General features: G+C 51.9%; 81 protein-coding genes, 1 tRNA gene and 2 pseudogenes. 77 read left to right on the top strand and 7 right to left on the bottom strand.

The annotated features are described in order from the left end of the window. Positions 1 to 157: 157 nt before the first annotated feature. Entirely contained in the window at positions 158 to 415 is a 258-nt protein-coding gene (locus HMPREF1246_RS10450) for a hypothetical protein (RefSeq protein WP_133300525.1), read from the bottom strand. Between the two features lie 721 nt (positions 416 to 1,136). On the opposite strand from HMPREF1246_RS10450, the gene secA reads away from it, so the two are divergent. The 21 genes from secA (at position 1,137) to HMPREF1246_RS00630 (ending at position 22,513) form a co-directional block, all read left to right on the top strand. After that, entirely contained in the window at positions 1,137 to 3,656 is a 2,520-nt protein-coding gene (gene secA, locus HMPREF1246_RS00730; protein WP_014128782.1) for a preprotein translocase subunit SecA, read from the top strand. A gap of 187 nt (positions 3,657 to 3,843) precedes the next feature. After that, entirely contained in the window at positions 3,844 to 4,944 is a 1,101-nt protein-coding gene (gene prfB, locus HMPREF1246_RS00725; protein ID WP_014128780.1) for a peptide chain release factor 2, read from the top strand. A gap of 20 nt (positions 4,945 to 4,964) precedes the next feature. Further along, positions 4,965 to 7,058 carry a DUF5693 family protein gene (locus HMPREF1246_RS00720; RefSeq protein WP_021736366.1) on the top strand — a complete coding sequence of 698 codons (2,094 nt, stop codon included), beginning with the start codon at positions 4,965 to 4,967 and terminating at the stop codon, positions 7,056 to 7,058. Continuing rightward, positions 7,051 to 8,172, top strand: coding sequence for a polysaccharide pyruvyl transferase CsaB (gene csaB, locus HMPREF1246_RS00715; RefSeq protein WP_035224031.1), 1,122 nt, complete (start codon positions 7,051 to 7,053; stop codon positions 8,170 to 8,172). Before HMPREF1246_RS00720 ends, csaB begins: the two co-directional genes overlap by 8 nt. Beyond that, entirely contained in the window at positions 8,163 to 8,849 is a 687-nt protein-coding gene (ftsE, locus tag HMPREF1246_RS00710; protein WP_009015788.1) for a cell division ATP-binding protein FtsE, read from the top strand. Before csaB ends, ftsE begins: the two co-directional genes overlap by 10 nt. Further along, the gene (gene ftsX / locus HMPREF1246_RS00705; RefSeq protein ID WP_009015787.1) at positions 8,839 to 9,726 is read left to right on the top strand and encodes a permease-like cell division protein FtsX; all 888 of its coding nucleotides are present in this window, start codon (positions 8,839 to 8,841) and stop codon (positions 9,724 to 9,726) included. The genes ftsE and ftsX overlap by 11 nt, the downstream gene beginning before the upstream one ends. Before the next feature lie 14 nt (positions 9,727 to 9,740). Next, positions 9,741 to 10,874, top strand: a complete 1,134-nt coding sequence (locus HMPREF1246_RS00700) for a murein hydrolase activator EnvC (RefSeq protein WP_009015786.1) — start codon at positions 9,741 to 9,743, stop codon at positions 10,872 to 10,874. Between the two features lie 9 nt (positions 10,875 to 10,883). Continuing rightward, positions 10,884 to 12,032 (top strand): S41 family peptidase, encoded by a 1,149-nt coding sequence (locus HMPREF1246_RS00695; protein ID WP_021736383.1) that lies wholly within the window; start codon positions 10,884 to 10,886, stop codon positions 12,030 to 12,032. 18 nt (positions 12,033 to 12,050) lie between these two features. After that, positions 12,051 to 13,787 (top strand): response regulator, encoded by a 1,737-nt coding sequence (locus tag HMPREF1246_RS00690; RefSeq protein ID WP_009015784.1) that lies wholly within the window; start codon positions 12,051 to 12,053, stop codon positions 13,785 to 13,787. A gap of 113 nt (positions 13,788 to 13,900) precedes the next feature. Next, positions 13,901 to 14,734, top strand: coding sequence for a deoxyribonuclease IV (locus HMPREF1246_RS00685; protein ID WP_021736379.1), 834 nt, complete (start codon positions 13,901 to 13,903; stop codon positions 14,732 to 14,734). Position 14,735: 1 nt separating this feature from the next. Then, positions 14,736 to 15,344 carry an energy-coupled thiamine transporter ThiT gene (gene thiT / locus HMPREF1246_RS00680; protein ID WP_021736401.1) on the top strand — a complete coding sequence of 203 codons (609 nt, stop codon included), beginning with the start codon at positions 14,736 to 14,738 and terminating at the stop codon, positions 15,342 to 15,344. A 106-nt stretch (positions 15,345 to 15,450) separates the two neighbouring features. Further along, positions 15,451 to 15,525, top strand: a tRNA-Arg gene (locus HMPREF1246_RS00675). An 85-nt stretch (positions 15,526 to 15,610) separates the two neighbouring features. Then, positions 15,611 to 16,039: a thioesterase family protein gene (locus HMPREF1246_RS00670; protein WP_009015781.1), complete on the top strand. Its 429-nt coding sequence runs from the start codon at positions 15,611 to 15,613 to the stop codon at positions 16,037 to 16,039. Further along, entirely contained in the window at positions 16,033 to 16,572 is a 540-nt protein-coding gene (locus tag HMPREF1246_RS00665; protein ID WP_021736409.1) for a hypothetical protein, read from the top strand. Before HMPREF1246_RS00670 ends, HMPREF1246_RS00665 begins: the two co-directional genes overlap by 7 nt. After that, positions 16,565 to 17,209 carry a F420-0--gamma-glutamyl ligase gene (locus HMPREF1246_RS00660; protein ID WP_021736404.1) on the top strand — a complete coding sequence of 215 codons (645 nt, stop codon included), beginning with the start codon at positions 16,565 to 16,567 and terminating at the stop codon, positions 17,207 to 17,209. The genes HMPREF1246_RS00665 and HMPREF1246_RS00660 overlap by 8 nt, the downstream gene beginning before the upstream one ends. Positions 17,210 to 17,520: 311 nt before the next feature. After that, positions 17,521 to 18,111, top strand: a complete 591-nt coding sequence (gene rdgB / locus HMPREF1246_RS00655) for an RdgB/HAM1 family non-canonical purine NTP pyrophosphatase (RefSeq protein WP_021736369.1) — start codon at positions 17,521 to 17,523, stop codon at positions 18,109 to 18,111. Next, positions 18,108 to 18,590: a metallophosphoesterase gene (locus HMPREF1246_RS00650; RefSeq protein WP_021736376.1), complete on the top strand. Its 483-nt coding sequence runs from the start codon at positions 18,108 to 18,110 to the stop codon at positions 18,588 to 18,590. The genes rdgB and HMPREF1246_RS00650 overlap by 4 nt, the downstream gene beginning before the upstream one ends. 75 nt (positions 18,591 to 18,665) lie before the next feature. After that, the gene (locus HMPREF1246_RS00645; protein WP_021736361.1) at positions 18,666 to 19,916 is read left to right on the top strand and encodes an NADP-dependent malic enzyme; all 1,251 of its coding nucleotides are present in this window, start codon (positions 18,666 to 18,668) and stop codon (positions 19,914 to 19,916) included. A 107-nt stretch (positions 19,917 to 20,023) separates the two neighbouring features. Further along, positions 20,024 to 20,845, top strand: a complete 822-nt coding sequence (locus HMPREF1246_RS00640; protein WP_021736389.1) for a MetQ/NlpA family ABC transporter substrate-binding protein — start codon at positions 20,024 to 20,026, stop codon at positions 20,843 to 20,845. 196 nt (positions 20,846 to 21,041) lie between these two features. Further along, complete coding sequence (locus tag HMPREF1246_RS00635) at positions 21,042 to 22,082, top strand: 3-deoxy-7-phosphoheptulonate synthase (RefSeq protein ID WP_009016172.1); 1,041 nt, start codon at positions 21,042 to 21,044, stop codon at positions 22,080 to 22,082. Positions 22,083 to 22,099: 17 nt separating this feature from the next. Further along, entirely contained in the window at positions 22,100 to 22,513 is a 414-nt protein-coding gene (locus HMPREF1246_RS00630; RefSeq protein ID WP_014128768.1) for an amino acid-binding protein, read from the top strand. A 623-nt stretch (positions 22,514 to 23,136) separates the two neighbouring features. On the opposite strand, the gene HMPREF1246_RS00620 is transcribed toward HMPREF1246_RS00630, so the two are convergent. Further along, entirely contained in the window at positions 23,137 to 24,486 is a 1,350-nt protein-coding gene (locus HMPREF1246_RS00620) for an MATE family efflux transporter (protein WP_021736395.1), read from the bottom strand. Between the two features lie 244 nt (positions 24,487 to 24,730). Here HMPREF1246_RS00620 and HMPREF1246_RS00615 point away from each other — a divergent pair, with 244 nt between their 5' ends. The 7 genes from HMPREF1246_RS00615 (at position 24,731) to HMPREF1246_RS00585 (ending at position 32,867) form a co-directional block, all read left to right on the top strand. Next, positions 24,731 to 25,957: a class I SAM-dependent rRNA methyltransferase gene (locus HMPREF1246_RS00615; protein WP_021736372.1), complete on the top strand. Its 1,227-nt coding sequence runs from the start codon at positions 24,731 to 24,733 to the stop codon at positions 25,955 to 25,957. An 18-nt stretch (positions 25,958 to 25,975) separates the two neighbouring features. Further along, the gene (locus HMPREF1246_RS00610; RefSeq protein WP_009016168.1) at positions 25,976 to 26,305 is read left to right on the top strand and encodes a hypothetical protein; all 330 of its coding nucleotides are present in this window, start codon (positions 25,976 to 25,978) and stop codon (positions 26,303 to 26,305) included. Between the two features lie 85 nt (positions 26,306 to 26,390). Beyond that, complete coding sequence (gene mgtE / locus HMPREF1246_RS00605) at positions 26,391 to 27,800, top strand: magnesium transporter (RefSeq protein ID WP_009016167.1); 1,410 nt, start codon at positions 26,391 to 26,393, stop codon at positions 27,798 to 27,800. A 19-nt stretch (positions 27,801 to 27,819) separates the two neighbouring features. Beyond that, the gene (locus HMPREF1246_RS00600) at positions 27,820 to 30,573 is read left to right on the top strand and encodes a calcium-translocating P-type ATPase, PMCA-type (protein WP_009016166.1); all 2,754 of its coding nucleotides are present in this window, start codon (positions 27,820 to 27,822) and stop codon (positions 30,571 to 30,573) included. A 148-nt stretch (positions 30,574 to 30,721) separates the two neighbouring features. Next, positions 30,722 to 30,919 carry a hypothetical protein gene (locus HMPREF1246_RS00595; protein WP_016459623.1) on the top strand — a complete coding sequence of 66 codons (198 nt, stop codon included), beginning with the start codon at positions 30,722 to 30,724 and terminating at the stop codon, positions 30,917 to 30,919. Between the two features lie 102 nt (positions 30,920 to 31,021). Further along, entirely contained in the window at positions 31,022 to 31,726 is a 705-nt protein-coding gene (locus HMPREF1246_RS00590) for a response regulator transcription factor (protein ID WP_021736373.1), read from the top strand. Then, positions 31,716 to 32,867, top strand: a complete 1,152-nt coding sequence (locus tag HMPREF1246_RS00585) for an ATP-binding protein (RefSeq protein WP_009016164.1) — start codon at positions 31,716 to 31,718, stop codon at positions 32,865 to 32,867. The genes HMPREF1246_RS00590 and HMPREF1246_RS00585 overlap by 11 nt, the downstream gene beginning before the upstream one ends. 48 nt (positions 32,868 to 32,915) lie before the next feature. On the opposite strand, the gene HMPREF1246_RS00580 is transcribed toward HMPREF1246_RS00585, so the two are convergent. The 5 genes from HMPREF1246_RS00580 to thiW form a co-directional block, all read right to left on the bottom strand. Beyond that, entirely contained in the window at positions 32,916 to 33,305 is a 390-nt protein-coding gene (locus HMPREF1246_RS00580) for a MarR family transcriptional regulator (protein WP_009016163.1), read from the bottom strand. A gap of 4 nt (positions 33,306 to 33,309) precedes the next feature. Beyond that, positions 33,310 to 34,182 (bottom strand): glyoxalase III HchA, encoded by an 873-nt coding sequence (gene hchA / locus HMPREF1246_RS00575; protein WP_009016162.1) that lies wholly within the window; start codon positions 34,180 to 34,182, stop codon positions 33,310 to 33,312. Between the two features lie 131 nt (positions 34,183 to 34,313). Further along, positions 34,314 to 36,587 (bottom strand): AAA family ATPase, encoded by a 2,274-nt coding sequence (locus tag HMPREF1246_RS00570; RefSeq protein ID WP_021736371.1) that lies wholly within the window; start codon positions 36,585 to 36,587, stop codon positions 34,314 to 34,316. Then, positions 36,587 to 37,726, bottom strand: a complete 1,140-nt coding sequence (locus tag HMPREF1246_RS00565) for an exonuclease SbcCD subunit D (RefSeq protein WP_021736364.1) — start codon at positions 37,724 to 37,726, stop codon at positions 36,587 to 36,589. Before HMPREF1246_RS00565 ends, HMPREF1246_RS00570 begins: the two co-directional genes overlap by 1 nt. A 159-nt stretch (positions 37,727 to 37,885) precedes the next feature. Further along, on the bottom strand, positions 37,886 to 38,377 hold the full coding sequence (gene thiW, locus HMPREF1246_RS00560) for an energy coupling factor transporter S component ThiW (protein WP_009016159.1): 492 nt from the start codon (positions 38,375 to 38,377) through the stop codon (positions 37,886 to 37,888). 164 nt (positions 38,378 to 38,541) lie between these two features. Here thiW and HMPREF1246_RS00555 point away from each other — a divergent pair, with 164 nt between their 5' ends. From HMPREF1246_RS00555 to HMPREF1246_RS00320, 49 genes and pseudogenes are all read left to right on the top strand, one after another. Beyond that, on the top strand, positions 38,542 to 39,642 hold the full coding sequence (locus HMPREF1246_RS00555) for a M48 family metalloprotease (protein WP_021736377.1): 1,101 nt from the start codon (positions 38,542 to 38,544) through the stop codon (positions 39,640 to 39,642). Between the two features lie 12 nt (positions 39,643 to 39,654). Next, complete coding sequence (locus tag HMPREF1246_RS00550) at positions 39,655 to 40,722, top strand: FkbM family methyltransferase (protein WP_009016418.1); 1,068 nt, start codon at positions 39,655 to 39,657, stop codon at positions 40,720 to 40,722. Between the two features lie 156 nt (positions 40,723 to 40,878). Next, positions 40,879 to 41,883: an ABC transporter substrate-binding protein gene (locus HMPREF1246_RS00545; protein ID WP_009016419.1), complete on the top strand. Its 1,005-nt coding sequence runs from the start codon at positions 40,879 to 40,881 to the stop codon at positions 41,881 to 41,883. Positions 41,884 to 41,983: 100 nt separating this feature from the next. After that, complete coding sequence (locus HMPREF1246_RS00540; RefSeq protein ID WP_009016420.1) at positions 41,984 to 42,862, top strand: ABC transporter permease; 879 nt, start codon at positions 41,984 to 41,986, stop codon at positions 42,860 to 42,862. Positions 42,863 to 42,864: 2 nt separating this feature from the next. Next, positions 42,865 to 43,659 carry an ABC transporter ATP-binding protein gene (locus HMPREF1246_RS00535; RefSeq protein ID WP_009016421.1) on the top strand — a complete coding sequence of 265 codons (795 nt, stop codon included), beginning with the start codon at positions 42,865 to 42,867 and terminating at the stop codon, positions 43,657 to 43,659. 39 nt (positions 43,660 to 43,698) lie between these two features. Next, entirely contained in the window at positions 43,699 to 44,964 is a 1,266-nt protein-coding gene (locus HMPREF1246_RS00530) for a diaminopimelate decarboxylase (RefSeq protein WP_021736405.1), read from the top strand. Then, entirely contained in the window at positions 44,961 to 46,547 is a 1,587-nt protein-coding gene (locus HMPREF1246_RS00525; protein WP_021736382.1) for a ClC family H(+)/Cl(-) exchange transporter, read from the top strand. The genes HMPREF1246_RS00530 and HMPREF1246_RS00525 overlap by 4 nt, the downstream gene beginning before the upstream one ends. 121 nt (positions 46,548 to 46,668) lie before the next feature. After that, the gene (locus HMPREF1246_RS00520; protein ID WP_016459618.1) at positions 46,669 to 47,991 is read left to right on the top strand and encodes a replication-associated recombination protein A; all 1,323 of its coding nucleotides are present in this window, start codon (positions 46,669 to 46,671) and stop codon (positions 47,989 to 47,991) included. 20 nt (positions 47,992 to 48,011) lie between these two features. Beyond that, the gene (acpS, locus tag HMPREF1246_RS00515) at positions 48,012 to 48,386 is read left to right on the top strand and encodes a holo-ACP synthase (RefSeq protein WP_009016062.1); all 375 of its coding nucleotides are present in this window, start codon (positions 48,012 to 48,014) and stop codon (positions 48,384 to 48,386) included. A 2-nt stretch (positions 48,387 to 48,388) separates the two neighbouring features. After that, a complete protein-coding gene (locus HMPREF1246_RS00510; RefSeq protein WP_021736362.1) occupies positions 48,389 to 49,906 on the top strand; it encodes a bifunctional ADP-dependent NAD(P)H-hydrate dehydratase/NAD(P)H-hydrate epimerase in 1,518 nt (505 codons plus the stop codon). A 93-nt stretch (positions 49,907 to 49,999) separates the two neighbouring features. Next, complete coding sequence (locus HMPREF1246_RS00505; RefSeq protein WP_016459616.1) at positions 50,000 to 51,094, top strand: N-acetylmuramoyl-L-alanine amidase; 1,095 nt, start codon at positions 50,000 to 50,002, stop codon at positions 51,092 to 51,094. Between the two features lie 5 nt (positions 51,095 to 51,099). After that, entirely contained in the window at positions 51,100 to 51,645 is a 546-nt protein-coding gene (locus tag HMPREF1246_RS00500) for a GerMN domain-containing protein (RefSeq protein WP_021736397.1), read from the top strand. 204 nt (positions 51,646 to 51,849) lie between these two features. Then, positions 51,850 to 53,340, top strand: coding sequence for a sodium/proline symporter PutP (gene putP / locus HMPREF1246_RS00495; protein ID WP_021736408.1), 1,491 nt, complete (start codon positions 51,850 to 51,852; stop codon positions 53,338 to 53,340). 495 nt (positions 53,341 to 53,835) lie between these two features. Beyond that, the gene (locus HMPREF1246_RS00490) at positions 53,836 to 54,279 is read left to right on the top strand and encodes a DUF1934 domain-containing protein (protein WP_009016057.1); all 444 of its coding nucleotides are present in this window, start codon (positions 53,836 to 53,838) and stop codon (positions 54,277 to 54,279) included. Continuing rightward, a complete protein-coding gene (argS, locus tag HMPREF1246_RS00485) occupies positions 54,254 to 55,912 on the top strand; it encodes an arginine--tRNA ligase (protein ID WP_009016056.1) in 1,659 nt (552 codons plus the stop codon). Before HMPREF1246_RS00490 ends, argS begins: the two co-directional genes overlap by 26 nt. A gap of 36 nt (positions 55,913 to 55,948) precedes the next feature. After that, positions 55,949 to 57,568, top strand: a complete 1,620-nt coding sequence (locus HMPREF1246_RS00480) for a CTP synthase (protein WP_009016055.1) — start codon at positions 55,949 to 55,951, stop codon at positions 57,566 to 57,568. A gap of 156 nt (positions 57,569 to 57,724) precedes the next feature. After that, entirely contained in the window at positions 57,725 to 58,687 is a 963-nt protein-coding gene (gene glpX, locus HMPREF1246_RS00475; protein WP_016459615.1) for a class II fructose-bisphosphatase, read from the top strand. Positions 58,688 to 58,793: 106 nt separating this feature from the next. After that, a complete protein-coding gene (gene mfd / locus HMPREF1246_RS00470) occupies positions 58,794 to 62,075 on the top strand; it encodes a transcription-repair coupling factor (protein ID WP_009016053.1) in 3,282 nt (1,093 codons plus the stop codon). Between the two features lie 14 nt (positions 62,076 to 62,089). Beyond that, complete coding sequence (locus HMPREF1246_RS00465) at positions 62,090 to 63,643, top strand: polysaccharide biosynthesis protein (protein ID WP_021736375.1); 1,554 nt, start codon at positions 62,090 to 62,092, stop codon at positions 63,641 to 63,643. After that, complete coding sequence (gene mazG / locus HMPREF1246_RS00460) at positions 63,636 to 64,430, top strand: nucleoside triphosphate pyrophosphohydrolase (RefSeq protein WP_021736378.1); 795 nt, start codon at positions 63,636 to 63,638, stop codon at positions 64,428 to 64,430. Before HMPREF1246_RS00465 ends, mazG begins: the two co-directional genes overlap by 8 nt. A 99-nt stretch (positions 64,431 to 64,529) precedes the next feature. Then, a complete protein-coding gene (locus HMPREF1246_RS00455; RefSeq protein WP_009016050.1) occupies positions 64,530 to 64,805 on the top strand; it encodes an HU family DNA-binding protein in 276 nt (91 codons plus the stop codon). 72 nt (positions 64,806 to 64,877) lie between these two features. Next, a complete protein-coding gene (locus HMPREF1246_RS00450) occupies positions 64,878 to 65,303 on the top strand; it encodes a septum formation initiator family protein (RefSeq protein ID WP_021736357.1) in 426 nt (141 codons plus the stop codon). Between the two features lie 42 nt (positions 65,304 to 65,345). After that, complete coding sequence (locus HMPREF1246_RS00445) at positions 65,346 to 65,870, top strand: S1 RNA-binding domain-containing protein (RefSeq protein ID WP_014128302.1); 525 nt, start codon at positions 65,346 to 65,348, stop codon at positions 65,868 to 65,870. Between the two features lie 108 nt (positions 65,871 to 65,978). Next, the gene (gene tilS / locus HMPREF1246_RS00440) at positions 65,979 to 67,031 is read left to right on the top strand and encodes a tRNA lysidine(34) synthetase TilS (RefSeq protein WP_009016047.1); all 1,053 of its coding nucleotides are present in this window, start codon (positions 65,979 to 65,981) and stop codon (positions 67,029 to 67,031) included. Then, a complete protein-coding gene (hpt, locus tag HMPREF1246_RS00435) occupies positions 67,015 to 67,554 on the top strand; it encodes a hypoxanthine phosphoribosyltransferase (RefSeq protein WP_021736406.1) in 540 nt (179 codons plus the stop codon). Before tilS ends, hpt begins: the two co-directional genes overlap by 17 nt. A gap of 44 nt (positions 67,555 to 67,598) precedes the next feature. Beyond that, a complete protein-coding gene (ftsH, locus tag HMPREF1246_RS00430; protein WP_009016046.1) occupies positions 67,599 to 69,539 on the top strand; it encodes an ATP-dependent zinc metalloprotease FtsH in 1,941 nt (646 codons plus the stop codon). Between the two features lie 72 nt (positions 69,540 to 69,611). Then, positions 69,612 to 70,607, top strand: coding sequence for a biotin--[acetyl-CoA-carboxylase] ligase (locus tag HMPREF1246_RS00425; RefSeq protein WP_021736392.1), 996 nt, complete (start codon positions 69,612 to 69,614; stop codon positions 70,605 to 70,607). A 208-nt stretch (positions 70,608 to 70,815) separates the two neighbouring features. Then, complete coding sequence (locus HMPREF1246_RS00420; RefSeq protein WP_009016044.1) at positions 70,816 to 71,592, top strand: type III pantothenate kinase; 777 nt, start codon at positions 70,816 to 70,818, stop codon at positions 71,590 to 71,592. Between the two features lie 64 nt (positions 71,593 to 71,656). Then, positions 71,657 to 72,622 (top strand): tRNA dihydrouridine synthase DusB, encoded by a 966-nt coding sequence (dusB, locus tag HMPREF1246_RS00415; protein WP_021736391.1) that lies wholly within the window; start codon positions 71,657 to 71,659, stop codon positions 72,620 to 72,622. Between the two features lie 159 nt (positions 72,623 to 72,781). After that, the gene (locus HMPREF1246_RS00410; protein WP_021736359.1) at positions 72,782 to 75,553 is read left to right on the top strand and encodes a heavy metal translocating P-type ATPase; all 2,772 of its coding nucleotides are present in this window, start codon (positions 72,782 to 72,784) and stop codon (positions 75,551 to 75,553) included. Between the two features lie 242 nt (positions 75,554 to 75,795). Beyond that, on the top strand, positions 75,796 to 77,799 hold the full coding sequence (locus HMPREF1246_RS00405; protein WP_231368187.1) for a TonB-dependent siderophore receptor: 2,004 nt from the start codon (positions 75,796 to 75,798) through the stop codon (positions 77,797 to 77,799). A 178-nt stretch (positions 77,800 to 77,977) separates the two neighbouring features. Further along, a complete protein-coding gene (locus tag HMPREF1246_RS00400; protein WP_021736387.1) occupies positions 77,978 to 78,964 on the top strand; it encodes an ABC transporter substrate-binding protein in 987 nt (328 codons plus the stop codon). Beyond that, positions 78,961 to 79,935 carry an iron ABC transporter permease gene (locus HMPREF1246_RS00395; RefSeq protein ID WP_021736384.1) on the top strand — a complete coding sequence of 325 codons (975 nt, stop codon included), beginning with the start codon at positions 78,961 to 78,963 and terminating at the stop codon, positions 79,933 to 79,935. The genes HMPREF1246_RS00400 and HMPREF1246_RS00395 overlap by 4 nt, the downstream gene beginning before the upstream one ends. Next, positions 79,935 to 80,717 carry an ABC transporter ATP-binding protein gene (locus HMPREF1246_RS00390; protein WP_021736394.1) on the top strand — a complete coding sequence of 261 codons (783 nt, stop codon included), beginning with the start codon at positions 79,935 to 79,937 and terminating at the stop codon, positions 80,715 to 80,717. The genes HMPREF1246_RS00395 and HMPREF1246_RS00390 overlap by 1 nt, the downstream gene beginning before the upstream one ends. 10 nt (positions 80,718 to 80,727) lie before the next feature. Beyond that, complete coding sequence (locus tag HMPREF1246_RS00385) at positions 80,728 to 82,488, top strand: ABC transporter ATP-binding protein (RefSeq protein ID WP_021736388.1); 1,761 nt, start codon at positions 80,728 to 80,730, stop codon at positions 82,486 to 82,488. 4 nt (positions 82,489 to 82,492) lie between these two features. Continuing rightward, positions 82,493 to 83,146: a MotA/TolQ/ExbB proton channel family protein gene (locus HMPREF1246_RS00380; RefSeq protein ID WP_021736400.1), complete on the top strand. Its 654-nt coding sequence runs from the start codon at positions 82,493 to 82,495 to the stop codon at positions 83,144 to 83,146. Beyond that, entirely contained in the window at positions 83,143 to 83,547 is a 405-nt protein-coding gene (locus HMPREF1246_RS00375; RefSeq protein ID WP_021736393.1) for a biopolymer transporter ExbD, read from the top strand. The genes HMPREF1246_RS00380 and HMPREF1246_RS00375 overlap by 4 nt, the downstream gene beginning before the upstream one ends. Positions 83,548 to 83,549: 2 nt before the next feature. Beyond that, complete coding sequence (locus HMPREF1246_RS00370; protein ID WP_021736365.1) at positions 83,550 to 84,281, top strand: energy transducer TonB; 732 nt, start codon at positions 83,550 to 83,552, stop codon at positions 84,279 to 84,281. Positions 84,282 to 84,291: 10 nt separating this feature from the next. Further along, entirely contained in the window at positions 84,292 to 85,155 is an 864-nt protein-coding gene (locus HMPREF1246_RS00365; protein ID WP_021736360.1) for a ChaN family lipoprotein, read from the top strand. A 37-nt stretch (positions 85,156 to 85,192) separates the two neighbouring features. Further along, positions 85,193 to 85,351, top strand: coding sequence for a hypothetical protein (locus tag HMPREF1246_RS10540; RefSeq protein ID WP_021736402.1), 159 nt, complete (start codon positions 85,193 to 85,195; stop codon positions 85,349 to 85,351). Beyond that, a pseudogene (locus HMPREF1246_RS00360) lies at positions 85,348 to 86,927 on the top strand (TonB-dependent receptor plug domain-containing protein). The gene HMPREF1246_RS10540 and the pseudogene HMPREF1246_RS00360 overlap by 4 nt, the downstream one beginning before the upstream one ends. Positions 86,928 to 87,169: 242 nt before the next feature. Then, a complete protein-coding gene (locus tag HMPREF1246_RS00355; RefSeq protein ID WP_021736381.1) occupies positions 87,170 to 87,709 on the top strand; it encodes a flavodoxin family protein in 540 nt (179 codons plus the stop codon). After that, entirely contained in the window at positions 87,706 to 89,112 is a 1,407-nt protein-coding gene (hutW, locus tag HMPREF1246_RS00350) for a heme anaerobic degradation radical SAM methyltransferase ChuW/HutW (protein ID WP_021736399.1), read from the top strand. Before HMPREF1246_RS00355 ends, hutW begins: the two co-directional genes overlap by 4 nt. A gap of 514 nt (positions 89,113 to 89,626) precedes the next feature. Continuing rightward, complete coding sequence (locus HMPREF1246_RS00345; RefSeq protein ID WP_021736398.1) at positions 89,627 to 90,934, top strand: GGDEF domain-containing protein; 1,308 nt, start codon at positions 89,627 to 89,629, stop codon at positions 90,932 to 90,934. Between the two features lie 16 nt (positions 90,935 to 90,950). Continuing rightward, positions 90,951 to 94,055 carry an EAL domain-containing protein gene (locus tag HMPREF1246_RS00340; RefSeq protein WP_021736407.1) on the top strand — a complete coding sequence of 1,035 codons (3,105 nt, stop codon included), beginning with the start codon at positions 90,951 to 90,953 and terminating at the stop codon, positions 94,053 to 94,055. Between the two features lies 1 nt (position 94,056). Continuing rightward, positions 94,057 to 95,736: a hypothetical protein gene (locus HMPREF1246_RS00335; RefSeq protein ID WP_021736368.1), complete on the top strand. Its 1,680-nt coding sequence runs from the start codon at positions 94,057 to 94,059 to the stop codon at positions 95,734 to 95,736. Between the two features lie 52 nt (positions 95,737 to 95,788). Then, positions 95,789 to 97,121, top strand: a pseudogene (locus HMPREF1246_RS00330) (nucleotide sugar dehydrogenase). Positions 97,122 to 97,133: 12 nt separating this feature from the next. Beyond that, on the top strand, positions 97,134 to 98,021 hold the full coding sequence (locus tag HMPREF1246_RS00325) for a polysaccharide deacetylase family protein (RefSeq protein WP_021736358.1): 888 nt from the start codon (positions 97,134 to 97,136) through the stop codon (positions 98,019 to 98,021). A gap of 10 nt (positions 98,022 to 98,031) precedes the next feature. Continuing rightward, positions 98,032 to 98,466, top strand: a 435-nt coding sequence (locus tag HMPREF1246_RS00320; protein ID WP_021736363.1) for a PilZ domain-containing protein, incomplete at its 3' end; no start/stop codon positions are given.

Genomic DNA, 98,466 nt, shown 5'->3' with positions numbered 1-98,466 from the left:
TTAAGAGAGTTGCATTTGGAATGCGTGATTTCAACAGATTTAGGAACCGGATTCTCTATGTGAATTGGCAAAAAAGGAACTCGGCAAATGCCTTGCCGAGTTCCTAAAAGGCGATTTAGTTGTGGGGCACCCCAACATTTGACAAAGAACCTTTTAACTAGCCCAAAAATCGGGCTGGATTGATGAAGAAGGGGCGCCTCACATCCGCTGCCAAATCTGAGAAATCATAAACTGGATCCACGCTGATGCCCGGTTTAGGGCTCTGGAATTGTATTTGACTTTTATAAGAAGACAATCTTTTTGAAATATAGAAATCACAATAGCGGCAAGATCGTCCCGCTTTCGTGTTTTCCTGTTGTACTCGATGTGCGGTATCAATCCGACTTACCAAGACGATTTGCAATCGTTTTGTCATGTTTTTGCCTTCCGGTCTTTTATTCCATTTGCTTTTTACAAATTCCGGTCAGATGGTTCCCGTTGCGAAGAGCTCATGTTTTCATCGACGACGTAAGTTACTTATCTAATGCGGTTGGTTAAAGCCTTCGCGTTTTCTTTCAATTCTCCTTTTTGAATAGGGGACTCAGGCAAATCATGCTTCCTCTAAAGAAAACGAAATAATACCAAGACGGGCTCGCCCAAAGACTCCATTTTTTCGGATGATTTAGGAATGAAAATGCAGTACGTGATTTCTTACGAATCGGCATGCTCCCATTGCGATCGAACGAATCTTTCTCAAGCAATGGGAGCACGTCACTGCATCAAATTGGCACGATTTGCGCACCGAGTAAAAAAGAAGGCAGGGGGCTTTGGTGTCGGACCGACCTTTAGTTTCCCTCACGGTCTTTAAGAACCACAGCATCAAAGCTAGAGCGTTAGTTTTTTTACTCGACAGCCGCAGCCTTGCATGCAGGACAGCCATTCGGCTATTAGACCGAATAGACAGCTTGAACGCGGCTTTCTATGTACCCACTCGGCGTAATTTGCAGACCCAGCAAAAAAATAAAAAGTTCTCTCTTTTGACACGCTTTTTGCGTGCCTTTCTTTGACTTTCCTATATGCATTTGATAAAATGAAACGATGAATAAATAGGCTATCTATGCGTCCATGAGGAGTGATTTTAGTTGCTGGAACAGCTAATGAAAATGGTCTTTGGTGACCCCAATAAAAAAGAACTGAAGGTATGCCAAGGCTATGTAGATAAAATCAATGCGCTGGAACCGGAAATTTCTGGTCTTAGTGATGCCCGTTTGCGCGCCAAGACGGATGAGTTTCGTCTGCGCCTGACCAAGGGAGAAACGCTCGATGATCTCCTGCCGGAAGCTTTTGCCGTTGTTCGGGAGGCCGCCAAACGTGTCATGGGTCTGCGCCATTTTGACGTTCAGCTCATGGGCGGCTGCATCCTTCACCGTGGAAAGATTGCGGAAATGCGTACTGGTGAAGGGAAGACCCTTGTGGCAACGCTGCCGGCTTATTTAAATGCCCTTGAAGGCAAGGGCGTCCATGTTGTGACGGTCAATGACTACCTGGCTCGCCGTGACAGTGAGGATATGGGCCGTGTTTACCGTTTCCTGGGACTTTCTGTCGGCCTTATTACTCACGAAATGGATTACCCTGCCCGTAAGGCTGCTTATGCTGCCGATATTACCTATGGAACAAACAATGAATTCGGGTTTGACTACCTCCGTGACAACATGGTCATTTCCCTTGACCAAATGGTGCAGCGTCCCCTGCATTATGCCATCGTCGACGAAGTGGACTCCATCCTTATTGATGAAGCCCGTACTCCCCTTATCATTTCCGGCCCTGGCGCCCAGTCAACGAGCCTTTATCAGGTCATGGCGGATGTGGCGGCCAAACTGAAGGAAGGGGAGGACTATACGGTCGATGAAAAGCAAAAGACCGTTGCCCCGACAGAAACCGGCATTGCCAAGACGGAAAAACTCCTCGGCGTTTCCAATATGTATGACGGGGAAAATGGCGTCGACTATTCCCATCAGCTCATGGCAGCCCTGAAGGCCAAGGCCCTCATGCACCGTGACCGCGATTATGTCGTAAAGGATGGGGAAGTCATCATTGTCGATGAATTTACGGGTCGCCTCATGTTTGGCCGCCGGTACAGCGAAGGGCTGCATCAGGCCATTGAGGCAAAGGAACATGTCAAGGTCGAACGGGAAAGCCAGACACTTGCCACCATCACTTTCCAGAACTACTTCCGTATGTATGATAAGCTCTCTGGCATGACTGGTACGGCCAAGACCGAAGAGCAGGAATTCCAGAAGATCTACGGCCTTGATGTTGTGGTTGTGCCGACAAATAAACCCAATATCCGTATCGACTATCCAGATGTCATCTATAAAACGCGCCGTGCTAAGTACCGCGCCGTGGCAAATGCTATTGAGGAACTTCACAAGAAGGGCCGTCCGGTCCTTGTAGGAACGACGAGCATCCAGCAGTCGGAAGAGTTGTCCGAACTCCTTAAAAAACGTGGCATTGAACATAATGTCCTCAATGCCAAGTTCCATGAAAAAGAAGCTGAAATCGTCGCTGATGCCGGGCAAATGGGGGCTGTTACGATTGCCACCAACATGGCCGGCCGTGGGACGGATATTGTCCTGGGGGATGGGGTCGCTGAACTTGGCGGCCTGCATATCATCGGTACGGAACGCCATGAATCACGCCGCATCGATAACCAGCTCCGCGGACGCTGTGCCCGTCAGGGAGACCCAGGGTCTACGCGTTTTTATCTTTCTCTTGAAGACGACCTGATGCGTCTTTTTGGTTCGGATAACATTTCGGGCATCATGGATAAGCTCGGCATGGAAGAAGACGAGCCCATTGAGCATAAGATTGTGACCCGTTCCATTGAGTCGGCCCAGAAGAAGGTCGAAGCGCGCAACTTTGAAATTCGTAAGCAGGTCCTTGAATATGACGATGTCATGAACCAGCAGCGCGAAGTCATTTATGACCAGCGCCGCCAGATCCTTGAAAAAGCAGACCTCAAGGAGACCGTCCTTGACATGGCAAGCCATATTGTTGACCGCTCCATGGATATGTATGCACCAAAAGAGGCTTACAGCGAAGATTGGGATGTCAAGAGCCTCATCAGCTATGCAGAGGAGTTTTATGCGCCGGCCGGTTTCCTGAAGGAAGAAAAACTGCAGGAAATGAGCCGTGATGAACTGGAAACCTTCCTCCACAAGGTCGCGGTTGATTACTACAATGCCCGCGAGGAAAATAACACGGCTCCCATCATGCGCGAATTGGAAAACCTGGTCATGCTGAAGGTTGTTGATTCCCACTGGATGGAACATCTCGATGCCATGGATGCCCTGCGCGAAGGCATTGGGCTGCGCGCCTACGGACAGCGTGATCCGTTGGTTGAATACAAGTTCGAAGCCTATGAAATGTTCGAAGCCATGAAGGAAGCCATCGTCGATGATGTGGTCCGTTATATGTACCGCGTCAACGTCGTTACCCAGCCTGTTGTGGAAGACCATTTGAGCGAAGCCTCGACGAACAACCCGAACGTCGACGGCAGTACAGAAACGCCGAAGGAACCGGTCAGAAATGACAGCACGGTGGGGCGGAACGATCCCTGCCCCTGCGGCAGCGGCAAGAAATATAAGAATTGCTGTGGTAAAAATCAAAACAGCTGACACCGCACAGTCATGAAGAACGGGACTTTGCCTTAGGTCCGGAAAAAAGGCCTGCGCCTTTTTTCGTGCGGCGCATGACAGAAAAGGGGATGCCGCCTTGGCGGCAGCCCCTTTCGGACATTGAAGGGAAGAATCCAACATGGGGCCCTGAGGCTCCTCATTCAATAGGAAAGGGATTGAACGAATCGTGTTACTTGAAGAATTAAGACCGCAGATCGGCGAACTCAGAAACCGTCTTGGCGAACTCAAGACGGGCCTTAAAATCGAACCCAAGAAGGAACGCATCCAGGACCTTGATTACCAGATGGCGGCACCGGGCTTTTGGGATGATCCCGATAAGGCCCAGAAAGTTGCCCAGGAAGCCAATAACTTGAAATCAGAAGTGGATACTTTTACGAGCCTTGAAACGAAGGTCGACGACCTCGATACCCTTTGGGAAATGGCCATGGAAGAAAAGGATGACACCCTGGTTTCCGAAATGGAATCGGAACTGGAAGGGGCCAAACATACCCTTTCGGAACTGGAACTGGGCATGCTGCTCAGTGATGAATACGATGCCAACAATGCCATCATGAACCTTCATGCTGGTGCGGGCGGAACGGAAGCCCAGGATTGGACGGGCATGCTTCTGCGGATGTTCACGCGCTATGCCGAAGGAAAGGGCTTTGAAGTGGAACTGCTCGATGTCCTGCCCGGTGAAGAAGCAGGAACCAAGAGTGCTACCCTTGCCATCAAGGGACATAATGCCTATGGGTTCCTCAAAAGCGAGAAGGGCGTCCACCGCCTTGTCCGTATTTCTCCTTTTGACTCCAATGCCCGCCGCCACACTTCCTTTGCGGCGGTGGACGTTATGCCGGAAATCGATAATACGGTGGAAGTCAACATCAACATGGACGATGTCCGCGTTGACTACTACCGCGCCAGCGGTGCTGGCGGACAGCACGTCAACAAGACGTCTTCGGCTGTCCGTATGACCCATTTGCCGACGGGCATTGTTGTCCAGTGCCAGAACGAACGGTCCCAGCTGCAGAATAAGGAACGCTGCCTGCAGCTGCTGCGTGCCAAACTCTTTGAATACGAAAAGGCCATTCAAGATCAAAAAATCAGCGACCTTGCCGGAGACTATCAGGCCATCGAGTGGGGGAGCCAGATTCGCTCCTATGTTTTCCAGCCCTATACCTTGGTCAAGGATCATCGGACTGGTGCGGAAACCGGCAATATCCAAGCTGTTATGGACGGGGACCTGGATCTTTTTGTGGAAAGCTATCTCCGCAGCCTGAAACATTGATCAGGGGAAAGGGGTAAGCCGTGAAGAAAATCAAACAGCTATTTGTGGTCCTCGTCGGTCTCGGCCTTTTGGCCTCCCTTTGTCTTAACTGGAGCCGGTATCAGGTGGAACAGGCCAATCGGAGTATGGAAACGGTCATGGATTATCAGGCCCTGGTCCGTATGGCGGACAGTGAGGGTCTATCGCGGCAGAGCGTCTTCAAAAAGTTCAAGGACGCCGGCGTCACGACCCTTGCCGTTTCAGACCGCACCATCATGGATATGGCAGGCGAAGGCCTTGTTACTTACTATACGGGCGGCGAGCTCCTGCGTCAAAAGGAAATCGGCGGCCTGAGCCCGAGCTGGCAGGCCGTTGTATCCTCACCGGATTTTACCTATCAGGCTGTCTACCTGGCCGATGGAACGAGCCGCCGCACCTTTGATGCCCTCATTGAAACACTGGGCGCCCGTTTTGACAGGGACCGCTTCCAGAAGGTCTCCGATACGCCCCGTGTCTACATGCTCAAGGCTCCGACGGCCCTCAATAAGAATCCTTTCAGCCAGGACCAGCTGGGCATCCAGGAAACGCCCTTGATCCTTGTGCCGGATGAGCTTCTTGCCGCCAAGGAAAATGGCTTTATGGTGGCCATCCGTCCCAATAATTTTGTAAAGACCACCAAGGATGAAGAAAAAGCTCAGCAGCAGCTTGCTGTGTTCTTTAAGGAAATTGATGAAACGGGAGCCGATGTTTCGCTCATCATTGGCAGCGGCCGCAGCATGCTCGGCGAGCCTCGCTATCTCAAAAATGTGGCGAACGCGCTCAAAAAGCGGCATATCACCCTGGGTATGGTCGAAGCCGATGTACAGCTCCAGTTCATCAAGATGGACGGACTTGTACCCCTTTCGGAAGTCATGGACTATGATGCTGCCCGCGTCTACACCATTGCCGAAGACGAGCAGCGCAAGATGAAGGTCTTTGATGCGTTCCGCCGCTGGTCCCTTGCCGATGATGAGCGCAATATCCGCGTCAACTACATCCGTCCTTTTGTTACCGGTCTTAATGGCAACACGGCCCTTGAAACGAACCTTGAATACGTAAGTGATGTGACGCGTGACGTGGCATCCCATGGATATATAAGCGGACGGGCCGGCGTCTTTGCCCCGTACCATCCGTCCCGTCTTTTCTATGTGCCCATGGCTTTTTCTGTCGTGGCCGCTTGGTGCCTTTATTTCCTTCTCCTTGGCATCGTGCCCCAACGCCATTATGGCAAGCTGGTCCTTTTGGGCGGGCTGGTCCTATCTGCTGGTTACTTTACAGGCAGCCACGCACTCTTGTTCCGCCAGGTGACGGCCCTTTTGAGTGCCATCATCTTTCCCGTCCTTTCCATGGCCCGCATGATCACGCTGTGGGACCGCCGTAAAGGAGAAAGGACGATGAAAGGCCTTCTTGCCATGACGACGGTCCAGCTAGGCTATGCCGTGATTCTGTCCCTCATTGGTGCCTCTTTATTGGGGGCAGTCCTTGGAGATACACGTTTTCTCCTTGAAATTGATATCTACCGCGGCGTGAAGGTCACCTTCATGATGCCCGTTCTTCTTACGTTCCTACTCTTTGTCAAACGTCATGGCCTGTGGAACGAAGGGGAACGCCTTACGGCTCCCTTATCAAGGATCCGGGCGTTTCTTAACCGCCCATTTACGCTGTCGACCCTCATTGTTCTCCTTGCCTTTGCCATCGTGGCGTGGGTCTTTATTGGCCGCAGCGGCCATACGGCAGGGGTTCCCGTTCCGGCCTTTGAGGAAAAGCTTCGCTATTTCCTTGAAGAGACCATGTACGCCCGGCCCCGGGAAAAGGAATTTCTCATTGGTCATCCGGCTTTTTACTTGACGGCTTGGTGCGTCTTGCGGAAACTTCCGACTTGGGCCTATGGCCTTTTTGCCGTAGCCGCGACCATTGGACAGGCAAGTCTCGTCCAGACGTTCTGCCATATGCGGACCCCTATTTTCATGAGCTATGTCCGGGCCCTTGATGGTTATGCACTGGGCGTGATCCTAGGCGTTTTGGCCGTTGTTGTGTTTGAAGGACTTTATCGTGCCTATGGGGGTTACAAGAAGGGGAGGGACGCCCGTGGCTAAGGTGCTCATATCCGGATATTACGGATTTTCCAATGCCGGTGACGAAGCCATGCTGACGGCCATTGTGGACAGCCTTAAACGGGAGGCCCCTGAGACGGTCATTACGGTCATTAGCGGCCATCCCCGCTCAACCTGTGCCCTCCACGACGTAAAGAGCATCGGACGCTTTGATTTTCCCGCCATCCTGCGGGCCATGGCAGGGACGGACCTGCTCTTATCGGGCGGCGGCAGCCTGCTCCAGAACGTAACGAGCCATTTCAGTCTCTTTTATTATCTTTCCATCATCGCTCTTGGCGTCATTATGAGGAAAAAGGTGATGCTCTTTGCCCAGGGAATCGGTCCGATCAAGGGCTGTTTTTCCCGCTTCCTGACCCGGTTCGTCTGCCGCCACGCCGATTTGATTACGGTCCGTGACGATGGGTCCTTGGATGACCTTTGTGAGATGGGCTTTGAGCGAAAGGATATCCTCGTCACAAGTGATGCTGTCTTTTCCCTTCCTGACGGCAATCGCAAGGTGGGAGAAGTCATCCTGCGAGGCATGGGCATTGATCCTGAACGGCCCGTCATTGGCTTTGCCCTGCGGCACTGGAAGGGGGAGGATCGCTTTATTCCTGAATTTGCCCGCGCGGCCGATGGTCTCAAGGCCGCCTTTGGGGCGCAGATTCTCTTTGTCCCGTTTCAGTTTCCGTCTGACAGGGAAGTTTCCGACGCGGTGCTTGGGCAAATGGAAAATAGCCGCGACGTCTTTATCCTGCCGCGAAAACTTTCCACAAAGGAATATCTTGACCTCATGGCCAGCCTGCGCCTTTTGGTGGGGATGCGGCTCCATGCCCTGGTCTTTGCGGCCCTTGCCGGCGTGCCTTTTATGGCGGTTTCTTATGATCCCAAAGTGGACCGTTTTGTAGATGGGATGAAAGGAACCGTTGTCGATACCATCGATGCCATCAAGGCCGGTGAAATCGTTTCCCTTGCCGATTCGATGCCTGCCGATTCAGGAGCCCAGGAAGCTTCGGAACTTGCCGCTCTTAGAAAGGAAGCACGTTCCAATATCCTGCGTGCCCTTGCCCTTATGCATGAATCCAACGAAAAAAGGAGTGGATCCCATTGCTCGTAATGAAACATGCCAGCAAGATCTATCCTGGCGGAGCCGCTGCACTCCAGGACGTGAATGTTCATATCAAGCCAGGTGAGTTTGTCTTTCTCGTCGGTCCCAGCGGGGCCGGCAAATCAACCTTCATCAAGACCATTTCCCGTGAGATTGAACTGTCAAGCGGGCAGATCTTTGTGGACGGCGTCGATGTCATGAAGCTTCGCAATGACGAGATCCCCTACCTGCGGCGTCAGCTGGGTATCGTATTCCAGGACTACCGACTGCTGAATGACCGGACGGCCTTTGAAAATGTGGCCTTTGCCATGCAGGTCATCGAGGCCCCTTCCAAGAAAATCAAGGAACGGGTCATGGAAGTCCTGACCCTTGTTGGTCTTGGCGACCGGGCAAAGAACTATCCCAGTGAAATGAGCGGCGGTGAGCAGCAGCGTGTGGCTATTGCCCGGGCTATTGTCAACGACCCGCTGCTGGTCATTGCCGACGAACCGACGGGAAACCTCGACCCGGAAACCAGTATGGAAATCATGAATATCTTTTCCGAAGTCAATAAGCGGGGCGCGACCATCATCATGGCCACCCATGACAAGACCATGGTGGACTATATGCAAAAGCGGGTCATTGCCATCGAAGATGGACGCATTGTCCGTGACGATATCAAAGGAGTCTATGGTTATGAGCTTTAGTACAAAATGGTATTATTTGAAGGAAACCTTTACGTCACTAAAACGCAACTCCCTTATGAGTATTGCGTCCGTGACGACGGTTGCCCTTTCCATCCTTGTCCTGGGGCTCTTTTTGACGATGGTTCTCAATGTCAATAACCTTGCCCAATACCTGGAAAATCAGGTCCAGGTGACGGTCTATATGTCGGATGCCGCAACGAGCGTGCAGCGCCGTCAAGTAGAGCAGCAGCTCAAGACGACGCGGGGCGTCATGGAAGTCAAGGGCGTGACAAAGGAAGAAGCCCTGCAGAATTTCAAGAAACGGCTCCGCGAACAGGAAAAGCTCCTTGATGCCTTGGGAGAGGACAATCCCTTCCCTTATTCCTTTGAAGTCCAGGTGGATAAACCGGAACGCATCCAGGAAATCGTGCCCCAAATCGAAAAGATGCCCGGAGTGGAAACGGCTAAATTTGGACAGGAAGTGGTGGAACATCTCTTCCAGTTGACACGTATCCTGCGCCTGGGAGGCATTTTCCTCATCATCATGCTCGCCATTGCCACCCTTTTCATTATTTCCAATACGATCCGCATTACGGTCTTTGCCCGTCGGCGGGAAGTGAGCATCATGAAATATGTGGGGGCCACCAACTGGTTCATCCGCTGGCCTTTCCTGCTGGAAGGGATGTTCATGGGCTTTGTCGGGGCTCTCATTGCCGCTGTGGCCCTTTTCAAGATGTATGACGCTGCCCAGGTGAAAATCTATTCGACCCTGGCCTTCTTTCCCCTCCTGCCAAGCTGGCCCTTTATGGTCTACCTCTGTGCCGGTCTTGTTGCTGTTGGCACCTTTATCGGGGCTGCCGGAAGTGCCATCAGCCTGCGCAAGTTCCTGGATGTTTGATAGGGGGCCTTGTCATGAAAAAAGAAGTTGCCGTCGCAACGGCTCTGATGGCCCTTATGAGCTATATGGGGCCCGTTTCGTGGGCAGAATCCATAGAGGATAAAAAAGCAGAGCTCGACGAGATTCAGCGGCAGATGGACACGAACACTTCCCAGCGAAAGGAAAGTGAAGCTCGCATTTCAAACGCCGTGGACCGCCTTGTCAGGGCCCGGCAGGAACTTGCCGAGGCAAAACAGCAGCTTGCCGTTGTCGAAGGCCAGCAGCGCATTCTTGAAGGCAAGATCCGCAGTAATGAACGGGCCCTTGTCATCAAGGAAAAGGAATTTGACAATACGCGGGAAATCTACAAAAAACGGCTTCGCGACATCTATGAGAACGGGCAGGTGAACTATCTTGACGTGCTTCTGGGATCGAGTGATTTCCGGGATTTTTCCTCCCGCATGTATCTCTTGCAGCGCATCATTCGCCGTGATACGAACCTTATTGAAACGCTTAATGCGCAAAAACATGAGCTTGAAGCCAAAAAGGCCGAGCTTGACGCGGAACATGCGGAACTTGATGGGAAGCGCCAGGAAGTGCTTCAGAAAAAGGCCTATGTGGAACAAAAAACAGCTGAGCAGGAGCAGCTCTATCAGGAAGCTCTAGCGGAAAAATCCCGTCTTGATGCAGAGTACGAAGAACTCCAGCGCAACAGCCAGGAAATTACGGCCATGATCCAGCGCATGGAGCAGGAAGGCCGCATGATGGCTTCTGCCCACGGGTCTGGTCAGTTTACCTGGCCTTGTTATGGGGAAATCACGTCTCCTTTTGGCTGGCGCGTCCACCCCATTTGGGGTACGGAAATCTTCCATGCCGGAATCGATATCGGTGCCGACTATGGGCAGCCCATTGTGGCCGCTGATTCCGGTACGGTGATTTATGCTGGCTGGATGGGCGGTTATGGCAATGCGGTGATGATCGATCATGGTGGCGGCCTTGTGACCCTCTACGGACACAACAGTTCCCTTACTGTCGGCGTTGGCGAAAACGTTTCCAAAGGTCAGACCATTGCCCTTGCAGGCAGTACGGGGAATTCGACGGGGCCGCACTGCCACTTTGAAGTGCGTATCCATGGTGAAGTCACGTCCCCGCTCAACTATTTGCCATAAGGAGGGGCTATGGGTAAAAAAAGATTTGGCTGGGCCCACCTGATCTTGGCCGTCTTGGTTTCTTTTTGTGTCTTTATCTTCGGAAGTATCACGGTCCTTGGCCGCTATGTCGGCAATCCCGCGGGATTTCTCGAGTTGATACGGACCCTGCATTTGATTTCCAGCTATTATGTGGGAGACATGGAAGAAAAGAACCTTTATGACGGCGCTATCCGCGGGATGGTGGAGGAACTGGGTGACCCGTATTCATCCTATTTGGATACATCGAATTTTGAAGCCTTGAATGCCATGACTGAAGGCCATTTTGGTGGTGTCGGCATGGTCTTGGGCATGAAGGAATCAAAGGAAATTATCGTTGTTTCTCCCATTGAAGATACACCGGCTTACAAAGCCGGCATCAAGGCAGGGGACATCATCCTTTCCATTGACGGGAAGGACGTGACGGGCGAAAGCCTGAACGAGGTTGTGAAAAAGCTTCGCGGCAAAGATGGGACGCAAGTGACAGTGGGACTGAAGTCTGCCGATGGATCCACCCGCGAAGTGACGCTGACAAGAAGCGAAATCAAGGTCAAGAGCGTCTACGGACGCATGGAAGAAGGCGGCATCGGCTATATCCGGATCACGAATTTCAACGAGGAAACGGACCGCGATTTTGCCGCCACACTGGGAAAGTTGCAGGGGGAGGGCATGAAAGCGTTGGTCCTTGATCTGCGGGACAACCCAGGGGGCCTTCTCCAAAGTGGCGTCAATGTCGCAAAGCACCTTGTTCCCAAAGGCCCCATTGTTTCCATGACGGATAAATCGGGGGCGACTGAAACCTTCTCCTCAGAGCTTGAAAAGGTGCCTTTCCCCATTGCCGTATTGGTGAACCATGGAACGGCAAGCGCGGCGGAAATTGTTTCCGGTGCTATCCAGGATACGGGATCAGGCAAACTTTTTGGGACCAAGACCTTTGGCAAGGGTGTGGTCCAGAATGTCTTCATGTTAAGCCAGAAAACTGCTGTCAAGCTTACCATTGCAAAGTACTATACGCCCAGTGGGCGCAGCATCGATAAGGTCGGCATCGAACCTGATGAAACCGTGGAAGCAATAGGAGCTGCCGGCACCAATCAGCTGGAAGCCGCTGAGGCCTATTTGAAAACGGTCATTTCCCAGTAATCGCCGAAAGGAGTCGTTATGAATCTCATCAAATCTTGGCTGGAATCGCTTTCCGCCATCCTTCCTGCAGAAGCGTCCGCGTCTGTGTTCCTTGAACGTAATGCCGGTCATCTTCTCGTGGCCGCGGTGGTCCTCATTGCCTTTTTTGCACTCCTTTACTTTTTTCGGACCCGGCAGGTCCGCAGGGAACGGAAGGCACGCTATCGGATTAGTCGTCTCATTGGCTATTTTGTGGAAACCTATGACCGGGTAGCCGAGCTTGATCTTAACCATCATACAGCTTATTGCTATGAAGATGAGGGGGAAAAAGTTACGGTCAAGGCTGTACCCATTGATTCAGTGGATGCCATTTTTGGCGAGCTCCATCCCAGCGACCAGCTGAAATACACGAAGGAAGTGCTCCAGACAAATCTGGAACGGACGCGCAAGACCTGTTCCTCTTATGAATTCATGGCCCGCGTCAAGGACGGGGATGGCACCTATCATTGGGCCAGCTTCCTGCTTCAGGGCGTGAAAAAAGGGCGCAGCCATCATCGGGACGTACTCTTCCTGCGCCGCCGCATCGATGATCAGAAGAGCCTTGAAATGGAGCGCCGTGCCCAGCTGCATTCGGCTATGAGCCAAGCCCGTGATGATGCAGAAACAAAAGGTAAGTTCATGAGCCGCATCAGCCGCGACACGCGGGAAGCCCTCAATTCCATCATGGGCTACCTGACCCTTGCCGGCGAAGAAGACAATGTGGACCAGCGCCGAGCTTACGTGAAAGGAAGTCAGGATCAGGTCCGCTATCTCCTTTCGGTCCTGAACGACGTCATTGACCTTTCCGCCATGGAAAATGGCACCCTGTCGCTTAAAAGCGAACCCTTTGAACTCGATGGGGTCCTCAGCCGCATTGAGTCGCTCTTTAGTCAGGAAGCGCAGCGCCGCCAGATTGAATTTACCATGGAAACAGACGGCGTAAAGCACCTGTCCCTTGATGGTGACCGGGTCCGTTTCGAGCAGGTCATGATGAACCTATTGGCCAATGCCATGCTCTTTACAGGCGAGCATCATCAGCTGCGCTGTGAGATTCGTCGGCGGGAACAGAAAAAACGCAAAGTGATCCTGGAAGTGGTCGTCACCTGTGAAGGAAAGCGTATCCCTGAGGACCTCATGGATAAGGTCTTCCTGCCCTTTGAAATGGTTTCCCAGCTGGAAGAACGGTCCAGCTTCCACGGCGGTCTGGGCCTCGTCGTGACCCATAACCTTGTCCACATCCTGGGTGGGCTCATCAAGGCTGACAACCAAAGCGGCGAGGGTATCCGCTTTACCATGGAACTGCCCTTTACGTATCACCAGCTTCCGGAAAGTGATAAAAAGCTTATGCCCCTTGCGGGAAAACGCCTCCTTGCTGCTGATGACAACGACCTGAGCATGGAAGTCCTGGAAAAGCTCCTGACCAACACGGGCATCCTCGTGGAACGGGCCCACGATGGGCGGGAAGCCTGTGAGATGTTTGGCAAGAGTCCCGAAGGCTATTATGCAGCCATTTTGATGGACCTTGATATGCCCGGTGTCGATGGCTGCGAAGCGGCAAGCCTCATCCGCATGGCTGACCACAAGGATGCCAAGACCATTCCTATCTTGGCTCTTACAGAAAACATCCTTTCCGAAGACGTGGCAGAGGCCCTTTCAAGCGGCATGAACGGTCAGATCCGGAAACCCCTTGAAAAGGAAAACCTGCTCCATACCTTAACCACCTTCATCGAAAAGTAAATACACAGCCGAGCGCGGCCCCATTGAAATGGGCCCGCGCTTTAGTGTACAATGGGGCCGATGAGCGGCCTTTGCCGTTTGTCATGCCAGAAACTGAAAGGAGATCTTTCTTTATGTTACATATTGGCTGCCATCTTTCCTCTTCCAAAGGCTTTGCGGCCATGGGGGAGACGGCCCGCGGTATCAAGGCAGATACCTTTGCTTTTTTTACCCGCAATCCCCGCGGCAGCAAGGCCAAGGCCTTTGATCCCAAGGATGCGGATCTTTTCAAAAAGGCATGGGCCCCTTATGGGACAGTTCCCCTTGTGGCCCATGCACCCTATACCTTAAATCCCTGCTCTACGAAGGAAGAAGTGCGTCAGTTTGCCCTTGAAACCATTGCCGATGACCTTCATAAACTGGAGGCCCTGCCGGGAAATTATTACAACATGCACCCAGGAAACCACCTGGGACAGGGCGCGGAAATCGGTATTGAACTCATTGCGGCCTGCCTCAATCGCGTCCTTTATGAAAAACAGCAGACGACGCTGCTTCTTGAGACCATGGCTGGCAAGGGTACGGAAGTGGGGCGCAGCTTTGAGGAAATCCGCGCCATCTTGGAACGTATTGCACTTCAGGATAAGGTCGGCGTTTGCCTTGATACCTGCCACATCTGGGATGCGGGCTATGATATTGTCTCTGACCTTGATGGTGTTATCCGCGAATTTGACCGCGTCATTGGCCTGTCCCGGCTGAAAGCCATCCATCTGAACGATAGCAAGAATCCCTTAGGTGCCCATAAGGATCGGCATGAAAAAATCGGCGAAGGCATGATCGGACAGGTTGCCCTTTCCCGCGTCGTCCGCCATCCTTCCTTAGCGGGCCTGCCCTTTATCCTTGAAACACCGAATGAACTTTCGGGCTATGCCCACGAAATTGACATGATGCGGCAGGAGGCAGTAAAGTAAGATGGAACTTTTGACGCAGCTCATGAAGGTGCCGAGTGCAGCCCTTTGCCTTTTTGCCCTTTTTTTCCTGCTGGTAGCGCTCCTAAAGATTAAACAGGTGCGGCTGTCTGTATCCATGGCGGCAAGTAGTGGCCTTATGCTTGCCATGGCTGTGATCCTTACGGCCTTTCCATTTTACCGCATGCCGAATGGCGGATCAGTTACGCTTGGCGGCATGCTGCCCCTTTTTTTCATAAGCTTTGCCTATGGACCGGAAGTGGGCATGCTGGCAGGTTTTGCCTACAGTCTCATGAACCTTGTGATGGCGCCATATATCCTGCATCCTGTTCAGGTCCTTTTCGACTATCCCCTGCCTTTTATGGCCTTGGGTCTTGCAGGCTGTTTCCCTCGGCACCACATGGCAGGCATCACGGCCGCCGTGGCGGTACGGCTTTTTTTCCATTTTCTTTCGGGCGTGGTCTTTTTTGGCAGTTACGCTCCGGCAGGCACTTCGATCTATCTCTATTCCTTTTTGACCAACCTGACCTATCTTTTGCCAAACCTTGTAATCTGTCTTGTTTTTTACCGGCTCCTTCCCGTGGAGCGCTTCCTTTCCCTCATGAAACGGTAAGAGGCGGGAGAGAGACTATTTTACAAAAACTTTTTTGGAGCTAAAGCGAAAAGAATTTGATAAAGCCCATCATTTATGCTATAATAGCCTCCGTCAGACATGACATACGCCTGTAGCTCAGTGGATAGAGCAACGGCCTCCGGAGCCGTGTGCGGCGGTTCGATTCCGCCCAGGCGTACCATATTGGATTTGACCCCATGAATCGCCACAGCGTTTTATGGGGATTTCTGTTGTTTTACGTGTTCCAGGGTAAAGGAGATGACACGATGGTATCTTTCTCACTCAAGGTCCGGTTCTATGAAACCGACCTCATGGGTGTTGTTCACCATGCCAATTACCTGCGCTGGTTTGAAATGGGACGGGTGGAATATTTGCGGCAGGCGGGCATTGACCTCAATGAGATGATGGGGGAAGGGTTCATGGTTCCTATTGTCGATGTGAATTGCCGCTATCGTCAGTCGGCCCGTTTTGATGATGAAGTCATTATTGAAACTGTCCTTGAAAAACTCAGCAAAGTAAAGCTCAGCTTTTCCTATCGGGCCCTGCGTGCCAAGGATGGCGTGCTCCTTGCCGAAGGAAAGACCACAAACGGCATCACGACGGCCGAAGGAAAGGTTGCGCGGCTGAGTGATTCCTATATGGAACGTTTGAATAAAATGCTGGAAGAAGAAAGGGAGACGAGAAAGGAATGCTGAATTTTATTTATCTCATCCTGGGCCTGTGCGTCCTGGGAGCTTTGGTCATGACGGTCTACGCGTTTTTGAAACCGACGGACGATACTCACGTCTGCATCGATGAACGGTCGGCCTTGAAACTCGAGAAAATCGAAACAGATCGCGCTGTCTTTAGTTTCACCGTACCTATGCGGAACACGAGCAACCAGATTGCAGCCATTACGGATGCGTTTGTGCGTCCTTATCTGCCGCGGGAACAGTTCCCCGATGCCATGTGCTGGGGCCGATTGGAACTTGATACGGCCCGCCGCGATGATAACTATTTTGAAGCGGTCATCATGAACCCCGGTGTGGAACGGACCCTTGTCGTGACCCTTTTCTTTGAAGCTCGCAATGGAAAGAATATCCGCGATACCCTGCGTCATATGGTCGACATGGATCTTTGCATCTACCTGACTGGTGTGGGCCGCAAAGATCATTACGTCCGCAAGGCTTTTGAAACGATCTATGCGGAAGATGTCAAGAAATTGGTTGGAGGTGCTTACCATGGCTGAGAAATATGAAATCCTTCCTGTGCCGACCCGTATCCTGACGGTCCATGATAATATCGTCGATGCCATCAAGGAATTTGGCGGTTCTATGATTGGCCCCCGCGATGTGGTCTGCGTGGCGGAAAGTGTCGTGGCTATTACCCAAAATCGGGCCATCCGTCCGGAAACGCTGAAGATTGGCTTTGCGGCCAAAGTCTTTTCCCAGCTCTTTCCTGGTTATGGCAGCATTTCTAACTGGAGTGCCATGCAGAGCCTTATCAATGAAGAAGGCACGCTGCGCATCACCTTTGCCGTCGTTGCCGGCTTCTTCATGAAACTTATCGGCAAGGCTGGCTGGTTCTACCGCCTAGGCGGGGAACAGGCCCGTCTCGTCGATGATATTACAGGAACTATGCCACCGTATGACAAGCACATTGTCTTGGGTCCGAAACATGCTTCCAAAGTGGCGGAAAGCATCAAACGCGGTTTGGGCTGCTTTGGCGCAGCTGTAGCTGACGTCAACGACCTCAAGCGTTCCTGCGTTTTGGGCGCAACCAAAGGCGTCGATCCCCGTCTTGTGGAAAAGATCCTCATCGACAACCCCTTCGGCAACGCCAGCCAGAAGACTCCTATCTGCATCATCAAGAACTTCATCCGCTAATGGATAGCCCCCGCTTTGGCGGGGGTTTTGTTTTTTACTCGGCCCCTTTCTTTTGACTCGGCGCATTTTGTGCGCCAAATAAAAAGGGAAAGGTGAGGGCAGTTTGGCGCCGCGCCTTTGAGTCTGCTCAAGGCCTTTTCTTTACGCAAAGGCCTTACACACTGCCTCAACCCAGCCCACTTTCTGGGGCTGAGTCAACATTATTGAAAAAGCGTACCAGCGGACACCCTTTCTTCCCCTCCTTCTTAATTTGTTGTCAATCCCCCCAAAACCAGTTACAATATAACGTATAGAAAGTGGGTGAACCATACATGCAACAAGTCGTTATTGCGACCCATAACCAAGGCAAGATGGAAGAATTCAAGGTTCTTCTTGAAGCCTTGGGACTTAATTTTTGCTGTCTCAATGATTTCCCGGATATCCCCGAACCGGAAGAAACAGGGAAGACTTTTGCCGCCAATGCACGCCTGAAGGCTACATACTACGCCAAAGCAACAGGCCGGATGTGCCTGGCTGATGATTCCGGACTTGAGGTCCTAAGCCTCAAGGGTGCACCCGGTGTCCGTTCTGCCCGGTATGCAGGCGAAGAGGCCACGGACGAGGAAAACAACGAACTCCTCCTTGCTAACATGAAGATGCAGGTTCGTCGCAACTGCCGTTTTTTCTGTGCCCTTGCCGTTGCAAGTCCCGAAGGCAAGATTGTCGTTGAATCAAGCGGCATCTGTGATGGTATCCTGCTCCATGAGCCCCATGGCACCAATGGCTTTGGCTACGATCCGCTTTTTTGGTCGACGGAGCTCCATAAACCGTTGGGAGAAGCTACTATGGAAGAAAAAAACGGCATCAGTCACCGCGCTAAAGCGGCAAAAAAACTTGTCAGCCAATGGAGAAAGATGAAATGAGGATTGGAGTCATCAGTGATACCCATGGCGTCAAAAAGGCCATGGACCGCGTCATCCTTGATGCGGGAAAGGTCGATCTCTGGCTTCATGCCGGTGATTACAGTCAGGACGCACCTTATCTGGAAGCAAAGACCGGCGTACCTGTCTATGCTGTCTGCGGCAACTGCGACGTCTATGAGGACCGGGGTCCTGTGGAACTTGTCACAAAACTTGAAGGAACGACTCTTGCCATGGTGCATGGCAACCGCTATGTATCCCGTTCCCGCTGGGACAATCTCATTTACTGGGGACAGGAAAAAAACGCCCAGGTTGTTGTCTTTGGCCATATTCACACCCCTGTCAATGAAGTGATTGACAGAATCCTTGTCATCAACCCCGGCAGTGCAGCCAAACCGCGGGGCGATGTGCCGACCTATGGTATCTTAACCCTCGAAAAGGGCAGAGCCCCCTTCTTTGAAGTGCGGGAACTTGCCAAATAACTACTGAACCAGAAAGGACCTTGGGTCCTTTCGCTGTAAAAGGCCCTAGGCCTCTTGGAAAAGGAGGAATCCCTTATGGCAGATACGGAAAAAATCAATGCCGAAGCCCTGGCGCTTCACAAGAAATTCCATGGAAAGCTGGAAGTGCGCTGCAAGGCGCCCCTTGAAAATGGCCATGACCTTGCCCTTGCCTATACGCCGGGCGTTGCCGAGCCGTGCCGCAAGATCAAGGAAAACCCTGACCTTTCCTTTGAGTACACCTGCCGGGGCAATATGGTCGCCGTCATCAGTGATGGCACCCGTGTCCTGGGGCTGGGGGACATCGGTCCGGAGGCGGCCATGCCTGTCATGGAAGGCAAGTCGGTCCTTTATAAGAAATTTGGCGATATTGATTCTATCCCCATCTGTATCGATACCAAAGATCCGGAAGAATTTGTGAACATTGTCACAAAACTCCAGCCTTCTTTTGGCGGCATCAACTTGGAAGACATTGCTTCACCAAAATGCTACTGGATTGAAAATGAACTCATCAAACGCTGCTCCATCCCGGTTTTCCATGATGACCAGCACGGAACCGCCATCATTGCCTGCGCTGCCGTCCTTGGCGCCTTGCGCTTTGCCAAAAAGGACATTACAAAGGTCAAGGTTGTGGTGAACGGCTGCGGCGCCGCAGGTTCTGCCATTGGCAAACTGCTCTATCGCTTGGGCGTAACAGACCTGACGATGATCGATATTGACGGTGCGGTCTACGAGGGCCGTCCCGGGGACATGGACATGGCAACAAAGTATCTGGCAAGCGTCACCAATAAGGCCCACTATAAAGGAAACCTTGCCGGGGCCGCCAAGGGTGCGGATGTCCTTATCGGTGTATCGGGACCGCGTCTTTTCACGAAGGATATCATGGAAAGTATGGCTCCCAAGGCGGTTGTCTTCGCCCTTGCAAATCCCGTTCCTGAAACGACCTATGAAGAAGCCAAAGTTGCCGGCGTACTTGTGGCGGGAACGGGCCGCAGCGATGCTCCGAACCAAGTCAATAATGTCTGCGTCTTCCCTGGTATTTTCCGCGGGGCCCTCGCTGTCCGCGCCTCTGCCATTACGGAAGAGATGAAGGTGGCTGCCGTTCATGCCATTGCCGGCCTCATTCCTGAGGATGAACTGCGCGAGGACTACGTTGTCCCCGGAGCGTTTGACCGCCGTATTGTACCGGCTATTGCCGGCGCTGTGGCAAAAGTGGCCATGAGTGCGGGCATTGCCCGCCTGAAACGGGAAGTGCAGGATATCGAGAAGGAAGCGGCTGAACGAGTTCTCCATAACTGGAATGCATAACAAGACATAACTTATATGTATTTGTGCCTTTTCATGCATAACGGTATAATCACATCATAATGCAGACAAAGCCCCAGACGGGGACCACTGAAAGGATGTTGATGACAATGAAGAAAACAGTTTGGGCCCTCGCTGGCCTCCTCGCCCTCGGCGCACTTGTTGCCGGATGCAGCGGTGAAAAGAAAGAAGCAGCCCAAAGCAGTGACAAGAAAGTCGTGCTGAAAGTCGGTGCCACGCCGGTTCCGCACGCGGAAATCCTAAATGAGATCAAACCGCTCCTTGCCAAGGATGGCATCGATCTCCAGATTATTGAATTTACGGATTACGTCAAGCCGAACCTCAGCTTGAACGACAAGGAAATTGACGCCAACTTCTTCCAGCATGAACCCTATCTGAAGAAGTTTGCTGCTGACCGTAAGCTTGACCTGGTGAACCTTGTTGCCGTTCATATCGAACCGATGGGGGTCTATTCCAAGAAACTGAAAGACATCAAGAGCGTTCCCGACGGGGCCAAAGTCGCAATCCCGAATGATCCGACCAACGGCGGCCGTGCCCTCAATATCCTTGCTAAAGCAGGCCTCATCAAACTAAAGGATGGCGTCGGCATTTCGGCAACGGTCGGGGATATCGTGGAAAATCCGAAGAACCTCAAGATCACCGAAGCAGAAGCTGCGATGCTGCCCCGCACCTTGGATGATGTGGACCTTGCCGTCATCAATTCCAACTTCGCAATGGAAGCTAAGCTGAATCCGACGAAGGATGCCCTATTCATCGAACCGAAGGATTCACCTTACGCCAATATCGTCGCCGTTCGAAAGGGCGATGAAAACCGCAAGGAAATTCAGGCCCTGAAAAAAGCCTTGACGAGCCCGGAAGTCAAGAAATTCATTGAAGAAAAGTATAAAGGCGCTGTGATCCCGGCTTTCTAAGACCGAGTGGAGGCCTTATCGTATAAAAGAGTGAACCCTCATTGCGGAACCTTTCCGCAGTGGGGGTGACTTTTTTGGAACAATGGTTACATTCTCGGGTCGGAAAGTGGGGGACAACAACCTCTTAGGGACAGATTCATGAATCTTTTTCATAGATATGGTATAATACGTCCAACTTTTTTCAGGGAGGCTTTCTATGGAACTTGAAATGGAGTTCATCCGTAAATTGCCGTCACCTCAGGAGCTTAAAATGGAGCACCCTGTGGATCCGGGCCTTTATCAGATCAAAACGCGTCGGGATCAGGAAATCCGGGACATCCTGACAGGAAAGGATGCCCGGTTCCTTCTCATCATTGGACCTTGTTCTGCTGATAACGAAGACGCGGTCACCGAGTACTGCACGCGCCTTGCCCGCGTCCAAGAAGAAGTCAAGGAGACGCTTTTCCTCATTCCCCGCGTCTATACCAATAAACCGCGCACCATTGGTGTTGGCTATAAAGGTATGCTTCATCAGCCCGATCCCCACGGTGGGGAGGACATGCTCAAGGGGATTCTTGCCTGCCGCAAGATGCATGAACGGGTTATTCGGGAAACGGGCTTTACTTGTGCCGAGGAAATCCTTTACCCGGAAAATCATCGCTATCTGTCGGACCTGATTTCCTATGCTGCCATTGGGGCCCGTTCTGTCGAAGATCAGCTGCATCGCATGATTGCAAGCGGTGTGGGCATTCCTGTGGGGATGAAGAATCCTACCAGTGGAGACATCTCCGTTATGCTCAATTCCATTGCGGCGGCCCAGCATGAGCAGCAGTTCCTTTTCCGAGGCTGGGAAGTGCGGACCAAGGGCAATCCGCTCGCTCACGCTATCCTGCGCGGCTATGTGGACCAGTTTGGCCGGAGTCTGCCCAACTATCATTACGAAGACCTGGTCCGTCTCCATGAATCCTATGGAAAGCGGGGCCTTTCCCATCCAGCGGTCATTATCGATGCCAACCATGCCAATTCAGGGAAAAAATACCTGGAACAGGTTCGCATTGCAAATGATGTTCTATACAGCCGCCATATGAATCCGGATCTTCGAAAGCTGGTCAAAGGAATCATGATTGAAAGCTATTTGGAAGATGGCAGTCAGTCCATTGAAGAAGGTGTCTACGGGAAATCCATCACCGATCCCTGCCTGGGCTGGGAAAAGACGGAAGCCCTCATCAAGGAACTGGCCGGCCGCGTCCAAGGCTGAGAGGGGAGCGTATATTCATGCTGAAACAAATCTCTATTTTTGCCGCCAATGCCAAGGGTGCCTTGGGCAGGATGACGGACGAATTGGCAAAAGGTAGGATCAATATCTATACCATGTTGGCAACAGACAGTGCGGAATTTGGCATTGTTCGCATCATCGTAGATGATGCGAATAAGGCCAAGGACCTGCTTACCAAGGCCGGCTATCAGTGCCGCATTGATTTTGTCATTGCTGTCGATATGGCCTCTGATGCCCCTGGAACCTTGAACAAGATCTTAGACAGCCTCAACCAGGCCAATGTCAATATCCGCTATCTTTATATCTCCTTTGACCGCAAGACATCGAATCCTATTGTGGTGATGCAGACCGATGAAGCAGAAACGGAAACGTTCCTCATGGGGAAGGGCTATAAACTGGTAGACCGCTTCTAAGTAAAAGTAAAAGCAGGTTGGAAAGAAAGGAGGCTGCCTTTCTTTCCAGCCTGCTTTTTGTTGGGCCTTACCCTTCAAGGCCGTTGCCTTTTTCCATTTACCATTTTCAAATATGGTTCCAGATTGGCCCAGATGCTAGGAAAAACGCGAAGCAGGCTGATGACGTCGTACAAGATTTGGGTACTTCTAGGAAGCCTGCCGCGTTTGACAATGCAGATGGATCGATATGGGCCATAGGCGAAAAAGGTTTCCTGGATCATCCGAAAAAATTTCAAGAAGTGGCTTGCTCGCCGAAGGCATCTTTCGGGCGACTTTAATATGAGATTGTGGTAGGTAATTTCTTGCGAATCGTCATGCCATCCTTGCTCTCAAAAGAATCATTTCTCAAGCAAGGATGGCAAGTAACTGCATTTACTCGGCGCGATTTCTGCAGCGACTAAAAAAAGGGAAGGTTAGGAAAGAAAGCGCCCAGGCGATAGCTATCCCCAACCGTGAAGGGCACTGTTGTACGAGAGGCCATGAGCCCATTGCTTCAGATTAATCTTTCTCAAAGCAATGGACATACGTACTTCATCAAATCAGCTTGTTTTTTGGGCTGAGTAAAATAAAGAAAAAAAGGCCCCTTACCGCGGCCGATGTTTCCAGAACAAATAGAAGTAAGCCACTTCAAGAAGGCAGCAGGTCATCCAGCCCACGGGGTAGCCAAAACCCATGGTAAGAGGCGTATTGCTGATAAAGCGGCTCATGACAAAAAGGTAAATCTGGCGGATGAGGACAAAGGAAAAGAGCATGATGACCATTGGCGCAACTGAATCCCCGCGGCCGCGGAGGGCGCCGGCAAGGACCTGGTTCACGCAGTTAAAGAGCATGAAAAAGAGGTTCACGTGGATAAAATCGACTCCCGACAGGATTACGCCTTCGTCGCTTGTAAAAAGGCGCAGGGCCGTATCGGCAAAGAGCACGAGAAGAGTTGTTATGACGCCAACGATGCCAAGACTCAGGATAATGGAAGAAACGGTGCCTTCATCGGCTCTCTTGTCTTTTTGGGCACCGACGTTTTGAGCCACAAAGGTGGTGGAGGCCATGGCCATGGACTGGACGGGGAGCATGACGAACTGGTCAATCTTGTTGTAGCAGCCCCATCCGGCCATGATGGTGGGACCAAAAAAGTTGATATAGGACTGGACAAAAATGTTGGAAAAAGAGGTGATGACGCTTTGAATGGCGGCGGGAAGGCCTACACAGAAAATTTCCTTAAGAATGCCCCAATCAAGGCAGAGGTCCCCAAGACGGAAACAGTAGATGTCATCCGTACGGATAAGGACCGCCATGGTCGCCGCGGCCGAAATGAATTGGGCAAGAATGGTTGCATAGGCAACGCCGGCAATGCCCATATGGAACTGGAGCACGAAAATAAGATCCAAGATGATGTTGAGGACGCTTGTGAGGACCAGGAAATAAAGGGGTCGTTTCGTATCTCCCACGGCGCGGAGAACGCCGCTTCCCATGTTATAAAGGAGCAGGCCTGTCACACCGGCAAAGTAGATTCTCAGATACAGGGAGGCTTCCCCAAAAACGTCGGGTGGTGTTTTCATGAAGCGGAGCATAAAATCATTGGCAGAAAGAAAGAAGGCCGTAAACAGCAGGCAGAGCAAAAAGGTCGCTGCCATGGTCGTTTCTACGGCACGGTGGAGCTTTTTATGGTCGCCGGCACCAAAATATTTCCCGATGATGACGGTGGCTCCGATGGAAAATCCATTAAAGAAGAAGACCGACATATTTGTGACCATCGTTGTGGAGCTGACGGCTGCCAGGGCGTTTGTCCCGACGAAGTTTCCCACTACAATGGAGTCAACCGTATTGTAGAGCATTTGAAAGATGTTGCCCACCATCAAGGGGAGGGCAAATTCAAGAAGCAGTTTGGGAATGCTGCCCTGGGTCATATCTTTTGTCATTGTTTTTGCTTGAGCCATTGCGGGAATCGCCTGCCTTTAACGTAAAAAATACAGAATCATTCTTCTATTATATCTGATATGTCCACGTGACTGCAAATGGAGGGACGCTTTCTTTTTTCCTTAGATTCAGGGAACTTTTCAAAGCGGGCAGGGACAGTCTTTTCTTTTATGGGGCCATGTTTTTACGAGATTTTTATTTAATCCCTCCGATTCATATGTTACAATAAGGAAGTAATTCAAGAAAAACGAAGGATAGAAAGCCATGCGCAATTTCATTCAGATTACAATCACCAAAAAAGGCGAAAATCGGGCCCGTATGGGTCATCCGTGGGTCTTTGAGGGAGAAGTCCTCAAGGAATCGGAGAAACCGGAAAATGGCAGTCTTGTCGATGTTGTCAGTGAAAAAGGCAAATACATCGGCACAGGTTTTTACAATGACCATTCCAAGATCAGGGTCCGCCTCCTTTCCTATAATGCCAATGACCGCTTTGACGAGGCCTTTTTTGAGCGCCGCGTTCGGTATGCCGTGGACTATCGCAAGACCGTTATGCCCGGTGCGGATTTTGCCTGCTGCCGCCTGATCTTTGGCGAAGCCGATGGCTTTCCTGGGTTGACGGTGGACCGCTTTGACGACGTCCTTGTCGCCCAGGTCCTGTCCCTTGGGATGGAACGCCATAAAAACCAGATCTTTTCCCTTCTCCTGCGCGTGCTGCGGGAAATGGGCGAGCGCGTCAAAGGTGTCTATGAACGCAATGATGTCAAGATCCGTGAGCTGGAAGGTATGAGCGAAAACAAGGGAATTGCCCAGATTCCGGAAAATGAACTGACGGAAGCTGACCTGATGCCCATCATTGTTGAAAATGGCCTTTCCTATATGGTTGACGTGGTCAATGGACAGAAAACTGGATTTTTCCTTGACCAAAAATATAACCGTCAGGCCGTAGCCCGTATTGCCAAAGGTAAGCATGTCCTTGACTGTTTTACCCATACAGGGGCTTTCGCCCTGAATGCAGCCCGCGGCGGCGCCGCTTCTGTAACGGCTGTCGATATTTCCGGTGAGGCCCTGAAGACGGCCCAGCAAAATATCCTACGGAATCATTTGGTGGATGTCGTAACGACCCGGGAAGCCAATGTCTTTGAGCTATTGACGGAACTCAAGGCGCAGGGCCATGCTCCCTATGATTTCATCATCCTTGATCCGCCGGCCTTTACGAAGTCAAGTTCCACTGTGCGCAGTGCGTTCCGCGGTTATAAGGAAATCAACCTCAAGGCCATGAAACTCTTGCCTCGAGGTGGGTATCTGGCAACCTGTTCGTGTTCTCACTTCATGGAAGATGCCCTTTTTGTGAAGATGCTTCATGAAGCGGCCCGCGATGCCCAGGTGAGCCTGCGCCAAATCGAGGCCCGTCAACAGGCCCCGGATCATCCTATTTTGTATAATGTGCCCGAAACGGACTATCTTAAATTCTACCTATTTCAGGTTGTCTAGGAAAGAAGGAAAAACGCGATGAAACAACGTATGATCATGGCGCTTACTGCACTTTTTACCGTCATGGGAAGCACATTCCTTCCCCGGCTTGAAGCAGCGGCACTGACAACGGAGCAGCGCTACCACCAGTCCCGCATTGTCATGATGACGACCCAGGATAATGCCGTACTCCTTGCCGAACCTAACAAGGACGCCCTCGTGATGGGGTATTATCCTAAAGGCACGCTTTTTGTGCCCATCAATCAGAGCCGCAATGAAACCGAAGGTAAGACCTATAATCTTGTCATTCGCTTTGACGGGGCCGTGGGGTGGCTCGTGTCAGATACCGTGGTTCTAGGAAAACGCTGAGATCCCCTAGGGGAAAGCCGTACTGGACGGCAGAGGGAAAGACATTTTCCCAGCAGAATACCGAGGAAAGGGAGGCACTTCAGGGATGGAGAAGCATGAAGAAATGGGTTCAGAAGTCGCGGCTCAGAATGAAGCCAATCAGGAACTTTTGGAAGAGCAAGTGGAAAACGACCTTACGACAGCCCTTGACCGCAAGGATCGTGACGCGGTAACAACCTTATTGGAGGAAGCCCACCCTATAGACGTTGCCATTGCCCTTGAAGAGGTCTCTGACAGCGACATCCTCTTTTTAAACAGTTTGGTCACGGCTGAGCAGCTGGCCGAAATCGTGGAACAGGCAGAAGAGGATTTGCAGATACGGATCATGAAGCTCCTTGACCTGGACCGCATCCTCGCTGTCTTCCAGTTCATGTCAAAGGACGATATTGTCGATATCCTGGGCAATATGCCCGTCAACCGCCGTAAGGAACTGTTGAAGCTCATGAAAAGCGGTGACCAAACGGTCATCAGGAACCTCCTCGGTTACTCGGAAACGAGCGCTGGAGGGATCATGACGACGGAATTCATTTCCATGCGCAATACACTGACGGTGAGCCAGGCGCTGGAAAAAGTTAAGGAAATCGCCCCCAAAACGGAAGAAATCAATATCCTTTATATTACCAACGAGAAGAAACAGCTCGTTGGAACCGTTTCACTGCGGGAACTGCTTGTTGCCCAAAACTATGATACCCTGCAGGACATCATGGAAGACAATGTCATTTCCGTTGAACCGGAAACGGACCAGGAAGACGTTGCCAGACTCGTCTCAAAATACGACCTGCACGCCATTCCGGTTGTCAATAAACGGATGGGCATCATCGGCATCATCACCGTTGATGATATCATCGATGTCATTGAAGAAGAAAATACGGAAGACATGCTCAAATTGGGCGGTGTCAACAAGGAAGAAGATGTGGACAGTTCTGCCCTGGAATCGGTCCATATGCGGCTGCCCTGGCTCCTTGTCAATCTCGTGACGGCCTTTTTGGCGTCCGCCACGGTTTCCATGTTTGAAGATACCATTTCTCAAGTCGTGGCCCTTGCCGCTTCCATGCCCATTGTAGCCGGTATGGGCGGAAACGCGGCTACCCAGACCCTGGCTGTGGTCATTCGCGGCATTGCCATTGGGGACATCAAGCTTCATGGCAATGAAAAACGCATCCTGAAAAGCATTTTCGTGGGCTTTATGAATGGTATGGTCTGTGGCATCCTTGCGGCCTTTGTTGTTTCCTACATGTATGGCAATCCTTATTTGGGCGTCATCATCCTTGTGGCCATGGTGGCCAACATGATGATTGCGGCTTTTGTTGGCTTTGTCATCCCAGTGGTCCTTAAAGCCTGTCATGCCGATCCCGCTGTTGCCTCGAGCATTTTCATCACGACCTTTACGGATGTGTGCGGCTTCTTCATCTTCTTGGGACTTGCCAAGATCTCCCTGCCTTACCTCATCCGGTAGGAATCCTTTGCTAAGACCGATGGAACGATTTATCCATCGGCCTTTTCGTTTTTGTATAGAATTTGTAAACTCTTTTTCTGAATTTCCCCGTTATTCCTTGAAACATGATATAATCAAACAATATAAAGAAAGGAGCGATGCTGCCTTGTCGCAAAAGTATGGTCTGACCACTCAGGAAGCAGAAGCCTCGCGTGCCCAGTATGGACGCAATGAACTGTCCCGTCCTCCCAAGGAGACATTCTGGCAAAAGTTTGCCGCTAACCTCAAAGATCCCATGATCCGGATCCTCACGGCCGCCCTTGTCATCAATATCATCTTTGTCTATACGGGACATGGAGACTGGCTGGAAACGGTGGGAATCTTTCTTGCCATCCTTCTGGCGACTCTTGTCAGCACCTATTCGGAATATGCCAACGAAAACGCCTTTCAGAAACTCCAGGAAGAAGCCTCTCGGATTTTCTGCAAGGTCTATCGGGATGGGGAGCCCCAGGAAGTAGGCATTGCCGATATCGTAAAGGGAGACGCCATCATCCTCCAGGCGGGTGATAAGGTCCCTGCCGATGGGGTCATGCTCGCCGGCACCCTCAAGGTGGACCAGTCCGTCCTCAACGGGGAAAGTGAAGAAGCTCCTAAGATTCCGGGGAATCCTTCCCTTATCCTTGACCCGGAAAAAGTCGATTTTCTCCAGACCTATGCCGTCTACCGCGGTTCCGTCGTCCTTGAGGGTGAAGGCATTATGCGGGCTGACTGCATTGGGGATCTGTCCGTTTATGGAAAACTGACACAGGAACTCAAGGACAATGAACGGGAAAGCCCGCTCAAGCACAAACTGCGCATCCTGGCTGCCGTCATCAGCCGCATCGGGTATCTGGGCGGGGTCTTCATTGCCCTTGCCGTCATGATCCATAAGATGTTGCAGGCCCCGAGTCTTGGCGCGTACCTCACAAGCGGCGGCGCCCTCGTCCAGGATTTGGTTCAGGCCGTCATCCTCGGTGTCATCATCATCGTCATGGCTGTTCCTGAAGGGCTTCCCCTTATGGTCGCCCTTGTTTCGAGCCTCAACATGCGCAAGATGCTCAGGGATAATGTCCTTGTCCGCAAACTTGTAGGAATCGAAACGGCGGGCAGCCTGAACCTGCTTTTTACAGATAAGACAGGAACCATTACCAAGGGAAAACTGACTGTTGTCACGTTTCTTGCCGGCGATGGCACGGTCTACACAGAATTTACGGCTCTTCCGGAAATGCTCCGCAAGGCCACTTATGCCAACTGTGTCATCAATACGTCAGCTGCTGTGAACGAAGAGGGCAAGATCATTGGCGGGAACATGACGGAAACGGCCCTGAGCGCTTATATGGAAGGCTATAAGACGGATCTTGGTGTGACACGGACCCATTTTGTACCTTTTAACAGTACCAATAAATATTCCTGGGCCCATGTGACGGGGACCTATGATCTGTGCCTTGTCAAAGGGGCTCCGGAAAAACTCCTTCCCGCCGCTGACCAGTACCTTGACGCAGAAGGAAAGAAAGCCGTCCTTACGGGGGACATGAAAAAGTCCCTTGATGAAACCATGGTGGGCTATGCCAAGGACTCCATCCGCATGTTGGGACTTTTCATCCGTGAAGGGGCGATTGCCGGTGAAAAGGTCCCTCAAAACGGGCTGATTCTTGTCGGCATCGTCGGTATCCGTGATGATGTCCGCCCAGAAGCCGTAAAGGCCATCAAGGAAGTCCAACGCGCCGGTGTCCAGGTTGTCATGATTACCGGTGACCGCCGGGAAACGGCCATGGCCATTGCCCGCGATGCAGGCATTCTGAAGGAAGATACCGATATTGTCTGGACCAGTGATGATCTTTCCCGCCTTTCTGACCAACAGGTGCGGGAATCCCTTCGCCATCTACGTGTTGTGGCCCGAGCTCTTCCGATGGATAAATCCCGCCTTGTCCGGATTGGGCAGGAAATGGGACTTGTCGTGGGGATGACCGGAGACGGTGTCAACGATTCGCCGGCCCTTAAAAAAGCCGATGTGGGCTTTGCCATGGGCAGCGGCACGGAAGTTGCCAAGGAAGCCGGCGATATTGTGATCCTTGATGATAACTTCTTATCCATCAAGCAGGCCATTCTTTACGGACGGACCATTTACAACTCCATCTGCCGCTTCATTGTCTTCCAACTGAGCATCAATTTCTCGGCTGTAGCCATCAACCTGCTGGCGCCTTTCTTAGGAATTGAAAAGCCGCTGACCATCATCCAGATCCTGTGGATCAACCTCATCATGGATACCTTGGCAGCCCTTGCTTTTGGCGGCGAGCCTGCCCTTGACCGGTATTTGGAGGAAGCACCAAAGGAGCGGAGTGCGCCCATTGTCAGCTCGTCCATGCTGACGAAGATCATCCTGGGCGGGGCTTACACGACTCTTCTCAGTCTGATGCTGTTCTTGTGGGGGCCCTTGAAGGATCTTTTCCGGCCCCATGCAGAAGCACTGCCCCTTTATACGGGATTTTTCTGCACCTATGTGTTCCTTGCCGTCATGAACGCGTTCAATGTGCGTGTTGATTCTGTCAATCTTTTCGATCACCTCACAAAGAATCGGGGCTTCATCGAAATCAATGCCATGATCATCGTCATTCAGGTCATCATGACCTATGTAGGCGGCCGCGTACTGCGGGTCGTACCGCTTACCTTAGGGGAGTGGGGGACTGTCCTTCTTCTTTCTTTGTCCATCCTCGTTGTGGGGACGCTCTTTAAGGTTATTGCCCAAAATCATTAAGGCCGGGGGCCATGGGAAAATGAGGACGTCGTTTTTTCATGGCCCTTTCTTTTGATTGATCCATCTTGACATTATCTTCACATTTTCTCCACCCCTTGATCAAGGACATCTGCTACAATATAGGAGAAGCAGAAAGGAGATGGAAGCGATGAAAAAAATTATGATTCTGGCCCTCTTGACCCTATTTGCCATTCCGACCTACAGTGTCCTTGCTGCAGAAAGCCCAGCGTCTAACAACACGGCGCAGACTGATCGCGCTCCCTATTGTTGGGGTGGGTATCGTGGTGGCAATGGAAACTATGGCGGCTGCCCGGGCTGGCAGTACCAGAACCAAAATAACAACTGATCCCTTTGGGAATCGACCCTTCTCTCTAGGCTTACGAGGGAAGGGTCATTTTCTTTTTTTCCATCCTATGCTATCATTACAGGCACTGAAGGAGGTGGCACGATGCCTGCAAATTCCATACTCATTGCTGATGATGATGAGAAGCTTCTCAGCGTCCTTCTTTCCTATTTCAAGGACGAGCAGTTTACTGTCTATCTGGCCCGCGATGGGGCGGAAGCCCTCAAGCGCCTCAAGGAAGATCATCCCGATATCATGGTCCTTGACATCATGATGCCCGGAATCGATGGCTTTGAAGTCTGCCGCAGGGCGCGGCAATTTACAGATATTCCTATCATTTTCCTTTCTGCCAAGGACGATGAAGCCGATCGGCTCGTTGGGCTCCATTTGGGGGCTGATGATTATGTGGTAAAACCTTTTCATGTACGGGAACTGATTGCCCGCGTAAAAAGCTTTCTCCGGCGCCGCCGCGGGGAAGTCCTCAGCCAGGTCGCTTCCTACGAGATCCGGGACCTATTCATTGATAAGGAACGTTTTGAAGTACGCCGGAAAAAGGCGTGGATTTCCCTTACCCCAACGGAATTCAGCCTGCTTGATATCCTTGCCTCTGCACCGGATCGTGTCTTTAGCCGCATGCAGCTCTTGGAAAAGGCCATGGGCGGCGCCTATTACGAAGGTGCGGAACGGACCATTGATACCCATATCCGGAACCTCAGAAAGAAGCTGGAACCGGATCCGTCCCAACCAATCTATATTGTGACCGTTTACGGAGTTGGCTATAAATTCCAGGGAGCGCGCCATGAAGCATAAAAACAGCCTTGCTTTTCGTTTGACCGTCATGGTCCTTGTCTTGCTCCTTGTGACCATTGGGGCCATGATGTTTCTTACAAAGTTCCAGATGGATGCCCATTTTTCCCAATACCTATATAATTCATCCCATATGATGGGGCAAGCAAGAGGCATGCACGGCATGATGCATGGACCGGCTGAAACTGTCTATCTGTCTTCCGTCCATAGCAGCCTTTTTTGGCTGGGCTTTGGCATGGCCCTGTTAAGTGCCTTGATCTGCTTTCTCATGGTGCGGGAAGCCCTGCGTCCTCTTAAGGACCTTACGCAGGCGGCTCGATCCATCAAGAAAGGCCGCTATGACCAGCACGTTCCGGTTTATTTTTATGACGAAGTCGGGCTTCTTACGGAGACTTTCAATGAAATGGCCCGCGCCCTCGATGAAGCGGAAAAAGGAAGACGGCAGCTTTTTGCAAATATGGCGCATGAACTGCGGACCCCCCTTGCTATCATCAGCAGCAATCTTGAAGGCATGATTGACGATGTGTTTCCCCTTGACAAGAAACGTCTTCTTTCCATGGAAGACGAAGCCCTGCGCATGGGGCGCCTGATCCAGAACCTGCGGGACCTATCCCTTGCCGAAGTGGGGCAACTGGAGCTCCATAAGGAAAAAGGAGACCTAGTCGTGCTCATCAAAAAAGCCGTCGCCATGATGGCACCCCTTTTTGAAGAAAAAAAGCTGTCCGTGACCCTGTCCCTTGAAGATTCTCTTCCGGATCTTCTGTTTGACCGGGACCGCATGAACCAGGTCATCTATAACTTATTGGGCAACGCTGTGCGTTATGTCCCACAGGGGCGCGCCCTCTTTATTTCCGCAGTTAGCCAGATGGATGGGAAAAACGCCTATCTCCTTACGGAAATCCGGGATACGGGGGACGGCGTTCCGCCCGATAAGCTGCTGCACCTTTTCCAGTATTTCTACCGCGGTGAAACCTCGAGGAACCGCCAGAGCGGCGGCAGCGGCATCGGCCTTGCCCTGGCCCGTCAGCTAGTCCAAAGCCATGGCGGAAAACTCTGGGCCGAAAGCAAGGTGGGGGAAGGGACAAGCTTCTTCTTTACCCTCCCCGTAACAACTGACAACGCACACCCTACAATTCAAAACTAGCAGTAAAAGGGCCCTGCCAAGAGATGATTCCCGGCAGGGCCCTTTGAATCATGATTTTTTGAGGGCTGTAAGGTCCGCATCGTAGCGCTTAAGAACGGGGTCAATGGCCTTTAGGAAAATGGCAAGACGTTTTGTCCCAAGAGGCGTCAGATGGATGAAGGTGGACCGCTTATCTGTCTTACAGGTGGTGCGCATAATGACGCCGCAGGAGTGCTCAAACTGCTGGAGCATGCGGCTTGTGGCGCTGGGACTGAGTCCGACTTTCTGGGAAAGGTCCTGGATGGCAAGGGCCTTATCCTCACTTTTACTTAAAAAGTAGAGGGTGTAGAATTCGTTGAGGCTTACACTGTGCTCACACTCAAGAAGGGTTTTTTCAAGGGCTTTCTTGATTTCTTCATGGCGGCAGCGGAAGCTAAGCCAATCTGCTAACGTTGCCATAGCTTTATGCCTTCATGCGGATGACCAGCTCTTTTGCTGCCACAAGACCGAGCTTATTGGCAGCAAGGGGACTGTCACCGGTGATTACATTGCGGTCCACATGGACGGCCCCTGTAATGTCGGAATTGAGGAGATGGACCCCAAGCTTTTCGAGGCTTGCGGCAAGAAGCCAGCGGAGGCACCCCGGCATGTAGCCAATGTCCTGGTTGGCCCCTTCGTCAAGGGCATCGGGGAAGACTTCCATATCAAACCCTTTGAAGAGATAATCTTCCGGTTTTTCATCAATGGCCGCAGCAAGAAAGGCCGCCGGTCCATGGCAGAGGGAAATCAGGACCTTGTTTTCCTTCATGGCCCACAAAAGGACGCGTTTGACGTCGAGGCTGAACGGTAGTCCTACAAGGGCTGCATGGCCGCCTGGAAAGAAGGCTCCGACATAGCAGCTCTCAGGTTTTGTTACTTCGCCAATGATGTCAGACAGGCGTTTAGGTTCCTTGAACTTTGGCAGGATGCTGTCATAGTAGCCCATGACAGCCTTGTCTTCTGTCGGCATGGCCCATTGCTCCAATTTGACCGGATTTCCGGAGAGCGTAGCTACCTCGATTTCAAAACCCGCATGGGCGAGATGCATCATGGGGAGCAGGGTCTCAACAGGATGGTTCCCCGTGGAAAAGAAATTATCCTTTTTCGTAAGGACGTAGCGTTCATCACTTGCGACAACAAGGATTTTTTTGGTGGGCCCTTCATAGGGGGTGATGCCGCCGTATCCCTTGAAATCGGTGACCTTGCTTGTATAGACGCTCAGGGAGTATTCGGAAGGGAAAAAGGCATTGCGTTCTGCCCGGTCAGGAACTGGAAGCTTACTGAGTTCAGTGGTCATAAGAAATTTCTCCTTTAACAATGAATGAATTTTTAAATTGCTTGCACACGCAAATAAATAATACCGAATCATTGTCCTTTTGTCAAGAAAAAAGGGGGAGAGGAGGCCTTTCCCCACCCCCATGAAACGGGCTAGACCCGGAATGAAGCATGGGACCCCATAACCCCGCCCGTGACGATGAGCTGGGCGGGAATCCGTTCCTTGAGCTCTGCCACGTGGGAAATGATGCCGACAAGGCGGCCCCCTTTCTGGAGGTCCATGAGCGTGTTCATGGCTTTGTCTAGGGTTTCCGGATCAAGGGAACCAAAGCCTTCATCGACCAGGATGGTATCCAGATGAAGCCCCCCGGCATAGGACTCAAGGACATCTGAAAGACCAAGGGCAAGGGAAAGGGAGGTGAAGAAGCTTTCCCCGCCTGACAGGGTATGGACTGACCGTGCCTGTCCCGTGTACGCGTCAAGGATTTCCAGGTCGAGTCCCTGCTCCTTCCGGGCATCGTATATGCCTTCCCGGCGATAGAGGGTATAACGGCCTTCACTGATGGACGAAAGGCGCAGGTTGGCTGCCTTGAGAACAGCGTCGAGGATGGATTGGAGAACGTAGGCAGAAAAGGACAGGTTCTCGCTGTTTTGCCCCTTTGCTGTGGCCGCAAGAAGGCCGATAGGACCATAGTCGTCCTGGAGTTTTGCAATTTTTTCTTCAAGGCTTTTCAGGGCATCCCTTTCCTTTTCCTCGCGGGCGATGCGCTCGCCAAGGGCACCTCGTTGTGTTGCCAGGGCTTCATAATAGCTGCGGGCTGCCTTTTCCTTTTCTTCAAATGGCGCCAACAGGGGTTTTTCCTTCCCTCTGATTTCGTTCTGAAGGATCTTCAGTTCCCCTTCCGTGCTGGCTTTCTGCGCTTCAAAACGGGTCACTTCTTCTTGCATGGCCTCTTTTTGGGTAAGGTCATGATGGGCGGCAAGAAAGGCGGGCTGATCGGGGAAAGAAGAGGCTTCAAGAGCCTTTTTGAAGGACTCTTTGTCCTGATTGAGCGCTTGATGGGCTTCCCTTGCGGAACGCTTTGCCGTTTCCAGGCTGCCGGCTGCTTTTTTCAGCGCACCTTGGGCCTTTTCAAGGGCGTCTTGTTCTTTTTTCAGGGCCGCGATTTTTTCTTCAAGATCGTGCTGCTCTTTTTGCAGACGGGCCTTTTCTTCCTGGGTCTGGGTAGCTGGATGGGGATGGGTGAGGGAGCCGCAGACGGGGCATGGTTTCCCCTTTTCAAGACTTCCAGCAAGGCGGACCATTTCGCCTGAAACTGCCCTCATGCGGGCCAGTTCTTCCCGCGCCCGGGCTACTTCTTCTTGGAGCAGGGCCGTATTGGTGCCTGCTGCTTTTTGGGAACGAGCCGTGACTTCTAAAAGGGCGCGCCCATGGTCCTTTTCCGCTTCTTTTTCGAGAGCTTCCGCCTGACGCGCCCGATTGAGGCTTTGCCAGGCCCTGTCATAAGGGGCGTGGAGTTTTTGTGCTTCATCAAGGAGTTTCAGCTTCTTTTTCAGACTTTCGATGGACCCTTCTTTTTTTTCAAGGGCTTTGCGGCGCGCACAGACCGCTTCGTAGGAGGCAAAGAGGACCTGCTGCTTTTTTGCCCCTTCAAGGGCTGCTGTCGCTTTTTTAAGGACGGCATTGGCTTTTGCGGCTTCTTTTTCCTTTTCCTTCAATAGGCGCTTATTTTCGCTGAGCACCTGGACCAGTTCTTCCAGGGACGCGGTTTGGGCCTGTTCCAGCAGATGAGTCTTTTTGGCGGCTGTTTCTTCGTAGTCTTTTTTGAGGGCCTTTGCCCGCGCGTCGAGGGCTTCTTCCAGTTTTCGGTAGGCTTGGGTCTTGAAGAGGGTCTCCAAGATGATGCGGCGCTCTTTGGAATCGGCCATGAGGAAACGGCGGAATTCACCTTGGGGAAGGACCATGAGCTGACGGAACTGGGCCGCCTTGAAGCCTAAGATGGCTTCTACTTCCCTTGTGACGGCGCCGTAGCTTGACGCAAGGAGCGTGCGTTCCCCCTTATCATCGATTTCAACAAGGCAAGCTCCGGCAGGAACGCTCCGCGTTCCTTCGCCGCGCTGTTTTACAAGTTCCTGTTCCGGCGTCCTTGTCACCTCATAGGTGCGATCCTGGTTCGTAAAAACAAGCTGGACCTCGGTTTTTACTTTGGGGGACGCATAGTCGCTCCGTAAGGAGCGGTTTTCCCGCAGGTCGCCGCTGGCGGTTCCATAAAGGGCAAAGGTCATGGCATCAAGGATGGTCGTCTTGCCACTTCCCGTGGGACCGGTGATAAGAAAGAGCTGATGATTCTTAAGGACTGTAAAATCAATGGTTTCCTTGTCCGCATAGGGCCCAAAGGCCTGCATCATGAGTCGTCTTGGTTTCATCAGGCGTTCCTCCCTTCGCGTCGTGTTTCGTCAAGGACCGCGGCAAGGAGGCTTTGTTCCCTGTCATCCATAGACCGTTTCTGAATGGTTTCAAAAAAGTGTTCAAAAAGTTCTACTTCCGTAAGGTTCTTGCGCTGCCTAGCCGGATCTTCTTTCTTTTCTTTGGAAAGTCCTTCATACCCCAGCTGCAGGATATGGGGATAGACGGCTTCCAGGCGGCTTTTGGGGTCAAGGACAGGCGTACTGTCCGTGAGGACGATCTTAAGGTAATTCTCCCTTTCTTCCAGACGGGGATGAGTCAAAAGGTCCTCAAAGCGCCCCTTGAGGACAGAGAGCTCATGAGGGGGCGTGAGTACAAGCGGGGTTGTCGTGACATTTCCTGCTGCGTCCATGTCGACGATGATGACCCCTTTTTTCTGGCTTACTTCAGAAAAGGAATATTTCATGAGGGACCCGCAGTAAAAGGCCCGGTCCGACAGGCGCTGCTGGGCGTGGAGATGGCCCAGGGCCGTATAGTGGAAAGCGTCATATAAGGAAAGGGCAACCGAACTGGAGCCACCGGCAGCAAGGGGCCGCTCCGAGTCAGGGGTGACTTGTGCCCCCGTGACAAAAGTATGGGACAGGGCAATCTTGCGTGACTTCTGCGGGATTGCCGAAAGAATCCCTGCAATCTGCCAGGAAAGAGCAGCTTCATGGGTGGTCTTTTTATCCCCCGACAGCTCCGTCGCCGTAAGGGGCTCGCAGTAGGGAAGTGGGGCCACGTAGATGGGACCTGTTTTGTCGGAAAGGATGACCGGTTTTGGCTTGGCACTTGCAGGCCCTGTGATAAAGAGGTTTTCCGACGCAAACAGGGCCCTGCCAAAATTAAGCCGGTCAGGGTTATCATGATTGCCTGCAATGATGACGGTCGGGATCTTTTCCCCCAGGACGAGTTGGACGAGGATTTCATCAAGGGCGCGTACGGCTTCCGTGGGCGGGACGGAGCGGTCATAGATATCGCCTGCAATGAAGAGGGCATCGATCTTTTCCTCCCTGATGATGCTCATAAGCTCGCCAAGGACCGCCATCTGGTCCTCAAGGAGATGAAGGCCATGAAAGATGCGCCCCAGATGCCAGTCCGATGTGTGGAGAAAACGCATGATACCCATCCTTTCTGTACATGGAAAAAAGAAAAGGGCTGTGAAAAAATGAGCCAATCATCTCTTCGAAGCCCTTTCTTCGTCTGTTGTGGTTTTATGGTTTCATCAATAAAAAGGAACGGCAGCCGCTTGTCCGGGTCGTTATTCTAGGGCCCAAGCTCATTTTTCTAATCTTTTTTTTACGGCCGTCATCAGGGGTGACTTCATGATGAGTCCCGCTAGCAGGGCACCGCCTAAGGCACTCATGCCAAAGGGAATGACAAAAAAGTAAAAGGGCACGGTCTTTCCCATGAGGTAGGTACTCATGAACGAGGCGATGAGCGCGGCAACAAGACCCGTACCGATCATTTCACCCAGAAGGGAAGCCCCCTCTTTTTTTGTGCGGGTAAAGAACATTCCTGCAAGGTACGCCCCGACGATGCTTCCTGGAAAAGCCAGAAGGGAGCCGGTCCCCAATAGATTGCGCAAAAGGGCAATGAGAAAGGCCACAATAGCGGCTTTCTTGGGACCTATCAGGACACCGGCCAGGCAGTTGATAAGGCTCTGCATGGGAAAGCATTTGCTGACGCCGACGGGGATATAGAAAAGACCCGCCGTAAGGGTTCCCAAGGCGACAAAAAACGCGGATAAGGTAAGACAAAAGGATTTCATGGTCATGACCTCTTTTTATGGAATGGAACTGCTTTCCTTAGTATAGCCTACTTTGGGAGGCAAAAAAAGGGGCCCGGCCCGGTTTGTGAAGAAAAAAGGACAAATCATGACGCTTGCCCTTTCGTCGTGTATAATAGGGGAAGAACCTAGGAAAGGACACCTCGATGATGAAAAAGATCCTGCTTCTTTTTTGCCTTGTTTTTGGACTTTCTTTTGTCCCGACGGCCCAAGCGGCCATGATCAGTGAAAAACAGGAAATTGAAATGGGGGAAAGGGCGGGAAAAGCCCTGGAAGCCCAATATGGACTCTATCAGGATGATGAAGTGGCAAGCCGCATCGACCGCATCGGAAAAGCCCTTGCCGCTCATTCGACGCGGCAGATTCCCTATACCTTCAAAGTCCTCAATACACAGGACGTCAATGCTCTTGCTTGTCCCGGCGGCTTCATCTATGTCTATAAGGGCCTTGTGGATACCATGACCAGTGATGATGAGCTTGCCGCTGTCTTGGGCCATGAAATTGGCCACATTGAAAAGCGCCATACCGTCCATCAGATTGAAAAACAGATGGCCCTGTCCCTTCTTACCATCCTTGCTGGCGCGGCCAGCGGGGATCCTGGCGCAGGACTGGCCCTTGCTTCCACGGTCAGTTCGGCCCTCATGGCAAGCTACAGTCGGGGAGATGAGCGGGAAGCCGATCAGGAGGGCTTCCGTCTTGTGAAAGAAGCTGGCTTCAATCCCTATGGTGCTGCCGTTACGATGGCAAAACTCGAAGACCTTGCCAAGGATTATGGCAATCCCGAGTATGGTCTTTATTCGTCCCATCCAGAACCGGAAGCCCGTCTTAAAGCTGCCCTCAAAGAGGTGGACGCCCTTCATCTGCCGGAAAAAGTAACGGAAAATGCAGATGGCAGTGCCACCGTATCTGATGGGACGTTTTCCTATACATTCAGCAAGGCCCATGGCTATGATAAGCCCCTTTATCGGGCCCGCCTCATGGCAGGGGCCCTGTATCTGGTCGAAAAGAGAGGCCCTGTGGACGGGACTCATTTCATTTCCATTGACAGCGACCGCTCAAGTGATATCTATTATGAGGATATCCGCATCCTGCGTTTTTATGACAGTGACCGCGCGCTGGGAGAAAGCCTCAGTGATGGAGCGATGCGCATTACGGAACAGCTCCAGAAATGGGCGGCAGCTGCGGCTGATCGGCAAAAGGCGCAAAAAGCAGTCAGTATCCATCCGCCTCTTAAAAAAGCAGCCTAAGGAGGACTCACCATGGTGCCTTTACGAGAACATGAAACCCTTTGGCAGTATCTGAAAAAGCAGACGCGTCCCATCGTCCTTTATGGCATGGGAAATGGGGCGGATGCCATTCTTGATCGCTTGGATCGATTGGACATTCCCGTCAATGCCGTCTTTGCCAGCGATGAATTTGTCCGGGGGCAGGTTTTTCGGGGGTTTCCCGTCTTGACCTACGCCAAGGTTCACGCGGCCTATCCGGACGCCATCGTGCTCATTGCCTTTGCTAGCGAGCGGCCTGAGATCCTTGCCCGCTTTTTTGCCATCAGCCGTCAGCATGAGACCTACGCACCCCATCTGCCTTTATTTGGCGATGAATCAGTGGTCTCGCCGGCTTGGCTCCTTGCCCATGAAACGGAACTGGAAGCTGTCTATGAACGCCTTGCCGACAGCAAGAGCCGCCGTGTTTTTTGCGATATCCTTGACTATAAACTCAGCGGGAAGCTGACCTATCTGGAAGGGGTCTCACGGCGGTGGGACGATCTTTTGACCCTTTTTTCCTGGTCCGACCGGGAACGCTATGTGGATCTTGGCGCCTATAACGGCGATACACTGCGGGAGTTCCTTGCCCTTACGGATGGTCAATATGAGCATCTGGATGCCGTAGAGCCGGACCCGAAGAACTTTAAGAAATTGCGGATCTTTGTGGAATCCCAGCAGATTCGCAAATGCGCCCTCCATCAAAAGGCTATTTGGAGCGGGATGACCTCTTTGCCGCTCGCTGCCAAGGGCGGCAGGATGTCCTATCTTGCGCAGACGGGAAAAACCGTCACGGAAGGGGTAAGCCTTGATGAAATCGTGGGGAAGGAGCGCGTCACCTATATCAAGATGGATGTGGAAGGCGCGGAAAAAGAGGCCCTTTTGGGTGGTGCGGAAAGCATCCATACGTGGCATCCCAAGATGCTCATTGCTGGCTACCATCATGATGATGACCTGTGGCGCCTGCCCCTATCCATTTGGCAGCTGGTACCGGAGTATCGTATCTATCTCCGCCGCCACCCTTATGTGCCGTGCTGGGAAATCAATTTCTTCTGCACTATATAAAAGTTAACAAAATGAAGCAGTTTTTCTTATATTCTTCTCTAAAAGGAATCATTCTGTTGTACCCTAAGACGGAATATGGTATGATTACCAAATACAGCAGTTCATTATGGAACTTGACTGACCACAGTAGAAAAGAAGGAAAGAAGGATGGGAAGTATGAAAAACTTGACCAATGCAAAAAAAGGCTTGATCCTCCTTGCCGTTGCTGTTTTGGGCCTTACGGCAGGATGTGGGGGCGATAAGGGGTCCGCACCAGCCCAAAAAGACAGTGCCAAGATTGGCGTTGTCCAGCTCGTGACCCACGATGCCCTTGATGCTGCCAATAAAGGCTTTATCGATGCCCTTGCAGCCAATGGCTACAAAGAAGGGCAGAATCTTGAAGTGGACCAGCAAAATGCCCAGGCTGACCAATCCAATCTGCAGACCATTGCCCAGCGTTTTGTCAACAACAAAGTGGACCTGATCTGTGCCATTGCAACGCCGGCTGCCCAAACCGTAGCTAATGCAACAAAGACCATCCCTATTTTAGGAACGGCCATTACGGATTACAAAGAAGCCAAGCTCGTCAAGGATAACGCAAAGCCGGGGACCAATGTTTCGGGCACGACGGACATGAACCCTATTGATAAGCAGGTTGACCTCTTAAAGACCCTCCTGCCCAAGGCCAAGACGGTCGGTGTCATGTACTGCTCCAGCGAAGTCAATTCCCAGCTCCAAGTTTCCATCATGAAGAAGATTGCCGGGGAAAAGGGACTGACCGTCAAGGAAGCGACGGTAACCAACGTCAATGATATCCAGCAGGCTGCCCAAGGCCTTGTGGCCCAAGGGGTCGACGTCATCTATATCCCGACAGATAACGTCATGGCTTCGGCCGTACCGGTTCTTACAAAGGTGACCAATGCTGCCAAGATTCCTGTGATTGCCGGTGAACCGGGGGAGGTCCGGAAGGGCGCTCTTGCGACCATCGGGATCGACTACTACAAACTAGGTTACCAGACGGGCCTGATGGCCGTGAAGGTGCTTCGCGGGGAAGCAAAACCCCAGGATATGCCCATTGAAACCCAAAAGGATGTCAAGGCAACGGTCAATGACACGGCAGCTAAACTTCTGGGAATCACCATCCCGGAATCCATCCGTAACGGTGCCGATGTTGTCCAATAAGAAGAAAATGGGTCAAAAAAGATCCATGACGGAGCTGCAGCTGGTAAGAGCACTGCAGCTTCGTTCTGATTTATGAGCGATAAAGGAGGCAGCATCCGTTATGATTGATTTGATAATTCCCACTCTCTCCCAAGGACTTTTGTGGTCCCTCTTGGCTCTTGGTGTCTACATCACGTTCCGGGTCCTTGATTTTGCCGATATGACCGTCGAAGGGTCCTTTCCCTTGGGTGCCGCCATTTGTGTCTATTTCCTGATCCGGGACCATCATCCCTTGCTGGCCCTGCTTGCCGCTGGTCTTTTGGGCGGCGTTGCAGGCATCGTGACGGGACTTCTTCACACGAAGCTTCGCATCCCGTCGCTGCTTGCAGGAATCCTTTCCATGATTGCCCTTTATTCCGTCAACCTGCGTATTATGGGTAAAGCCAATGTTTCCCTTTTGGGAAAGGAAACAGCGTTTACCTATATGGAAACCTTGGGCCTTGACTATGCCCAGTCCGTCTTTATCGTAGGGCTCTTGGCCACGGTGGTCATCGGGACCTTGATCTACTGGTTCTTTGGTACGGAAATCGGAGCCGCCATCCGGGCCACGGGTTTTAACCCGCAAATGATCCGCGCCCAAGGCATCGATACCAATGTCATGCTTCTTTTGGGGCTTTTCTTGAGTAATGCCCTCACCGCCATGGCTGGCGCCTTCATTGGCATGAACAATGGCTTTTTCGATGTGGGAATGGGCGTAGGCACCATCGTCATCGGCCTTGCATCTGTCATCATTGGGGAAGTCCTCTTTGGCACGCGGAGTTTCAAGAACAGCTTGGTTTCCGTTATCCTCGGATCCATCGTTTACCGTTTTGTCATTGCCATCGTGCTCCAGATGGGAATGCCACCCAACGATCTCAAGCTGTTTACGAGTGTGCTTGTCGTCATTGCCCTTGCTCTGCCCATGATGCGGGATAAGGTCCAGAGAAGAAAGGTGGGCTGACCATGCTGGAACTGAAAAATATTAGTAAGACCTTTTTTCCCGGAACCATCAATGAGAAAAAAGCTTTGCGCGGCGTCGATCTCCATATGGAAACGGGGGATTTCATCACTATCATCGGTGGCAATGGTGCGGGGAAATCGACACTCCTAAATTCCATTGCCGGTGTCTTTCCCATTGATGAAGGATCCATCACCATTGATGATGTGGAGCTTACCCAGATGCCGGAACATCAACGGGCCCGCTATATTGGCCGCGTTTTCCAGGATCCCATGATGGGTACGGCAGCCGGCATGATGATTGAAGAAAATCTCGCCATAGCCAGCCGCCGCGGCAAAAGGCCGGGGCTCTCCTGGGCCCTTAAGGAAGAGGAACGTTCCCATTTCAGGGAACTGTTAAAGGAACTGGACCTAGGACTTGAAGACCGCCTGACTGCTCGGGTGGGACTGCTTTCCGGCGGACAGCGCCAAGCTCTGACGCTCCTTATGGCCGCCATGAACCATCCTAAATTGCTCCTTCTTGATGAGCACACGGCGGCCCTTGATCCAAAAACGGCCGAAAAGGTCCTTGCCCTGACGCAAAAAGTCATTGCCCGGGACCATCTGACAAGCCTCATGATTACGCACAATATGCGGGATGCCCTGCGTTTTGGCAACCGCCTCGTCATGATGAATGCCGGCCGCATCGTTGTCGATGTGGGCGGCGAAGAAAAAAAGCGGCTGACCATCCCGGACCTCCTGAATCTCTTTGAAAAGGCCTCGGGAGAAGAACTTGATAATGATCGAATGATCCTGGGCTGATCTGGGATCAATAATTGAACGAGAGGGGACATGACTTCCATGAAGAAAGTACCATTTGTTACGAAAGCACAGGTCGAGGAAATTGCAAAGACTTATCCAACGCCATTTTACATCTATGATGAAAAAGGTATCCGCGAAACGGCACGGAAAATCAACCAAGCCTTTTCCTGGAACAAGGGCTATAAGGAATATTTTGCTGTCAAGGCAACGCCCAACCCTTATATTTTGAAGATCCTCCAAGAAGAAGGCTGCGGGACCGATTGTTCGTCCTACACGGAACTTTTGATGAGTAAGGTCTGCGGATTTTCCGGCCGTGACATCATGTTCTCGTCAAATGATACACCGGACCAGGATTATCGCCTGGCCGCTGAACTGGGAGCCATCATCAACCTTGATGACTTTACCATGATTGACACGGTAGAGCGTCTCGTCGGTATCCCGGAAACAATTTGTTGCCGCTATAATCCGGGCGGTACCTTTGCCCTTGGCAATGACATCATGGATAATCCTGGCGACTCCAAATATGGGATGACCAAGGCCCAGCTCATGGAAGCCTTCAAGATCCTCAAGAAGAAGGGCGCCAAGGAGTTTGGCATCCATGCCTTCCTTGCCAGCAATACCGTGACCAATGAATATTATCCGGAACTGGCCCGCCAGCTTTTTGAACTGGCCGTGGAAGTCAAACATGAAACGGGGATTGCCGTCAGCTTCATCAATCTTTCCGGCGGCGTCGGCATTCCTTACCGTCCGGACCAGACGCCAAATGATATCCTGGCCATTGGTGAAGGGGTTCACCGCGTCTATGATGAGGTCTTTGGTCCTGAAGGCATGACAGACGTGCGTCTCATGACGGAAATGGGCCGCTTTGTCACGGGGCCTTATGGAGCGCTTATCGCAAAGGCCATCCATTTCAAGCATATCTATAAGGAATATGTCGGTCTTGATGCCTGCGCGGCCAACTTGATTCGTCCTGCCATGTACGGAGCCTACCATCATATTACGGTCCTTGGCAAGGAAAATGCCCCCTGCGATCATAAATATGACGTGACGGGCGGCCTCTGTGAAAACAATGATAAGTTCGCCGTTGACCGGATGCTGCCGGAAATTGAAGAAGGTGACTATCTTTTCCTTCATGATGCCGGCGCCCACTGCTACGCCATGGGCTACAATTATAACGGTAAGCTATGGTGCGCAGAACTCCTGCTCCAGGAAGACGGAACCGTCAAGATGATCCGCCGCGCCCAGACTCCGAAAGACTATTTTGCAACCCTCGACTTTACTGGTCTTTTTGATGGAGTGGAATGATGAAGAAAAATGACACGGAAAGAACCTTGGAAGGGATGATCCATATCCCGACACTGAAACTGCGCCTTGCCCTTGAAGGAATTCTCGTTGGCCTGTTTGCCGGTGGCTGTATTGCCCTTTTGCGCAGCTGCCTTGAATACGTTTCGGAACGGCGCTCCCTCATGGTGGCTTTTTTGCAGAACGTCTCCATGACCTACGCCTTCTTCTGGGTCCTTGCCCTTGTGATGACGAGCCTTGTCATCAGCGGCCTTGTTAAATGGGTCCCCATCGCTGGCGGCAGCGGCATCCCTCAAGTGCGCGGTATCGTCATTGGCGTTTATTCCAGCCTCCATTGGTTTCGTGTCATCGTGGTCAAACTCATCACAACCGCACTGGGGATTGGAGCGGGGCTGTCCATGGGGCGGGAAGGACCTTCCGTCCAGATTGGCGGTATGGCAGGTCAGGGCATAGGCAAACTCTTCCGTAACTCCAATGTGGAGACTCGGGCCCTCATCAGCAGTGGTGCGGGGGCCGGACTTGCTGCCGCCTTCAATGCGCCGATGGCAGGCTGCCTTTTTACGATGGAAGTCATCCATAAAAACCTTTCCGCCCTTGTCATGCTGCCAACCCTTATGGCCAGCCTGACGGCCGCTGTAGTGGCTCACTTCGTGTTTGGCACGGAAACGGTTTTTGCTATTCCGCGTATGCCCATCCTCGATGCGGCCTATTTGCCCCATTTGGCCCTTTTGGGGCTTTTTACGGGGACAATCGGGGTGCTTTTCAATAAGGCATCCCTGAACATGGGGCGTTTCTATGGCCTCTCTTTTTTCAAGGCACCGTGGATAAAGCTCCTTTTCCCGCTCCTTCTTACCATCCCTCTCACGTTCTTTTTTCCCTACGTATTGGGGGCCGGGGATGGGGTCATAGAAGATATGGTGGAACTTAAGGGAACGGTTCCCTTCATCATCCTGCTCCTTGTCGGGAAATTTGCCTTTACCATGTTCAGTACCGGTTCCGGCGCGCCAGGCGGCTCCCTTCAGCCTATGCTCGTACTAGGGGCCATCTGCGGAGGCCTTTACGGTAACCTTGCTGCAGGCCTTGGCCTTTTGCCGCCGGAATATCGGCTCCATATGGTGGTCTTTGCCATGGCCGGCTTTTTCACGGGCTCTGTCAGGGCTCCTGTTACGGGGATCCTGCTTCTCTTGGAACTGACAGGCCGGTTCTATCATATGGTTCCCCTCGGTATCGTTACACTTTTTGCCTATGCTGCAGGTGAACTGCTCCGCGATCGGCCCATCTTTGACGCTATTCTCGAAGATGACCTTAAGGTCCGCTTCCCGAAAACGGCCAAAAAGGACCAGCTGCAGCGCAATCCCTATGTTTATGAAGCTGCTGTGGAAAGCGGTTCCCTTGCTGAAGGCAAAAGCTTGAAGGAGTTGAAGTTTCCTGGCAAAGCCCTGGTGGTTTCCGTGCGGCGTGGTGACAGTACCCTCATCCCCGACGCCAGCCTTGTGCTTATGCCAGGTGATTATCTTTACATTCTCCCTAACGAGGCACGGATCTCAGACCTGACTGGCCTGCTCAAGACCCAAGAAAAAGAATAAGGTTTTTCCCCTGCGGCTGCCGCAGGGTTTTTTCGTCATGAACCTTCCTTCTGGATTCCCTGCGTTTTTCGCTGCCTTCCTATGTTATAATAAAAAGTACGAAACATAAGGAGGTATGGCCATGGAAGAAGACAGCCTGTTTAAGACCCCTCACCATGAACCGTTGGCGGAACGGCTCCGACCCAAGACGCTGGATGAGTTCCAGGGGCAGCAGCACCTACTGGGTAAAGGCAAAGTCCTGCGCAACTTGATTGAAAGGGACCAGATTTCTTCCATGATTTTCTGGGGCCCGCCCGGCGTGGGAAAGACAACCCTTGCAAAGATCATCGCCCATACGACAAAAGCCAGTTTCATCACTTTTTCGGCTGTGACCAGCGGCATCAAGGAAATCCGCGCGGTCATGCAGCGGGCGGATGAACAGACGCGGTTTGGCCAGCGGACCATCGTCTTTATCGACGAAATTCACCGCTTCAACAGGGCCCAGCAGGACGCCTTCCTACCCTTTGTAGAAAAAGGAAGCATCATCCTTATCGGGGCGACGACGGAAAACCCGTCCTTTGAAGTAAATGGTGCCCTTTTGTCCCGCTGCAAGGTTTTTGTTCTCAAGGAGCTTACGACAGAAGACATCATGGCCCTTTTGAAACGGGCCTTGACCGATTCCCGGGGCTTGGGAGACCAGCATATCCATATGGATGATGACAAGCTCCGCATTGTCGCGGAATTTGCCAGCGGGGATGCCCGCAGTGCCCTGTCCACGCTGGAAATGGTCGTCCTAAATGGGGACGCAAGGGAAGATGGAATCTATGTGACGGAAGAGACCCTAAAAGAGTGCACGAGCCAAAAATCCTTCCTGTATGACAAATCTGGGGAGGAGCACTATAATCTCATTTCCGCCCTCCACAAATCCATGCGCAATTCCGATCCCGATGCCGCTGTCTATTGGCTTGCCCGCATGCTGGAGGCGGGGGAGGATCCTTTATACATTGCCCGCCGCGTTGTTCGCTTTGCCAGTGAGGATGTCGGGATTGCTGACTCCCGGGCCCTTGAAGTGGCCGTTGCTGCCTATGAGGCCTGTCATTTCATCGGGATGCCTGAGTGCTCCGTCAACTTGGCCCATGCGGTCATCTATATGGCTATGTCCCCTAAGTCCAACGCCATGGAGCTTGCCTATATTGAAGCACGGGAAGACGCGCTGCATCATCTGCAGGAACCGGTTCCGCTTGTCATCCGCAATGCTCCGACCGCCCTCATGAAGGAAGCGGGATACGGCAAAGGCTACATTTATGCCCATGATACAAAGGAAAAGATCGCGGCCATGGACTGCCTGCCTGATTCCCTTAAGGGACGGCGTTACTACCACCCTACAGAAGAGGGGTTTGAAGTGCGCTATAAGGAGCGTCTGGAAAAGATCCTTCAATGGAAGGCGGCCCAGCGGTCCAAATAACTATCTGAAAAAGGAGTTCCATGATGATCATTGGTATTGGTGTTGACCTTGTTGAGGTCAGCCGGATAGAAAAGGCCCTCCAGCAGGAAGGCTTCAAGGAAAAAATCTTTACGGACGAGGAAATTGCGTACTGCGAAAGCAAGAAATGCCATGCGGCAGAATCTTTTTCCGGACGCTATGCCGTGAAGGAAGCGGTGGGCAAGGCCCTTGGAACAGGCATCCTGCCCGGTCAGTTTGAAAAAATTGAGACCCTGCCTGATGCCACGGGGGTGCCTCAGGTCCATCTTTTGGGGCCGGTCCTCATTACGGCCATGAACCGTCGCGTCAATAAGGTCCATGTTTCCATCAGTCATACGAAGGATCTTGCCATCGCACAAGTGGTATTGGAGGGATAAGGGTGAAACTCATAGGAAAAGAGGCCATGAAAGATGTGGATGCCCGTCTGATTAAAGACATGGGTTTTCCTGAGACGGTGCTCATTGAAAATGCCGGCCGCGCCGTAGCCGAAGAAGCCTGTGCCTTTTTGGGCGGCGCTGCAAGAAAACGGATAGTCCTTTTGTGCGGCAAAGGAAATAATGGCGGTGACGGGCTGGCGGCCCTGCGCTTTTTGTCGCGTTTTGGCGCTTCCTGCTCCCTTATCCTTACGGCTGAGCCGGAACAGATGGGAAAGGCTGCTCAGGCAGAACTTGTAATGACGGAGGGGTTTGCTTTTCCCCGCTTTGTATGGGAAAAAGAGCCCCAAAAGGCCCTTGCAGCGGCTCGACAGGCAGATCTCCTTTTAGATGGCCTTGTAGGAACGAGCTTTCATGGCAGCCTCCGGGAGCCCATCCTTTCCTTTGTACGCGCCCTTAAGGAGCTGACTGTTCCTGTCCTTGCCATCGACCTGCCAAGCGGCGTTGACGCCGATACGGGAAAAGCCGCCCTTGCCCTCAAGGCGGATCTTACAGTGACCATGGTGGCCCCCAAGCCCGGTCTTTATCTTTATCCCGGTGCCCTTTATGCAGGTGCGGTCAAGGTGCATACCATCGGCACGCCCAAACAGGTGGAAGAAGAGGCAAAAAGCACCATGACCCTGCTTGATGACGCTTTTGTTGCGCCCCTGCTGCCCCATCGCCCCAAAAACGCCCATAAGGGAACTAATGGACGCATTGCCCTTGTAGCAGGCTCCCGCGGTTATATTGGGGCGGCGGAGCTTGTAAGCAAAGCTGCCGTTCGTGCTGGTGGGGGACTTGTGACCGTTTATACGGAACAAGCAGCCTGGGAGCCTCTTGCCATCAAAAGTACGGAAGTCATGGTCAAGACCTTTGACCCCCTTGACGTGGAAGCCTCCGTACAGGAACTTTTATCCAGTGATGTCGTTGCCATTGGCCCCGGCCTAGGCAAAGCACCGGAAACGGTACGATTTGTCAGAAGCCTTGTTCAGCAGCTTCCTATGCCCCTTGTCATCGATGCGGATGGCCTCAATGCCCTAGCCGGTGAAGACGCGCTGCTGCTTCGTCTCCCTAATAAGATCCTGACGCCCCATCCCGGTGAGATGGCGCGTCTTTTGGGAATTCCTACGGCCGATGTCCTTGATGACCCAATCCAATGCGCTCGTCTAGGTGCCAAAAGATGGAATGCCATTGTTGTCCTTAAATGCGCGCCGACGCTGATTGCCCTGCCAAACGGTGAACTCTTTGTGAATTCTACGGGCAATGAAGGCATGGCAACCGGCGGCTCCGGCGATGTCCTGACAGGGACCGTGGCAGGCCTTTTGGGACAGGTCCATACGGCGTCTGCTGCAGCTCTGTCCGGAGTTTATGTTCATGGTCTTGCCGGTGATCTTGCCAAAGGGGAGGGAACAGTCGGCATGAAGGCGGGAGACCTGCTGGATAAGCTTCCCTCAGCCATCCAGAAAGTGCTGCGTCATGCGTGAACCGATTGTTTAAAATGGCGCGGCTTGTCTTCTTTGATTTGCAAGGGAAGGCATATCGTGGTAAAATCGACGGGTATAAAGGGAGGTCCCATCGTGTTAAAAAAAATCCTGCTCATGAGCTGCGCCCTTCTGGCTCTTGTTGGTGCCACGGTAGTGCACGCAGCCCCAAGAATTACAAAAGTTGCCTATGGTGTCAGTCCTGACCGCCAGCTCCGCGTGGTCCTTGAAACAACAACGCCTGCCCGCATGCGTTCCGAATTCATTGAAAAGGAACTGCAGGTTACGGTCGGCGCACGGCTCAATTCAAGCGTGTCCCGTTCCTATGTCCCCAAGAATGCGCCCTATGTCAGTAAGGTTGTCCTTGAACCTAAAGGGTCGGAGACCTTGGTTCGGATCCATATGAAACGGAAACTGGATAAAGGGGATTACAAGACCTTCAATCTAAAGCGCGATTCTGTCAACAAGCGGCCGACCCGCTCCGTCATCGACGTCATTGCCGGTCCGAGCCGTAAGACCTTTGACACGAAAAAGAAATCTTCGTCCTTGGAAAAGAAGCCCTGGCGCCCAAGTACGCAGGGATCTGGTTATTCCGTTGTGGGCGGGATTGAAGGCAAACGCATTACCTTGGATCCTGGACATGGCGGTACGGATCCGGGTACCCATGGTCTTGTGACGGGTGTCTACGAAAAGAATATTACCCTTCCCATTTCAAAGATGGTGAAAGCGTACCTTGAAGACAAAGGAGCCATCGTCTATATGACGCGTACGACCGACGTTGATGTCTATGGACCTGATGCAACGGACGTACAGGAACTGCAGGCCCGTGTCGATGTGGCAGAGGAAAATAAATCTGACCTGTTCATTTCCCTCCATATCAACGCCAGTGTCAATACCAGTGTCGGCGGCTATTCCACTTACTATCATCCGAAGACCAAATATGATATCCAGGTTGCCCAATGCATCCAAGATGAGCTGCTAAAGACGGGAGACCTCGAAGATCTCGGTGTGCGCTACGCCAATTTCTACGTCAATAAGCGCAGCACCATGCCAGGGGCCCTGGTCGAAATGCTCTTTTTGACCAACAAACGGGAAGAAAAGCTGCTCAATAACAGCTGGTTCCAAAAGAAGATCGCCAAGGCCATTGCCGATGGGATCGAAGATTTCTATAATCAGCATCGGGGAGGTTGAGGAAGATGAAACATCGCATTGCTGCACTGACTGCTGCTCTTTCCCTCGTTCTTGCAACCAGCCTTTTAAGCGGCTGTGAAGGACCAGGAACCCAACCTTCCGCGTCTCAAAATACGGCCGTTATGCAGGAGCAGAAGACCCAGACGGTCAAACGGGTCATCTACCGCGCTGATGGCAAGGGCACGGAAAAGCTCAAGGCCGTTGAAGTTGAAATCGGGGCTCATGAGAAAAATCCCTATCTTGTCGTTTTGAAACGGCTTGTTGAAAAAGCCCCCAAGGAAGAAACTACATTTCCAAAGGGACTGAGCGTCAAGGATGTTACCGTTAAGGATGGGATTGCTTCCGTCGATTTCAATGATGTCTTCCTATCAAGGCGGCACAATGACTATGACAACACCATGATGGTCTACGCCGTTGTCAATACCTTGACGGAATTCAAGGACGTAAAAAAAGTCAAATTTCTCGTGGACGGCAAACCGGTCGAGGTCCTCGGTCAGATGGACCTTTCTGATCCCCTGTCGCGGGAAGAATCTTTCCTTGTAAAAAAGTGAAAGTATAGAAGTGAAAAAGGGAACAAGAGGGGTTTGCCCTGTTGTTCCCTTTTTCTTTTTCCGGCTTCCTGCAAGGGACCTTGTGAGCCCATAGGGCGGTGTCTTCTTCTTTATGAATCAGCCGTTTGGACTGTAAAATCCGTTTGCATGAAGTTCGCCCTTTATTATATAATGGTGAACATAATCTCGGAAGGAAGTGGCGCTGTGCAGATCAACTGGTACATCTTGATTGCCCTGGTCCTTTATTTTGCCATTCTTGTGACCATTGGGCTTGTAACATTTAAAAAAGATGAGGATATGGAAGGCTACGCCTTAGGCGGACGGGCCCTGGGCCCTTGGGTTACCTCCATGAGTGCGGAAGCCTCGGATATGAGCGGCTGGATGCTCATGGGACTGCCTGGCTATGCCTATATGGCGGGCATTTCTGCTTTTTGGATTGCCATTGGTCTCATCTTAGGCACTTGGGCCAATTGGGCCGTGACAGCAAGGCGGCTGCGTGTCTTTACCCAGGTCATGAATAACTCCATTACGCTTCCGGAGTATTTTGACAACCGTTTCATGGATACCAAAAAGAGCCTGCGTATTGCGTCAGCCTTCTTCATTTTCATCTTCTTTTTGATCTACACTTCGTCAAGCTTTGTTGCTGGCGGCAAACTCTTTAACACGGCCTTTGGAATGGATTATCACACAGCGCTGTTTTTGACGGCCGGCATCGTGGTCTTTTACACCTTGATGGGCGGTTTTGCGGCCGTCTGCTGGACGGACCTGTTCCAAGGCTTTCTCATGTTCTTTTCCATTCTAATCGTGCCTGTAACAGCTATGTATTACATTGGCGGCGTGGGGCCTACCATAACCCGCCTTAATGCCATCAGTTCAAACTACTTTAGCATGATTGAAGGGGCCGATGGCAGTGTACTCAGTTTGACGGCCATCGTTTCCCTTGTGGGCTGGGGCTTGGGCTACTTTGGACAGCCCCATATCCTGGTCCGTTTCATGGCCATCCGTTCTTCCAAGAACATCAAACAGGCCACCCACATCGCCGTGACCTGGGTCGTCGTTTCCCTTGCTATGGCTGTCCTCGTAGGTCTCACAGGCCGCGTCGAACTGGGGGACAGCCTCAAGGGCAGTGCGGCTGAAACGGTATTTATGCACATGAGCGGCCGTTATTTCCATCCCTTTATTGCGGGAATCATCACGTCGGGTATCCTGGGCGCTATCATGAGCACTTCGGATAGTCAGCTCCTTGTTGCCGCCTCAAGCTTTACGACGGATTTCTATAAGATTCTCATCCATAAGAAGGCTACGGCGAAGGAACTTGTCATGGTAAGCCGTATTATGATTGTTGTTGTCTCCGTCCTGTCCCTGATCCTTGCCCTGGATCCAGACAGCATGATTCTCACCATTGTGTCCTATGCCTGGGCCGGCTTTGGTTCTGCCTTTGGACCGCTGGTCATTCTTTCCCTTTACTGGCGCCGTATGACAACAAAGGGTGCCCTGGCAGGAATTATTGTCGGCGGGTCGACCGTCCTTATCTGGAAAAATTTCTTTGCCTCCACGGGCCTTTATGAAATCATCCCTGGTTTCATTCTTTCCCTTGCTGCCATTGTTGTGGTGAGCCTTCTTGACCGGGAACCGCCCAAGGAAATGACTGATCATTACGATGAAGCGGTAAGGACCCTTCAAAATGAAGCTTGACACGATAGACTGTGAAAAATGAGCGATTCATTTTTCGCAGTCTTTTTTTATGCATGATTCTAAAAAAAGTGAGGAAGAAACGCGTCTGCAGCAACACATTTACCGCAATGTGGCAATCAGTCCCAGGCCAAATACAAGAGATGGCAGTTTTTGCATCACTGCGTCACAGCATTAAAGCAATCCGCTTTTTTGACTGACCAAAAAAACGGGAGGGGCCCCCTTGTTTCTCGGCCCTATTTATATTATAATGTCATATATTTGTGATTTTTGGGTTGGCTAGGACCGGCAGGACAGTAGCTCATCCGTTCCTGTACGGACAAGCCGCCCGTAACAAGCTGGAACAGGGTACCCCTCGCAGTCAGGAATCCCTTCCCACCTATGGGAACACGCAGTCATATATGGAGTTTTTTGAGGGCTTGCTCTTGCTAGCGCTGGACCCAGCACCGGCACAAGGGAGCAATCCCTCTACTTTGTTTGTAGGAAAGAGGAGGCATCATGGTTCCTGTCAAGGTGACGATTGTCAGCTGGAACAAAAATGATCCAGAAGGGCCGTCCACGTTCATTGCCTTCGGGAAGATGACCGAAAAGGGCGGCGTGACCTATGTCCGTTATGAAGAAAGCAAGCTGACGGGCATGGATAAAACGACAACGACCTTGAAATGGTCAGAACAGGCGCTGACTATCATTCGCCATGGCCGTTTTGAGCACAGACAGCATTATGAACGAGGCCGCAATACGCTGTTTCAATATCGGACACCGTATTTTTCCCTGCCCATGTGCGTCTTCACCCGTCAGTTGGAAATGAAGCGGGGAGAGGGACGATGGGACCTGACCTTGGAATATGATATGGAAATCGACCGCCAGCCGAATGGATCCCTTCGGCTATCGATTGTTGTTGAGGAGGAACATAAGAGTGGACATCAAGAAAGTACTCACTGAGGCCGTCAGCGAAGCGGTCCAAAAGGCCATCCAGGCCGGCACCTTGAAAGAAGGGAAAATGGTTCCCCTGGTCTTTACGGTACCGCCCCAAAAAGCTTTTGGCGATTTTGCAACAAATTTTGCCCTTCAGGCAGCCCGCAATTTTCATTGCCCGCCCCGCGTGATTGCTGACGCTGTCGTAAAATACCTGGACTGCAGTGCCGTCGAAAAGATGGAAGTGGCCGGTCCGGGCTTCCTCAATTTCTATTTGAAATCAGACTGGCTCTATGAAGGGCTCGCAAGGATCCTTGAAAAAGGGGAGAGCTATGGGAACCTTCCCAAAAAGGCTGGTGAAAAGATCCAAATCGAATTTGTGAGTGCTAACCCGACGGGCCCCCTTCATGTGGGGCATGGCCGTGGGGCCGCTGTTGGGTCGAGCCTGGCTAACCTTATGCTTGCTGCCGGTTACGATGTGACGAGGGAATACTTAATCAATGACGCAGGCAACCAGATGCATAACCTGGCCCTTTCCGTCAATGCTCGCTACTTGGAGCTTTTTGGAAAAGAAGTGTCTTTCCCGGAAAATGGCTACCATGGAGAAGATATCATCGTCACAGCCCGGCGCATCAAAGAAAAATATGGCGATAAGTTCCTTCATATGGAAGAAACAGAGCGTCTTTCCGCTTTCCAGACTCTTGCCAAGGATGAAAAGCTTGCAGCCTTGCGGGAAGATCTGGAGGCCTTTAACTGCAAGTTTGATGTGTGGTTCAGCGAACAGAGCCTTCACGACGCGGGTAAGATCAAGGAAGCCGTGGATACCCTCCAGAAAAAGGACTACGTCTACGAAAAAGGCGGTGCCCTCTGGTTCCGTTCCACTAAGTTCGGGGATGATAAGGATCGTGTTGTCATTCGTGACAACGGGGTGTCGACCTATTTTGCCGCCGATATTGCCTATCATCAAAATAAATTTCAGCGGGGGTTTGACCGTATCATCAACTTATGGGGAGCCGATCATCACGGCTATATCACCCGCGTGAAAGCGGCCATGGAAGCCTTGGGGTACGATCCAAGCCATTTGGAGATTCTCATCCTTCAAATGGTCAGCCTCTATCGCAATGGCGAACTGGTCAAGATGAGCAAGCGGACGGGCAAGGCCGTCACACTCAATGAGCTTATTGAAGAAGTCGGAACAGATGCTGCACGCTATTTCTTCATCATGCGCAGCATGGACAGTCAGCTTGACTTTGACCTGACTTTGGCAACGGAACATTCCAATGATAACCCGGTGTACTATGTACAGTATGCCCATGCCCGTATCTGCAGCATCTTGAAGCAGATGGAAGAGGAACACATTGCCCTCGATCCTCACTGTGACCTGTCAGTTCTTGGGGAACCAGTGGAAATCGACCTCATCAAGAAACTGGGTGACTATGAGGATTTGGTGGAAACGGCAGCGGCTGAACGGGCACCCCATAAGATTGCCCATTACGTCTATGAACTTGCCGGTATTTTCCATTCGTTTTATAATCAGTGCCGCGTGCTGGGCGTCGATCCAAAACTTCAGCAGGCTCGTTTGGCCCTTATTATGGCCACGCGCCATACGCTGCGCCATGGTTTGATGATTCTCGGTGTTTCCGCACCGGACCATATGTAATTTTTCTATAGCAACAACAGATAAGGGAGGAAAAACATGACCAAGTATATTTTCGTAACGGGCGGTGTTGTTTCGTCTTTGGGTAAGGGCATCACGGCAGCGTCCTTGGGCCGTCTCCTCAAGAGCCGCGGCTATAGGGTAACGATCCAGAAATTCGATCCTTACATTAATATCGATCCCGGTACGATGAGCCCGTATCAGCACGGTGAAGTTTTCGTCACCGATGACGGCGCGGAGACGGACCTTGACCTGGGCCATTATGAACGTTTCATCGATATCAACTTGACTCGCAACTCCAACGTTACGGCTGGCCGGATCTACCAATCTGTTATCGACAAGGAACGTCGCGGTGATTATCTGGGCCGTACGGTACAGGTCATTCCTCACATTACCAACGAGATCAAGGAACGGGTCTACCGCGTAGGCCGCGAAGAAAATGCGGATTTTGTCATTACGGAAATTGGCGGGACTGTAGGGGATATTGAAAGTGAACCCTTCCTTGAAGCCATTCGCCAAGTCAAGAAGGATGTACCCCGCAATGACTGCCTCTACATCCATGTCACCTTGGTTCCTTATATTGCTGCTGCCGGCGAACTGAAGACCAAACCGACCCAGCACAGCGTAAAGGAACTGCGCAGCATCGGCATCACCCCGGATATCCTCGTCTGCCGCAGTGAGCATGAAGTCAGCAAGGAAATGCGCGAAAAGATTGCCATGTTCTGCGATGTGGATACGGATGCTGTCTTCCAAGCCCTGACGGCAAAGAGCATCTATGAAGTGCCTCTCCTGCTCCAGGAACAGGGCATGGACAAGGTCGTCCTCAAGAAACTCAACATGGAAGACCGTCCCTGCGACATGAAGGAATGGAAGGACATGGTCGACAAGATCATGGCCCCCCACAAGGACAAGACGAAAATCGGCGTCGTAGGAAAATACGTCGAACTGCCCGATGCTTACATCAGTATCGTCGAAGCCTTGAAGCATGCCAGCTTCTACAACCATGCCGATGTGGAAATCGAATACATCAATGCGGTTGATGTGGAAAGCCCGGAAGCAAATCTTGACGAAATCTTCAAGGGCATTGATGGGATCCTTATCCCCGGCGGCTTTGGTGACCGCGGAATTGAGGGCATGATTCGTTCTGCCCAGTATGCCCGGGAACACAAGATTCCTTTCTTTGGTATCTGCCTTGGCATGCAGTGCGCTGTCATCGAATATGCTCGCAACGTATGCGGTATGAAGAAGGCCAACAGCACGGAATTTGATGAAGCTACGCCGTATCCTGTGATTTACCTCATGCCGGAACAGATGAGCGTTGAAATCAAGGGTGGGACCATGCGTCTTGGGAAGTACCCCTGTAAGCTCATTGCCGGCAGCCATGCCGAAGAAGCTTATGGAACCGACCTCATCAGCGAACGCCATCGTCATCGCTATGAAGTCAACAACGACCTTAAGGAAGAACTCTTCTCCCATGGACTGGTTCAGGCTGGGACGTTGCCTAACGGCAAACTGACGGAAATTGTCGAACTGCCGGAAAGCGAACATCCTTGGTATGTTGGGGTCCAGTTCCATCCGGAACTGAAATCCCGTCCGACCAATCCGCATCCGCTGTTTAAAGCGTTCATTGCGGCTGCCTTGAAAAACCAGAAGCATTGAGTTTATGACAGAAGCAGGAAAATCCTTTCCTGCCCTCCTGTTGTGATAAGAAGGGATGCGGCAGGCTGCACCCCATGAAGCAGGTTCCCTCATAAGGAGGGAGACGGCTGGCAGATGTTAGAAAATCCAGCCCAACAAGATAATGGAGGCGTAATGATGAACAGAGAATTATCCATGGAATTTGTACGCGTAACGGAAGCTGCAGCCATTGCGAGCGCCAGAGGCGTTGGCCGTGGGGATAAAAACGGCATTGACCAACTGGCCGTCGATGCTATGCGCAAGATGTTTGATACGGTAAACATCAGTGGGACCGTCGTCATCGGCGAAGGCGAAATGGACGAGGCTCCGATGCTCTACATTGGGGAACATGTCGGTGCCGGCGGCCCTGAAGTGGATATCGCTGTCGACCCTGTTGAAGGCACGAACCTTGTTGCTAAAGGACAGCCCGGTGCCATTGCCGTTATTGCGATTGCTCCGAAAGGATGCCTGCTCCATGCGCCTGATATGTACATGGACAAGATTGCTGTCGGTCCCCGTGCCAAAGGCTGCATCAACATCGATGATCCCGTTTCCGCTAACCTCGAACGGGTTGCCAAGGCCCTGAACCGCGGAGTCGGTGACCTTACGGTTGTTGCCCTTGACCGTCCACGTCATCGCAAGATCATTGAAGAAGTGAGGGCAGCTGGCGCCCGGATCCGTCTTATCAGCGATGGGGACGTCGATCCAATTATCAATGCAGGAATCGAAGGAACTGGTATCCATATGTACATCGGTCGCGGCGGTGCCCCGGAAGGTGTTCTTGCTGCAGCTGGGCTCAAATGCTTGGGTGGCGATATGCAGGCCCGCCTCTGCCCGGAAAATGAAGAACAGGAAGAACGCTGCCATAAGATGGGCATTTCCGATGTGAAGCAAATCCTCACCATTGATGATCTGGTAAAGGGTGATGACGTTATGTTCACCGCTTCAGGAATCACGAACTGTGATCTGCTCCACGGCGTCAACTTCTTCGGAAACGGCGCTCGTACCCATACGATTTCCATGCGCTATGCAACGGGCACGGTCCGTTTCGTTGATGCTGTCCACACCTTTGACCGCAGCAACATCAATATCAAACTGTAATCTTATAGGAAATCCAGAAGCGGGAGCGGCATCTCATGACCCTGTCATGCGGTGCGGCCCCGCTTTGTTTTGATTCCTTGTTTTGTGTAGGAAATGGATAGCAAACATGATGAATGAATTGATCCGCCTATTAGGGCGGGAAAAGACAACAAAAGAAGGAATCCAAGCTTGGCAAAAGGCCTCAGGCCCTTTGACAGTGACCGGCCTGTCAGGATCCATCAAAGCCGGCTTTTTGTGCGCTCTTCAAACCTTTGGTAAGGCCTCGGATCCGTTGATCATCCTGACCCCTCGAAGGGAAGACGTGCGTCTTTTGCGCCGTGAACTGACCCCGTTCTATCCGGATCAGGCCATGCGTGAACTTTATCCGCTTGGACTCATCCATGGTGAAATCGATACACGCAATGAAGAGGTCATGGCAGAACGGGCAGCTGCCCTTGAGATGATTCTCAAAAAAGAAGCCGCCATCATCTTTGTCACGGCAGAAGCTGCCATCCAGAAACTGCCAAGGCCTGATGGCCTTCTGCGGGACAGCATCACCTTGACCCATGGGGATGAAAAAAATCGTGACAAGCTCATAGAGCGCCTAGTTAAAGAGGGATATGAACGCACGGATCAAGTCGAAACCTTGGGCCAATTTTCCGTTCGCGGTGACATCCTTGACATTTTTCCCATTAATGCCAAGGATCCGGTCCGGATTGAATGGTTTGATGAAACCATCGACGCCATCCGCCGTTTTTCCTTGGAGGACCAGCGCAGCATCGGCGGCCTCACAAAGGTTGATATCATGCCCATTGCTTCTGGCGAAAAGGAAGCGGAATCCAGCTTGCTTGATTACGTATCGCCTGACCAGCTTCTTGTCCTTGATGAAGCTTCCGCGTTTTTTGAGGAAGCCAAGAAATCCTATCTTGACAACCGGGAATTCAAGGATCAGCTGTTTTCGGAAAAGGAACTGCTGGAGCGCTCCCAAAAGAGTCATCTCCTTGTTGTGAGCGCCCTTTCCCAGCCCCTTTATCAGGCCTATCCCAGACTTGCCATCAAGGTGCGCGCTGCGGCGCCTTATAACCGCAGCTGGGATCTTCTCATCAAGGATCTCAAAGGATGGATCAAAGAAGGCATCCATCCCCTCATCATGATGGGAACCCGGGACAAAGCGTTTGGGACGGCCCAACATCTTCAAAATGAAGGGCTCCCCATGACCTTTGTCCAAAAAGGCAGCCTCATCCCGGAAAAGGGAGGAGCCGTCTTTGAGGGTGGCCTGTCCCATGGATTTCATTTCTGGGATGAGAACTGGCTCCTGCTAACGGAAGCCGATATCTTCGGTTCCCGCAAAGAGCGGCGGCAGAAGAAAAAAATTCGCGGTGCCGGTCCCGCCTTGACTTATTTTACGGATATCAAGGCAGGCGACTATGTCGTCCATGATACACAGGGCATAGGCCGCTATTTAGGGGTCGAGACCATTGTTATAGATGGCATCCATCGGGATTACCTTAAGCTCCAATATGCCCAGGGTGACAAACTTCATGTGCCTGTTGAACAGGTAGGGCTCCTCCATAAATACATCGGCAGCGAAGGAACGCCGCCACGCTTATCCCGTATGGGTCGCTCTGATTGGCAAAAAGCCAAGAAAAAGGCCCAAAAAGCTATCACCATCCTTGCTTCGGAGCTCCTGCGCCTTTATGCCCAGCGAAAGATTACGCCGGGACATGCTTTTGCCCCGGATACGCCTTGGCAGAAAGAATTTGAGGACCGTTTTCCTTTTGAGGAAACGCCAGATCAGCTTAAAGCCATCCAAGAAATCAAGGCTGATATGGAAAAGCCCGTTCCCATGGAGCGTCTTTTGTGCGGCGACGTGGGATACGGCAAGACGGAAGTTGCCATCCGGGCAGCTTTCAAAGCGGTCATGGACGGCAAGCAGGTGGCTGTCATGGCCCCGACGACGGTTCTTGCCCAGCAGCATCTCATCACCTTCCAAAACCGCATGGATGCCTTTGGTGTAAGAATTGAAATGCTGAGTCGCTTCCGCAGCCGTAAGGAGCAGAAGGATACACTGGATAAGCTTGCAAAAGGGGATCTTGACATTGTTATCGGCACCCATCGCCTGATTCAGCCCGATGTCCACTTCAAGGACCTGGGCCTTCTCATCATCGATGAGGAACAGCGTTTTGGTGTGGCTCAGAAGGAAAAAATCAAGCAGTGGAGTTCTGGCATCGATGTCCTTACCCTGTCGGCAACGCCTATTCCGCGGACCCTCCATTTGGCCTTGGTAAAGGGACGGGATATGAGCGTCATCGAATCACCTCCGGAAGACCGATTGCCAGTAGAAACCTATGTGGCAGAATACGATGATGGCATGGTTAAAGAAGCCATTGAACGGGAGATCCGCCGTGGCGGCCGCATCTACTATGTCCATAACCGGATTGAGGCCTTGGACCGCATTGCCCACCGTCTGCGGGAAATGATTCCTGGTCTGTCTATTGGTGTAGCCCATGGCCGCATGACGGAAGATGAACTGGAAGAAGTCATGGTCGGCTTTTACCAAGGGGACTATGATGTCCTGCTTTCAACGACCATCATCGAGAATGGACTTGATGTGCCCCTTGCCAATACAATCATCATCGATGGGGCCGAAAACTTTGGCCTTTCCCAGCTTTATCAGATGCGAGGACGGGTGGGACGCTCTTCGCGCCTTGCCTATGCGTATTTTCTTTATAAAAAGGATAAGGCCCTGTCTGAAGTCTCGCAAAAACGCCTTCAGGCCATCCGCGATTTTACGGAACTTGGCGCTGGCTTCAAGATTGCCATGCGGGACCTTGAGATCCGCGGCGCGGGGAACCTTCTCGGGGCAGAGCAGCATGGCCAGATTGCCGGTGTAGGGTTTGCTCTTTACTGCCGCCTGCTGGAAGACACAATCAAAGCTCTCCAGGAAGGCAAGAGTCCGGAAGAGGTCCTTCACGACCCTACCATCAATATGAAGCTTGATGCGTACATCCCGGATGACTTCATCGACAACCCGCGCTACAAACTAGAAATCTACCGCCGTCTTGGCAGCATGAAGTATGAAGAACGGGAGGATTTCATGGATGAAATCATCGACCGTTTCGGAACCCCGCCCAAGGAACTCGTGACGCTGTGGCGGGTGGCTGCCATCCGGGCCCTGTGCCGAGACCTTGTAGTGGATGCCGTCACCGCACGCCCCGGTTCTCTGACGATTCGCTTCAACCCGCACAGCAAGGCCAATCCCGATGTCATTCGTGACCTTGTGAAGGAATATGTGCCGCGTCTTACTTTCAGCCTTAACCCCGTGCCTCAGCTCGTTTTGCGGACAACAGGCCCTGTCAGCGACGCCCTGACTTTTCTCGAAAAGAACCTGCCCCGCCTGCTGAACTGACAAGGAGGAACCCTATGGCCGATCGCTTTGTAAAAGGAACCCTGATCCTGACGGCAGCAGGACTTATGGTCAAAATCCTCGCTTCCGTAAACCGGATCTTTTTATCCCGCCTGTTGGGCGGGGAAGGAATCGGACTCTATCAACTCGCTTATCCCTTATATAATCTTCTTGTGGGCATTGTCGCGGCAGGTATCCCTGCCGCCATGAGCTTGATCGTGGCCCGTTATGCGGCCCAAAAGGAGTGGGGAAGTGTGCGTCGCGTCGTCACGGTGTCTTTTCCTTTCCTGGTCTTTTTGGGTCTTGCCGTAAGCCTTGCCGCCTATGGCCTGATCCCCTGCCTATTTTCAGCGGGTCTCATCAAGGATGAACGGGCCTTCGTCCCCATGCTATTTTGCGTGCCTGCCCTGTTTTTGACCGTGCCCCTTGCAGGGTTGCGGGGCTATTTCCAGGGCTTTCAGGAAATGCGGCCTACGGCACTTTCCCAGATTTTGGAACAATTCTTCCGCGTCGCCTTTATGCTGGTCCTTTCGGTGTGGCTGCTCCCGAAGGGCTTTGCCATGGCGGCAGGCGGGGCTATTTTTGGAGCAGCTCCGGGGGCCCTGATTGGGCTGCTCTTCCTTCTTTTCTGCTACCGGCGCCAGCAGCATGCCTGGAAGCGGGAGGGCAGGGACTTGACCCTTAAGGAACCCATTTCGGTGCCTTTTATCCTCCGTGAACTGGTCAGCCTCGCGCTTCCTGTGACCCTTTCTACCCTGATGATTCCCCTTGTTGGTCTTGTGGAAATCATCCTCGTGCCGGACCGTCTTCTTGCAGCTGGCTTTACGGTGGCGGCTTCGACGACGGCTTTGGGCTATCTTACAGGAATGGCCATGCCTCTTGTCAATATGGGAACCATTCCGACCAATTCCCTTGCCTGGTCAACGGTGCCTGCCATTTCGGAAGCGCATGCCCTGGGCGACTGTGACGCTGTACGGAACAAGGCCCGTACGGCACTGCGCATCCTCATTCTTTTTACCTTTCCCGCGGCCGTGGGTATGTACCTGTTAGGGACGCCCGTTTCCCAGGTTCTTTATGGAATGAAAGCAGCAGGCCCCGTTGTTTCCGCTCTGGCCCCGTCCGTCTTTTTCCTGGGCCTGCATCAGGTGACTGCCGCCATCCTGCAGGGACTGGGACGGCCTAAGATCCCGATGGTGAACATGTTCCTTGGCCTTGCCGTCAAGGTTGGGGTTCTTTGGGTCCTTGCCGCACAGCCTCGTTGGAATGTTATCGGCGCCGCTTTGGCAACGGACCTCGGTCTTGCCCTTTCCGCCATGATGAATCTTGCGGCCGCCTACCGACTGGAAAGGATTGTCTTGCCCGTAAAGACGTTTCTGCGCGCTCTATTGGCGTCCCTTTTGATGGGCGGCGCCGTCCTTTGGGTAAATAGGACCCTGCTGGTGAAGCTGGGCCTCGTAACGAGCACCTTGGGAGCCGTTGGTGCCGGTGCCCTCTTTTACGGGCTCCTGCTTCTGGTTTTGAGAGAGGTTCCCTTCCACGTGCTTAAAAAGAAAAGGAGACACCATGGATAAGAAAAAAGAAGAGGGTGTCATGGACCTGACACCGCTTATGGATGTCGTACGGACGCTGCGCAGCCCTGGAGGCTGTCCTTGGGATCAGGCCCAGGATCATAAGAGTATGCGCCGGGAACTTGTGGAAGAAGTCTATGAGCTCCTTGAAGCCATCGATGATGGCGATGTAAAAGGCATCCGGGAAGAGTTGGGGGATGTCCTTTTTCAGGTGGTCTTCCATGCCCGTCTGGCAGAAGAAGTGGGGGCCTTTACGATGCAGGACGTCATTACGGATGTGTCCCGGAAACTCATCCACCGTCATCCCCATGTTTATGGTACGGTTACGGTCGGAAGCGCGGAGGAGCTTCTCAAGAATTGGGATGCCCTCAAAGCAGAAGAGAAAAAGGAACGCAAAAGTGCCCTTGATGGCATTGCCCGAGACCTGCCGAGCCTGATGCGGGCCTATAAGCTCAGTGAACGGTCTAGCCGCAGAGGATTTGACTGGCCTGATGCTAATTGCGCTTATGAGAAGGTCAAAGAGGAAGAAAACGAATTGAAAGAAGCTATTTTGTCCAAAAATAAGGACCATGTAGAAGAGGAATTGGGAGATCTGTTTTTTGCCCTCTCCGTCTATGCAAGGAAACTGGGACTTGAACCGGAGACAGCCCTTCACCGAGCCAATGTCAAATATGAAAAACGCTTTCGGAAAATGGAAGAAATTCTTTCCGAAAAAAATAAAAAATGGGAAAATTTATCCCTTGACGAGATGATTTTGCTTTGGAAGTCGGTAAAACGGGAAAAAATCTAGCTTTTTCCAAAAAAAAGCGTGCATTTTCATACTGTTTGTGATACCATAACGGTAGCCAAAGCGCCGAAAGGCGCAATCAGTATTGAGGAGGACTTACTTATGAACAAAAGTGAATTAATCTCTGAAGTTGCGTCCAAGACTGCTATGCCTAAAAAAGACGCAGAAAAGGCTGTAAACGCATTTATTGATACCGTTAAAGAAGCCATTGCTCAAAAAGACAAGGTTCAGCTGATTGGCTTCGGTACCTTCGAAGCTCGGGTACGCAAAGCTCGCAACGGCAAGAATCCTCGCACCGGCGAAACCATCAAAATCAAGAAGGCTACTGTTCCTGCTTTCAAGGCTGGCAAAGCTTTCAAAGACGCCGTCAACAAATAATTTTGCATGATTGCCCGATGCCGATTGGTATCGGGCTCGTTTTTGTATGGAATCGCGAGGGGAGACATCACCATGTCTGAAGGCAAACGGAAAAAGCTGAAAAGTGCCAAGGAATTGGCTCTTCGGGGGCTGGGACTGGTCATTATCCTGATTGCTGTCATTTCTCTGTACCAGCTTGGAAAACAAGCCTATGACCTTTACCTTGTCCGCAAGGAGACCGTCAAGAGCAGTGAAAAGATCAAGGCCATCGAAAAGGACAATGAACGTTTGGAAGAAGAACGCAGCAATCTCCATGATCCCAAATATGTAGAAAAGGTTGCCCGCGATGAACATAACATGGTGGGGAAAAATGAAGTTCCGCTCTTCATCGTGGATGAAAAGAAAAATAGGGGGGCCCGCTTACGGATGGGGGCCTTCTTTTTTTGCTTCCTAACGGGAAGGAAGGCCTCAAGCATAGGAAGAAAGGGACTTGACGGAACTTTCCAAACAACGGTATAATGGTTAACGTAACACAACCCTAAAGGAGGATTTCTTTGACTTATGGCTTTGGAAAAAGGTGCAGTCGTTGACGGCATTGTTACCGGTATCACGAATTTTGGAGCGTTTGTGGAGCTCCCTGAAAACAAAGTAGGATTGATTCACATCTCTGAGGTCTCCAATGTCTTTGTCAAGGACGTGCATGACTTCCTGACGGTGAAACAGAAGGTGACGGTCAAGGTCGTCTCTATTGATGAAAAAGGTAAGATCGGTCTGTCCATGAAGGCCCTGATGCCCCCTGCGGAACAGAAAAATGAACATGGCGGGGAAGGCAGGAAGTTTGAAGGCCGTAAATTCGAAGGCCGCAAACCGGGTGAACATCATGGTGATAGAAAACCAGGAGAAAGACGTTTTAGCGGGGAACGCAAGTTCGAAGGCCGCCCAGGTGGTGCAGGTCGTCCGCAGGGACCGATGAGCTTCGAGGATAAGTTGTCCCGTTTCCTCAAGGAAAGTGATGATCGTCTCCTGGACTTAAAACGGAATACGGAATCCAAAAGGGGAGGCCGCGGCGCCCGTCGAGGTGACTGAACGGCGCTTCCTGGATAAAGACCCGAGATCCTTACTGCATGAAGCGGTTGCGGGTTTCAAGGGGCTGTTCTTATTTGACAGCCCCTTCTTTGGTTTTGAGGTGATGAAATGAGTGTGCTCGAAGAGAGCCTGATGAATATGGTTCGGACTTCTCGCCTATGGCAAGAAGGAGGAACCGTCATTGCCGCCTGCTCGGGCGGTGCCGATTCCCTGACGCTTACGGATATTATGGCAAAAGCCGCGGAAGAAGATGACGTGACGGTCCTTGTGGCCCATGTCCACCATCATCTGCGGGGCGAAGAAGCCGATGAAGATGCCCGTTTTGTTTCAGCTTTCTGCAAGGATAGGGACTTATCCTATACCCAATTTGATATCGATCCCCAGGCCCTCAAGGAAAAAGAGGGCCTCTCCTTGGAAGATGCAGCCCGGCGTCTGCGCTATGAGGCACTTGAAACCTACCGTAAAAAAGTAGGGGCCCAAGGAATTTTTGTAGCCCATCATGAAGATGATCAGGCCGAGACCATTCTCATGAATCTTGTCCGAGGGACGGGAACGCGGGGGCTTAGAGGCATGCTGCCTGTCAACGGATACATTGCCAGACCCTTTCTTGCTGCAACCCGGAAGGACATGGAAACGTACTGCAAGGAAGAAGGGCTTTCGTACCGAACGGATTCGACAAACGGTAATCCTGCCCTTTTGCGCAACTGGGTCCGCTTGGAGCTTTTGCCTCTTCTTGCAACTAAAAATCCCCGTATCAAGGCAGCCCTCGTGCAGGCGGCTGCTGTAGCCCAAAGTGATGAGGCTTATCTTGAAAAAATGGCTCAAAAATATCTGGACTCCTTTTCCCGCAACATCTTTGGAACCTACGATATCGATGTAGGACCGACCTTTGACAAGCTTGATCTGGCCATCAAAAGCCGCGTCATCCGTCTGGCGGTCAAAGGTGTCGGTGGAGAGGAACTGGGATTTGATCATGTGAAAAAGATCCTGCGGCTCATTGAAAAGGGGATCAGCGGAAAGAGCCTTGACGTACCCGGTCATGTACGGCTCATCTATATCAACGGTCGCCTGATGGCCGGACGCCATGAAACTGATCGGGCCGCTCAAAGGGAAAAGAAACTGGAGATAAAGGAGAAACAAAGACATGCATCCCAATATTGAAAAAGTCTTGATCGATGAAAAGACCCTCAAGATGCGCATTGCCGAAATGGCTGCAGAAATCAGCAAGGATTATGAAGGGGAAGAACTCCTCGTCATTGGCCTGTTAAAAGGGGCTTCCTATTTTATGATGGAACTGACGCAGCATTTGAGCGTTCCCACTCAGATTGATTTCCTGAAAGTTTCATCCTACGGGTCAGGGACGTCCACGTCGGGGAAGGTCGACATCCAGTTCGATACGTCCCGGAACCTTGCTGGAAAAAACGTCCTCATCGTTGATGATGTGGTCGATTCCGGACTGACCCTAAAAGCCGTCCGTGAACTTTTCAGAACCCGTAACTGCAAGAGTATTCGCCTTGCGGCCATGCTTGATAAAAAGGAACGGCGCCTTGTGAAAATGGTGCCTGATTATTACGGCTTTGTCATTCCCGATGAATTTGTTGTCGGCTTTGGCCTTGATTACAATGAAGATTACCGTACGCTTCCTTATGTTGGCATCCTGAAGCGTTCCGTCTATGAAAAATAAATAGATCCCAGAAGATCCCAGATCTTTTGGGAGAGGAGGATACCGTGACAAGATTCTTTAGAAACATTTTTTTCTACCTGCTCGTCTTTATCCTCGGCCTTTGGATCTATGATTACTACAATGCATCCAATGCTCCGAAGAACGATATGAGCTACAGCAATTTTATGAAGGAAGTCCAGCAGGATGATGTACAGAGCGTCACCATCGTCGATAATTCCGTTATCAAGGGGAGACTCAAGAATGGCTCCGAATTTACGACCGTTGCACCCCGCGATGACAAGATGGTTGATACGTTGCGCAGCCGCGATGTGGAAATCAAGGCCGAACTGCCGCCCCAGCCTTCTTTCTGGAGCAGCATCCTTACCAGTGTCCTGCCCATGATCGTCATTGTCGTCCTGTGGTTCTTCATGATGAACAATGCCCAGGGCGGCGGCAGCCGGGTCATGAGCTTTGGCAAGAGCAAGGCAAAGCTCTATGGCGACGGCAAGAGCCGCGTCCTCTTCCGGGATGTGGCCGGTGCTGACGAAGCCAAACAGGAACTGCGGGAAGTGGTGGAATTTCTCAAGGCCCCGCAGAAATATAACCAGCTCGGGGCCAAGATTCCCAAGGGTGTCCTCCTGTATGGGCCCCCTGGTACCGGTAAGACGCTCCTTGCAAAAGCTGTTGCCGGGGAAGCGGGCGTGCCTTTCTTTAGCATTTCTGGTTCTGATTTTGTTGAAATGTTTGTTGGGGTCGGGGCTTCCCGTGTTCGTGACCTCTTTGACCAAGCCAAGAAGAACGCACCCTGCATCGTCTTCATCGATGAAATCGATGCGGTCGGCCGTCAGCGCGGGGCTGGCCTTGGCGGCGGTCACGACGAGCGGGAACAGACCTTGAACCAGCTCCTTGTCGAGATGGATGGATTTGGTGCCAATGAAGGCATCATCATGATTGCCGCCACAAACCGTCCAGATATCCTTGATCCAGCTCTGCTCCGTCCGGGCCGTTTTGACCGTCAGATTGTTGTTGACCGTCCTGATATTCGAGGCCGCCTTGCCATTCTTAAGGTCCATGCCAAAGGCAAACCCATCGATAGCAATGTCGATATGGAAGTCTTGGCCCGCCGTACGCCGGGCTTTACGGGCGCAGATCTTGCCAACCTCGTCAATGAAGGGGCCCTTCTTGCAGCCCGTCATAACCAGATGACCATCACCATGAGTGACCTGGAAGAAGCGGCGGAACGGGTCATGATGGGACCGGAACGACGCAGCCGCGTCATCAGCGACAATGAAAAACGCCTTACGGCCTATCATGAAGGAGGTCACACCTTGGTGGGTATGCTCCTAGATCACACGGATCCCGTCCACAAGGTTACGATCATTCCCCGTGGAAGAGCTGGCGGCTATACCCTGAGCCTTCCGAAAGAAGACCGTTATTATGCTACGCGCAGTGAGCTTTTGGATGAACTGAAGGTCCTTTTGGGCGGCCGCGTGGCGGAAGCCCTCGTCCTTCATGAGATTTCAAGCGGCGCTAGCAATGATTTGCAGCGCGCTACAGAACTGGCCCGCCAGATGACCTGTGAATATGGCATGAGTGAACGTCTGGGCGCTGTCACCTTTGGCCATCGCCAGCAACAAGTTTTCCTGGGCCGTGATATTGGTCATGAAAATATGTACAGCGAAAAGATTGCTGCCGAAATCGACGGTGAAATCCGCCGTTTCATTGATGAAGCCTATGAAGGGACAGTCAAGCTCCTGCAAGATAATATCGATAAACTTCACCTCATTGCTCAGGCGCTTATTGAGCGGGAAACCTTGGAAGAGCATGAAATCAAGGAACTTGTGGAATATGGCCGGATCCTTGAAAAAGGGGAAGTGGCGTCCTCAAAGGAGGGCTCCCCAATGGATCCTGTAAAGCTGGAAGGGGAGACACTGCCGGAAGGAAATCCTCCTTCTGCTCGTCAGGAAGGCCCCCTTCCCAAGGATGATTCCCAGCCCCTTGGTTGATAGACGGAAACAGGGGAAGAGGCGCCGCAGGCGCCTTTTCCTTTACGGGTCAGATAGAAAGGAAGATGATGCATGCGCAGTGAAATCTTGAACCTTCTGCGGGAAAAAGCACCCCAGCCCGTATCGGGCCAGGACCTGGCCAATCACTTTGGCATTACAAGAACGGCGGTCTGGAAACATATCCAGAGCCTCAAGAAAATGGGCTATGGAATCGAGGCCTATACCAAAAAGGGCTATGTTCTCGTGAGCGTTCCGAATAAGCTCCTTCCCGAGGAAATTTCCCGCCATCTCCATACACGGTTTATCGGCCGAAACATGGCCTATGAAGACGTCATTCCCTCTACGAACGATCTCTTAAAGAAAATGGCTCTTCAGGGCGCTCCTGATGGGACGGTCTGCGTGGCTGAGGAACAGTCCGTAGGGAAAGGACGTCTGGCTCGGGGCTGGTTCAGTCCCTATGGAAAGGGACTTTGGTTCTCTCTGCTGCTAAAACCAACCTTCCTGCCTCAGGAAGCCCCCAAGATGACCCTTCTTGCTGCCGTTGCGGTGGTCCGCGCTGTGCGTGAATTGTGCGGCGTCAAGGCCGAAATCAAATGGCCGAATGACATTCTGCTTGAAGGACGCAAGCTTGTAGGCATCCTGACGGAAATGAGTGCTGAATTTGGTCACATCAACTATCTTGTCGTTGGCATCGGCATCAACGTCTGCGTTCCCCAAAGCATGGTCCCTGAAGCCCTTCGGGAGTCTGCCGTTTCCATCGATGATGTGGCAGAAAAACCAACGGATCGGGTGGCCCTCTTGGCTAAGGTCCTCGATCATCTGGAGACTTGCTATGAGACGGTCCTCAAGGAAGGTTTTGGCCCCATTCTCGATGAATGGCGCCGCTATTCCGTGACCTTGGGACGTATGGTGAAGGTCATCGCCCCGGACACGACCTATACAGGAAAAGCTGAGGACATCGATGAAGAAGGGGCCCTTTTGGTGCGCCGCGAAAATGGGCATGTGGAACGGGTCCTAGCCGGTGATGTTTCCATTCGCCCCGCTCAAGGAAAGGGCAAGTATCAATAAGAGGTTAACAATGATAGGCAAAGCAAGTGCCGAAAGGCGCCGCTTTTGCCTATATTTTTGCCAAGGCACTGAATCGCTTCTTGCAAAGTTCCTTATCTTTGGTATAATGTAGTCGTTTATGCGGCAGGCGGTACGGCGCGAAGGACCCCTGCTGCCATATGCACAATTCCATCAAAACCCGCAACTTTCCAAGGAGGAAACTCATCTCATGTTAATGGTAATGGATATTGGCAACACAAACATCGTCGTTGGCGTGCACGACGGAAAGGAATGGATTGCTCACTGGAGACTGTCCAGCAGCCGTTCTCGGACAAGCGATGAATTCGGCATTATCCTGGGCAGCATGTTCCAGGCTGGCGGTGTCGATATGAAGGCCGTCAAGGACATCATCGTTTCCACCGTTGTTCCGCCCCTTCTGGTGCCTCTCTGCAATATGTGCAAACGCTATTTCGGCATTACGCCCTTTGTTGTTACCAGTAACTGCAACACGGGCCTTAAGCTTGACTATGACCATCCCAATGAAATTGGTGCGGACCGTATCGTCAATGCGGTGGCTGCCCACCATATGTATGGCGATAAAGGCAACCTCATCATTATTGACTTTGGTACGGCAACGACGTTCTGTGCCCTCCGTCCTGATGGGGAATATCTGGGCGGTGCCATTGCCCCGGGCATTGGCATTTCAACGGAAGCCCTTTTCCAAAAAGCGGCCAAGCTGCCCCGCATTGAACTGATCAAACCGAAAATGGCCATTTGCCATGATACGATCCATGCCATGCGCAGCGGTGTCATCTTTGGTTTTGTTGGCCAAATGGACGGCATCATTACGCGTATGAAAAAAGAATTGGGCGGGCAGGCCTTTGTCGTTGTCACGGGCGGCTTTGGCAAGCTCATGGCTTCCGAATCGGAACTTGTCGACGTCGTCGAACCATTCCTGACCTTGGAAGGACTCCTGATCCTTCACAAGATGAACCGCAAACAATAGAGCAAGTTCTGGCGGCGTTTTTCCATAAGCGGAAACGCCGCTTCTTTTATCCATGGAGGAAGGTATGTTTTCTTTCAAAGTGCCCCCTTTCCCTGTCGTCCTGGCGCCCATGGCAGGAGTGACGGACCTGCCCTTTCGCGTCATCTGCCGGGAAAATGGAGCGGACTATACGGTATCTGAGATGGTGAGTGCCAAGGCCCTTTTATATAAGAATCAAAAGACCTTTGCCATGCTCACCATCGATCCCAAGGAGCATCCGACGGCGATTCAGCTTTTTGGTTCCGTTCCGTCGGAACTTGCCGCCGCAGGAAAGATTGTTGAATCACGCGGTGCCGATATGATTGATGTCAATATGGGCTGCCCCGTCCATAAGATTGTTTCAAATGGCGAAGGGTCCGCTCTCATGAAGGACCCGGATAAGGTCTATGCCATTCTCGCCGCCCTTGTGGACGCCGTTTCGGTCCCCGTAACGGTTAAGTTCCGGGCCGGTTGGGATGAGGCCCATAAAAATGCCGTTGTGATTGCCCAAATGGCAGAAAAGGCCGGCGTCAGCGCTGTTTGTGTCCACGGCAGGACGCGGGCCCAGTTCTACCAAGGAAAGGCAGATTGGGACATCATCCGCGCCGTCAAGGAAAGTGTCGGAATTCCCGTCCTTGGCAACGGTGATATCTTCCACGCCGAAGATGCTCTGCGCATGAAGGAAGAAACGGGCTGCGACGGTGTCATGATTGCCCGTGGCGCCGAAGGCAATCCCTGGATCTTCCGGGACGTGAAGGCCCTTTTGCATGGAAAAGCGATTTCTCCTGTTTCCGTTCAGGAACGCTTTGCCATGATTCGCCGCCACCTCCACGACCTCATTCTTTTTAAAGGCGAGCGCGTCGGCGTCCGGGAAATGCGGCACCACGGTGCCATGTACCTAACAGGGCTGCCGCACAGCGCCTATTACCGCAATACCATCAATCAGGCCCAGACCGAGGAGGCACTGCTTGCCATCCTTGGGGAATATGAAGAAAAGCTCCTGCAGGCATGACCTGGCAGGACTTTTTCTTTTCCTTTTAGTTAGTCATGACAAATTTCTAGCAAAAAAGTAGTCTTTCCCATTGACAAATAGGGACCTGTCGAGTAAGATAAGGATGAAAACAATACCATGGTAGGGTATAGTGGATGAGAATCAAAGGAGGAATCCTCAATGAAACAATTCAAGGTCGAGGGCATGACCTGTGCTTCCTGTCAGGCCCACGTAGAAAAGGCCGTTGCCGGCGTGCCCGGCGTAACAAGTGTGTCTGTCTCCCTTTTAACAAACAGCATGGGCGTCGAAGGGGACGCGACGAATGAAGCCATCATCAAGGCTGTAGAAGATGCAGGGTATGGTGCGTCTCCCAAAGGGATGGACGGTACGAGCGCAAAGCCTGCTTCTGATGACGCCTTACAGGATACGGAAACGCCTAAACTGAAGCGGCGTCTCGTCTATTCCATTGGTTTTCTGCTCGTCCTCATGTATCTGACCATGGGGCACAATATGCTCCATTTTCCGCTGCCAGCCTTCCTTGATGGGAACCTTTACGGCATGGGCATTACGCAGCTGCTCCTTGCTCTCATCGTTATGTTCATCAACCGCGCCTTTTTCATCAGCGGTTTCAAGAGCATGAAGCATCTGGCCCCCAACATGGATACCCTTGTTGCCTTGGGCTCGGGTGTATCCTTCCTGTGGAGCCTCTATGTCCTGTATGATATCACGTACCTTGGCACGCATGGTGCGGCGCAGCAGGAACTCATGATGCGTTATATGCAGGACCTTTACTTCGAATCGGCCGCCATGATTCCTGCCCTCATTACGGTGGGCAAGACCTTGGAATCCATTTCCAAGGGCCGCACGACAGACGCTCTCAAGGGCCTCATGAAGATGGCGCCTAAGACAGCCACCTTGCTTATTGATGGCAAGGAAACGACCGTTCCCATCGAGACAGTGAAGATTGGCGATGTTTTTGTTGTTCGTCCGGGGGAAAACATCCCCGTTGATGGGGAAGTCATCAAAGGGACCAGTGCTGTCAACGAAGCGGCCCTGACGGGGGAAAGCCTGCCCGTTGACAAAAAGCCCGGTGATAAGGTGCAGACGGCCACAACAAACCAATCGGGCTACCTGGAATGCCGTGCCACTCGCGTCGGTGAGGACACGACCCTGTCCCAGATCATCAAGCTTGTGAGCGACGCGTCGGCGACGAAGGCACCTATAGCCCGTATTGCCGATACAGTTTCCATGTACTTTGTCCCGACCATCATTACCCTTGCCGTGATTGCCACCGCAGGCTGGCTTTTTGTCGGAGCTTCCTTTGGAGAGGCGATTGCCCGCGGCATCGCCATTCTCGTGGTGGCCTGTCCTTGTGCCCTGGGTCTTGCAACGCCGGTTGCCATCATGGTGGGAAATGGTGTCGGCGCCAAAAATGGCATCCTCTTTAAAACCAGTGAATCCCTTGAAATCGCGGGGAAAGTGAGCATTGTGGCTCTTGATAAGACGGGAACCATTACCAAGGGACAGCCGAAAGTCACAGACCTTGTTCCCGCTGCAGGCGTAACGGAAAGGACCCTCCTCCAGCTTGCCTATGACCTGGAACAAAAATCCGAACATCCCCTTGCCAAAGCCGTTGTGGAAGAAGCCCTTTCCCGGAAGCTTGCCGCAGAAGCCGTCGATGACTTTTCCATCCTCCCCGGCAATGGCCTGACGGCAAAAAAAGGAGACTCTGTCCTTCTTGGCGGCAGTCTTAGCTATATAAAAGGAAGTGCCCGTCTGGATCCATCTTTGGAAAGGCAGGCTGAAGCGCTGGCCGAAAAAGGCCGGACACCGCTTCTTTTTGCCCTTGATGGGACTGTTATCGGTATGATTGCTGTCGCTGACGTCATCAAGGAAGATTCTCCCAAGGCCATCAAGGAATTGCAGAAAATGGGCCTTACCGTAGTCATGCTAACAGGGGACAATGAAAAGACGGCAGAAAGTATTGGCCGCGAAGCCGGTGTGGACCGTGTCATTGCCGGTGTGCTGCCCGATGGAAAGGAAACGGTCATCCGTGAGCTCCAGAAATATGGCAGGGTTGCCATGGTGGGTGACGGCATCAACGACGCGCCGGCCCTTACCCGTGCTGATATTGGTATTGCCATCGGTGCCGGTGCCGATGTCGCCATTGATTCGGCCGATATCGTGCTCATGAACAGCAAACTGACCGACGTTTCCGCCGCCGTGCGTCTTAGCCGCAGTACCGTCAGGAACATCCACGAAAATCTTTTCTGGGCCTTCTTCTACAATGTCATCTGCATTCCTCTTGCCGCGGGTCTCATCCCCGGCATTAAGATGAACCCCATGGTGGGCGCCGCTGCTATGAGCCTGTCGAGCTTTACGGTCTGCATGAATGCCTTGCGCCTGAACCTTACGAAGATCCATGATGCTTCGGGAGATAAGGCAAAGTACCATGTAGAAGTGGGGCCTGTCTCCGTTCAAAAAGCCGCTTCCCAGAAGAAAAAAGCGGCGGAACAAGTGCCGAGCGCTGCCCTGAAAGAAGATCTTGTCGTGACAGGGATGACCTGCAGTCACTGTGAGGCTCATGTGAAAAAGGCTCTTGAAGCCCTGCCCGGCGTAGTAAGTGCTGTGGCGGACCATACGCAAAATAAGGTCCATATTGTACTTTCGGCGCCCCTTGACGAAAAAGCCGCCGAAGCAGCTGTAATAAAGGCCGGTTATCGCTATGGAGGAATCATGAGTGCAGGAGAGGAAAAAGAGACCCTTCATGTAACGGGCATGATGTGTGCCCACTGTGAAGGCCGGGTGAAAAAAGCCCTCGAAAGCCTGCCTTCTGTAGTAAGTGCCATGCCTTCCCATGAAACGGGTGAAGTTCAAGTTGTCCTTTCTGCTCCGCTTGACCATGAGGCTGCAAGGGCCGTCATCGAAAAAGCCGGATATGAACTGAAATAACGGATAGCTCGTAAGGAGCCGCCTCGTGCGGCTCTTTTTTTTCATCATTTCTTCATAAAAATGGTTGACGGAACGAAAAAGACATGCTATAGTATGCAAGGTTAGTTATAACTAACTATGAAGCTAGTAAAACGAGAGGAAACAAGGAGACTCTTATCGGCTTATATTAGTATAAACTAACTATGCCTTTTTGGTGTTCCCTATAAAGAGGGAACGAGCGCGACCTGCAGCGCTTTTTACAGATGATGGAAGATGGAGCAGGTAAGAACAATCATTCCAGGATGGAGGAGCCTTTGATGCAGAACCAGTATAAAATGAACCGGATACTCACCCTTGGCGTCTTATTTTCCTTGCTTTTTGGTACGTATCGTACGGCTTGTGCAAGTCAGTCCCTGCCGACCTATGACCTAGGAGAAACAGTTGTTACGGCGACCAAGACCAAACTTGAAGAAAAGAAAGTGCCTATGTCGACGGAAGTCATCACCCAGGAAGAAATGAAAGAAAAAGGGGCTTATAATGTCCGCGATGCGTTAAAGCTCGTAAACGGGCTTGACGTGCAGGAAGCCGCCATGGTCGGCAACAATGTTTCCCTGCGCGGCATGGGTACGAATGCCACCCTGATCCTTGTGGATGGGCGGCGCCTGGCAAGTGAGGATTCAGGGCAAACCATGAATGTCTATGAGCTGAACCGCATGAACATCCATGCCGTTGACCGCATTGAGATTGTCCGCGGCTCTGGCTCCGCTCTTTATGGGAGTGACGCCATGGGTGGCGTCATCAACATCATCACGAAGAAAAACCAGAAAGCCGGCGGTTATGTCGGAACGGACTTGGGCGGCCGGGAACAATCCGTTTATGGCGGCGTTTCCACGGGCAACGTGGGTAAGTTCAATATGAATGTGGACTTTAACGTGCGCGATGTACGCAAAATCGATACGGACGGCAGCACCAACATGTATGGTCCGCGCCGGTATCTCAATTTCAACAGCACCTATCGTTTTGACGACCATTCCGGGATTGAAGCAGGGGTTTCCTTCCTGAAGGAACAGTATCGCACCTTTACGTCGGGGACGCCTGATTCGACGACTTGGTACGACAATAACCGTCAGGACTATCATGTGAAATACTTTGGCTTTGATGATAAAAACGACTATGAATTCCAGGTCTACTATGACCGGCTGGGTAAGGAATCCCGCACGTCGCGGGGCGGCAACTGGACGGGCTTTGACCATGCCAAGTATGAAACGACCGTGACGGAAGCAAAGAACACCTACCGTCCCAATGAGGACCATGCCATCACCTTTGGCGGCGAATACCGCCATCAGAAAGTTGGCGGAACGCGTCTTGGCACCATTGAAGGTCACAACCGGGTAGAAAACTATTTGGGGCTTTCCAGTATCTACTCCGAACAGAGCATGGATTCCTATGCCGCCTACCTCCAGGATGAATGGCAGCTGACGGAGAAGCTCTTCTTCGTTCCTTCCGTGCGCTGGGATCATTTCGACAGCTTCGGCGCCCAACTTTCCCCGCGGGCCGGCCTAACTTATGAATTTAGTGATGCGGCACGGGTCAAACTGAACTATGGTCTCGGCTACCGCGCACCGACCATCTTCGAACTTTATTCCCGCATGGAACACAATTTCGGCCGCTTCTCCTATCAGGTCTGGGGGAATGATGCACTGGAACCGGAAAAATCCCGCACCTTTGATATTGGCATCGAAGCGGAAAAAGGCAAGAGCAGCGGGAAACTCTCTTACTTCCACAACAAGATTGATAACCTCATCGATACCCAGCTCATCGGGCGCTTTGGGTCGACCACGCGCTACCAATACGTCAACGTGAACAAGGTGGAAATGAATGGGATTGAAGGCGAATACAATTACCGTTTTGATGATCACTGGAGCGCCAGAGCAACCTATACCTACCTCGATGCGAAAAACAGTGAAACCAATACCCGCCTGACGGGCCGGGCCCGCAACAATGGCATTGTCGAACTGACCTATCTGTCGGGTAAGGAAAAACCCTGGAGTGCCACCCTCTACAATACGTGGTATCGGGATTATCTAAGCGGTGAAGGAAAGAACTATACCTACAGTACAACAAACTTTGTCGTTACCAAGGATCTTAATCGGAACACGCACCTTTATGCAGGTGTGGACAACATCTTTGACAAGCAGTTCCCTGATACGGATGCTTATTCCATCAATGGACGCACGTGGCGGGCCGGCGTGGAATTCACTTTCTAACAAGACCAAAGGACTGGGACTTTTCCCGGTCCTTTCCCTGTTTCTCATCGCGGTGAATGTTGACGAGCGTTGAATGACTATGCTATACTAGCTTAAGTTAGTTACAACTAATTTAAAATCAAGGTAGAATTTGATAATTAAAGAGCTAATTCATTTTATAGTTAGGAGAAACTAATTAATGAAACGAATCATAACCCTCATTTGCTGCCTCTGTACCTTTCTTTTTGCTGGCTGCTCCTTAAAGGAATCCGTTTCCGAATCCTCAAGCGGAAGAGCCCCCTTCGTCCTTTCCTATCCGGAAAGCCTGCAGAAACAAGGCTTTCCAGATGCCTTGTGCCTTGAAAAGAGGCCCAAACGGGTTGTGACGCTGACCAATTCTCCTGTCCTTGCCCTTTATGAACTGGGCGTAAACCAAGTTGGTGTCCCTGATACAAAGATCCTGGCTTGGCCCCAGGCAATCAAGGAAAAGGCCACGCTTTTCCAAACCGGTATGCGTTCCCAGATTGACCTAGAGTCTGTCATCGCCCTTTCACCAGATCTTGTCATTGTTGGCGTCCATGCTAAAGATACGTATGGAAAGCAGCTCGAAGCAGAAAAGATCCCTGTCTATTATGTCGATGCCGGGCCGACCGTCACCTATGAAGATGTGAAGGCCATGACCCTTATCCTGGCCAGTGCTTTTGACGATGGTTCAGGCAAGAAGGACGCCATCCGGAATCGCTTTGAAAAAGCAGAAGAAATGATGAAGGAAGCCCGCAGTCGCTATGACGGGAAAAAGGTCCTCATCCTCCAAGGGGCACCGCCTCGCTTTTACGTGCAGAACGAAGCCGGCACGGTGGGCTCCATGTTCTCCCTATTGGGCTTTAAGAATGTCGTCGGTAAGGGCGCCGGTCCCATGGTTCCGCTGAAGGAAGAAGAAGCCTTGAGCTATGAACCTGATCTCATTGTGTTTGTGAGCGGCATGGGCGGCGGAGACGAGACAAAAGTCCTCATGGAAAAAGAATTTGCGGCCCGACCCTTTTATTGGAACGAATTCCGTGCTGTCAAAAACGGTCAGCTGGTCTATTTACCACGCCGCTTTGCTGTTTCTGGCGGCCTTGAAGAAGTGGAACAGATCAAAGACCTTGTGAGTCTGCTGGATGCAGTTCCGGGAGCGGGCAAATGAAGAAACGGACTGGTTTCGTATTTTTGGCGCTTCTCATCGCACTTGGCATTCTTGCCGTTCTTGCCTTGGGAATTGGCAGCACCTATATTCCGCCTGGACAAATCCTCGAAGGCTTCTTTAAAGAAAATCGCATGGCCCGCGTCATTGTTGTTGGGCTGCGCCTGCCTCGTGTCCTTCTAGCCATCATGATTGGCATGGCCCTCTCCCTTGCTGGGGCCCTGCTTCAGGCTGTTATGAGAAACCCCTTGGCCGATCCAGGCATCATCGGGGTCTCTGCAGGGGCAGCAGCGGCTGCAACGTCGGTCATGCTCCTTTTCCCCCGTTGGCTTTCTCTTGTGCCGCTTGTAGCTTTTGTGGGCGCCCTTTTTGCCTGCGTCTTGATCTACCTTATGGCCTGGCGCCGCGGCATCGACCCGGTGCGCATTGTTCTTTCCGGCGTTGCCGTGAACACCGTTCTTGGTGCCTATACGTCTTTTCTGCAGCTCCTGAATTCCGATAACCTTGCAAACGTTCTGGGCTTTTTGAATGGGAGCCTTTCGGGACGCAGTTGGGGGCACGTGGAAACGGTGGTCATTTACGTGAGCATCGGCACCGTCCTTGCCTTTTTTGCCATACGCGGGGCCAACCTCCTGCAGCTTGGCGATGACGTGGCGCGAAGCCTTGGCGTCGATGTGAACAAGACCCGCATCCTGCTTTCCGCCTTAGGCGCCTTTTTGGCGGCGGCTACGGTTGCTGTCGCCGGTATGATTGGTTTTGTTGGCCTTGTCGTGCCTCATATGGCCCGCATGCTTGTCGGCCCGAACTATAAGGACCTTGTGCCAGTGGCGGCCGTCATGGGAAGCGTGACCTTGCTTTTGGCTGACACGGTGGGGCGCATGCTCGTGCCGGGCATGGAGATCCCTGTCGGGGTCATCATGGCCATGACAGGGGGACCCTTTTTCCTATACATGCTTCGGAGGAAACGTTTCTAATGTTTGCTATCAGTGGAACCAAACTTGATATTGGGTATGAAGAGCGCCTTGTTCTCAAGGACTTTGACATGACCGTAAGGAAGGGAGAAATCACAACTTTCGTTGGTCCTAATGGATCAGGCAAATCCACCCTTTTAAAGACCTTGACTCGCCTCATTTCTCCCCAAAAGGGCCGCATCACCTGCTGCGGCAAGAATCTTGATGAGATTCCAAACAGCGAATTTGCCCAGATGGTGGGCGTCCTGCCCCAGCACCATATCGCACCGCCAGGCTTTGTCGTAAAGGATCTCGTGAGTTTTGGCCGCGTGCCTTATCAGGCGTGGCACCAAACGATTACGGAAGAAGACGAGAAGGCCATCTGCCGCGCTATGGAAGCAACGGGCGTTTGGGACCTTCGGGATAAACCTCTTGTGAGCTGCTCCGGTGGGGAAGCCCAGCGCGTCTGGATTGCCATGGTCCTTGCCCAGGAACCGGATCTGCTTTTTTTGGATGAACCAACGACTTTCCTTGATATTTCCTACCAGCTTGAAATCCTGCGCCTTGTAAAGGAACTTAACAGGACCCTTGGCATGGGCGTCGTCATGGTTCTTCACGACCTGTCTCAGGCCATGAATGTCAGCGATCGCATCGTCGTGCTGAAGGATAGGAAAAAATACGCGGAAGGACCGCCCCAAAAAGTCATTACGGAAAAAATGATGAAGGACGTCTATGAAGTGGATTGCCGCCTTGTTCCCATCAAAGGAAAAGCCTGTCCCGTCCTCGTCTACGAAGATCTGCTGTAAGGAGTCTATCGTGATTGTCTATTTTATTCGCTCTCTTACGGCATATAAGGGCTGGTTTTTCTTCCTTGTCATTATTTCCGCTTTGGGCGGTCTTTTGGAACTTGTCTTTCCTCTGGGGGTTCGGGACCTTCTTGAAGAAGGGGTGTTCCTGCAAAGCTGGCCTGTTCTTTTTCGAAAGATTGGCTTTCTTGCCCTTGTGGAAGGGGCGGTCTTTCTCTTTTCCCTCCTTGGTTCCTATTATGGGGGAAAGCTCAGCGCCCGTGTGGAAAATGACCTGCGTATGACCCTCTTCCGACATCTGACGCACTTATCTTTTGCCTTTTTTGATTACAGCCGGACGGGAAAACTTATGGCAACCCTCATGGGAGACATCAGTGAAGCCGGTGACCTTGTAAGCCGCATTCCCGGCGATTTTGCCGTGAGCCTTGTGACGGCCGTAGGGACGATCATCCTTCTCTTATATCTCAATCGCCCCTTGGGCCTTGTCGTCATTGTCCTCATGGCCTTTAAGGTCGTCCATACCATCGTCATTAGCGGAAAGCTCCGGAACCAATATGGACGGAACCGAAGGGAATTTGGACACCTGTCCGCCTTGGGCGAAGAAAACCTGAGCGGTATCCGCATGATCCGCGCTTACAGTGCTGAGCATCATATCATCGAGGCTTTCCAAAAGGTGGCCGATGCCTACCTAAGGGCCCGGGAACAAACCTTTTTTCTTGGTGCTTATTTTGGTTCCAGCATCAGCCTCTTTACGCACCTCATCCAGTTTGCCATCCTCCTCATGGGCGTTTTTGAAATCCGCCGTGGTGCTATGACCATTGCCGACCTTGTGGCTTATTTCCTTTATGTGGGCGTGTTTATCAAGCCTGCCATGAAGCTCGTCTTTTTTGTTGAAGCGTATCAAAAGAGCATGGCTGGCTTCCGCCGCTTTTATGAGCTCATCAGGGTGGAAGAAGAAAGCGGCAAGGATCTCCCGCCCCTTGAAGCCCCGCATGGCACCATCGAGTTCCGCCATGTTTCCTTCCACTATAAAGGACTGCCCGATGTACTCCATGACTTGTCCTTTACGATCCGGAAAGGGGAGACCATCGCTTTTGTCGGTGAAACGGGCAGCGGAAAAACGACCCTCTTAAGTCTTCTCCTGCGCTTTTATGACCCTACCCAAGGGCATATCTATCTTGACGGCAAGGATGTGGCGGATTATTCCCGTGACAGCATTCGCAAGGCCATAGCCTTTGTCTCCCAGGATGTCTTCCTTTTTTCCGGAACCATTGCGGAAAATATTGCCTATGGGAACCTTTTTGCTGGTATGGAGGCCGTTCAAAAAGCGGCCGAAAGGGCCCATGCCGCATCCTTTATTGGGCGCTTTCCCCAAAGCTATGACACGGCTGTGGGGCAGCGGGGCGTCCGCCTTTCCGGCGGGCAGCGGCAGCGCATTGCCCTTGCCCGGGCGTTTCTTCGCGCGTCGCCCATCCTCATTCTTGACGAAGCAACGAGCGCTCTTGACAACGTGACAGAAGCCCAGGTCCAACGGGCCATGGAGAGTCTTCAGCGCGGGCGTACCACCCTCATTGTGGCTCATCGCCTGAGCACGATCCGCCATGCAGACCGGATCTTTGTCATGAAACGCGGGCGCATTGCGGAAGAAGGTACACTGGAGAACCTAATCGAGAAAAAAGGACTTTTTTGGAAACTTTGGACAAAGGAACAGAACCAGCCGCAGCCAAAGCGGCGGAACCGTTCCCGTCAGCATCTTGGAAAGAAGGGATGAAACGATGCAGCCATTTGCATCCGGTTTAAGTTATTTTGTTCGCGGAGGCTGGGTCATGTACCCGCTCCTTGTCTGTTCCATTGCAGCCGTAACCGTTGGCATCAACCGCTATCTGTTCTTTAAGAAAAAAGACAGCGGAAAGGTTTTTACGGAAAAATTTTGTACCCTCGTTGAAAATAACGACTGGGAAGGGGCCAAGAAGCTTGCCGATAGTACGGAAGGAGAAATCGCAAAACTTGCTACCATCGTCATGGATAAGCATGAAAATTACGAGTACCTGGAAAACTTCATTTCTTACCGGGCAGAACGTGCCATGGATAAATTTGAGAAGAACTTGGCTTTGCTCAATATCATCATCACTTTGGCCCCTGTCCTAGGCCTTTTGGGAACGGTCACGGGCATGATGGGGTCCTTTTCCAAACTTGTTGAACGCGGTCAAGATCCCATGGCCGTAACGGCAGGTCTTGCTGAGGCCTTCATTACGACGGTCTTTGGCCTTGTCATTTCCATCATTGCTGTCTGCATTCTCGGTTATTTCGAACGGCGCATGAAGAGCATTACGCTGAGCATCGAAGAAATGAGCAACACCCTTTTGGAGGCTGTACGCAAGAAATGTGAATGTCCCTGCGTGCTGCGAAAAGAGGAGAGGTCCCTATGATCCGTCTGAAAAAAAGAAAGAACCTTTCTGTGGGCATCATGATCAGCCCCATGATTGATATGAGTTTTCTACTCCTCGTCTTTTTTATCGTCAGTACCATGAACATGAACGAAGTGAAGACCCTCCCTGTGAAGCTGCCCCAAGCTTCCCAGGTCGAAGTCGATACAAAGAGCCTTTACCATGTGACGGTCCTGCCCGATGGCAGACTTTTCCTTGAAGATAAGACCCTTACGAAGGAAGCCTTTCTCCTGTGGGGGCGCAAGGCCGTAATCAAGGACCGCAATGTGTCCGTTGTGGTCTACGGGGACGGAAAAACGAATTACCAAAAGATCCTTGATGTGCTCGACCTCTTGAAAGAAGCGGGCATTACCCGTGTTGGCATGGCGGCAGAAAGGAGATAAGCATGGTGCTTTATGCAAAGGACCGAAGCCTCATGGCGTCAATCCTGATTCACCTTTTTTGTTTTGGCATTTTTAGCGTCCTTTCCTATCAAGGCCTCATGACTCATGTAAAAGGAAAAGGTCCCATCTACATGGTAGGCCTAAGCGGTGGGAGAAAGGGCGGGGCGCCTCCAGCGGCTGCCCCTTTTCGCACGAAGAACCTTCCGCCCCTGCCGGCAAGAAGTGATGACATGGTGACAGAAAAAAGTACCGCCCTTCCTTCTGCAAAGATCCTGCAGCCGTCCATTTCCAAGGATGCTTCTGCCTCTTTTGATGTATCCAATGACAGAGCGGAAAGCGGCGAAGGTTCGGAGAAGGGTTCCGGTGCAGGAACGGGTATGGGAGAAGGCACGGGTGACGGCGCAGGCGAAGCGGGCGGTTCTGGTTCCGGTGGACCTTCCTTTGATACGGACGCCATCCAGCCCGATGTATCACCGACGCTTCTTTCCGGAAGCGCCCCCAACTATCCCGAGGCCATGCGCAGCCGCGGCATCGAAGGACGCGTCACTGTCCAGATGGTGGTCGGAAAAGATGGCGCTGTCGAAGCGGCATCGGTCATCCAAAGTTCCGGCTATGGCGTTATGGATAAGGCGGCCCTGTCGGCAGCCTACACTTATGCCTTTGCCCCGGCTTATAAGGAAGGCTATGCCGTCCGCTGTTATGCCTCGAAGACCTTTGTCTTTGCCCTACACTAAGGAGAACCCTATGAAAAGAAAATGGATGATGGTCCTTGGCTTTCTGCCGCTCCTTATGGGGATTCCCCCAAGTCACCACCTCGACGCTGCGCCTGGTCTTTACCTTTCCAAGGCGGGCATGGCCCTGCCGGCTGGCACGGTGGCCCAGGAAGCTGCCCAAAGCGGGATCATATTTTTTGGCGAAGAACATACAAATGCCCTTTCCCACAAACGGGAATTTGAACTTTTGACGGAACTTTACCGCCTTGTTCCGGATCGCTTGGTCCTATCGTTGGAAATGTTTGAAAAGGACGTGCAGGCATCTCTTGATGCCTACCTTGCCGGTCGTATGACGGAAATGGAGTTCCTGAAAGTCAGCCGGCCGTGGCCCAACTATGAGCGGGATTACAGGCATCTTGTGGAATTTGCCAAAAAGAAGGGGCTTCCCGTCCTTGCGGCCAATGTGCCGCGCCGCGTCGCTTCCCATGTGGTCCAACATGGCAGTGCAACCGGCCTGGTTCTGGAAGACGCCCAGTACCTGCCCAAAGACCTTGAACCGTTAACGGGGGAATACCGGGAAAAGTTCCGCCGTGTTATGAAGCAAAACGCGGGCGTTATGCCCCTTGGCACGACAAGAAAGGAGGCTTTTTACAAAGCCCAGTGCATCAAGGATGCCGTGATGGCCGAAGCGCTCATGACTTACCTTGACGCCCATCCTGATGCTGTTATGTTCCATGTGACAGGCTCCTTCCATATGGAAGACGGCCTAGGAACGGCAGCCTATGTCAGGAAGCACCGGCCCGGGGTGCGTCTTTACCTTGTGTCGCCGCAGCACGAAGGGCAGCCCAAGGATAAAACAAGCACACTTCATGAAGTGTATTATGATTTGAAATGATACATACTTGAGGAGAAAGGATTTTTGAATTATAGATATGGGAAAAAACAAACAGAACCAGGTTTATGCAGGCGTTCTCCTGGCCCTTTTCATGGGCATTACACCGAATGCCTTTGCAGGCGGGGAGCCCCTTTCCACGTACGACCTTGGGGAAACGGTCGTTACAGCGACAAAAACTAAGCTTGAGTGCCCATGACGACATCGGTCATCAAGGAAGAAGACATCAAAAAGGGCGGTGCTTACAATGTGCGTGACGCGCTAAAGCCCCTTACCAGGCTCAATGTCATGGAAGCGGGCATGACCGGAAACCAGGTCTCCATTCGCGGCATGGGAACCTCGTCCACCCTCATCCTTATTGACGGCAGACGCCTTGCCGGAGAGGATTCGGGAAGTACCATGAATGTGTATGAGCTCAATCGCATGAGCCTTGATGAGGTGGAGTGCATCGAAGTCATGCGCGGCGCTGGATCCGGCCTTTACGGCAGCAATGCTATGGGCGGCGTCATCAATATCATCATCAAAAAGAACAAAAAAGCCGGCGGTTATGTCGGCACTTGGTTGGGCGGTCGGGAACAAGCTTTGTACGGCGGTGTGTTGACGGGCAAGGTGGGGAAATTGAACCTTGACGTCAATTACAATCTTACAGAAGTAAGAAAAGCGGACCGGGACGGCGACTCCAACATGTATGGACCGCGGCGCTATGTCGATTTCAAGGGCCGCTGCCAGTTTGATGAAACGCGGGGCCTTTCTTTTGGGGCGTCCTATATGAAGGAACAGTATGGGAGCTTTTCCGAAGGTGATCCTACGGCGATGAGCGCGTCCGCCCGCGATGATATGACGGAATGGTATGATAACAATCGCCAAAGTTATTTCGTCAAATACGACGGCTATCACAGCAAAAATGATTATGAGTTCCAGAACGACTACAACCGCTTGGGCAAGAAATCCCGAAAAAAGACGCCCGGCGTCTGGCAGGACTTTGACCACAGCAAATACGAAACATACGTTGTTGAAGTAAAGAATACCTATCATGTCGATGAGCATCATACCGTGACCTATGGCGGTGAGTACCGCAAACAAAAGGCCGGCGGCACGCGCCTTGGCACAGGTGCCGGGAACCGGACAGAAGAAACCTATCTAGGCATGACCAAGCCATATGGCTCGGCCGATGTGAAAAGCTATGCCTTCTACGTACAGGACGAATGGAACCTGACGGATATACTGTTCTTTGTCCCGTCCCTTCGCTATGACCATCACGACAGCTTTGGCGGGGAACTTTCTCCGCGGACGGGCCTTACCTATGCCATGAGCAAAAACAGCCGGATCAAGACAAACTATGGCGCCGGCTACCGGGCTCCGTCCATCATTGAGCTGTACTCCCATATGGACCGCAACATGGGCCGCATGCAGATCCAGGTTTGGGGCAATGAACATCTTGACCCGGAAAAATCAGGACCTTCGATATCGGGTTTGAGGCAGAAAAAGATAAGGCGGGGGCGAAGGTCACCTATTTCCACAACAAGATCGATGACCCTATCTCCTCGCAGTACCAGGGCCGCTTCGGACGGACTGTCCGCTACCAGTACATCAATATTGACAAGGCCGCCATGAAGGGACTTGAAAGTGAAGTGACCTACCGCTTCGATGATCATTGGCATGCCAAGCTTTCCATGACCTATCTGGATGCTAAAAATAAGCTCACCCAAGCGCCTTACAGGCAATGCCCGCATGAACGGTCTCGCCGAACTTTCCTATACGACGGGCAAGGATAATCCTTGGACCATGACACGTTATAACCAGTGGTACAGGATTATCTCAACGGCGATGGGTAAAATTACACCTACAGCACGACGAACTTCGTCGTCACCAAGGACCTTGGCAAGAATACCCACCTTTATGCCGGTGTGGACAACATTTTTGATAAACACTTCTCCAATGATGACAACTTCTCCATCTGCGGCCGTATCTGGAGAGCGGGCGTAGAATTGACCTTCTGATGAAAAGGAGTTTTACCATGAACTATCTTGTACTTTATTCTTCCCGCACAGGAAATACGCGCATGGTGGCCCGAGCCATCCAAAAGGCCCTGCCGGAAGGCACGCCCTGCGTTGATATCAAGGACCTCAAGGAAAGCCTGCCCGAGGGCACCACTTCCTATGACTGCGTCTTCATGGGCTATTGGGTCGATAAGGGAACCGCCGATGAAGCAAGCCGCACTGTCCTAAAAAGTCTTGATAATCCCTATATTGCCCTTTTTGCAACCTTGGGCGCCGACCCTAAGAGCCCCCATGCTATGAAAAGTTTGGAACAGGGTGCCGCCTGTCTGCCGGATGGGAAAAAAACCCTAGGCGCATTCATCTGTCAGGGCAAAGTAGATCCCAAGCTTATTGAAGCGATGTACCGCATGTTCCCCAGTGACAATATCCATGGGAAGAATCCCAAAAATGAAGCCCGTCACAAGGCCGCCTCCACCCATCCTGATGAAAAGGATTTGAGCGATGCCGCTCATTTTGCCCATGAAATCCAGCTCATGGTGGAAGAGGGACGGAAATGACGGTCAAAGACCTAGCTGCTTATATAGCAGCCCTGCCGGAAGAGGAACGGATCCTGCAGTTTGGTAAAAAGGCGGCAGATCCCCTGCAAGGGGCTTTCCGCCATAAGCGTGTCGTCCACGCCGGCCTCAAGGGGCGCATGATTCCACCCGATAAGGCTCAGGCGCGTTGGAATGCCCTCATGAAGCGTCCCGTAGAAGGAAATCCGCTGCAAATGGCCTATCTTCACATCCCCTTCTGCAAGACCAAATGCCTGTACTGCGGCTTCTTTCAAAACGGGACGGATACGTCCGTCGAAGATCGTTATGTGGACCATCTCCTTATGGAACTTGCTCAGGATGCCGATAAACCGAGGCTTCAAAGTGCGCCCATCCAGGCCGTCTTCATTGGCGGCGGCACACCGACAAGTCTATCTCCCTCCAACATCCGGCGTTTATTGCGCGCTATCCGTAAGACCCTGCCCCTTGCCAACGACTATGAACTTACCCTCGAAGGGCGCGTCCATGACCTTGTGGAAGAAAAAATGGATGTCTGGATGGAAGAAGGCGTCAACCGCATCTCCCTGGGTGTCCAGTCCTTTGACACGAAGGTTCGTCAGCAAGTGGGCCGCATCGATACGGGAGAAGAAGTCATGAAGCGGCTCCAGAAGCTCAGCGCCTACAATCAGTGCGCCGTCATCATTGACCTCATGTATGGCCTGCCGGACCAAACCCTTGACGTGTGGCAGGAAGACCTGCACCATCTTGTGGAAAGCGGTGTCGATGGGGCGGACCTCTACCAGCTTGACGTCTTTGAAAATAGCGACCTTCATAAGCGCATTGAAGAAGGTCGCCTTTCGCCGGCGGCCACAACCCTCATGCAGACGGAAATGTTCCGTATAGGAAGACGCTATATGGCCCAATGGGGCTGCAAGCGGATCAGTCACTGCCACTGGGCTAAAAACAATCGGGAACGGAGCCTGTACAATACCCTTGCCCGCAGCGGAACCCATCTGTTTCCTTTTGGCTGCGGCGCTGGCGGTCATGTGGACGGCGTATCGACCATGCTTCACCGCGTATTGGAACCTTATGAAGGTATGGTGGCAAGGGGAGTGAAACCTTTTATGTTCCTTTCTGAAGTTTCCCCTTTTGCGGCCTATGAAGCCCGCGTCCAAGGAGAGATGAATCAGTGCCATCTAAATCTCGATGCCCTCATGGCGCTTGATTCGCGTCTTGTGAGCCTCTCCCACTTGGGAGACCTGTGGGAAGAATACGGATTATGGCACTTTAATGGAATCCAATATGACCTGACGGAAGCAGGCGAATTTTGGGTTGTGAATATGACCCAAACCCTCCTGGAATGTATCCAGTGGCTTCTGGGAGGAGAAAAAATCATGAACCATGCGCCGGTTGCAGCACAAGGATAATGCATCAAAAAGGACGGGGAATGCCTTTCTTCCCGTCCTTTTTCTGTGTCTTAGGGGAAAGCCCCATAGGGAAAGAAAAATGTGAAATTTTTGTGAAAAATTTCAATCTGTTTCATCCTTATCATTTCTTGATAAAAACAATGACTGTCTTCATAGAACATTTATTAATAAAGAATTTTCAAGAAAATAGTCTTATTTTTTGTACTCTATCCAGGGAGGTCCCCATTATATGGGAAAGAGTCCGTTTCATCCCAAATCAGAAAAAATTCCGCCAATAAGAATTGGTCTTTATCAAAAATTTCCACTTAATAATGATTATAAATGTAACCTATGATGGAACGGATTATCTTGGCAGCGTCTAGATGAGCCTTATTGTCATAAGGATATTTCATCATGTATAATACGACTATATTGCTTGTTTTTAATGGGAATGAGAGGGAAATATTGGCAACAAACAGCAACTGATTAGGTTATTTACCCTCATTGTGGGGGAGAAAGCGAGGAAAACGGCATCATGGCTTCACAAAACCACATATGGTCACCTTATGGCGTCAGTATCAATCAGGATCCCTTCTATGATGATGGAAATAGTCCGGAGGAATCCTTCCAAAACTTGATGGCCCAATTCAGTCAGCATCTTGATGGAAAACGGGTCTATATTTTGGAAAAGATTGGTCCTGACAGTTTTATTATGACCTATGAATGGAAGGTTTCCGCTGTTTCAGAGCGGGAAATGCATCAAGTCTTCACGGCCTCCCAGATTGAAGCCCGTTTTCCCCATATTTGGACACAAGAGGTCGTAGAGACGGAAAAGGCCTATGCGGCCCCTTTGAAGCGTCATGGCAACATCATTGGCATCATCGGGTTTGATAAGGACCCGGATAAGCCGCACCATGACAGTTCACAATCGGTTCGGCTGCTTGGTTTTTTTGTCTCGACCCTTCTTTACAATTGGAAGCTCATTGAACGGCTCCAGGTCCTCGGTTATACAGATCCTCTGACCGGGGTAGGCAATTTCAATCGGCTTCTTTCCGCCCTCGACCATTTATCGGATGAAACAAGCTTGGGCGTCATTTTCGCTGATGTTTCGGGGCTTAAGAAGATCAATGATAATTATGGCCATGAGGCGGGCAATGACCTTTTGACCCGGGTTACGGGAACCTTGATTCAGGTCTTTGATAAAAAGCAGGTGTTTCGCGTTGGTGGGGATGAATTCATCATTCTCGATGATGGCATCAAGGAAGCGTCCTTTCTGGAAAAGGTCAGGGAAATCCGTATGCTCATGGCGTCCCGGAGCATCAATCTTGCCGTGGGCGTTGTATGGGTTCCGCAGTTTTCGATGGATTTTTCCGTCTTGAAAGAAAAAGCCGACCGCCGTATGTACGAGGAAAAAAGGGCATTCTATGAAAAAATGGGACAGGAGGCGCCTGTATACCATCAAAACAGCGCGGAGGAACTGTCCCTTCGCATCAACTGCGATACCGTGCCTTCGCCATTTTTTGTCTTCGCCGTGGAACGTGATAGCGTGGGGGCAATTAAAAACATTCGCATCAAGGTCGTGAACCAGGCCTTTGCCGACCTTTTTAACATGCGTCCTGAACGCTGGACCAATCGTTCCATCATGCCGCTGCTCAAGGCTCCGGATCAGCCCCTGTGGGCGTATATCCATAAAATGGCCAATGAAAAGGAAAATGTAACCTTTCGCATCAAGAGCCAGTTTCTCCAGGAAGAGATGTTGATTTCCATGAAGATGACGTCTCCTTATTATGGAACCCTCGTCATGATGCCCCTCGGCCAGAAATCGCAAGTGCCGTGTCTTTGAAGAAGAAGGTGTTCTTATGAATGTTCAAGCATACGACATTGCCAAATTAAAGGAAGCGCAGGGAAATCGTCTGGACAGCACCAGTGATTTCTGGATGCAGGCCGAACAGCTCCAAAAGGAACTTCTCCAGCAGGGGAAGAAGGCCTGCTACATTTTCCTTGATCTTGAAAATTTTCGATTCATCAATATGCAGGGGGATATCAGTGAAGGGGCCCATTTGCTCACGGAAGTGTCTGCCCTGATCCATCAGACCTTTCCCGATGCCCTGATTACGCGCGGTGCCTCCATACAGTTTGCGGTTGTGACCGGGGTCCCGGATGTGCGGGAGCGGCTGATCCATCTCCATAAGAAGGCGCTTTCCCTGCGCAGCAACAATCAGCTTGACTTAAAGGCAGGCATATTCATTGTTTCCAATCCCCAGATCAGCCCCATTACCGCTTCGGATTATGCCAAAGCAGCCTGTGCCCATATCAAAAAGGACTATCAGGCGGTTTACCGGGAATATGACGAAGACCTTCAAAAACATTTGGCCATCGATCACTATGTGGTGACCCATTTGGAAGAGGCCCTGAAAAACCACGATATCAAGGTTTTCTTCCAGCCCATTGTCCGGACCTTGACCTGTAAGGCCTGTGCGGCAGAAGCCTTGGCTCGTTGGGATGACCCCCAGTATGGCCATTTGTTGCCCTCTATCTTCATCAAACCGCTTGAGGCTACGCAGCTGATCACTAAATTGGATCTTTATGTTGCCGAAGAAGTCTGCCGTCTTTATGAGGACCTTCAGCTCCGGCCTGATGTCAATTTGCCCATTTCCATCAATTTTTCCCGCAGTGATTTCCAGAATTGTGAGATCCGCAGGGAGCTCGACCGGCTCCGAGCACAATATCACGTGCCGGACCATGCTCTGTGCGTGGAGGTTACGGAACGTGATTTCTGTGATGATGTATCAGTCCTCAAGGACCAGATCAAGGATCTGCGGGATCATGGCTATGAAGTCTGGATGGATGATTTTGGAAGCGGTTTTTCCTCTTTGAGTCTCCTCAAGGATCTGGATGTGGATCTGGTCAAGTTTGACTTGCGCTTTCTTGTGGGCAGTGCCCATATCAACCGGGGAAACTTCATCATCGGGGCCCTCATTGCCATGGTCAAGCAGCTGGGGATGAAGACTCTTGTAGAAGGGGTTGAAACCGAAGCGCAGTTGGAGTATCTCCAAAGCGTGGGCTGTGAACGGATGCAGGGATATCTCTACAGCCGGCCCATCCCGTTTGCCCAACTGTTGGATCTTGCCATCTGGGATACGGATGAAACGGCATCCAATTGCCGGTATTACAATGCCGTGGGCTGCTGCAACATGGTGCAGGCCATGCCGGAACCGGTTTCCCATGGCAAGGACGAACGGCTGGTCCTTCCCTCCCTGCCTGCCTGCATCGTCGAATATCAGGCGGGGAAGCTGAGCCTTCTTGAAACGAACGCGGCCTTTACGGCGCGGGAAGGGCAGCTGGCATTTCGTGATTCCGCGGCTTTCAATGAATATATGGGACAGGCAGGGACTTTTTACCGTAGGAACCTTCTGCAGGCCATCAAGCAGTGTCAGGATACGCAAATGGGCATCACCATTGAGGTCCTCAGTCATAATGAAGTCTGTACCCTGCGCATTGACCCCATTGCCCGAAATGAGTCAAATGGCGCGGAAGCTTTTCTCATCATTCTGACCGGTGTCCGCACGTCGGCTTTCAAGGACCGAAAGGCGGCTGTCCAGAGCATCATGAATGGGATTTTTTCTCTTTTTGATAGCTTCTTTGCCCTTAACCTGACAAACCAGACCGTCCATCGGATCAAGGTGGGAATGAGCGTGATCGATGAAATCGAACGGCTGCCCCTGCCTTTGTTTTTGCGGGAATGGGCAAGGCGGCACGTTTTCTCGGAAGACTGGAAGCGCTTTCTGCAGTTTTATGATTTAGCCACCTTGGTCACTCGCATCAATGAATCAGGATGTGGCTATCTTTCCACTTTTTTCAGGGTCACGAGCAGTGAACAGGAAAATCGCAATGGCTGGCAGCTCCATTTGGTCTGGCTCTCAGGGGAGCCTTCTGATGTCAAGGTCTATTGCGGAACGGTCAACCTGCGCCATTTCATGGGGGCCCAGATGCCTCGGCCCATGGAACCTATTTTGGCGCGAAACAAGCTGGTTCCGTCTCCCCAGCTGGATAAGACGGACGCCATTTTGCCAGAGGTCCTCTGGGAAGCCATGATCCATTTACCGGAAATGAACGTGTACTGGAAAGATGTCAGGGGCCGCTTCCTGGGGGCCAATGATGCTTTTTTGCATTATTTCAACCTTTCTTCCCTGGATGATATCCTCGGTCAGTCGGAAGAGGAACTGGGCTGGAATGTAGAATTTGACCCCACCTACCGGGAAGAGGAAATGCTCCTTGGGCAGATTCCGGTCATTTCGGAGGAAAAGGTCCACTGCATGGCCAAAGGTATGATCCGCACGGTCATGATGAACAAGATTCCCCTCATTGAAGGCGGACGAATTGTCGGCAGTCTTTCTTGGTTCCGCGATGTGACCCGTTTTACCCAGATCCAGGCAGAACTCAAGAAAAAAAGCGTTATAGATGCCTTGACAGGCGCATTGAACTACCAAGGGTTCAAGGAAACACAGTCCCATTTTGTGGATAATTATCAAAAGTGGGACCTTGACTTCATCTTGATCTATATGGACCTGGATGATTTTAAACACTGCAATGATGCCTATGGTCATGGGTTTGGCGATATGGTCCTTCAGGAAGGGGTCAAACGTCTGCAGAAGATCTTTAACCATTATGGGGTCGTCGCCCGTGTGGGAGGCGATGAGTTCATTGCCCTCCTGCCTATTGTTGGATCCGAAGACATCCGCCGGATCAAGCAGGAAATCCAGCAGTCCCTCAAAGCGCCCCTGTCCATTGACGGTAGGTCCTACCTGGGTGGAATATCCGTGGGCATTGCCCGCTATTCCGAAACAGAGGACATGGATGCCCTGCAGGAACTTGCTGATCAGCGGATGTACGAAGATAAGAAAAAACGTAAGAAAATGCAGGATCTTACGTATGGATACCTAGCGACCACGGAAGGAAATTAACGTGAGGTTATATCGAATTGATTATCCTAAAATCCTTTGGGGGATTGTGCTCCTAAGCCTCCCTTTTGCGATGCCCCGTGCTGCCGAAGCTGAACCGACTCGAAAAGAGACGGCACGGCAAGTGGGACTGGCCCTTTCTCAGGCGGATGCCCCGACCCGTCAGGAAGCGGTGAAAAAACAGCTGGCAGCCTTTTCTGAACTGTCGCGCCTTACGGCCCGGGAAGCGGCCATGGTAAGCGTCCTTGAAAAGGAATACAAACGAGCCTATTCAGCCTATGAAAAAGCTCAGCAAGCGCTTGAAGAGACGGAAAAAAAGAAGATCTACGCGTCCCTTCAAAGCGGCGATGAAGCAGTGATGGCCCCCCTTGAAAAAGAAGCTTCGCATCGGGAAAAAATCCTTACAGATGCCAGCGTCCGTCTTGCTCTTATCAAAAGAAGGCTCGAGCCGGCAAGAAGCCAACTTGCAGCCTTGACGGCAAGAAGGGATGGGGTGCTGGATGAAATGGCAGGCCTTGTGTCGCCAAAAAAAGCGCCTTCGGGAGTTCTTCCTCCTGCATCAACTGACGCGGCAATCTTGAAAGAAGGGAAAAATTTGGCAGAAGCCCCGTCCGTCCCGACGGAAACCTTGACGGACCTACCCCGCAAACAGGCTGAATATGCCGAAGAACTGGCAGACCTTGGCTATTATGAGGAAAAACGCGCTCAGGACCTCGCCGTCCTTGAAACGCCGGAACCGGCCGTCGATCTATCCAAAAGATTCAAGATTGATGGGGAACTTCGGATTGATAACAATGATACGTCCAACCATCATGCCGTCGATCCGGAACGGAAGCGGATCCAGTTCCCTGATGACCGGCTGCGGCTGCGCGCCAGGATCTACATGGATTACAACCTGGATAATAACTGGCATGCTATCGGGATGCTTGAAAGCGAGAAGGCCCTCCATGGCGATGACAGCATGAACGGGACCATTGATCTTGATCGGTACTACCTGAAAGGGGCTGTCGGAAAAGTCATGGTCATGGCCGGTGCTTTCGGTAAGACCTTGGCAGAGGGAAATATCTATGACAGCCGGTTCAAGGGCATACAAGTCGCCTATGGCGATCATCATCCCTGGTACTACGAAGGGGCTTTCGGCAAGGTCAATGAGGCCGATGAAGTTACGGCACTTACTGCCATTTACCAAAAAGGAGAGCACAAACTCTCTTTAGGGGCCTACGGGTTCCGCATGGATGGGGGCAACAACCGGAACATCGGCATGCTTGGTTATGAGATGCCTCTTGGTGGCTGGTGGCGTGTGGGAGCCCAGTATCTTTTGGGACACGATGAAACAGAGCCCGGCGGCAGCGGCGGTGTCTTTTCCTTGAGCCGCGGCGAGGAAAACAGCTGGGAAAAGGGCAACCTCTATACCTATGCCAAGTATTACTACCAGCCGCGGGCAACTTACGTGGAACATACCATGAATGGGGTGGCTGATTATATGCATGGATTCAAGGGCTATGGACTGGGTCTGTCCTACACGCTGACCCGCGACTGGGTCCTGAGCCTTGAGTACGATGATTTGGAAGACCTTCAGTACGGGACGCGCAGCCGCACCCTCTGGGCAGGCCTTTCCTACTATTTCAAGAATTACGGGAATGAGGAACCTGAAGATCAGGATAAGACGGAAGGAACGAAATGAATGTCTTTGGCGGCCTTGTCTGTCAAAGTGAAAGGAAAAAGAGGAAATAAGGATGAATGCTATTGATCTATGCAGCGATCTGACCGCCAGAAAATCAAAACTGGCTGTCGTCGGATTGGGTTATGTGGGGCTGCCGCTGGCTGTCCAATTTGCCAAACACTATGACGTCATCGGTTTTGACACCAATGAAAAAAAGGTGGCCCGCTACAAGGCGGGCGTTGACGTGACAGGGGAGGCAGGGGACGCAGCCCTTAAGGAAACGGACTGCCAGTTTACGGCCCAGGAAGAAGCGCTGAAAGATGCGCGTTTTTTTTGTCATCGCTGTCCCAACCCCACTCAATGGGGACAATACACCGGACCTGACGGCGGTCAAAGAGGCAACGGCCCTTGTGGCCCGCCATCTTTCCCGGGGCAGTATCGTCGTTTATGAATCAACTGTCTATCCCGGCGTGACAGAAGATATCTGCCGTCCTATCCTGGAGCGAGAAAGCGGATTTGCCTGCGGGCCTGATTTTAAGATTGGCTATTCACCGGAACGCATCAATCCGGGCGACCGCCAGCACCGGCTTTTCAACATTGTCAAGATTGTCTCCGGAATGGACGGGGAAACGTTGGATGCAGTGGCTGACGTCTATGGATCCATCATTGAAGCTGGAATCTATCGCGCTCCCACCATTAAGGTCGCCGAAGCCGCCAAACTGGTCGAAAATTCCCAGCGGGATATCAATATTGCCCTCGTCAATGAATTTGCCATGGTCTTTAGCCAAATGGGCATTGAGACCAAGGAAGTCATCAAGGCCATGAATACCAAATGGAATGCCCTGGGTTTTTATCCCGGTCTTGTAGGGGGACACTGCATCGGCATCGATCCCTACTATTTTGTCTACCAGGCCGAAACCTTGGGCTATCATTCCCAGGTCGTTTCTGCCGGACGCCGCATCAACAATGGCATGTCAAGTTTTGTGGTGCGCCAGGTCCAGACCCGGCTTCTGCAGGCCAAGATCGATATCTGCAGGGCCAATCTTTTCCTTTTTGGCATGACCTTCAAGGAAGACTGCCCTGATGTCCGAAATTCCCGGTCCTACGATGTTTATGAGGAATTCCGCAAGTGCGGCCTTTCTCCCAAAATGGTCGATCCCTGTGCCGATAAAGAAGAAGTCAGCCGTCTTTATGGGCTCGAACTGACGCCCTTGGAAGCTGTTCATGATGCGGACTGCATTGTTTTTTTGGTCCAGCATGAAGTCTTCCGAAAGCTGCAGATCGACGAGGCGGCAAGCTTGTTCCGCCGGCCAAAACCAGGACAGAAACAGGTCCTCATTGACGTCAAGGGCATGTTTGAACGGAAAGCTTTTGAAGAAAAAGGATTTCTTTACTGGAGTCTATAAAAGGAAGTGCCCATGAAAAGTGAAACCAAACTAAAAGTGGGACTGGTCCTTATCTTTTGTCTTTTCCTTGGGGGCGGAATGTATGTCATCAAGGGAATGGTAAAAGACCTCAATGCCCGGGACATCACGCGGTTCATGGCTGAACCGGCTGCTTCCTACGAGGCTTCGGAAGACGCCGTCAAAAAGGCGGTTGAACGCTATCAACAGGGCATTGGACCGGCCCGTCTCCTTGCTCGTCCTGACTCTTCTTCGGTACTCCTTGTTTTTGATGGACTGCCCTCCAAGACGGATACCGAGCGGCTTCTTGCGGTTCTTCGCAGCCATCAGGTGAAGGCCTTGTTCTTTGTAGAAGGGGAAAATGCGGCCATGGACAAGGAGCTTGTGCGCAAGATCAAAGGAGAAGGTCATTTGCTGGGAAACTTTACCTTCCATGGACAGGCCCAGGCAGAGACCCTGCCGATTGCTAAGTTTATGGCGGAAGCTGTGGCTGCCCAGACGGCCCTAACGGATCTTACCGGGTCAGCTCCGCAATATATGCGGGCCCCAAGAACGAAGGTTACGGCCGACCTTCTGGTAAGGACAGCCGCGGCTGGTCTTCCCGTATATGTAGATACACCCCTCCTGTTTTACCCCAGTCAGATGGCAACCAAAGACAACGTCAAAACATTTGCCCTTGGCGTGGGTGGGGGGAGCATCCTTGCCGTGGAAAGCGGCGTTCCCGTCGTGGGCGGACCTAAAAAGCCCAAGGTCCAAACCGGGAAAAATGGGCCCATCGAGCACCCGCCCACAGTCAAGGACCGTCCCGAAAAAGCGGCTTCGGACGGGGCCAGTTTAGCGGAAAAAGTAGAGGTCTTGATTGAGTCCCTTCAACAGCGGGGCCTTAAGATTGTTGGATTGTAGGAGAAGGATTGTGAAAGAACATTGTGATGTCCTCACGAGGGAGAAAAAAGACCGTCGATTGTTATCCCATGTGCCGGATGCATCGGGCGTGCGCAGCCATCGGGACCGCCGCAGAGGAAACGGCGGCGGACGGGGCCCTGAGGATTTTGGTGCCTATATCAGGGAAGATGCTGCGGGACGGCGCTATCTCGTGGATTATGAAGTTACCGTCCGTGTAGAAAAGGACCGTATCAAGGCACGGGCCCTTGACATCTCAACAACGGGCATGCTTCTTCATGCCGAGCTAGGCTGTGACGAATCCTTGCTGACTGAAGGAACAACGCTTTCCCTTTCTTTTGAAATAACCCCGGGAACCCTGCCTGAAGGATACGAAATGAAAATCAAGGACCTAGGGGCCACGGTTGTTAGATCGTTCCATAAAGAGAATGCGGAGGGCCTTTTTATT

This window comes from Acidaminococcus sp. BV3L6 (assembly GCF_000468835.1).
In the GTDB taxonomy this organism is placed as follows: domain Bacteria; phylum Bacillota; class Negativicutes; order Acidaminococcales; family Acidaminococcaceae; genus Acidaminococcus; species Acidaminococcus intestini.
The sequence above is the reverse complement of the archived record's forward strand: the minus strand, read 5'-3'. Positions and strand labels throughout refer to the sequence as shown.

Coding starts and splice junctions, on each gene's coding strand:
- HMPREF1246_RS00600 (WP_009016166.1), top strand. CDS start 27,820: ATGGAACGATTTATCCATCGGCCTTTTCGTTTTTGTATAGAATTTGTA.
- glpX (WP_016459615.1), top strand. CDS start 57,725: ATGAACAGAGAATTATCCATGGAATTTGTACGCGTAACGGAAGCTGCA.
- HMPREF1246_RS00570 (WP_021736371.1), bottom strand. CDS start 36,587: ATGAAACCAAGACGACTCATGATGCAGGCCTTTGGGCCCTATGCGGAC.
- HMPREF1246_RS00590 (WP_021736373.1), top strand. CDS start 31,022: ATGCCTGCAAATTCCATACTCATTGCTGATGATGATGAGAAGCTTCTC.
- mgtE (WP_009016167.1), top strand. CDS start 26,391: ATGGAGAAGCATGAAGAAATGGGTTCAGAAGTCGCGGCTCAGAATGAA.
- HMPREF1246_RS00355 (WP_021736381.1), top strand. CDS start 87,170: ATGAACTATCTTGTACTTTATTCTTCCCGCACAGGAAATACGCGCATG.
- HMPREF1246_RS10540 (WP_021736402.1), top strand. CDS start 85,193: ATGGGAAAAAACAAACAGAACCAGGTTTATGCAGGCGTTCTCCTGGCC.
- HMPREF1246_RS00650 (WP_021736376.1), top strand. CDS start 18,108: ATGAGGATTGGAGTCATCAGTGATACCCATGGCGTCAAAAAGGCCATG.
- HMPREF1246_RS00490 (WP_009016057.1), top strand. CDS start 53,836: ATGGTTCCTGTCAAGGTGACGATTGTCAGCTGGAACAAAAATGATCCA.
- HMPREF1246_RS00370 (WP_021736365.1), top strand. CDS start 83,550: ATGGTGCTTTATGCAAAGGACCGAAGCCTCATGGCGTCAATCCTGATT.
- HMPREF1246_RS00550 (WP_009016418.1), top strand. CDS start 39,655: ATGGTGCCTTTACGAGAACATGAAACCCTTTGGCAGTATCTGAAAAAG.
- mazG (WP_021736378.1), top strand. CDS start 63,636: ATGGATAAGAAAAAAGAAGAGGGTGTCATGGACCTGACACCGCTTATG.
- HMPREF1246_RS00690 (WP_009015784.1), top strand. CDS start 12,051: ATGAATCTCATCAAATCTTGGCTGGAATCGCTTTCCGCCATCCTTCCT.
- hpt (WP_021736406.1), top strand. CDS start 67,015: ATGCATCCCAATATTGAAAAAGTCTTGATCGATGAAAAGACCCTCAAG.
- HMPREF1246_RS00345 (WP_021736398.1), top strand. CDS start 89,627: ATGGCTTCACAAAACCACATATGGTCACCTTATGGCGTCAGTATCAAT.
- HMPREF1246_RS00400 (WP_021736387.1), top strand. CDS start 77,978: ATGAAACGAATCATAACCCTCATTTGCTGCCTCTGTACCTTTCTTTTT.
- HMPREF1246_RS00610 (WP_009016168.1), top strand. CDS start 25,976: ATGAAACAACGTATGATCATGGCGCTTACTGCACTTTTTACCGTCATG.
- HMPREF1246_RS00530 (WP_021736405.1), top strand. CDS start 43,699: ATGAAGAAAGTACCATTTGTTACGAAAGCACAGGTCGAGGAAATTGCA.
- HMPREF1246_RS10450 (WP_133300525.1), bottom strand. CDS start 415: ATGACAAAACGATTGCAAATCGTCTTGGTAAGTCGGATTGATACCGCA.
- HMPREF1246_RS00395 (WP_021736384.1), top strand. CDS start 78,961: ATGAAGAAACGGACTGGTTTCGTATTTTTGGCGCTTCTCATCGCACTT.
- HMPREF1246_RS00390 (WP_021736394.1), top strand. CDS start 79,935: ATGTTTGCTATCAGTGGAACCAAACTTGATATTGGGTATGAAGAGCGC.
- hchA (WP_009016162.1), bottom strand. CDS start 34,182: ATGACCACTGAACTCAGTAAGCTTCCAGTTCCTGACCGGGCAGAACGC.
- HMPREF1246_RS00500 (WP_021736397.1), top strand. CDS start 51,100: ATGAAACATCGCATTGCTGCACTGACTGCTGCTCTTTCCCTCGTTCTT.
- rdgB (WP_021736369.1), top strand. CDS start 17,521: ATGCAACAAGTCGTTATTGCGACCCATAACCAAGGCAAGATGGAAGAA.
- HMPREF1246_RS00405 (WP_231368187.1), top strand. CDS start 75,796: ATGATGGAAGATGGAGCAGGTAAGAACAATCATTCCAGGATGGAGGAG.
- HMPREF1246_RS00685 (WP_021736379.1), top strand. CDS start 13,901: ATGTTACATATTGGCTGCCATCTTTCCTCTTCCAAAGGCTTTGCGGCC.
- HMPREF1246_RS00620 (WP_021736395.1), bottom strand. CDS start 24,486: ATGGCTCAAGCAAAAACAATGACAAAAGATATGACCCAGGGCAGCATT.
- mfd (WP_009016053.1), top strand. CDS start 58,794: ATGATGAATGAATTGATCCGCCTATTAGGGCGGGAAAAGACAACAAAA.
- HMPREF1246_RS00580 (WP_009016163.1), bottom strand. CDS start 33,305: ATGGCAACGTTAGCAGATTGGCTTAGCTTCCGCTGCCGCCATGAAGAA.
- ftsX (WP_009015787.1), top strand. CDS start 8,839: ATGAGCTTTAGTACAAAATGGTATTATTTGAAGGAAACCTTTACGTCA.
- HMPREF1246_RS00465 (WP_021736375.1), top strand. CDS start 62,090: ATGGCCGATCGCTTTGTAAAAGGAACCCTGATCCTGACGGCAGCAGGA.
- HMPREF1246_RS00520 (WP_016459618.1), top strand. CDS start 46,669: ATGGAAGAAGACAGCCTGTTTAAGACCCCTCACCATGAACCGTTGGCG.
- thiW (WP_009016159.1), bottom strand. CDS start 38,377: ATGAAATCCTTTTGTCTTACCTTATCCGCGTTTTTTGTCGCCTTGGGA.
- HMPREF1246_RS00595 (WP_016459623.1), top strand. CDS start 30,722: ATGAAAAAAATTATGATTCTGGCCCTCTTGACCCTATTTGCCATTCCG.
- HMPREF1246_RS00525 (WP_021736382.1), top strand. CDS start 44,961: ATGATGAAGAAAAATGACACGGAAAGAACCTTGGAAGGGATGATCCAT.
- HMPREF1246_RS00615 (WP_021736372.1), top strand. CDS start 24,731: ATGCGCAATTTCATTCAGATTACAATCACCAAAAAAGGCGAAAATCGG.
- HMPREF1246_RS00375 (WP_021736393.1), top strand. CDS start 83,143: ATGATCCGTCTGAAAAAAAGAAAGAACCTTTCTGTGGGCATCATGATC.
- HMPREF1246_RS00635 (WP_009016172.1), top strand. CDS start 21,042: ATGGAACTTGAAATGGAGTTCATCCGTAAATTGCCGTCACCTCAGGAG.
- HMPREF1246_RS00555 (WP_021736377.1), top strand. CDS start 38,542: ATGATGAAAAAGATCCTGCTTCTTTTTTGCCTTGTTTTTGGACTTTCT.
- HMPREF1246_RS00585 (WP_009016164.1), top strand. CDS start 31,716: ATGAAGCATAAAAACAGCCTTGCTTTTCGTTTGACCGTCATGGTCCTT.
- HMPREF1246_RS00365 (WP_021736360.1), top strand. CDS start 84,292: ATGAAAAGAAAATGGATGATGGTCCTTGGCTTTCTGCCGCTCCTTATG.
- HMPREF1246_RS00565 (WP_021736364.1), bottom strand. CDS start 37,726: ATGCGTTTTCTCCACACATCGGACTGGCATCTGGGGCGCATCTTTCAT.
- HMPREF1246_RS00480 (WP_009016055.1), top strand. CDS start 55,949: ATGACCAAGTATATTTTCGTAACGGGCGGTGTTGTTTCGTCTTTGGGT.
- HMPREF1246_RS00340 (WP_021736407.1), top strand. CDS start 90,951: ATGAATGTTCAAGCATACGACATTGCCAAATTAAAGGAAGCGCAGGGA.
- HMPREF1246_RS00645 (WP_021736361.1), top strand. CDS start 18,666: ATGGCAGATACGGAAAAAATCAATGCCGAAGCCCTGGCGCTTCACAAG.
- hutW (WP_021736399.1), top strand. CDS start 87,706: ATGACGGTCAAAGACCTAGCTGCTTATATAGCAGCCCTGCCGGAAGAG.
- HMPREF1246_RS00325 (WP_021736358.1), top strand. CDS start 97,134: ATGAAAAGTGAAACCAAACTAAAAGTGGGACTGGTCCTTATCTTTTGT.
- HMPREF1246_RS00410 (WP_021736359.1), top strand. CDS start 72,782: ATGAAACAATTCAAGGTCGAGGGCATGACCTGTGCTTCCTGTCAGGCC.
- acpS (WP_009016062.1), top strand. CDS start 48,012: ATGATGATCATTGGTATTGGTGTTGACCTTGTTGAGGTCAGCCGGATA.
- HMPREF1246_RS00450 (WP_021736357.1), top strand. CDS start 64,878: ATGTCTGAAGGCAAACGGAAAAAGCTGAAAAGTGCCAAGGAATTGGCT.
- HMPREF1246_RS00665 (WP_021736409.1), top strand. CDS start 16,033: ATGCTGAATTTTATTTATCTCATCCTGGGCCTGTGCGTCCTGGGAGCT.
- HMPREF1246_RS00660 (WP_021736404.1), top strand. CDS start 16,565: ATGGCTGAGAAATATGAAATCCTTCCTGTGCCGACCCGTATCCTGACG.
- thiT (WP_021736401.1), top strand. CDS start 14,736: ATGGAACTTTTGACGCAGCTCATGAAGGTGCCGAGTGCAGCCCTTTGC.
- HMPREF1246_RS00535 (WP_009016421.1), top strand. CDS start 42,865: ATGCTGGAACTGAAAAATATTAGTAAGACCTTTTTTCCCGGAACCATC.
- HMPREF1246_RS00380 (WP_021736400.1), top strand. CDS start 82,493: ATGCAGCCATTTGCATCCGGTTTAAGTTATTTTGTTCGCGGAGGCTGG.
- HMPREF1246_RS00420 (WP_009016044.1), top strand. CDS start 70,816: ATGTTAATGGTAATGGATATTGGCAACACAAACATCGTCGTTGGCGTG.
- HMPREF1246_RS00630 (WP_014128768.1), top strand. CDS start 22,100: ATGCTGAAACAAATCTCTATTTTTGCCGCCAATGCCAAGGGTGCCTTG.
- HMPREF1246_RS00545 (WP_009016419.1), top strand. CDS start 40,879: ATGAAAAACTTGACCAATGCAAAAAAAGGCTTGATCCTCCTTGCCGTT.
- tilS (WP_009016047.1), top strand. CDS start 65,979: ATGAGTGTGCTCGAAGAGAGCCTGATGAATATGGTTCGGACTTCTCGC.
- HMPREF1246_RS00455 (WP_009016050.1), top strand. CDS start 64,530: ATGAACAAAAGTGAATTAATCTCTGAAGTTGCGTCCAAGACTGCTATG.
- secA (WP_014128782.1), top strand. CDS start 1,137: ATGAAAATGGTCTTTGGTGACCCCAATAAAAAAGAACTGAAGGTATGC.
- HMPREF1246_RS00425 (WP_021736392.1), top strand. CDS start 69,612: ATGCGCAGTGAAATCTTGAACCTTCTGCGGGAAAAAGCACCCCAGCCC.
- HMPREF1246_RS00695 (WP_021736383.1), top strand. CDS start 10,884: ATGGGTAAAAAAAGATTTGGCTGGGCCCACCTGATCTTGGCCGTCTTG.
- HMPREF1246_RS00445 (WP_014128302.1), top strand. CDS start 65,346: ATGGCTTTGGAAAAAGGTGCAGTCGTTGACGGCATTGTTACCGGTATC.
- HMPREF1246_RS00540 (WP_009016420.1), top strand. CDS start 41,984: ATGATTGATTTGATAATTCCCACTCTCTCCCAAGGACTTTTGTGGTCC.
- HMPREF1246_RS00640 (WP_021736389.1), top strand. CDS start 20,024: ATGAAGAAAACAGTTTGGGCCCTCGCTGGCCTCCTCGCCCTCGGCGCA.
- HMPREF1246_RS00700 (WP_009015786.1), top strand. CDS start 9,741: ATGAAAAAAGAAGTTGCCGTCGCAACGGCTCTGATGGCCCTTATGAGC.
- dusB (WP_021736391.1), top strand. CDS start 71,657: ATGTTTTCTTTCAAAGTGCCCCCTTTCCCTGTCGTCCTGGCGCCCATG.
- HMPREF1246_RS00670 (WP_009015781.1), top strand. CDS start 15,611: ATGGTATCTTTCTCACTCAAGGTCCGGTTCTATGAAACCGACCTCATG.